General features: G+C 67.8%; 79 protein-coding genes and 2 pseudogenes (1 of these 81 only partly in view). 38 read left to right on the forward strand and 43 right to left on the reverse strand.

Going from position 1 to position 83,415, the window contains the following annotated elements; genetic code table 11:
- The 3 genes from VI08_RS02260 to grxC all read right to left on the reverse strand — a co-directional run.
- On the reverse strand, positions 1-687 hold the 5' portion of the coding sequence (locus VI08_RS02260) for an isocitrate dehydrogenase (RefSeq protein ID WP_045827898.1). Its footprint begins 336 nt before the window's first position; 687 of the gene's 1,023 nt are visible here — the first part of the coding sequence; its start codon is at positions 685-687; its stop codon lies off the left edge, out of view.
- Between the two features lie 220 nt (positions 688-907).
- Positions 908-1,306, reverse strand: coding sequence for a carboxymuconolactone decarboxylase family protein (locus VI08_RS02265; protein ID WP_157006253.1), 399 nt, complete (start codon positions 1,304-1,306; stop codon positions 908-910).
- The gene (gene grxC / locus VI08_RS02270) at positions 1,306-1,575 is read right to left on the reverse strand and encodes a glutaredoxin 3 (RefSeq protein ID WP_045827899.1); all 270 of its coding nucleotides are present in this window, start codon (positions 1,573-1,575) and stop codon (positions 1,306-1,308) included. Before grxC ends, VI08_RS02265 begins: the two co-directional genes overlap by 1 nt.
- A gap of 135 nt (positions 1,576-1,710) precedes the next feature.
- On the opposite strand from grxC, the gene VI08_RS02275 reads away from it, so the two are divergent.
- The 9 genes from VI08_RS02275 (at position 1,711) to VI08_RS02315 (ending at position 12,354) form a co-directional block, all read left to right on the forward strand.
- Positions 1,711-3,321: a M48 family metallopeptidase gene (locus tag VI08_RS02275; protein WP_045827900.1), complete on the forward strand. Its 1,611-nt coding sequence runs from the start codon at positions 1,711-1,713 to the stop codon at positions 3,319-3,321.
- 101 nt (positions 3,322-3,422) lie between these two features.
- A complete protein-coding gene (gene phoB / locus VI08_RS02280) occupies positions 3,423-4,112 on the forward strand; it encodes a phosphate regulon transcriptional regulator PhoB (RefSeq protein ID WP_045827901.1) in 690 nt (229 codons plus the stop codon).
- A 224-nt stretch (positions 4,113-4,336) separates the two neighbouring features.
- A complete protein-coding gene (gene phoR, locus VI08_RS02285) occupies positions 4,337-5,443 on the forward strand; it encodes a phosphate regulon sensor histidine kinase PhoR (protein WP_232309443.1) in 1,107 nt (368 codons plus the stop codon).
- A gap of 73 nt (positions 5,444-5,516) precedes the next feature.
- Positions 5,517-7,604, forward strand: coding sequence for a polyphosphate kinase 1 (ppk1, locus tag VI08_RS02290; RefSeq protein WP_045827983.1), 2,088 nt, complete (start codon positions 5,517-5,519; stop codon positions 7,602-7,604).
- On the forward strand, positions 7,601-8,746 hold the full coding sequence (locus VI08_RS02295; protein ID WP_198148821.1) for an MGDG synthase family glycosyltransferase: 1,146 nt from the start codon (positions 7,601-7,603) through the stop codon (positions 8,744-8,746). The genes ppk1 and VI08_RS02295 overlap by 4 nt, the downstream gene beginning before the upstream one ends.
- Complete coding sequence (locus tag VI08_RS02300; protein ID WP_045827904.1) at positions 8,743-9,252, forward strand: hypothetical protein; 510 nt, start codon at positions 8,743-8,745, stop codon at positions 9,250-9,252. The genes VI08_RS02295 and VI08_RS02300 overlap by 4 nt, the downstream gene beginning before the upstream one ends.
- A gap of 43 nt (positions 9,253-9,295) precedes the next feature.
- A complete protein-coding gene (locus tag VI08_RS02305; RefSeq protein ID WP_045827905.1) occupies positions 9,296-10,816 on the forward strand; it encodes a Ppx/GppA phosphatase family protein in 1,521 nt (506 codons plus the stop codon).
- Between the two features lie 69 nt (positions 10,817-10,885).
- A complete protein-coding gene (locus VI08_RS02310; RefSeq protein WP_045827906.1) occupies positions 10,886-11,629 on the forward strand; it encodes a peptidylprolyl isomerase in 744 nt (247 codons plus the stop codon).
- On the forward strand, positions 11,626-12,354 hold the full coding sequence (locus VI08_RS02315; RefSeq protein WP_045827907.1) for a UDP-2,3-diacylglucosamine diphosphatase: 729 nt from the start codon (positions 11,626-11,628) through the stop codon (positions 12,352-12,354). Before VI08_RS02310 ends, VI08_RS02315 begins: the two co-directional genes overlap by 4 nt.
- A gap of 86 nt (positions 12,355-12,440) precedes the next feature.
- Here VI08_RS02315 and VI08_RS02320 read toward each other — a convergent pair whose 3' ends face one another.
- From VI08_RS02320 to VI08_RS02345, 6 genes are all read right to left on the reverse strand, one after another.
- On the reverse strand, positions 12,441-13,241 hold the full coding sequence (locus tag VI08_RS02320) for a ferritin-like domain-containing protein (RefSeq protein WP_045827908.1): 801 nt from the start codon (positions 13,239-13,241) through the stop codon (positions 12,441-12,443).
- 10 nt (positions 13,242-13,251) lie between these two features.
- Positions 13,252-14,730, reverse strand: a complete 1,479-nt coding sequence (purF, locus tag VI08_RS02325) for an amidophosphoribosyltransferase (protein ID WP_045827909.1) — start codon at positions 14,728-14,730, stop codon at positions 13,252-13,254.
- An 11-nt stretch (positions 14,731-14,741) separates the two neighbouring features.
- On the reverse strand, positions 14,742-15,392 hold the full coding sequence (locus tag VI08_RS02330; RefSeq protein WP_232309433.1) for a CvpA family protein: 651 nt from the start codon (positions 15,390-15,392) through the stop codon (positions 14,742-14,744).
- A gap of 27 nt (positions 15,393-15,419) precedes the next feature.
- The gene (locus tag VI08_RS02335) at positions 15,420-16,481 is read right to left on the reverse strand and encodes an SPOR domain-containing protein (RefSeq protein WP_045827985.1); all 1,062 of its coding nucleotides are present in this window, start codon (positions 16,479-16,481) and stop codon (positions 15,420-15,422) included.
- Between the two features lie 88 nt (positions 16,482-16,569).
- Complete coding sequence (folC, locus tag VI08_RS02340) at positions 16,570-17,850, reverse strand: bifunctional tetrahydrofolate synthase/dihydrofolate synthase (RefSeq protein WP_045827910.1); 1,281 nt, start codon at positions 17,848-17,850, stop codon at positions 16,570-16,572.
- Positions 17,847-18,473, reverse strand: coding sequence for a GNAT family N-acetyltransferase (locus tag VI08_RS02345; RefSeq protein ID WP_045827911.1), 627 nt, complete (start codon positions 18,471-18,473; stop codon positions 17,847-17,849). Before VI08_RS02345 ends, folC begins: the two co-directional genes overlap by 4 nt.
- Before the next feature lie 66 nt (positions 18,474-18,539).
- Between VI08_RS02345 and VI08_RS02350 the strand changes: the two genes are divergently transcribed.
- On the forward strand, positions 18,540-19,622 hold the full coding sequence (locus VI08_RS02350) for a sterol desaturase family protein (RefSeq protein ID WP_045827912.1): 1,083 nt from the start codon (positions 18,540-18,542) through the stop codon (positions 19,620-19,622).
- Between the two features lie 105 nt (positions 19,623-19,727).
- On the opposite strand, the gene VI08_RS02355 is transcribed toward VI08_RS02350, so the two are convergent.
- The 6 genes from VI08_RS02355 to miaA all read right to left on the reverse strand — a co-directional run bounded on the left by VI08_RS02355 (position 19,728) and on the right by miaA (position 25,887).
- Positions 19,728-21,032 (reverse strand): adenylosuccinate synthase, encoded by a 1,305-nt coding sequence (locus VI08_RS02355; RefSeq protein ID WP_045827913.1) that lies wholly within the window; start codon positions 21,030-21,032, stop codon positions 19,728-19,730.
- A 29-nt stretch (positions 21,033-21,061) separates the two neighbouring features.
- Positions 21,062-21,931, reverse strand: coding sequence for a protease modulator HflC (gene hflC, locus VI08_RS02360; RefSeq protein ID WP_045827914.1), 870 nt, complete (start codon positions 21,929-21,931; stop codon positions 21,062-21,064).
- Positions 21,928-23,082 (reverse strand): protease modulator HflK, encoded by a 1,155-nt coding sequence (gene hflK / locus VI08_RS02365; protein ID WP_045827915.1) that lies wholly within the window; start codon positions 23,080-23,082, stop codon positions 21,928-21,930. Before hflK ends, hflC begins: the two co-directional genes overlap by 4 nt.
- 69 nt (positions 23,083-23,151) lie before the next feature.
- Positions 23,152-24,462: a ribosome rescue GTPase HflX gene (gene hflX, locus VI08_RS02370; protein ID WP_045827916.1), complete on the reverse strand. Its 1,311-nt coding sequence runs from the start codon at positions 24,460-24,462 to the stop codon at positions 23,152-23,154.
- Between the two features lie 97 nt (positions 24,463-24,559).
- Positions 24,560-24,820, reverse strand: a complete 261-nt coding sequence (hfq, locus tag VI08_RS02375) for an RNA chaperone Hfq (protein WP_045827917.1) — start codon at positions 24,818-24,820, stop codon at positions 24,560-24,562.
- Between the two features lie 131 nt (positions 24,821-24,951).
- Positions 24,952-25,887 (reverse strand): tRNA (adenosine(37)-N6)-dimethylallyltransferase MiaA, encoded by a 936-nt coding sequence (gene miaA, locus VI08_RS02380; RefSeq protein ID WP_045827918.1) that lies wholly within the window; start codon positions 25,885-25,887, stop codon positions 24,952-24,954.
- Positions 25,888-25,972: 85 nt separating this feature from the next.
- On the opposite strand from miaA, the gene VI08_RS02385 reads away from it, so the two are divergent.
- Positions 25,973-26,935: a hypothetical protein gene (locus VI08_RS02385; protein ID WP_052697629.1), complete on the forward strand. Its 963-nt coding sequence runs from the start codon at positions 25,973-25,975 to the stop codon at positions 26,933-26,935.
- An 18-nt stretch (positions 26,936-26,953) separates the two neighbouring features.
- Here VI08_RS02385 and VI08_RS02390 read toward each other — a convergent pair whose 3' ends face one another.
- The 3 genes from VI08_RS02390 to VI08_RS02400 all read right to left on the reverse strand — a co-directional run bounded on the left by VI08_RS02390 (position 26,954) and on the right by VI08_RS02400 (position 31,462).
- Complete coding sequence (locus VI08_RS02390) at positions 26,954-27,532, reverse strand: methyltransferase family protein (RefSeq protein ID WP_045827920.1); 579 nt, start codon at positions 27,530-27,532, stop codon at positions 26,954-26,956.
- Positions 27,533-27,827: 295 nt separating this feature from the next.
- Complete coding sequence (locus VI08_RS02395; RefSeq protein WP_045827921.1) at positions 27,828-29,042, reverse strand: M35 family metallo-endopeptidase; 1,215 nt, start codon at positions 29,040-29,042, stop codon at positions 27,828-27,830.
- Between the two features lie 266 nt (positions 29,043-29,308).
- A complete protein-coding gene (locus VI08_RS02400) occupies positions 29,309-31,462 on the reverse strand; it encodes a S46 family peptidase (protein ID WP_045827922.1) in 2,154 nt (717 codons plus the stop codon).
- 158 nt (positions 31,463-31,620) lie between these two features.
- Here VI08_RS02400 and tdh point away from each other — a divergent pair, with 158 nt between their 5' ends.
- Positions 31,621-32,655: an L-threonine 3-dehydrogenase gene (gene tdh / locus VI08_RS02405; protein ID WP_045827923.1), complete on the forward strand. Its 1,035-nt coding sequence runs from the start codon at positions 31,621-31,623 to the stop codon at positions 32,653-32,655.
- A 162-nt stretch (positions 32,656-32,817) separates the two neighbouring features.
- On the forward strand, positions 32,818-34,014 hold the full coding sequence (gene kbl, locus VI08_RS02410) for a glycine C-acetyltransferase (RefSeq protein ID WP_045827924.1): 1,197 nt from the start codon (positions 32,818-32,820) through the stop codon (positions 34,012-34,014).
- Positions 34,015-34,186: 172 nt separating this feature from the next.
- Here the strand turns inward: kbl and VI08_RS02415 are convergent, their stop codons facing one another.
- On the reverse strand, positions 34,187-34,918 hold the full coding sequence (locus VI08_RS02415; protein WP_045827925.1) for a pseudouridine synthase: 732 nt from the start codon (positions 34,916-34,918) through the stop codon (positions 34,187-34,189).
- Between the two features lie 72 nt (positions 34,919-34,990).
- Here VI08_RS02415 and VI08_RS02420 point away from each other — a divergent pair, with 72 nt between their 5' ends.
- Positions 34,991-35,902 carry an alpha/beta hydrolase gene (locus VI08_RS02420; RefSeq protein ID WP_052697630.1) on the forward strand — a complete coding sequence of 304 codons (912 nt, stop codon included), beginning with the start codon at positions 34,991-34,993 and terminating at the stop codon, positions 35,900-35,902.
- Positions 35,903-35,955: 53 nt separating this feature from the next.
- Here the strand turns inward: VI08_RS02420 and VI08_RS02425 are convergent, their stop codons facing one another.
- From VI08_RS02425 to VI08_RS02435, 3 genes are all read right to left on the reverse strand, one after another.
- The gene (locus VI08_RS02425) at positions 35,956-36,663 is read right to left on the reverse strand and encodes a C40 family peptidase (RefSeq protein WP_045827926.1); all 708 of its coding nucleotides are present in this window, start codon (positions 36,661-36,663) and stop codon (positions 35,956-35,958) included.
- A gap of 254 nt (positions 36,664-36,917) precedes the next feature.
- Positions 36,918-37,637 (reverse strand): YggS family pyridoxal phosphate-dependent enzyme, encoded by a 720-nt coding sequence (locus VI08_RS02430; RefSeq protein ID WP_045827927.1) that lies wholly within the window; start codon positions 37,635-37,637, stop codon positions 36,918-36,920.
- Positions 37,634-39,076 carry a M20 family metallopeptidase gene (locus VI08_RS02435; RefSeq protein WP_045827928.1) on the reverse strand — a complete coding sequence of 481 codons (1,443 nt, stop codon included), beginning with the start codon at positions 39,074-39,076 and terminating at the stop codon, positions 37,634-37,636. The genes VI08_RS02430 and VI08_RS02435 overlap by 4 nt, the downstream gene beginning before the upstream one ends.
- 183 nt (positions 39,077-39,259) lie before the next feature.
- Here VI08_RS02435 and VI08_RS02440 point away from each other — a divergent pair, with 183 nt between their 5' ends.
- The 3 genes from VI08_RS02440 (at position 39,260) to VI08_RS02450 (ending at position 40,720) form a co-directional block, all read left to right on the forward strand.
- A complete protein-coding gene (locus tag VI08_RS02440) occupies positions 39,260-39,595 on the forward strand; it encodes a ComEA family DNA-binding protein (protein ID WP_045827929.1) in 336 nt (111 codons plus the stop codon).
- A gap of 115 nt (positions 39,596-39,710) precedes the next feature.
- Positions 39,711-40,160 carry an SET domain-containing protein-lysine N-methyltransferase gene (locus tag VI08_RS02445; RefSeq protein ID WP_045827930.1) on the forward strand — a complete coding sequence of 150 codons (450 nt, stop codon included), beginning with the start codon at positions 39,711-39,713 and terminating at the stop codon, positions 40,158-40,160.
- A gap of 17 nt (positions 40,161-40,177) precedes the next feature.
- Positions 40,178-40,720: a GNAT family N-acetyltransferase gene (locus tag VI08_RS02450; RefSeq protein ID WP_045827931.1), complete on the forward strand. Its 543-nt coding sequence runs from the start codon at positions 40,178-40,180 to the stop codon at positions 40,718-40,720.
- Here VI08_RS02450 and VI08_RS02455 read toward each other — a convergent pair.
- From VI08_RS02455 to VI08_RS02470, 4 genes are all read right to left on the reverse strand, one after another.
- Positions 40,717-41,616: a hypothetical protein gene (locus VI08_RS02455; RefSeq protein WP_232309435.1), complete on the reverse strand. Its 900-nt coding sequence runs from the start codon at positions 41,614-41,616 to the stop codon at positions 40,717-40,719. The two genes, VI08_RS02450 and VI08_RS02455, sit on opposite strands and share 4 nt — an antisense overlap.
- 8 nt (positions 41,617-41,624) lie before the next feature.
- A complete protein-coding gene (locus VI08_RS02460) occupies positions 41,625-43,895 on the reverse strand; it encodes a M1 family metallopeptidase (protein WP_198148822.1) in 2,271 nt (756 codons plus the stop codon).
- 96 nt (positions 43,896-43,991) lie between these two features.
- On the reverse strand, positions 43,992-44,852 hold the full coding sequence (locus VI08_RS02465) for a 2OG-Fe(II) oxygenase (RefSeq protein WP_045827988.1): 861 nt from the start codon (positions 44,850-44,852) through the stop codon (positions 43,992-43,994).
- 26 nt (positions 44,853-44,878) lie between these two features.
- Positions 44,879-45,121, reverse strand: a complete 243-nt coding sequence (locus tag VI08_RS02470) for a GIY-YIG nuclease family protein (RefSeq protein ID WP_045827933.1) — start codon at positions 45,119-45,121, stop codon at positions 44,879-44,881.
- Positions 45,122-45,141: 20 nt separating this feature from the next.
- Between VI08_RS02470 and VI08_RS02475 the strand changes: the two genes are divergently transcribed.
- Positions 45,142-46,200: a PLP-dependent aminotransferase family protein gene (locus VI08_RS02475; protein ID WP_052697631.1), complete on the forward strand. Its 1,059-nt coding sequence runs from the start codon at positions 45,142-45,144 to the stop codon at positions 46,198-46,200.
- Here VI08_RS02475 and tcdA read toward each other — a convergent pair.
- A complete protein-coding gene (gene tcdA, locus VI08_RS02480) occupies positions 46,197-47,015 on the reverse strand; it encodes a tRNA cyclic N6-threonylcarbamoyladenosine(37) synthase TcdA (protein WP_045827934.1) in 819 nt (272 codons plus the stop codon). The two genes, VI08_RS02475 and tcdA, sit on opposite strands and share 4 nt — an antisense overlap.
- Before the next feature lie 36 nt (positions 47,016-47,051).
- On the opposite strand from tcdA, the gene VI08_RS02485 reads away from it, so the two are divergent.
- The 4 genes from VI08_RS02485 to cqsA all read left to right on the forward strand — a co-directional run bounded on the left by VI08_RS02485 (position 47,052) and on the right by cqsA (position 51,385).
- Entirely contained in the window at positions 47,052-47,441 is a 390-nt protein-coding gene (locus VI08_RS02485) for a cytochrome c (protein WP_045827935.1), read from the forward strand.
- Between the two features lie 11 nt (positions 47,442-47,452).
- Positions 47,453-48,835 carry a sensor histidine kinase gene (locus VI08_RS02490; RefSeq protein ID WP_052697632.1) on the forward strand — a complete coding sequence of 461 codons (1,383 nt, stop codon included), beginning with the start codon at positions 47,453-47,455 and terminating at the stop codon, positions 48,833-48,835.
- Positions 48,835-49,872, forward strand: a complete 1,038-nt coding sequence (locus VI08_RS02495) for a response regulator (protein ID WP_052697633.1) — start codon at positions 48,835-48,837, stop codon at positions 49,870-49,872. Before VI08_RS02490 ends, VI08_RS02495 begins: the two co-directional genes overlap by 1 nt.
- Positions 49,873-50,119: 247 nt before the next feature.
- Positions 50,120-51,385: an alpha-hydroxyketone-type quorum-sensing autoinducer synthase gene (gene cqsA / locus VI08_RS02500; protein ID WP_045827936.1), complete on the forward strand. Its 1,266-nt coding sequence runs from the start codon at positions 50,120-50,122 to the stop codon at positions 51,383-51,385.
- Positions 51,386-51,412: 27 nt separating this feature from the next.
- On the opposite strand, the gene VI08_RS02505 is transcribed toward cqsA, so the two are convergent.
- From VI08_RS02505 to VI08_RS02525, 5 genes are all read right to left on the reverse strand, one after another.
- A complete protein-coding gene (locus VI08_RS02505; RefSeq protein ID WP_045827937.1) occupies positions 51,413-51,718 on the reverse strand; it encodes a DUF962 domain-containing protein in 306 nt (101 codons plus the stop codon).
- A gap of 13 nt (positions 51,719-51,731) precedes the next feature.
- Positions 51,732-52,607 carry a pirin family protein gene (locus tag VI08_RS02510; RefSeq protein WP_045827938.1) on the reverse strand — a complete coding sequence of 292 codons (876 nt, stop codon included), beginning with the start codon at positions 52,605-52,607 and terminating at the stop codon, positions 51,732-51,734.
- A gap of 74 nt (positions 52,608-52,681) precedes the next feature.
- Complete coding sequence (locus tag VI08_RS02515; protein WP_045827939.1) at positions 52,682-53,536, reverse strand: alpha/beta hydrolase family protein; 855 nt, start codon at positions 53,534-53,536, stop codon at positions 52,682-52,684.
- 102 nt (positions 53,537-53,638) lie between these two features.
- Entirely contained in the window at positions 53,639-53,842 is a 204-nt protein-coding gene (cspE, locus tag VI08_RS02520; protein ID WP_045827940.1) for a transcription antiterminator/RNA stability regulator CspE, read from the reverse strand.
- 369 nt (positions 53,843-54,211) lie between these two features.
- The gene (locus VI08_RS02525; RefSeq protein WP_045827941.1) at positions 54,212-54,421 is read right to left on the reverse strand and encodes a cold-shock protein; all 210 of its coding nucleotides are present in this window, start codon (positions 54,419-54,421) and stop codon (positions 54,212-54,214) included.
- Between the two features lie 339 nt (positions 54,422-54,760).
- Here VI08_RS02525 and VI08_RS02530 point away from each other — a divergent pair, with 339 nt between their 5' ends.
- Positions 54,761-55,237 carry a hypothetical protein gene (locus VI08_RS02530; protein ID WP_052697634.1) on the forward strand — a complete coding sequence of 159 codons (477 nt, stop codon included), beginning with the start codon at positions 54,761-54,763 and terminating at the stop codon, positions 55,235-55,237.
- Here the strand turns inward: VI08_RS02530 and VI08_RS02535 are convergent, their stop codons facing one another.
- The gene (locus tag VI08_RS02535) at positions 55,238-56,506 is read right to left on the reverse strand and encodes a winged helix-turn-helix domain-containing protein (RefSeq protein WP_232309439.1); all 1,269 of its coding nucleotides are present in this window, start codon (positions 56,504-56,506) and stop codon (positions 55,238-55,240) included.
- Positions 56,507-56,621: 115 nt separating this feature from the next.
- Here VI08_RS02535 and VI08_RS21600 point away from each other — a divergent pair, with 115 nt between their 5' ends.
- Positions 56,622-57,236, forward strand: a complete 615-nt coding sequence (locus VI08_RS21600) for a hypothetical protein (RefSeq protein ID WP_052697635.1) — start codon at positions 56,622-56,624, stop codon at positions 57,234-57,236.
- Between the two features lie 137 nt (positions 57,237-57,373).
- Positions 57,374-58,441: a phospholipase A gene (locus VI08_RS02545; protein ID WP_045827942.1), complete on the forward strand. Its 1,068-nt coding sequence runs from the start codon at positions 57,374-57,376 to the stop codon at positions 58,439-58,441.
- Positions 58,442-58,518: 77 nt separating this feature from the next.
- Here VI08_RS02545 and VI08_RS02550 read toward each other — a convergent pair whose 3' ends face one another.
- A complete protein-coding gene (locus VI08_RS02550; RefSeq protein ID WP_045827943.1) occupies positions 58,519-59,001 on the reverse strand; it encodes an FKBP-type peptidyl-prolyl cis-trans isomerase in 483 nt (160 codons plus the stop codon).
- Between the two features lie 165 nt (positions 59,002-59,166).
- Here VI08_RS02550 and VI08_RS02555 point away from each other — a divergent pair, with 165 nt between their 5' ends.
- The 12 genes and pseudogenes from VI08_RS02555 (at position 59,167) to VI08_RS02605 (ending at position 71,185) form a co-directional block, all read left to right on the forward strand.
- Entirely contained in the window at positions 59,167-61,161 is a 1,995-nt protein-coding gene (locus VI08_RS02555) for an acetyl/propionyl/methylcrotonyl-CoA carboxylase subunit alpha (RefSeq protein WP_045827944.1), read from the forward strand.
- Between the two features lie 11 nt (positions 61,162-61,172).
- Positions 61,173-62,072, forward strand: a complete 900-nt coding sequence (locus tag VI08_RS02560) for a hydroxymethylglutaryl-CoA lyase (RefSeq protein WP_045827945.1) — start codon at positions 61,173-61,175, stop codon at positions 62,070-62,072.
- A gap of 19 nt (positions 62,073-62,091) precedes the next feature.
- Positions 62,092-62,577 (forward strand): annotated as a pseudogene (locus VI08_RS22150) (GNAT family N-acetyltransferase); the annotation flags it as partial.
- Positions 62,578-62,745: 168 nt separating this feature from the next.
- Positions 62,746-63,066 (forward strand): annotated as a pseudogene (locus tag VI08_RS22155) (GNAT family N-acetyltransferase); the annotation flags it as partial.
- Positions 63,063-63,626, forward strand: coding sequence for a GNAT family N-acetyltransferase (locus VI08_RS02570; RefSeq protein ID WP_045827946.1), 564 nt, complete (start codon positions 63,063-63,065; stop codon positions 63,624-63,626). The pseudogene VI08_RS22155 and the gene VI08_RS02570, both read left to right, overlap by 4 nt.
- A 202-nt stretch (positions 63,627-63,828) precedes the next feature.
- A complete protein-coding gene (locus VI08_RS02575) occupies positions 63,829-64,596 on the forward strand; it encodes an SDR family NAD(P)-dependent oxidoreductase (protein WP_045827947.1) in 768 nt (255 codons plus the stop codon).
- A 30-nt stretch (positions 64,597-64,626) separates the two neighbouring features.
- Positions 64,627-65,190 carry an elongation factor P-like protein EfpL gene (gene efpL / locus VI08_RS02580; protein ID WP_045827948.1) on the forward strand — a complete coding sequence of 188 codons (564 nt, stop codon included), beginning with the start codon at positions 64,627-64,629 and terminating at the stop codon, positions 65,188-65,190.
- A 149-nt stretch (positions 65,191-65,339) separates the two neighbouring features.
- Complete coding sequence (locus tag VI08_RS02585) at positions 65,340-67,415, forward strand: FUSC family protein (protein ID WP_045827949.1); 2,076 nt, start codon at positions 65,340-65,342, stop codon at positions 67,413-67,415.
- A 181-nt stretch (positions 67,416-67,596) separates the two neighbouring features.
- Positions 67,597-68,622: an amidohydrolase family protein gene (locus VI08_RS02590; RefSeq protein ID WP_045827950.1), complete on the forward strand. Its 1,026-nt coding sequence runs from the start codon at positions 67,597-67,599 to the stop codon at positions 68,620-68,622.
- 77 nt (positions 68,623-68,699) lie between these two features.
- On the forward strand, positions 68,700-69,203 hold the full coding sequence (locus tag VI08_RS02595) for a hypothetical protein (RefSeq protein WP_045827951.1): 504 nt from the start codon (positions 68,700-68,702) through the stop codon (positions 69,201-69,203).
- 18 nt (positions 69,204-69,221) lie between these two features.
- Positions 69,222-70,502 (forward strand): kynureninase, encoded by a 1,281-nt coding sequence (kynU, locus tag VI08_RS02600; protein ID WP_045827952.1) that lies wholly within the window; start codon positions 69,222-69,224, stop codon positions 70,500-70,502.
- The gene (locus VI08_RS02605) at positions 70,499-71,185 is read left to right on the forward strand and encodes a hypothetical protein (RefSeq protein WP_045827953.1); all 687 of its coding nucleotides are present in this window, start codon (positions 70,499-70,501) and stop codon (positions 71,183-71,185) included. The genes kynU and VI08_RS02605 overlap by 4 nt, the downstream gene beginning before the upstream one ends.
- Positions 71,186-71,577: 392 nt before the next feature.
- Here VI08_RS02605 and VI08_RS02615 read toward each other — a convergent pair whose 3' ends face one another.
- The 9 genes from VI08_RS02615 to VI08_RS02655 all read right to left on the reverse strand — a co-directional run bounded on the left by VI08_RS02615 (position 71,578) and on the right by VI08_RS02655 (position 82,442).
- Positions 71,578-72,885: an MFS transporter gene (locus tag VI08_RS02615; RefSeq protein WP_045827955.1), complete on the reverse strand. Its 1,308-nt coding sequence runs from the start codon at positions 72,883-72,885 to the stop codon at positions 71,578-71,580.
- A 79-nt stretch (positions 72,886-72,964) separates the two neighbouring features.
- On the reverse strand, positions 72,965-74,218 hold the full coding sequence (locus tag VI08_RS02620) for a glutamate-5-semialdehyde dehydrogenase (RefSeq protein ID WP_045827956.1): 1,254 nt from the start codon (positions 74,216-74,218) through the stop codon (positions 72,965-72,967).
- Positions 74,215-75,363: a glutamate 5-kinase gene (gene proB / locus VI08_RS02625; protein ID WP_045827957.1), complete on the reverse strand. Its 1,149-nt coding sequence runs from the start codon at positions 75,361-75,363 to the stop codon at positions 74,215-74,217. The genes VI08_RS02620 and proB overlap by 4 nt, the downstream gene beginning before the upstream one ends.
- A 133-nt stretch (positions 75,364-75,496) precedes the next feature.
- Positions 75,497-76,777 carry an argininosuccinate lyase gene (locus VI08_RS02630; protein WP_045827958.1) on the reverse strand — a complete coding sequence of 427 codons (1,281 nt, stop codon included), beginning with the start codon at positions 76,775-76,777 and terminating at the stop codon, positions 75,497-75,499.
- A 10-nt stretch (positions 76,778-76,787) separates the two neighbouring features.
- Positions 76,788-77,735: an N-acetyl-gamma-glutamyl-phosphate reductase gene (argC, locus tag VI08_RS02635; protein ID WP_045827959.1), complete on the reverse strand. Its 948-nt coding sequence runs from the start codon at positions 77,733-77,735 to the stop codon at positions 76,788-76,790.
- A gap of 5 nt (positions 77,736-77,740) precedes the next feature.
- The gene (locus VI08_RS02640; protein WP_045827996.1) at positions 77,741-79,006 is read right to left on the reverse strand and encodes an acetylglutamate kinase; all 1,266 of its coding nucleotides are present in this window, start codon (positions 79,004-79,006) and stop codon (positions 77,741-77,743) included.
- A gap of 37 nt (positions 79,007-79,043) precedes the next feature.
- Complete coding sequence (locus VI08_RS02645; RefSeq protein WP_045827960.1) at positions 79,044-80,141, reverse strand: acetylornithine deacetylase; 1,098 nt, start codon at positions 80,139-80,141, stop codon at positions 79,044-79,046.
- A 10-nt stretch (positions 80,142-80,151) separates the two neighbouring features.
- The gene (locus tag VI08_RS02650; RefSeq protein ID WP_045827961.1) at positions 80,152-81,360 is read right to left on the reverse strand and encodes an argininosuccinate synthase; all 1,209 of its coding nucleotides are present in this window, start codon (positions 81,358-81,360) and stop codon (positions 80,152-80,154) included.
- 50 nt (positions 81,361-81,410) lie between these two features.
- Positions 81,411-82,442 (reverse strand): N-acetylornithine carbamoyltransferase, encoded by a 1,032-nt coding sequence (locus VI08_RS02655; protein ID WP_045827962.1) that lies wholly within the window; start codon positions 82,440-82,442, stop codon positions 81,411-81,413.
- An 834-nt stretch (positions 82,443-83,276) separates the two neighbouring features.
- Here VI08_RS02655 and VI08_RS22330 point away from each other — a divergent pair.
- Positions 83,277-83,408, forward strand: coding sequence for a hypothetical protein (locus VI08_RS22330; RefSeq protein ID WP_269745819.1), 132 nt, complete (start codon positions 83,277-83,279; stop codon positions 83,406-83,408).
- Positions 83,409-83,415: the final 7 nt, after the last annotated feature.

Genomic DNA, 83,415 nt, shown 5'->3' on the forward strand with positions numbered 1-83,415 from the left:
CAGGTTGGTCGTGACGATCACATCGAACTGGTACGGGTTCATGACCAGCTGCATGCAGGCGTTGTCGACGATCATTTCCTGGAACTCGAGGTCCGGGAAATCCTTCGCCACTTCGCGGGCCACGTCGAGGAACAGGCCCGACGAGGTCTTCATGATGTTGGCCTTGTGCACCGCCGTGACCTTCTTGCGGCCCTTCTGGCGGGCCATCTCGAAGCCGTAGCGGCAGATGCGCTCCATGCCCGGGCGGGTGTTGCGGATGACCGAGACGGCCACCTCGTTCTCACCCGTGCCCTCGCGCGTCTGGCCCTCGGCCATGTACGCGCCCATGGTGTTCTCGCGCACCGTGATGATGTCGATGTTGTCGTAACGCGCCTTGGTGCCCGGGAAGCTGATGGCGGGGCGAACGTTGGCGTACAGATCGAACTTGCGGCGCAGCGTGACGTTGATGGACGTGAAGCCGCCGCCGATGGGGGTGGTGAGCGGACCCTTGAGCGCCACGGTGTGCTTCGCGATGGCATCGAGCGTAGCCTGCGGAAGCAGGTCGCCGTGCTTTTCGAGGGCCACCATGCCCGCGTCCACGAAATCGTACGTCAGGCCGCAGTCGAGGGCGTCGAGGACACGGATGGTCGCGTCCATGATCTCGGGGCCGATGCCGTCGCCGGGGATCACGGCAATCGTCTTGCTCATGGGGAGTACTCCTGAAGGAAGCGGGTCGATGGGCACGCGCCAGGCGGTGCCGGGGAAGAAAAATCGCCTGATTATCGGCGATTTTGCCCGCTTGCTTCAAGGATCGAGGGTGCTTTGGTCGAACGCTTCGAACGCGTGGCGTGGCGCCACGGGAGGTGGGAGATGGGAAGTGGGGGGCGAAGCCTCGGGCGCCCCCACTGCCCGCCTCCCACCTCCGCTCTTACGGCCCCGCGTGATCCCCGCAGGCAGCCGCAGCGTTGTCCTCGCCCTCGCCCTCGAGCGAATCCAGGAAATCCACCGCGCGGCGCAGGTGCGGGATGACGATGGAACCGCCAACGACGAGCCCGACGCTAAACACCTCGAAGAACTCGTCGCGGTTGACGCCTGCTTCCTTGCACTGGGCCACGTGGTAGCTGATGCAGTCGTCGCAACGCAGCACCATGGACGCCACCAGGCCCAGCATTTCCTTCGTTTTCACATCCAGCGCGCCCTCGCGGTACGTCTGGGTGTCGAGCGCGAAGAACCGGCGCACCACCTGGTTGTCTTCGCCCAGGATGCGCTCGTTCATGCGCTTGCGGAACGCGGTGAATTCCTCGACGCGGGTGGTATCGGCGGCCATCAGTGCGCGGCCCCGATGAGCTCGGCCAGGCGGCCGCTGCGGTCGGCCGCGGCCAGGTCGTCGAACCCGCCCACGTGCGTGCCGTTGATGAAGATCTGCGGCACGGTGCGGCGGCCACCGCTCTTCTCGAGCATGATGTCGCGCTGGGCCGGGTCCATGTCGATGCGCACCTCGCTCCAGGAAAGGCCCTTGGCCTTGAGGAGGTTCTTGGCGGCGACGCAGTACGGGCATACCGCGGTGGAGTAGATGGTGATCTCGGGCGTGCTCATGGAACAGGTGTCTCCGGACGCTATGCGATGACCGCGATATGGCGGCCCTGGGCTTATTCTACAACCCTCGCGAACCCCCGGCCGCCCCCGTGGTCCAAGCGTTCCCGGCCCCCGTGGTGGTATCGTCGCGACCGTATGCGCCTGCCCTATCCCCGCTTGCTGCTCCTTGCCGCCACCACCGCCGCCACCTTCGTGGCAGGCGCCCAGGATGCCGTGCGCCTGCCCGACCTGGGCAGCTCCGCCAACGCCCTGATCAGCCCCCGGGAGGCCGACGATTACGGCGCCCAGATGCTGCGCCAGATGCACGCGCTGGACATGACGCTGGACGATGCCCTGCTCGACCAGTACATCAACGACCTGGGTTTCCGCCTGGTGGCCACCAGCGAACGCCCGAAGGACCACTTCAGGTTCTTCATCGTCCGCGATACGCAGATCAACGCCTTCGCCGCGCCCGGCGGCTACATCGGCGTGAACGCGGGCCTCATCAACATCACGCAGAGCGAAAGCGAGCTGGCCGGCGTCATCGCGCACGAGATCGGCCACATCACGCAGAACCACCTCTACCGCGCGTTCGAGGCCTCGAAGAAAGATGCCCCGTTGCTCGCCCTGGTGCTGCTGGGCGCCATCGCCGCGGGCAGCGCCGGTGGCGATGCCGCGGCTGGCGTGCTCATGGGTGGCCAGGGCATGCTGCTGCAGCGGCAGATCAACTTCACCCGCAAGGATGAGATCGAAGCCGACCGCACGGGCATCCAGACCCTGGCCAATGCCGGCTTCGATCCCGAGGCCATGGCGGACTTCTTCGGCCGCATGCAGGATACGCTGCGCGTGGGCGAAGGCGAGGAAGCCCTGCCTGCCCTGCTGCAGACCCACCCGGTGACGCTCGACCGCATCAGCGACGCACGGGCCCGTGCGCGCGTGCTCGAGGCACGCATCAAGGACCGCCCCAAGCTGCCGACGCTCGACAAGGCCTCGTGGGAAAAGAGCACCGCGCCGGTGCTCTACATGAAGGACCCCACCACGCTGGTGAGCACGGGCACGGCCGCGCCCAAGGACAGTGCCACCGATACCTACGCCCTCATGCGCGAGCGCGTGCGGGTGCTGTCGGGCGATGCGGGCAAGCTCGCCGCGTACTACGCCACCAACCTGAAGCACAAGGAATTCGACACCGCGGCCAACCATTACGGTTACGCCGTGGCGCTCATCCGTAGCAACCGCGGCAGCCAGGCGGTTGAGCAGCTGCAGCCGCTGCTGGCCCAGCAGCCCGCCAGCGTGGTGCTGCGCCTGGCCATGGCCGATGCCTACCTCGATGCCGGCCGCGCGGGCGATGCCATGGCCATCTACAAGGCCCTGCACGACAACTCCCCGCGTAACGTGGCGGTCACACTGGGCTACGCGAAGGCCCTGGCCACCACGGGCACGGTCGAGAACGCGCGCGTGGCCGCCGGCCTGCTGCGGCCCATGCTCGACAACAGCGAGGACCCGGAAATCTTCCGTACCTACGCGCAGGCCAGTGACCGGGCTGGCGATGGCGTGCACGCCGCCGAGGCCTACGCCAACGCCGCCTACCTGGCGGGCCGCCCGTTCGACGCCATGGAGCAGCTGCGCCGCCTGCTGAAGCGCGATGACCTGGATTTCTACCAGCGCTCGCGCATCCAGTCGCAGATCGCCGACCTCACCCCCCTGCTCATGGAGCTGAAAAAGCGCCGCGTGGCCACCGACGACAACCCCGACGGCCGCACCCAGTAGCCATGCCCATTAACGGCAGGGGGTGAATGTGACCGTTGTCATTGCCGTGTAACACTGCATGGCTGCAATATGACGGTCACAGCCAACGAGCGGTTCCCAGCGTGCATAAACGCATTCTTATCGTGGAAGACGAGGCTTCGATTCGCGACATGGTCGCCTTCGCGCTTCGCAAGGCGGGCATGGACGCGGCACACGCCGCCGACGCCCGCGCCGCCCAGATGGCTATTTCCGAGCGCGTACCGGACCTGATCCTGCTCGACTGGATGCTCCCGGGCACCAGCGGGCTGGAGCTGGCCCGCCGCCTGCGCCGCGAGGAACTGTCCCGCGAAATCCCCATCATCATGCTCACCGCCCGCGGCGAGGAGATGGACCGGGTGAACGGCCTGGAGGCCGGCGTGGACGATTACGTGATCAAGCCCTTCTCCACCCGCGAGCTCATCGCCCGCATCAAGGCGGTGCTGCGCCGCAGCCAGGGCGATGACGGCTCGGGCGTGGTGGAGCTGGGTGGCCTGCGCATCGACGGCCCGGCCCATCGCGTGTTCGCGGGGGATGATGCCGTGCCGATCGGCCCCACCGAATACCGCCTGCTGTTCTTCTTCATGACCCACCCCGAGCGTGTCTACTCGCGCGCCCAGCTGCTCGACCATGTGTGGGGCGGCAGCGTGTACGTGGAAGAACGCACGGTGGACGTGCACATCCGCCGCCTGCGCAAGACCCTGGAACCGTGGAAGCTCGACGACATGGTCCAGACGGTGCGCGGCGCGGGCTATCGCTTCTCAGCCAACACCTAGGCTAACGCGGGGTAGCCGCGTTATGGTGCAATCCACCAGACCGCGGGTTCCTCGCCATGCCCAGCTCCACCCCTTCCTGGCGGCTGCCAGCCTCGTGTGCCGCCCTGCTCGTCGCGGGTGGCGCCGTGGGCGCGCTCGCGGGTTCGGCGCTGGCCGGCGTGGCATGTGTCGCGCTCGCTGAAATCGTCGTGCTCCTGTCGCTATTCCGTCACAAGACGGGGCCAATGTTGCAAACGCCCGCGACGCCCCACCCTGAGCATGACCGTCTCATGACACGCACCCGCCGTATCGCCTCCCGCCTTCGCGACCTGCGCAGCGCGGCCGGCTCCCTCCCCGATGGCGTGGTCCTGCTGGACCACGCGCAGCATGTCCGCTGGTTCAACCACGCGGCGGAGGAACTCCTTGGCCTGAAGGGCCCGCGCGACCGCGGCCGCTTCATCACCGAGGTGCTGAAGAACAGCGAGCTGTCGGACTGGCTGGCCGATGGTGCCCGCGAACCCCTCACCGACGTCGCGGCCCCGGGCCACCCGAACCGCCACATCACCGCCACCCTGCTGCCGTTCGGCAGCCGCCAGCGGCTGCTGCTCGCACGTGACACCAGCCACCTGACGCGCCTGGAACAGATCCGCCGCGATTTCGTGGCCAACGTCTCGCACGAGCTGCGCACGCCGCTTACGGTCATCCACGGTTACCTCGAGCTGCTCGACCCGGAAGATGTCCCGGAGCTGGCGCCGGTGCTCGACGAGATGCGCGCGCAATCCAAGCGCATGGGCCAGATCGTCGAAGACCTGCTCACGTTGTCGCGCCTGGAGACGCAGGAGCACCTGGCCGAGGAACACGTGCAGATGGCCCCGCTGCTGGCCAGCCTGCGCAAGGAGGCCGAGGCGCTCAGCCAGGGCCGGCATGTCGTGTCGCTCGACGTGGCCACCGGCTACGACCTGCTGGGCTCCACGAAGGACCTGCACAGCGCCTTCGGCAACCTCGTGAGCAACGCCGTGCGCTACACGCCCACGGGCGGCAGGATCGCCATCCGCTGGGCGGCCGTCGATGGCGGTGCGCGCTTCTCGGTGCAGGATTCCGGCTTCGGCATCCCCGCCGCGCACATCGCGCGCCTCACCGAGCGCTTCTATCGCGTCTCGTCCAGCCGCTCGCGCGACTCGGGCGGCACGGGCCTGGGCCTGTCCATCGTCAAGCACGTGCTGAACCTGCACCAGGCGCGCCTCTCGATCGAGAGCGAGCCCGGCAAGGGCTCCACTTTCGCCTGCGTGTTCGGCACCGACCGCCTGCTGGATGGCAGCCGCCTCCACGACATGGCGGGTGCGTCGGCCTGAACGCATGGCGCGCCGGGGCCGCCCTGTTGCTGCGATGCCCCTTTCCGCGGTGGCCGGCGATGGGTCACCATCGATGGCCATGAAAAAGCGCACCCCCGTCGATCTCGGCGCCCCCGAGCTATACATCAATCGCGAGCTGTCGGCGCTGGAGTTCAACTTCCGTGTCCTGGCCCAGGCCTCCGACCCGGACGTGCCGGTCCTCGAGCGCCTGCGCTACCTCACCATCGTCAGCAACAACCTCGATGAGTTCTTCGAGGTGCGCGTGGCGGTGCTCAAGCACAAGCACGCGCTGGGCGCGGTGCAGCCCGGGGCCGATGGCCTGTCGTCGGGCGAGATCCTCTCGCGCATCCGCGAGCGCACGCTCGAGCTGGTCAGCGAGGTGTACCGCATCTGGCACGAGGAACTGAACCCGGCGCTCAACGCCGAGGGCGTGGCCTTCCTCACGCGCGATCGCTGGAGCGAGAAGCAGCGGCGCTGGCTGCAGGGCTATTTCCAGAACGAGATCATGCCGGTGCTCTCGCCGCTGGGCCTCGACCCGGCGCACCCGTTCCCGCGCATCCTCAACAAGACGCTGAACCTGGCGGTGGTCCTCAAGGGCCGCGATGCGTTCGGCCGCGAGGGCCACATGGCGCTGGTGCGCGCGCCGCGCTCGCTGCCGCGCATCATCCGCATCCCGGCCGAGGTCTCCGGCGGCGCCGGCGATTTCGTCTTCCTGGCCGAGGTGCTCCAGGCCTTCGCCGACGAGATCTTCCCCGGCTTCCAGGTATGCGCCGCGTACCAGTTCCGCGTCACCCGCAACAGCGAGCTGGTGGTGGAAGAGGCCGAGGTGGAGAACCTGGCCCGTGCGCTCAGCGAGGAGCTGGCGGGCCGCGGCTACGCACGCCCCGTTCGCCTCGAAGTGGGCGCCGACTGCCCGCGCGCCATCACCGACATGCTGAAGGCGAACTTCCAGCTCGAGGACGCCGATGTCTACCGTTGCGACGGCCCGGTCAACATCATCCGCGCGGGTGTCATCTACGACCAGCTCGACCGCCCCGAGCTGAAGTTCCCGCATTTCACGCCGCGCCTCACGCCCGCGTTCGCCAAGGGCGTGAACGAATTCGACGTGCTGCGCGAGCGCGACGTCATGATGCACCACCCCTACGAGTCGTTCGCGTCGGTCGTCGAGCTGCTCCGCCGCGCCTCGCAGGATCCGGGCGTCCTCGCCATCAAGCAGACCCTGTACCGCGCCGGCCGGGATTCCCCGCTGGTCGACCTGCTGGTGGACGCCGCGCGCAACGGCAAGGACGTCACCGTGGTGATCGAGCTGCGTGCGCGCTTCGATGAGGAAGCCAACATCGGCCTGGCCAACCGCCTGCAGGAGGCCGGCGTGCAGGTGGTCTACGGCGTGGTGGGCTACAAGACGCACGCGAAGATGCTGCTCATCGTGCGCCGCGAAGGCACCGGCCTGCGCCGCTACGTGCACATCTCCACCGGCAACTACCACCAGGGCAACAGCCGCGGCTACACCGATATCGGCCTGATGACCGCGAACCCGGAGATCGGCGAGGACATCCACAAAGTGTTCCAGCAGCTCTCGGGGCTGGGGCCCATGATCCAGCTGAAGCGCCTGCTGCATTCGCCGTTCACGCTCTACAGCAGCGTCATGGGCAAGATCGAGCGCGAGATCGCCCATGCGCAGGCGGGCAAGCCCGCGCGCATCACCGCCAAGCTCAACGCGCTCAACGAAGCGCACGTGGTGGAGGCCTTGTACCGCGCCTCGCAGGCCGGCGTACGCATCGACCTCATCATCCGTGGCGCATGCACGCTGCGCCCGGGCATCAAGGGCGTGTCGGAAAACATCACCGTGCGTTCCATCATCGGCCGTTTCCTCGAGCACAGCCGGGTGTACTGGTTCGCCAACGACGGCGAGCCGGAGCTCTACTGCGCCAGCGCCGACTGGATGGAGCGCAACCTCATGCGCCGCATCGAGGTGGGCGTGCCCATCCTTGAACCCGACCTGGCAAAGCGCGTGTACGACGAGACGCTCGACAACTACCTGCGCGACAACACGCAGGCCTGGATGCTCGGGGCCGAGGGCCGTTACACGCGCCGCCACCCGGCCGCGGGCGAGCTCCCGCATTCGGCGCAGCAGGCGCTGCTGGCGAAGTACTGCGGGTGACGCGGCGCATCCTGCTCCTGTCGGTATCCGCGGGCGCGGGGCACGTGCGTGCCGCGGATGCGCTCGACGCCACCGTGGCCACGTTGGCCGTGCAGGGCGGCGCGGTGGAGGCCCGCCACCTCGATGTCATGGATTTCGTGCCGTCGAGCTTCCGTCGCATCTACGCCGATTTCTACCTCAGCCTGATCACGCGCTACCCGCGCATCTGGGGCATGCTCTACCGCATCACGGGCGATGCCCGCCCCGATGCGGTCGTGCAGCGCATGCGGCGCACCATCGAGCGCCTGAACACGCGCCGCCTGCGCGCGGCCATCGCCGATTTCGCCCCCGACGCCATCATCTGCACGCACTTCCTGCCCGCCGAGATGCTCGCGCGGCAGATCCGCAAGGGCCGGGTCACCGCGCCCGTCTACCTGCAGGTCACCGACTTCGACCTGCACCGCATGTGGGTGGTGCCCGGCATGACGGGCTATTTCGCCGCCAGCCCCGAGATCGCCCACCGCATGCACGCCGTGGGCCTGCCAATGGAGCGCGTGCACACGACGGGCATCCCCGTGATGCCGGCGTTTGCTGAAACACATGATCGCGCCGCGCTCGTGGCGTCGTTCGGCATGGACCCCGCGCGCCCCGCATACCTCGTGATGGGTGGCGGCGCGGGCGTGGGTGCGCTCGACGAACTGGCCGATGCGCTGCTTTGCGCCGGTGGCGATTTCCAGCTCGTGGTGCTTGCCGGCCGCAACGCCGGGATGCTCGCCCGGCTGCGCAAACTCGCGGACGGCAAGCACGCCGGCCGCCTGTTCCCGCAGGGCTACACGAAGCACGTGGAACGCCTCATGGCGTGTTGCGACCTCGCCATCACGAAGCCCGGCGGCCTCACCACCTCGGAGTGCCTCGCCATGGGCCTGCCGATGATTGTGAACGCACCCATCCCGGGCCAGGAGGAGCGCAACGCGGATTACCTCATGGAACAGGGCGCGGCCTGGAAGGCCATCGATGCCGTGGCGCTGGCATGGCGCATCAACGCGCTGCACGACGATCCCAGCCAGCTCGCGGGCATGGCCGCGCGCGCGCGCGCCATCGGCCGGCCGCAGGCGGCACGCGACGTCATCGACATCGTCCTTGCGCAACTGGGGCATGCATGAGCCATTCCCCGCGCCGGCGCGTGGTCTCCGTGCTCACCACCGCCCTGTTCGCCTTCCTGCTGGCCTTCCTGTTCGCCCACGTGGAGGTGGAGATCGAAGGGCCGCACGGGTGGGCCACCAGCCTGCCCACGTGGCGCATCGAGAACAGCTGGGTGCTCGACCTGCTGTGGGGTGGCCGCCCCATGACGGGTTACCACGCCTGGGTGTTTCCCTTCATCGCGCTGTTTTTCCACTTCCCCATGGTGTTCCGCGGGTTCTGGAGCTGGCGCGCGCAGGTACGCGTCATCGCCTGCATCATGCTGTTCTGGGTGGCCGAGGATGGCCTTTGGTTCATCCTGAACCCCGCGTTCGGCCTGGCCCGTTTCAACCCCGCGAACGTGCCCTGGCACCGCCACTGGTGGGGGCCGGCCCCCACCGATTACTGGGTGTTCGGGTTCCTGTGCATCCTGCTGTTCGCGCTGTCGGCCATGCCGAAACCGCGGACGGCGATTTCCCCTAAACCGTGAAGGCGTGAGAAAATCCGCCGATACGCTGCTGCGGACGTCTCCCTTGGCCACATCAGGTAAATCGCAGATCAACGATGGCGAATTCCTCGCCGCCGTCGACCTCGGCTCGAACAGCTTCCACATGGTGGTGGCCCGCTACGAGCACGGTGAACCCCGTGTCATCGACCGCCTGCGCGATTCCGTGCGCATGGCCGTGGGCCTGCGCCCCGATGGCACGCTGGACGCCGCCCACCGCGCCGCCGCGCTGGCCAGCCTCGCCCGGTTCGGCCAGCGCATCGCCGGCATCCCCGCGCTGCACGTGCGTGCGGTGGCCACCAACACGGTGCGCCGGCTCGCGTCGCCCCATGCCTTCCTCTCGGCCGCGGAAGCCGCGCTGGGCCACCCGGTGGAAATCGTGTCGGGCCGTGAAGAGGGCCGCCTGATCTTCCTCGGCGCCTCGCACGACCTGCCCGCCTCGCGCGACCACCGCCTCGTCATCGACATCGGCGGCGGCAGCACCGAGTTCATCATCGGCCGCGGCACCTCGCCCCTGCTGACCGAAAGCGTGCAGGTGGGCTGCATCGCCTCCACGTTGCGCTTCTTCCCCGGCGGCAAGATCAGCCGCAAGCGCTGGCAGAAGGCGCGCCGCGAAATCGGCGTGCTGCTGCAGCAGTTCTCCGAGGATTACCGCGAGGCCGGCTGGGCCGACGCGTATGGCTCCTCGGGCACCGCCAAGGCCATCGGCTCGGTGGTGCGCGCGATGAAGCTTTCCGACGATGGCATTACGCCCGACGCGCTGGCCGCCGTGCGCGAGGCCATGATCGAGCAGGGCGCCGCAGGCGCGCCGCTGAAGCTGCCGGGCCTTGCCGACGACCGGGCGGAGGTGTTTGCCGGCGGCGTCGCCATCTTCGAGGCCGCGTTCGAAGCCCTGGGCATCGAGCGCCTGCGTGTCTCGGAGAGCTCCATGCGCGAAGGCGTGCTATGGGACCTGATCGGCCGCTCCGCGGGTACCGACCCGCGCATGGCCAGCATTGAATCGCTCGCCAGCCGCTACGGTGTCGACCGCGCCCAGGCGCGCCGCGTCGAGACCACGGCGCTGTCGCTGTTCGACCAGCTGGCCAAGGCGTGGAAGCTGGACGAAGACGGGCGTGAGTGGCTGTCGTGGGCCTGCCGCGCCCATGAGCTGGGCCTGGCCATCGCGCACAGCCAGCACCAGCGCCACGGCGCTTATATCCTGCGCCACGCCGACATGGCGGGTTTTTCGCGGCAGGAGCAGCAGCTGCTGGCCGCCATCGTCGAATCGCACCGGCGCAAGCCGGAGAAAGCCGTGATAAGCGCGCTGCCCGTGCGCTACCGCGCGCTGGCCCGGCACATCACCGCCATCCTGCGCCTGGCCGTGCTGTTCCGCCGCGCGCGCCGCGCCGAGTCGCTGCCGCGCATCCGCGTCAACGCCACGCGCCAGCGCCTGCGCCTCACCCTGCCCGCCGACTGGCTCGACCAGCACCCGCTCACCGAGGCCGACCTCGAGCAGGAACGCGAGCCGCTGGCCGACCTGGGCCTGGAACTCGAAATCGTCACTGAATAAGCCGCGGCCGTGATCACCCCGGCAAGGGGTATCATGGCCCGGTTGTCCTCTCGCACACGCCGGTCGCCCATGCTCAAAGCCGTCCTCGCCAGCCTCCTCCTCGCCCTGCCCGCGGCCACCCTGGCGCAGCAGGCCAAGCCGGCGGCGCCCGCGCCCGGTCCCGTCGACCACCCGCGCGTGGTGGTGCACACCAGCCAGGGCGATTTCACCCTCGAGCTGTTCCCGGAGAAGGCGCCCAAGAGCGTCGCCAACTTCCTCCAGTACGTGCGTGACGACTTCTACGATGGCACGGTGTTCCACCGCGTGGTCGATGGCTACATGGTGCAGGGCGGCCTCTACAGCCGCGACCTCACCCAGCGGCGCACCCGCGCGCCCATCCCCAGCGAAGCCGACAACGGCCTGTCGAACCTGCGCGGCACCGTGGCGGTGGCGCGTGGCGCCGACGCCAATTCGGGCACCTCGCAGTTCTTCGTCAACCTCGTCGACAACCGCCGGCTCGATTACGTGAGCAACCAGAGCGGCCTCACCTGGGGCTTCGCGGTGTTCGGCAAGGTGGTCCAGGGCATGGAGACGATCGACAAGATCGCCAAGCTGCCCACCCGCGCCCAGGGCCCGTTCGTGGGCGATGTGCCAAACCCCCTGGTGGTCATCAACTCGGCACAGGTGGTGGGCGAGGAGAAGGCCGCGCCGGCTGCCTCGTCGTCGGCGGGCAGCGTGAAGCCGGCACCCGCCGCGCCCGCACCTGCCGTCCCGGCCGCGGCCCCGGCGAAAAAAGCCACCGAGAAGAAGCCGGCGGCCAAGACCACGCCATGACCACGCTGTTCATCGCCGACCTGCACCTCGACGACGCCCGCCCCGAGATCACCACGCTGTTCGAACGGTACCTCGCCTCGGAGGAAGCCCGCGGTGCGAACGCGCTTTACATCCTTGGCGACCTGGTCGAGGCATGGATCGGCGACGACGACGATGCCGAGCTGCCCAACCGCATCGCCCACGCCACCCGGGCCGTGCGCGACGCCGGCGTGCCCGTGTACTTCATGGTGGGCAACCGCGATTTCCTGCTAGGCCAGGCCTTCGCCGAGCGGGCGGGCATGGCCTTGCTCGACGATGGCACGGTGCACGACATCGAGGGCACGCCCACGCTGCTGATGCACGGCGACGTGCTCTGCACCGATGACGTCGAATACCAGGCCGTGCGCAAGCAGGTGCGCACCGATGCATGGAAGCAGCAGATCCTCGCCATGCCGCTGGCGGCGCGCCGGGCCTTCGCCGCGCAGGCCCGCAGCGACAGCAAATCGCGCACGGGGCGCATCGATGAAACCATCATGGACGTGAACCAGGGCGCCGTCGACGACGCGATGCGCCAGGCCGGCGTCACCCGCCTCGTCCATGGCCATACGCACCGCCCCGCGGTGCACGACTTCACACTGGGCAGCGAACCCGCTCAACGCATCGTCCTGGGCGATTGGTACGACCATGGGTCGGTGTTGCGTATCGAGCCGGGCAGTGTCGAGTTGCGTGGGTTGACGGCGCGTTAAGAGCGTCGCCCACAGGGTGGGCTCCTACAGGGGTCCGTCGTTGCATGGGTGCGCTGTCGTAGGAGCCCACACCCGTGGGCGATGCTTTACGACAACGAAGCCAGCCAGGCAAGCTCGCTCTGGGAAAACCCCGCCTCGCGCCGCGCCGCCACGTTGAACGGCCCGCGCAACGAGCCGTGCATGTAGTCGTTGAGCAAGGTGGCGAACGTCGCCTCCGGGTCGATGCCATCGCGGGCGCAGCACCAGTGGAACCAGCGCGTGCCGGCGGCCACGTGGGCCACCTCCTCGCGCAGGATCACGTCGAGGATGGCCACTGTGCGCTCGTCGTCCTGGTGGCGCAGGCGATCCATCATGCCGGGCGTGACATCGAGGCCACGCGCCTCGAGCACGCGTGGCACCAGCGCCATGCGCGCCGTATCGCTGTGCGCGGTTTTCTCGGCCATTTCCCACAGGCCATTGTGCGCGTCGAAATCGCCATAGGCGTGGCCGAGTTCGCCGAGGCGGCCCTGCAGCATCGTGAAGTGCCGCGCTTCGTCATTCGCGCACGACGCCCAGTCGGCGTAATACGCCGCTGGCTTGCCACGGAACCGGTAGACCGCATCCCATGCCAGGTCGATGGCGTTGAATTCGATATGCGCGATGGCATGCACGAGCGCCACGCGCCCTTCCGCCGTGCCAAGGCCACGCTGGGAGAGCTGCCGCGCAGGCACCAGCCGCGGCCGTGCTGGCCGCCCGGGCAAGGCGATAGGCGTGGCCGGCGGCGACGACACATCGGGCGCAAGCTCGCCGGCCTGCAGCCGGGCGAAGGTCTCGAACGTGAGCCGGACCTTCTCGGCGGGCTCCGCCGCGTCGAGGCAGCGGCGGGCGGCGGCGTGGAGGTCGTGCATCGGCGGTGGCTCAGGCGGTACGGCGCTCGGTCTTGGCGTTGTCCGAGCGCATGGCTTCCTGCTGCTCCAGGAAGGCCGAATCGACGCCCGTGACGTACTCGCCCGAGAAGCACGAGGTATCGAATTTCTTCAGGTCCTCGTTGCCATCGCTTACGGCCCAGATGAGGTCGTCGAGATCCTGGTAGACAAGCCAGTCGGCGCCAAGCAGCTTCTCCACTTCATCGACCGTGCGGCCGGCGGCGATGAGCTCGGACGCGGCGGGCATGTCGATGCCGTAGACATTGGGGAAGCGCACCGGCGGCGCGGCGGACGCGAAATAGACGTTCTTTGCGCCAGCATCGCGGGCCATCTGGATGATCTGGCGCGAGGTGGTGCCACGGACGATGGAGTCGTCGACCAGCAGCACGTTCTTCTTGCGGAACTCGAGGTCGATGGCGTTGAGCTTGCGGCGCACCGATTTCACGCGCTCGCCCTGCCCCGGCATGATGAAGGTGCGGCCGATGTAGCGGTTCTTGACCAGGCCCTCGCGCATGGGCACGCCCAGCGCCTGCGCCAGCGAGCTGGCGGCGGTGCGCGAGGTGTCGGGGATGGGGATGACGGCATCGATGCCATGGTCGGGGCCGCGCTCGCGCAGGATCTTCTCGGCCAGCTTCTCGCCCATGCGCAGGCGCGCCTTGTACACCGATACATCCTCGATCATGGAATCGGGGCGCGCGAGGTACACGTATTCGAAGATGCACGGCGCATGCACCGCGCCCTCGGCGCAACGCCGGGAGAACAGCTGGCCGCCTTCGGTGATGATGACGCCCTCGCCCGGCTCGATGTCGCGCACGCGCTTGAACCCGAGGACATCGAGCGCGACGGACTCGGAGGTGATGGCGTATTCGCGACCCTCGGCCGTGACGCGCTCGCCCAGCACCAGCGGGCGGATGCCGTTGGGGTCGCGGAAGGCGATGAGCCCGTAGCCCAGCACCAGCGCGATGCAGGCGTAGCCGCCGCGGGCGCGCGCATGGACGCGCGACACCGCCTCGAACACGTGCTCGGGGGTGAGGTCGCTGCGGTCGTGCAGCTGCAGCTCGTGCGCCAGCACGTTGAGCAGTACTTCGGAATCGGAATCGGTATCAATGTGGCGGCGATCGTCCTCGAACATCTCCTTGCGCAGCTGCTCGGTGTTGACGAGGTTGCCGTTGTGGGCGAACGCGATGCCGTAGGGCGAGTTCACGTAGAACGGCTGGGCCTCCTCCGTGCCTTCGGAGCCGGCCGTGGGGTAGCGGCAGTGGCCAATACCGATGCGGCCGCGGAGCTTGCCCACGCCGGCCGAATTGAACACGTCGCGCACGAGGCCGTTGCCCTTGTGCAGGCGCAGGCGCGCACCGTCGACAGTGGCGATGCCGGCGGCATCCTGCCCGCGGTGTTGCAGGACGGTCAGGCCGTCATACAGGGCCGATGCCACTTCCGTGGTACCGACGATGCCGATGATTCCGCACATGGTGTTGCCTTCTACGAAGAGGCCGCCGTGGACGCGGCAGCGGGGTGAGCCTGGGTATTGTCGCGCGTTTGCCCGGGGATCGGCAGGTCGCGCAATTTCATGAGATCGTCCTTGCTGGGGAGCTGGACGTCCGGCATTTTCATGTTCTTCAACGCCTCCGGCGGGTGCATGTAATCACGCACGTTGGCCGGGATCTGCTCGCCGATCCACGCGGCGGGCGCGCTGAACTGCTGGAGCATCATCGATTCGTGCCACCACGGGTCCCTGGGGAGGGGCGTGAAGCCAAGCATGAACACCACGAGGCTGACGATGAGCACGCCGCGCACGAGGCCGAACAACATGCCGAAGAGGCGATCGGTACCCCCCAGCCCCGTGCTCGCCACCAGGCGCGACACCAGGAACCGGATGATGCCGCCGATGACCAGGACGACGACGAAGGCGATGGCGTAGCCGATGCCCACGCGGGCGGTGGCGTTCGACACCGAGCCTTCAAGGTAATGCGCAAGCTGGGGGCCGATGGCCCAGGCGATCCAGAACGCGGCCACCCAGATCACCAGCGACAACACCTCTGAAATGAGGCCGCGCGCCAGGCCGATCAAGACCGAGATGAAGAGCACCGCCAGGATGACGTAATCGGCCCAGTTCACTTCGCTACCCCCCATTGAGCGACGCGCGCGTGGCCCGGCCCCTTACGGAGCCGACACCACGACGCCATCCAGGCCGACCTTGGCCTTGATCTGGTCCTTGAGGCGCACGGCGTCGTCGCGCTGCGTCTGCGGCCCGGCGCGCACGCGCCAGAGCTTGGCGCCGCTGCTCGCGGCCACCGTATCGACATAGCCGGCGATGCCCGCGCCGCGGAGTTTATCGCGCAGGCGGTTGGCTTCGGCCTCGCTGCTGACGGCGGCCACCTGGACGGCGAAGCCGCCCGCGCGCGGCGCGGCGGCCGGCACGGCGGCGGCCTGGGCCTGCTGCTGGGCGGTGGCCGGTGCGGCGGCAGGCTTGGGCGGGGCCGGCACGTCGGCCGTTTGCGTTTCCGGCTTGGACGACAGCGACGCCGGGGCGCCCGGGACGGCGGCGGTGATCTTCAGGCGCGCGGCCTCGGCGGCGGCACGCGTCTCGAAGGGGCCGGCGGTGACACGGGTGAGCGACTTGCCAGCCTGGTTCATGGCGGCGGTGCTGACCGGGTAGCCTAGCGCGCGCACTTTCGACACCACCGCGTCGGCCTTGCTGCGGTCGGCGTAGGCGCTGAGGTTGATGCTGTAGCTGCCACGACCGGCCGTGCCGGCGGGCATGGCGGCCGGTGCATCGGCCGGTGCCGGGGTGGCGGGGGCGGGCCTGGCCGGCGCCGGCTTGTTCGTGGCGGCGGCGTTGGCCGGCTGGTTGAAATCCTCCGGCAGGGCATCGGCCGGCTTGCGCGAGGCGATGTCGACGGAGGCGAGGCGGCTGCCATTGCCCGGCGCGGTGGTGGCCTGCGGCGTGGCGGCGGGCACCTGCGCGGTGGCCGGGCCGGGGGCGGCGGCAGGCTGCGCGCCCTGGCCTTGCGGCGGGGCCTGCGTGGCGGCCGGGGTGGCCGTGCCGTTCGGGGAGACGTCCAGCGTGCGCGACTGCAGTTCGCGGTCGGGGGCCGGCGGAATCTCGAGGCTCACCGTCTGGTCGGCGTCGCTCTTGGGCGGCGTGCTGGAGAACAGCATCGGCACGATCAGGACAAGCAACGCGATGAGGACGGCGGCACCCAGCAGGCGTGTTTTCAAGGAAAGCTCCATTCGGCCGGCGCAATGCGGATCGCCGCGATTATAACCGGCAATGGGTGGGGCCCGGTGGCCCCGCCCGCGCCGTCGTTCACGCCCGCGTCGAGAGCGCCGCGCCCGCGACGAAAAACGAGCCGAACAGGAGGATGGTGTCGGCCTCGCCCGCGGCCTCGCGCGCGGCCTGCCACGCCGCGGCCACGCCCGGGTGGGCCTCGCGCGATGCGTCCGGTAGTGTCGCGGCCAGGCTGGCTTCAAGGGCGGCGGCGGGCAGGCCGCGTGGCGTGTCGCCGTCCAGCCCGGCCAGGAACCAGCGATCGATGCGCGTTCCCAGCGCGGCGATGACGCCGCCAACGTCCTTGTCCGCCAGCGCGCCGTACACGGCGAACACCTTGCCGCCGCCAGGCGCCGCGTCGAGCCAGGCGGCCAGCGCGCGCGCGGCTTGCGGGTTATGCCCCACGTCGACGAGGGTGAGGGGCCGTTCGCCGATGCGCTGCAGGCGGCCGCCCACCTGCACCCGCGCCAGTGCCGCGGCGATGGCCGCGTCAGGCACCGTGAGCCGGGCGCGCAAGGCGTGCAGCGCGGCGATGGCGGCCGACGCATTGGCGTACTGCACCGGCGCGGCCAGCGCGGGCCTGGGCAGTGCGCGCACGGTGCCGTCGGTGTGGAACCAGCGCCAGGTCGCTTCGGGCGTGCCCTGCCCCTGGGTTTCCCACCAGTACGACGAGCCCGCCCGCTCGATCGACGCGCCCAGCCCGCGCAAGGCCTCGAGCAAGCCCTCGGGGGGCGCCAGTTCGCCCACGACGGCCGGCTGCCCTGCCCGGGCGATGCCGGCCTTCTCACGGCCGATGCTGTCGCGGTCGTTGCCCAGCCACGCCTGGTGGTCAAGGTCGATGGTGGTGATGACGACGAGGTCGGCGTCGATGATGTTCACCGCGTCGAGGCGCCCACCCAGCCCCACCTCGAGGATGGCGACGTCCACGCCAGCGCGCGCCATGAGGTCGATGGCGGCCAGCGTGCCGAATTCGAAGTAGGTCTGCGTCGTGCCGCCGCGGGCGGCTTCGATGCGCTCGAACGACGCCACGAGGTCGGCATCCACGGCGTCCACGCCATCGATGCGCACGCGCTCGTTGTAGCGGACGAGGTGCGGCGAGGTGTAGCAGCCGGTGCGGTAGCCGGCGGCGCGCAGCATGCCCTCCAGCAACGCCACCGTGGAGCCCTTGCCGTTGGTGCCGCCCACGGTGATGACCAGTGGCGCGGGGCGCGGGGCGCCCATGGCCTGCCACACGCGGCGGACGCGGTCGAGGCCCAGTTCGATCTCGTGGACGTTGGTGGTTTCCTGGTAGGCCAGCCACTGGTCGAGCGTACGGGTCATGCGCCCACCTCCGCGCGGCCGAGTTCGCGCAGCCAGAAATCCAGCACGTGCGGCGTCGCATCGGCGGCGCCGCGCTCCTTCCACGAAAGCGTACAGCTCATGCCCGGCCGCGGCGTGTACCCCCGGCCGCGCCAGAACATGTCATTGGAACGATACGCCGACGGTGCGCGGGGGTCGCCGGGGTCACGCCGCACCGCGCAGAAGGCCGTGTAGCGAAAGCCGCCGCAGGCCCGGGCATGGGCCTCGCGCGCGTCGAAGAACGCGTGCCCGATGCCACGGCCACGCCACGGCGCCAGCAGCACCGATTCGCCGAAATAGAAGACGTCGCCGAGGGGGATGCCCTTATCGAGGAACGCCTGGTGGAACGCTTCGCCGTCGTCCGCCAGCGGGATGCCCGTGGAGGCCCCGACCACCTCGCCGGCATCCGTGCGCGCCACCACGCACACACTGCGGGGCGACGCCGCGTAGGCGGCCAGGTAATCGCGCTCGTAGCCGCGATCGCCCTCGTAGAGATAGGGCCAGTCGCGGAATACCGCGATACGCAGGCCGGCAAGCTCGTCCACCACGGGCAGGATGCGCTCGCCCACGTAGGGGATAACCGTGATGCCAGGAATGTGTCGCATGGCGGAAAGCCCAACGAAAGAGCGGTGAAGCTTAATGGCAGGGGCACGCAATGGCACGAGGCCCCCATGTTTTCCCCGTGGCACCACCTGGTCGACTGGACGAGCGTCCACGCCATCACGCCCTTCCTCGCGTGGCTGCACCTCGATGGCCTGGCCGGCGACCCGCGCGAGATCGCCGAAGCCATCCTGATCTCGATGCTGCAGGTGGCCATCATCGGCCTCGTGTTCCGCCCGCTCGAGGCCGTGTTGCCCGCCGAGAAGTGGGAGCACCGCCGGCTCACCCGCGTCGACTGGCAGTACACGTTGATGATGTTGCTGGGCATCTTCCCGATGTTCAGCTACCTCGTGCTCACGCCCATCGCCAACTATTTCGGCGGCGGCGATGCCAGCCCCGGCGACGAATCCCTGCTTGGCATCGTGCACTGGGTGCCCGCGCTGAAAAGCCACCCGCTGGCGCTGTTCGTGGTCTATTACGCCATCTACGACCTGGTGTACTACTGGATGCACCGCCTGCAGCATGCCCTGCCCTGGTGGTGGGCGCTACACAGCATGCACCACAGCACGCGGCAGATGAGCTGCTGGACGAACGACCGCGGCAGCCTCGTCGATGGCTTCCTGCAATCGATGGTGCTGGCGGGCGTCGGTGTCGTCATCGGCGTGGCCCCCACCGATTTCGCGTGGCTGGTGCTGCTGGGCGAACTGGTGCAGAACTTCTCCCACGCGAACGTCCGCGTCCGCTTCGGGGCGGTGTTCGATCGCGTGCTGGTCTCGCCCACCTTCCACCGCCTGCACCACATGCGGGTGGACCCCGACCGCCCCACGCTGCACAACTGCAACTTCGGCCAGGTGTTCTCGATCTGGGATACGGTCTTCGGCACCGCGCTGCATGGCGAGCCGATCCGCCCCACGGGCGTCGGCGACCCAATGGTGGATGCCGACAATGACAAGCACCTGGTGGGCCTGCACTGGGCGGCGTTCCGGCGCTTCTGGGGCGCGTTCACGTGCCGGGCCGGCTGGCGGCTCGGCGAGGTGGCGTTTGGCGAGGATTACCGCCCGGTTTCCGTCAAGGACATCGACCTGCATGGCTTGCATGGAAAAGAAGCGTCGCGCGCAAGCGCGCTCCCACGACAGCGCGAACCCGCTACCTGATCCCCCGCGTTGTTTTGTGGGAGCGCGCTTGCGCGCGATGCCCTCCCAACAAAAAGGCCCCGCCGGTTGGCGGGGCCCTTTGCTTACATCCCAACCAACGACCGCTCAGCAGTCCGAACCACCGAACGGGTCGTCGAGCACGATGGTGTCGTCGCGGTCGGCACCGGTGGCCACGAGGGCCAGCTTGCAGCCGGAGAGCTCTTCCACGGCGCGCAGGTAGGCGCGGGCGGCGGGCGGCAGCTTGTTCCAGTCGCGGATGCCCGCGGTGGATTCTTCCCAGCCCGGGAACTCGAGGTAGACCGGCTTGCACTCCGCCCAGCCGTCGGCATCGAGCGGTGCCAGTTCGCGGCGCTTGCCGCGGTACTCGTACGCGATGCAGACCTTGATCGTTTCCAGGCCGTCAAGCACGTCGAGCTTGGTGATGGCGAGGCCATCGATGCCGTTGATCTGCACGGCGCGCTTCAGCGCGACGAGGTCGATCCAGCCGCAGCGGCGCGGGCGGCCGGTGCTGGCACCGAACTCGTTGCCCTTCTTGCGCAGCAGCTCACCCATGTCGTCGTTGAGCTCGGTGGGGAACGGGCCGCCACCGACGCGCGTGGCGTACGCCTTGCAGATGCCGAGCACGTAATCGATGTCGCGTGCACCCACGCCGGTACCAGCCAGTGCGCCGCCGACGGTGGTGTTCGACGAGGTGACGTACGGGTAGGTGCCGTGGTCGATGTCGAGCAGCGCGCCCTGCGCGCCTTCGAACAGGATGTTGCCGCCATCGCGGCGCACGTCGTGCAGGATGGTGGCCACGTCGTCGACCATCGGGCGCAGGTACTCGCCCCAGGTGAGGGCCTCGTCGAGGACGGTCTGGTAATCGACCGGCTCGGCCTTCAGCCACTCGGTGAGCACGAAGTTGTAGTAATCGACGGCGGCCTTCACTTTCTCGGGCAGCTCGTGCGGGTACATGAGGTCGGCCACGCGGATGGAGCGGCGGGCCACCTTGTCTTCGTAGGCCGGGCCGATGCCGCGGCCGGTGGTGCCGATGGCCTTGGCGCCGGACGCCACTTCGCGCGCCTTATCGAGGGCGATGTGGTACGGCATGATGAGCGGCGTGGCCGGCGAGATCTTCAGGCGCGCGCGGACGTCGACGTTCTGCGCCTCGAGCTCGGCGATCTCGCTCATGAGCGCGGCCGGCGAAAGCACCACGCCGTTGCCGATGAGGCACAGGGCGTCGTCACGCAGGATGCCCGACGGGATAAGGTGCAGGACGGTCTTCTTGCCCTTGATCACCAGCGTGTGGCCAGCGTTGTGGCCGCCCTGGAAGCGGGCGACGGCGCCGACGCGCTCGGTGAGCAGATCGACGATCTTGCCCTTGCCTTCGTCGCCCCATTGCGCGCCGAGAATGACTACTGACTTACCCATGGTGGTGGTTCTCTGTATTGGATGCGGGTTTAGCGCTGGCGGCCGGGGCCGTCGTTGAGGTAGCGCAGGAATTCGGAATCGGGTTTCAGGACGAGCGTGGACCGGCCGTCGGCGAAGGATTTCTTGTAGGCCTCGAGGCTGCCGTAGAACGCGAAGAATTCAGGGTCCTGGCCATAGGCCGCCGCGTAGATGGCAGCCGCCCTGGCATCGCCGTCGCCGCGCACCGTCGTGGCGTCGCGGTTGGCGTCGGCCAGGATCACGGCTTTCTGGCGGTCGGCCTCGGCGTGGATCTTCTGGGCGTTCTCCTGGCCGGTGGAGCGGAGCTCGTTGGCCAGGCGGGTGCGCTCGGTACGCATGCGCTTGTAGACCGAATCGCTGACCTCGGTGGGCAGGTCGATGCGCTTGATGCGAACATCGACGACGCTCACACCCAGGTTCTTGCGGGCGACCACATCAGTGCGCTCGCGCACGTGGCCCGTGATGTCCTTGCGGCCACCGCCGATGAGATCCTCGAGCTGGCGCGAGTTGAACTCGTCGCGCAGCGCATCCTTCACCACGGGGGTGAGGCGGCCAATGGCCGCGGTGGGGTCGCCGGCGGTGGCGCGGTAATACGCCGCCGGGTCGGCGATGCGCCACTTCACGTAGAAGTCGACGGAGACCGTTTTCTTTTCACGGGTGAAGTACCGCTCGGGCGGCGCATCGAGGTTAAGGATGCGGTTATCGAAGCTGACCACCTGTTGCGCGAGCGGCACCTTGAAGTGCAGGCCTGGCTGGTAATCGGAGCGGACGATGCGGCCGAACTGCAGCAGCAGCGCGTTCTGCCCTTCCTTCACGACGAAGACGCTGTTGAACCCCAGCAGCACCAGGGCGACGACGACGAGGCCGGATACGATCTTCACTGGGCGCCCCCCTGCTGGACCGGCGTGGCATCGGTGGAGGCGGACTGCACGACCGTGCCGACGCCCGGCACGTTGCGGACGCTGGTGTTGCCGGCCTGGTCAACCGGCAGCTGGATGATGTTCTTGCCGTTGCTGCCGTCGATGACCTTCGGGTTGCGGCCCATGACGTACTCGACCGTCTCAAGCCACAGGCGGCGGCGGGTGACATCCGGCGCGGCGCGGTATTCCTTGAGCAGCAGGTTGAAGCGCGCGGCGTCGCCCGTGGCGTCGGCGATGCGCCGGGCCCGGTCGGCCTCGGCACCGCCGGCGATGACCGCGGCCTGCCCGCGCGCATCGGGCAGCAGCTTGCTCTGGTACGCCAGGGCTTCGTTCTCGGCGCGCTGGCGATCCTCGCGCGCCGCGTTGACGTCGTCGAAGGCGTCCTTTACCTCGCGTGGCGGCGAGACGCTCTGGAAGCTGACGCTGGTGACGGCGATGCCGGCGTCGTACATGTCGAGCGTGGCCTGCAGGATGGCGCGGGTTTGCTGTTGCAGGGTTTCCTTGGCCGCCGGCGTGGCATCGACCACGGCCGGCGCCGGGGGCGCCGCCGCGGTGGACGCCGCCGCCGGCACGGGCTCGGCACCCGTGGTGAGGATATTGTCCATCGCGTTGGCGCCGACCACCGAGCGCACGGCCGCCTCGGCGGCGTTCTTCAGCATGTTCTCGGCGTTATCCGCATTGGAGAACAGGAACTTGCGTGCGTCGCTGACCTGGTACTGCACGTTGAAATCGATGGCGATGATGTTCTCGTCGCGGGTAAGCATCGAGACCGTGTCGGATACGGTGCGCACCTGGGTCGTTTCGACCTTGGTCACCGTTTCAATCGGGTTCGGCGCCTTCAGGTGCATGCCCGGGGGCAGCACGCGCGAGAACTGGCCGAAACGCAGCACCACGCCCACCTGGCGGGCGTCGATCACCGTGAAGCTGGAGACGAGCAACCAGGCCACGACGAATACCAGCAGGATGGCAAGAAGCCCCCCGCTGCCGGAGCCGAAGCGGCCGAAGCGCGAGGTGAACTGTTTCAGCAGGCTGTCCAGGTCGAACTTGCGCTGACCTTGCCGGTTGCGGTTCCAGGGGTCCTTCTGGCCGTTGCCGGGCTCGTTCCAGGGCATGGGCGGCAGTCTCCTTCGGGGACTGTGGAGTGGGCACAAACGGCGTGAATTCTACCAGATGCGCGCCACTCAGTGCTCGGCGTGCGGTGGGTCGATCAGTTCCCGCAGGGGTGCGCCGTGGATATCGTCACCCACCAGCGGGGCCAGGACCGAGCGCGGGGCATCGATATCGAGCTGCCAGCCGTCCTCGTCGATGGCCTCGCCGGCGATGGCGCCCGCGGCCTTGAGGCGCGCGTGCAGGCGGCCCGCCGTGAGCGGCAGCCGCACGCCCGCCTTGATGCGATCGCCACCCAGCAGCTCGCCCAATGCCTCGCGCAAGCCATCGAGCCCCTGCCCCGAGTGGGCGGACAGCCACACGGTGCGCGGCTTGCCGTCGTCGCCCCGGTCGATGCGGGGCTCGGCGTCCTCGATGAGATCAATCTTATTCATGACCATCAGCTGGGGGACGTCGCCGGCGCCGATTTCCTCAAGTACCGAATTGACGACGCGGCGCAGCAGCTCGCGCTCCTCGTCGGCGGCGTCACTGACATGCAGCAGCAAATCGGCATCACGGGCCTCGGCCAGCGTGGCGCGGAACGCCGCGACCAGGTCGTGGGGCAGCTCACGGATGAAGCCGACGGTGTCGGCGACGACGGCCGGCCCGCAGGCCAACCCCTCGACCTTGCGCACGGTGGGGTCCAGCGTGGCGAAGAGCTGGTCGGCCGCGTAGACACCGCCGGTGGTCAGCGCGTTGAACAGCGTGGATTTGCCCGCGTTGGTATAGCCCACCAGGGCCACCCGGGGCACGGTGTTGCGCAGGCGCGAACGGCGCTGCTGGTCGCGCTGGACCTGAACCTTTTCAAGGCGTTTGGTGAGCATCTTCACCCGCTCGGCAAGCAGGCGGCGATCGGTTTCCAGCTGTGTTTCGCCCGGGCCGCGGTTGCCGATGGCACCGCCGCGCTGGGCGTCAAGGTGGGTCCAGCCGCGCACCAGGCGCGTGGCCAGGTGCTTGAGCTGGGCCAGCTCCACTTCCAGCTTGCCCTCGTGCGAGCGCGCACGCTGGGCGAAGATGTCGAGGATGAGGCCCGCGCGGTCGACGACGCGGGTTTTGAGGTGCTTCTCGAGGTTGCGCTCCTGCACCGGCGTGAGCACGTGGTCGACCAGGACCAGGTCGGCCTCGAGCGCGCGCACTGCTTCGGCGACTTCATCCGCCTTGCCGCTGCCGATATAGAAACGGGGGTTGGGTTCGGCCACTCGGGCCGGGATGCTGGTAAGAACCTCGGCGCCTGCCGACGCCACCAGCTCGGCGAATTCCTCGCCACGGCGCACCGCGTCGCCCTCGCCCCGCGAATGCGGTAGCACCAGGACGGCCCGGTCGCCTTTCTTTTGCCTGTCGAACACTTAGGGGTATGACCTCATGGATGGAGGAGGAGCCGGCCAGGCCGCGATGGCCTGGCCGGTCTCGTCCCTACCGATATGGGTTCCGCCTGAAGGCCCCTCAACCCTCGGCGTCGCCGCCCACCGCGTCGACGTGGCTTTCATGGCCGCCGACGCGGACATTACGGCTTGGGACGACCGTGGAAATGGCGTGCTTGTAAACCATCTGGCTTACCTGGTTGCGCAGCAACACCACGAACTGGTCGAACGACTCGATGGTGCCTTGCAGCTTGATGCCGTTGACCAGGTAAATGGCGACCGGCACGCGTTCGCGACGAAGCGCATTCAGAAATGGATCTTGCAACGATTGCCCTTTGGACATTTTTCTTCTCCCCTACGCCTCTCGTACGGGTCCGGGTAAAAGACGCCAAGCGGCGCCCCGGCCCAAGTGCTTTGAATCTTAACTGCTTTTAAACGCCCGCTGGAAGCGGCCAGCGTGACGACGTCGGCAATTCACAGAAACTGCCCCACCGCCCTGCCCGCTTCCGGCAACGGATCCCCCTGATCCGGGTCGAACGTGCGTGCGTCGAGCTCGCTCCGCAGCCAAGTGATCTGGCGCTTTGCGAGCTGCCGCGTGGCATAGATACCACGCTCACGGAAGTTTGCTGCATCTCCTTGTCCGTCAAGGAATTCCCAGGCCTGGCGGTAGCCCACCGCGCGGATGGCCGGCAGGTCGGCGTGGAGATCGCCCCGCGCCTTCAGGCCACGCACCTCGTCGAGGAAGCCGTCGGCCAGCATCGCGTCGAAGCGGCGGGCGATGCGCTCGTGCAACACGGCGCGGTTGCCTGGCAGCAGGGCAAGCTTCAGCACACGCCAGGGGAACGGCTCCCGGGGGGCCTCCTGCAGCTCGGTGATGGGGCGGCCGGTGAGCTCCATGACCTCGAGCGCGCGCTGGATCCGCTGGGCATCGCCGGGGCGGATGCGCTGGCCCGCGGCCGGGTCGCCCGCGGCCATGCGCGCGTGCATCGCGGCCCAGCCTATGTCGGCCGCTTCGGCCGCCAGGCGCTCGCGCACCGCCGGGTCGGCTTCGGGCAGTTCGGACAGCCCGCGCTGCAGGGCGCGGAAATAGAGGCCGGTGCCACCGACCAGCAGGGGCACCTTGCCCGCCGCCGCGACGCGCGCCATGGCGGTGGTCGCGTCTTCCGCGAAGTCGGCCGCCGAATAGGGCTGCGCGGGGTCACGGATGTCGATCAGCTCGTGCGGGTAACGCACCAGCGTCGCCGGGCCCGGCTTCGCCGAGCCGATGTCCAGGCCGCGGTAGACGAGCGCGGAATCGACGCTGACCAGGCCCAGCGGATAGCGGTCGGAAAGTTCACAGGCGAGCGCCGTCTTGCCCGAGGCCGTGGGGCCCATGAGGAAGATGGCGAGGGGGCGGGTGTCGCGGGTCATCAGTCATGCTGGCGGGTGGATCGTCGGCTTGCGAGTATCCATGCTCATACATGGAAGGGGAAAGGACGCAATGAAGGTTTCTCGCATGATCGCCGCGCTTGTCGTGGCTCTCCCGGTGGCCGCCCTGGCCGGGACGGTGGTTCCGACGGTGTACGAACAAGGGCACTTCTTCGCCGCGCCGACCCTGGCGTCGGGCAAAACGCTGAAGCTGAACGTCGATACCGGTGGCGGCAGCGGCTTTTGGTTCCTGACCACGTCCGCGGCCGCGCCGCTGCACCTTGCGCCGGTGCATTGCGACGGCGGCGGCTCGTTCGCGGCTACGCCGGCCTTCGCGCCGGGAAAGGGCCTTCCGCCGATGAAGCCGCGCGTTTGCGACGCCATCAGCGTGAACCCGGATTGCCCGGGAGGCGACATGGACGACGGCTCGCTTAGCGCATGGTTCCTCGCCCAGGGCACATGGACATTCGACTACCCCGCGCGCCGCCTGACGCTCGAAGACAAAGGATGGGAACCCGCAAGCGAAGCGCATGGCGTATCGCTGGGTTTCGTGGAAAATCCCCACGGTGATTTCGGCACGCCGTACCCCCGCATCACGATCAAGGTGGCCGGTGAGCCCGTCGATTTCCTGCTGGATACGGGCGCGACCGCACATCCCACCCGCGAAGGGCGCAAGGCCATGGGCACCGGCGTCGCCGCAAACGGCTTCGCCGCGGGCAGCTACATCACCACCTCTGTCATGAACCTCTGGCACGACCACCATCCCGACTGGCAGGTCGTCGATAACGCGGATGATCTGTTCGGCGCAGGCAAGGCCACGCGTGCCATCCGCGTCCCGTCCGTCGACATCGCGGGCTGGGCCGTCGGGCCCGTGTGGTTCACGGAGCGCCGTGACAGCGCCTTCGGTGAGGACGGCATGTCGGGCATGATGGACAGCGAAGTCCATGGTTCCGTCGGCGGCAACCTCTTCGCCCACTTCCGCCTGGTCATGGACTATCCCCGCCGCAAGGCGTGGTTTACATGCATCGAGGGCTGCAAGGCAGCGAAGTGACGCAGCGGACGACCATGGTCAGAGGACACCGGGGATGAGCGCACGCGTACGTTTCTTGTAAGAGGCGTATGCGTCACCGAAGGTTTCACCCAGCATACGTTCTTCCATGCGCAACTTCCGCCAGAACGACATGAAGACGATGAGGATCGCGAAGATGCCACGGACATCGCCCTCCTTCATCGCGGTGCCGATGAAAGCGATGAGCAGGCCGGTGTAGATGGGGTGCCGCAGGTAGCGGTACGGGCCGGCCTCGATCAGCTCGTGGCCCTGCTTGATCTGCACGACGCTGCTCCAGTTCTTGCCGAGCAGGTAGCGCGCCCAACAAGCGAGGCCGACGCCCGATGCCACGATCACTAGCGATGCGGCGAACACCGGAACGGTATGCGGCACGATGCCTTCGGCAAGCCACGTACCCCTGAACCAGCTGCCAGGCCCCAGCAGGCCAAACGCGATGGCCAGCGGCACCCAGTAAAGGGCCAGGCGCGTGAGCCATGGCTCACCACGCACGGCCGACTTGTTCCCCCAGGCGCTGATCACCCACCACGCCAGCAACACCCACCAGCACGCGCTGATGCCCGTTTTGAGCAAAGCTTCCATAGCCACTCCCTTGTGTGCCGGTCGATCGTAGCCGAAACGCCCGTGGCTGGGCCCATGCCGGAAGTGGCTATGAGTTGGACTACAAAAGAATCAGCGCAACGCCTAGATCCTTTTTGGCTTGCCGCGAGGATGATGCCTACCTCGTTCACCTGAGGCGCACGCAACACGACGTCCAACTCATCCGACCCGCATTCCGCGGCCCGAACCAGGAAAGACAGCACGTCGATAAATTGCGAAAGACTCCGACACCGCGACCGGTGCGCCGAGGGATCGCACCGGTAGCGGCCTTCAGAACTTAGTGCGCTGGCTTATTTTCCGCGTAGAACTCGTAATTGGCTGCGTTGCGCATGGCATCGGCACGGCTACGCGCTGCCAATCCATGTGCGCCCTCGCGGGTATAGTTTGAGATAGGCGCAACGTCGACAGTACCGAAGAGCCAGCCATTCGCGTCTGATGGAAGATCAGCGAAATGGGACATCTCGTGTAGAAGCATTCCTCCCTGGGAGGCGGCTACGATGCCATCCGGATACTGCGGGAATCCAAAGAATACGTCCGGACAGATGAGGATCTCATACGTGTTCTGGCCGACGACGGAGCCGGTGTGCGCTACGGCCGCTGTGCCCGGGCTAGCCGTACAGGAAGGCGTGCCCCGACCGTTGACGAACTCTACTGATCGCACTGGATTGGTTCCGAACGACTGCCTATCGATGCGACGACGAAGCCCCTTGAGCGTGCCACGGATGTAGCCCTCATCCTCAGGCTGATACGCATTGAACCACCAGGTGTAATTTCCGCCGTTAACGGAGAACGTATTGGGCCGAAAGAACAGCGGAGGCTCACCGGCTTCGTACTGGTTCATGGCGATGGCCATGATATTTTCCGCCGCGAGCAAGGCTTGGAAGAGAGCCTCGGATTCACCATTTTCATTGTCGAACCCTGGGCGATTGGGGAATCGAGCATGGAAGGCTCTCGGGCGCACGAAGTCGGCAGGGGTGCTGAATTCAACAACATTGCTTTCAATCAGCTCCTGGTCGCCGACCGGAAGTACTGTCGCGCGGGGCCGGCCCAGTCGATCACTTGGATGTACGGCCCCTGATGCAAAGTAGTTGATCTTATAAGTGCGCGATGGCTCCAGCTGGTAATCGTATGCGGGGTCGTAGTTGACGCGAACCACCTCACCGGGTGCCAGGACCACATAGTCCGCTTCCTGCGTATTCACGATGCGCGATAGCAGGCCTGAGTACGGCACCTCCCCGCCAGAGATGTCATTCGCGCTCCTAATGCGAAAGAGGTTGCTCGGCAAGTTCTTTCCGTTGATCAAAACCATCGGAATCTGTTGCCGGAGCATGGCAATCGGCGCATCGCCATCGTTGGATACGGACAGAATGAGTGCGGTACTAGAGCGTTCCGCGTCGCGCTCAAGTTGCGCATTGATATGGCCCTTGGCATCAACCGACCCAGAAGACACGAACAGGCCAATCAGAAGCGCCTTCCCTACAAAGTTCTTCACTTACGATCCTTCATGCAACCCGACATTCGGGGCGCGCACTGTAGCGATGACCCGCGCTTTCGCAACAATAGAAACATCGCAAAAGCGAGGCATTGGATGTGAGATCCAAGGACAAACGTTGATATGGTGCGGCCGACGACGTGAGAAAACGGGACACCGAACCGGCAGACGCGTGCGACCCTCCGAAAAGTCTGCCGAAAAGGAACAAGAAAGGCCGCCTCATGGGCGGCCTTTCTTTGAGCGATATCGGAGATTGACCGATGGCGTCACTTCGCCGGCACGCCCAGTTCCTTGAGCAACGCCGGCGACGGGTACACCTTGTCCATCAGCCAGCGCATGTAGCGCATATCGACGTGGATGGCGCGCTTGTAGCGGGGGTCGTACATCCAGCTGGCGCTGACGGCCTCCCAGTTGCTATCGAAGTTGAGGCCGACGAGCTCGCCCTTCGCGTTCAGCACCGGGGAGCCGGAGTTGCCGCCCGTGGTGTCGAGGTTGGAGAGGAAGTCCACCGGCATGGCGCCCGTCTTCGGGTCGGCGTAACCGGTGAAGTCGCCTTTCTTGATGGCGTCGAGCAGCGGTTTCGGCGCGTCGAACGGCACCTTGCCGGTGTTCTTCTCGACGATGCCCTGCACCGTGGTGAGCGGTGCGTAGCTGACAGCATCCCGCGCAGCCAGCGGCGTGACCTTGCCGTAGCTCACGCGCAGCGTGGAGTTGGCGTCGGGGTACACCGCCTTGCCCTGCTTCTCGCGGTAGGCGATCAGCGCCTGCATGTAGGCCGGGCGAAGGCGCAGCAGGTCGCCGTCGCGGCCCTTCTTCTCATCCTCGATGCGCAGCAGCGCCGGGCGCAGCGTGCGGGCGGCCACCATGAGGGCATCGTTGCTCTTCTCAACCTCCGCGGGCGCGGCGGTGAACAGGCGGGTGCGCTCGGTTTCATCGCTGAACTTCGTGGCACCGTAGATGGCATCCAGCGCCTTGGCCAGCGCGGCCGGCGTGGTGCCGAACACCTTGTCCACCTCGGCCACGTGCTGCGCGGCGGGCAGCTGCTGGTAGCGGGTGAGCAGCGACGTGACGAGGGCTTTTTCCACGTTCGGGTCGTAGCGGCGCTGGATCTGCTTCAGCTGGCTCTGGATCAGTTCCTCGTCGCGCTTCTGGTAGCCGCTTTCGCGCGCGGCATCCGCCTTGGGCCGCTCGACGGCGAGGCGGTCGACATTGAGGGCGCCGCGCATCAGCTGGGTCTGGCTCGAAAGCAGGCCAATGAGCAGGTCGCGTTCGCGCACGTCCTTGCCCTGCGCGATGAGTGCCATGACCTGGTCGATCTGAGGTTTAAGGGTCGTCGCAGCCGGCTGCGTCGCGAGCCAGGCCAGCATGGCGGCCTCGTCGTTGCGGCGGGTGGTGACCGCATCGCTGCGCTGCAGGCCTTCGAGCTCGCCGCTGAAGCGCTTGATGCCGTTCTTCAGCGACTGCAGCTGCGAGGCGTAACGGATGGCCGCTTCCTTGTCGGCCTTGCCCTCCCCTTCGATCACGTCCTGCAGCGCCTTCAGCACGGCCACGGAGGTGGGCAGGCGCCATTCCACCTGGTCGGCGAACTCGGCCGCGGTACGGTGGCGGTACGTGATGCCGGGGTAGCCCGCGAGCATGACGAAATCGCCCTCGGCCACGCCCTCCGTGGCGATCTGCAGGTGCGACGGCGGGTGGTAAGGCTTGTTGTCGGGCGAGTAGTCGGCCGGCTTGCCATCCGGGCCCACGTAGGCGCGCAGGATGGTGAAGTCACCGGCGTGGCGCGGCCACATGAAGTTGTCGGTTTCGTCGCCATAGTTGCCGATGGCGCGCGGCGGGGCGTAGACCAGGCGCAAGTCGCGCAGCTCCATCTGCTTCACCAGGTAGAAATCGCGGCCATAGAACATGGTGGCCACGCTGCACTTGATGCCGTCTTCCTTCTCGCATTCAGCCACGAGGGCCTTGCTGGCCGCGTCGACGGCGTCGTAGTACGCCCTGCCCGTCTTGCCCTTCGCAAGGGCGAGGACCCGGTCGGTGACCTTGTCGAAGCCCACGGTGACGCGGGCGCGGTAATCCGGGTTGGCCGGCAACTCGCCGGCGCGGTCGGGGGCCACGTAGCCGTTGGTGATGAGGTCGCGATCCGGCCGGGAGTTGTACTGGATGACGCCAAATGCCACGTGGTGGTTGGTGACCAGCAGGCCATCGGCCGACACGAACGAGCCGGTGCCACCGCCCACGCGGACCACCGCGTTGAGGGGCGCCTTCGTGAGGTCGGCAAGGTCGGCGGCATCGCCGCGGAAGCCGGCAGCCCTGAGGTTTTTCGCAATCGAAGGCAGCTGGGAAGGCATCCACATGCCCTCGTCGGCCTTCGCGTCCAGCGCCAATGCCATGGCGGCTCCCAGCATCATGGTGCGGATTCGCATCGTCTCACTTGCCCCTGTGGTTTCCAAAGCTGGCCCACCCTAGAGGCCCGGGGCGGCCCCTGGCAATGGCGCGGCGCACAAGCCAACCTACCTGTCGCGGCCTATAATGGGGGTTTGGACCGCCCCCGCGGCCCCTCCCCACGGAAACCCGAGACCCCATGCAGCAGACGATGAAGGCGCTGGTGAAGCGCAACCCCGAACAGGGCATCTGGATGGAAGAAGTGCCGGTGCCCACCCCCGGCCCCAACGAGGTGCTGATCAAGGTCGAGAAGACCGCCATCTGCGGCACCGACCTGCACATCTACAAGTGGGACGAGTGGTCGCAGCGCACGATCACCCCGGGCCTTACCATCGGCCACGAGTTCGTGGGCCGCATCGCGGAGATCGGCCCGGGCGTCACGGGCTACAAGGTAGGCGACCGCGTCTCGGCCGAGGGCCACATCGTGTGCGGCCATTGCCGTAACTGCCGCGCCGGCCGCCAGCACCTGTGCCCCAATACCGTGGGCATCGGCGTGAACCGCAATGGCGCGTTCGCCGAATACATGACCATGCCGGCCTCGAACCTGTGGCCCATCCCGGACCAGATCCCGTCCGAGCTTGCCGCCTTCTTCGACCCGTACGGCAACGCCGCCCATTGCGCGCTTGAATTCGACCTCATCGGCGAGGACGTGCTGATCACCGGCGCCGGCCCCATCGGCATCATCGCCGCGGGCATCGCCAAGCACGTGGGCGCGCGCAACGTGGTGGTCACCGACGTCAACGACTACCGCCTCAAGCTGGCCGCCGACATGGGCGCCACGCGCGTCGTCAACGTCGCCAACCAGTCGCTGAAAGACGTGGTGAAGGACCTGCACATCGAAGGCTTCGACGTGGGCCTGGAGATGAGCGGCAACCCGCGCGCCTTCAACGACATGCTCGAGTGCATGTACCACGGCGGCAAGGTGGCCATGCTCGGCATCATGCCGCGCGGCGCGGGCATCGACTGGGACAAGGTCATCTTCAAGGGCCTCACGCTGCAGGGTATCTATGGTCGCAAGATGTACGAGACCTGGTACAAGATGACCCAGATGGTGCTCACCGGTTTCCCGCTGCAGAAGGTGCTTACGCACCAGATCGCCATCGACGACTTCCAGAAAGGCTTCGACCTGATGGACGCCGGTGTGTGCGGCAAAGTCGTCTGCAGCTGGATCTGAGACAAAAAAGCCAATGTGGGAGCGCGCTTGCGCGCGATGGGCGCTGGACGCAAACCCCATCGCGCGTTTACCCCCTCTTCGGGGGCAAGCGCGCTCCCGCGGTTTTTTGCGCGGCCCACCAGAAGGTAGACTTGGGGTTTCCCCCGTCCCGGAACCCGCCCCATGTCCTACCCCGCCCAGGATCGCTTCGCCGCCGAGCTCGCCTCCATCCGTGAGCAGGGCCTGTTCAAGGCCGAGCGCGTCATCGTGTCGCCGCAATCGGCCGAGATCGAGCTCGAGGGCGGCCGCAAGGTGCTCAACTTCTGCGCGAACAACTACCTGGGCCTGGCCGACCACCCCGAGGTCATCGCGGCCGCCAAGGAAGCCCTCGACACCCACGGCTTCGGCATGGCCAGCGTGCGCTTCATCTGCGGCACGCAGGACCTCCACAAGGAACTGGAAGCCAAGATCGCCCGCTTCTTCGGCACCGAGGATACGATCCTCTACGCCGCCTGCTTCGACGCCAACGGCGGCCTGTTCGAACCGCTGCTGGGCGAGGAAGACGCGATCATCTCCGATGCGCTGAACCACGCCTCCATCATCGACGGTATCCGCCTGTGCAAGGCCAAGCGATTCCGCTACGCCAACTGCGACATGGCCGATCTCGAAGCCCAGTTGCAGGCCGCCGATGCGGCTGGCGCACGCACCAAGCTCATCACCACCGATGGCGCCTTCTCGATGGATGGGTTCATCGCCCCGCTTGATGAGATCACCGCGCTGGCTAAGAAGTACAACGCCCTGGTGCACATCGACGAATGCCACTGCACCGGTTTCCTCGGCGATACGGGCCGCGGCTCGGCCGAGTTCCACGGTGTGCTCGACAAGATCGACATCTTCACCGGCACCCTGGGCAAGGCCCTGGGTGGCGCGCTGGGCGGTTTCACCAGCGGGCGCAAGGAGGTGATCGAGATGCTGCGCCAGCGCTCGCGGCCGTACCTGTTCTCGAACTCGCTGCCACCGCACGTCGTTGCCGCGGGCAGCAAGGTGTTCGACATGCTGGCCGCCGCCGGTGACCTGCGCGACAAGGTGAAGGAAAACACCCGCTACTTCCGCGAAAAGATGACCGAGGCCGGCTTCGACATCCGCCCGGGCCAGCACCCCATCGTCCCCGTCATGATCTACGACGCCAAGCAGGCCCAGGCCATGGCGGCCGAACTGCTCGACGAGGGCATTTATGTCACGGGCTTCTTCTTCCCCGTGGTGCCTCAAGGCAAGGCGCGCATCCGCACGCAGATGAGCGCGGCACACACCCGCGAGCACCTGGACAAGGCCATCGCCGCGTTCACCAAGGTGGGCAAGAAGCTCGGCGTGCTCAAATAAAGCCGTGCTCAACTAAAGCCATGCTCAACTAAAGCCATGCTCAATTAAAGCCATGTGGGAGCGCGCTTGCGCGCGATGGGCTCTTGCGCGACCACCTTTCGCGCGCAAGCGCGCTCCCACAGATGGTTTCCTTCCACAGGTGGTCTCCTTGCTCCCACAGGTGGTTTCCGCCTCAGCGGCGGCGCAGGGCGGTGACTTCGGCTTCGGCCAGGTGCCGCCACCTGCCCTTCGGCAAGTCGCCCAGCGGCAGCCCACCGATGGCGACGCGCACCAGGCGCTGCACCTCGAAACCCAGCGCGGCCATCAGGCGGCGGATATGCCGGTTGCGGCCCTCGTCGAGCGTGACCTCGAGCCACGCGTTCTTTTCGCCCTGACGAAGCACTGACGCGGCGCCCGCGCGCAACGGCTCGCCTTCATCGACCACGCCCTCGAGCATCGCCGCGACGGTCGCCTCGTCGGGGTGGCCCGCGACCTGCACGTGGTAGGTCTTCGGCACGTGCGTGGCCGGGTCGGTGATGCCGGCGGCCCATGCCGTGTCGTTCGACAGGAGGAGGAGGCCCTCGCTCGCCTTGTCGAGGCGGCCGACGGGGCCGACCCACGGCAGGCCCGCCCCCTCCAGCAGCGAGTAAACCGTATCGCGCCCACGCTCGTCGGCGGCGGATACCACGAGCCCGCGCGGTTTGTTCATGACGATATAGACGGGCGCCGCGGCGTCGGCGCCGCCGCCATCGACCTCGATGCGCTCGGCGCCACGGATGGGGAACTCCGGATCGCGCACGACGCGGCCGTCAACGCGCACCCGGCCATCGCGCGCGAGCTTCTCGCCCTGGCTGCGCGAACAGATACCGCGCTTGGAGAGGACTCGGGCAAGGCCGAACGTGGGCGTGCGTGGAGGCTTGGGCATCGTCCGTGGATTTTACCGTACCCTCGGTGGCTGACGCCGCGCACGGCGGCCCGCGAAAAGGATCCGACGCACGTGAAAGCCCGCCTGCTTGCCCTGTCCGCGCTCGTCGCCGCCGCCTGCGCCCACGCGCAGGACCCCACGCCCGTCGGCGACCCGATGCTGCACCTGGGCCAGGTACCCCTTTATAGCGGCACGCCGCCGGGGGCGAAGGGCAGCGCGATCGAAGACATCCCGTCGCTTTCGGTCTTCCCGCCCTTCGGCACGCCGAACGGCACGGCGGTGATCGTCGCGCCGGGCGGCTCGTACCTCGGGCTGGCGGGCGACCTCGAGGGCCGCGAGGTCGCCGACTGGTTCGCCAGCCGCGGCGTCACCGCCTTCGTGCTCCGCTACCGCCTGGGCGGCAGGTACCCGATGCCCACGCCGCTGATGGACGCGCAGCGCGCCGTGCAATATGTGCGTGCCCACGCCAAGGCGTATGGTGTCGCCACCGACAAGGTCGGCTACATCGGCTTCTCGGCGGGCGGCCACCTGGGCGGGGTGCTGGAGACGGCCGATGGCCCGGTGCCGGGCGGGCCGGACGATGCCACCGCGCGACAAAGCCCGCGGCCGGATTTCGTGATCCTTGGCTACCCCGCCTTTTCCATGTTCGACAGCGCGCAGAAGGGCCTTGCCTACTGCAAGGCGCTGGAGATCCCCGCGTCGACGTGCACGCCGGCTTACCTGGAGCGCTACCAGCCGATCCGCCACATCACGGCGAGGACGCCACCCACCTTCATCTACCACACCGCCGACGACGAGACGATCCCGGTGGAAGGCAGCGTCGCTTACTTCCTTGCGCTCAAACGGGCAGGCGTACCAAGCGAGCTGCACGTGTACGAGAAGGGCGTGCACGGCACCGGGCTGGCGGCCGACAAGCGCGCACTGCGCACGTGGCCCGACCTGCTCGAACAGTGGCTTATCGGTGGTGGCTTCCTGCCGCGCTAAAAAAAACGGCATGCCTGGGCATGCCGTTTCGGAAAAGTCGTTGAAGGGACCCGTCAGATCTTGGCGATGCCCTCGGGACGCTTGGCGCCCGCGAAGTGCTTGGACCAGTAGGCCTCGTTGAGGCTGTCCACGCGCACCGTCTTGCCTGCCGACGGGGAGTGGATGAACTGGCCGTTGTCGATGTAGATGCCGACGTGCGAGATGGCCTTGCCGCGGGTGCGGAAGAAGACCAGGTCGCCCGTCTTCATTTCGTTGCGCTTCACCGACAGGCCGGCGAGGAACTGGCTGGCCGAGTTGGTGGGGAGGTCGAGGCCGATGCTGTGCGCGAACACGTAGCGGACGAAGCCGCTGCAATCGAAGCCGGCGCTGGGCGTGCGGCCACCGCGGTGGTAGCGGATGTCGCGCAGCTTCATGGCGAACGAGAGGAGTGCTTCGCGGGCATGGCCATCGACATGGCCCGCCAGCTTGGCGGTGGCGGCGGCGACGAGGCTGTCGTCGTCATCGTCAGCATCGACGGCGTCGGCTTCCTGCTCGGCCTGCGCCGAAGCCACGGTGGCCTTCGGGGCGACGAGGGCCGCGGCATCCGGGATGATCGACTGCGCCAGGCCGGAGGCCGGGGCGAAGGTCGGCAGATCGGTCAGCAGCAGCGACGCGGACTGGTCGAGACCCTGGGGGGCCTGGACGGTGTCGGCGATGGCAGGTGTAACGGCGGCGATACAGCAGGTAGCTAACGCGAGAGCGGTCAGTCGCTTGAAATGCATGAGCGGAAAGGCCTGATCATCGTTGGGTTAAGCCGCCGTTTATGTGAGACGACCGTGAACTGAGGGTGAAGTTAGCAAACCCGGACCGACCTGTTGTTGGCAGAAAGTTAAAACCCGCCATTCCTAGGAAAGATTCTGGTATTGCGCAAATTAATGCGCCCTCGTGTGCACAATCCTGAACAGATTGAGGCACTTGCTTCACGTAGGTGATCGGCCGGAATTAGCGTGGCTTTAATGGCCTCAGCCAAATTCGATTATCTGGACGGTTCAGTTTTGTAATTACGGTGTCCAAAAATACTGCTGCCAATGCGTACCTCAGTACTGCCTTCGGCAATGGCGAGGGGGTAGTCGCCACTCATGCCCATGGACAGGCGGGCGAGCTCATGGCCCGATTCCTGCTGGGCCCTGTCGCGGCACTGATACAGCTCGCGGAAGTTCGCCCGTACCTGGGCTTCGTCCGCGGTGTGCTCGGCGATCGTCATGAGCCCGCATACACGCAGGGCGCTGAAGGCCTTCAGTTCCCGGAGGAAAGCGGGCAGCCCCGACGGGGCCAGACCGGTCTTGCTGTCCTCGTGCGAGGTCTTGAGCTGCACGAGCACGTCGAGGCCCCTGCCCTGCGCCTGCAAGGCCTTGTCGAGGGCCACGGCGAGGTCGAGCCGGTCGAGCGACTGCACCTCGCTCGCGTACCGCGCCACCACCCTGGCCTTGTTGGTCTGCAGGTGGCCGATCACCACCCAATCGAGGCCCAGGGCCGCCAGCTCGGTGGCCTTGGCCTGGATCTCCTGCGCCTTGTTCTCGCCGAAGCGGCGCAGGCCCAGCGCGGCAGCCTCAGCCACCACGCTGGCCTCGAAGGTCTTGCTGACGGGCAGCAGGGTGACCTCGGAAGGGTCGCGGCCTGCCGCGTGGCAGGCCGCGTCGATGCCGGCCCGGACCGCCGCGAGGCGGCCGGCCAGGGTGTCGGCACCGGCCGTCATGCGCCAGCCGCCTCCTGGAAGTGGCGGGCGACGACGCTGGCCACCACCATGCTGACGCGCTTGCCGGTGGGGATGTGCAGGAACTCGTTGGGGCCGTGCGCGTTCGAATGCGGGCCCAGTACGCCGGTGATGAGGAACTGCGCCTGCGGGAACTTCTCGCCCAGCATGCCCATGAACGGAATGCTGCCACCCTCGCCCATGTAGGCGGCCGGCTGGCCGAAGTAAGCCTGCGATGCCTGCGCCACGGTCTCTTCCAGCCAGGGCGACAGGGCCGGCGCATTCCAGCCGCTGCCATCCTTCTCGAGCGCGAAGGTGACCTTGGCGCCGTAGGGCGGATCCTTCTCAAGCAACTGCTTGAGGAACCTGCCGGCCTCGGCGCCACTGAGCGTGGGCGGTACGCGCAGGCTGAGCTTCACCGAGGTCTTTGGGCGCAGCACGTTGCCGGCGCTTTCAAGCGGCGGCATGCCGCCGATGCCGGTGACCGACAGCTGCGGACGCCACGTGCGGTTGAGCACCAGCTCGGTGAGGTCGTCGGTGGTCGGCTGCATGCCCTCCACGAACGGGAACTTGTCGTAGATATCGGCACCGAGCACGTCGGCCGAGGTGCGGGCCTGCGCCTTGCGCTGCTCCGGGATGTCGACGTAGAGCTCCTTCGGGATGATCTTGCCGGTTTCCTGGTCTTCGAGCCGGCTGAGCAAGCCGCGCAAGATGCGGAAGCTGGAGGGCACCACGCCCGAGGCATCGCCCGAGTGCACGCCTTCTTCCAGCACCTGCACCGTGAGGTTGCCGCCGGTCATGCCGCGCAACGACGTGGTGAGCCAGAGCTGGTCGTAGTTGCCGCAGCCCGAATCCAGGCACACGACCAGCGCCGGGTTGCCGATGCGGCCAGCGAGGTGGTCGACGTAGTACGGCAGGTCGTAGCTGCCCGATTCCTCGCAGGCCTCGATGAGGATGACGCAGCGGGCATGCGGCACGCCCTGCTCGCGCAGCGCCAGCAGCGCGGCCAGCGAGCCGAAGATGGCGTAGCCGTCATCGGCGCCGCCGCGGCCGTAGAGCTTGTCGCCCTTGAGCACCGGGGTCCACGGGCCGAGGTCGTCGGCCCAGCCGGTCATTTCCGGCTGCTTGTCGAGGTGGCCGTAAAGCACCACGGTCTCGTCGGTGCCCTTGCCCTGCTCACCCTGGGCCGGCACGTCGATGTAGATGAGCGGGGTGCGGCCCTCGAGGCGAACCACTTCCAGCGTGGCGCCCTCGAACGCGGGCAGCTTGGTGCGCGCCCAGTCCTCCATGAGCTTCACCGCCTGGTCCATGTAGCCGTGCTCGCGCCACTGGGCATCGAACATGGGCGACTTGTTCGGGATGCGGATGTACTCCACCAGCTGGGGGACGATTTCCGTATCCCACAGGCCGCTGACGAAGGTAGAGATGCGGGAGGTATCCATGGCACGCCTTGATCGGTGGGGCAAAGGCCGATTGTAGCAGCGCGCGTGTGTAGGCCTGCGCTGGCACGGCGACGCGCCCGGCACCTACGTGCGGTGGTGGCAAGCGCCGATTCGCGCAGGGCCCCGCGCGGCGCAAAGTGCTTGGGCGCCAAAGGGAGCGCGCCCCACCGAAGGAATCCACGCATGTCCGTCCGCCACCTCTTCCTCACCGCCGCGCTGTTGGCCGCGCCCGCGTTCGCGTCCACGCCCGTCAACGTCAACACCGCCGATGCCACCACCCTCGCCCAGTCGCTCGACGGCGTCGGCCTCGCCAAGGCCCAGGCCATCGTGGCATGGCGCGAGGCCAACGGGCCCTTCACCTCCGCCGACCAGCTCACCGAGGTGAAAGGTATCGGCGCCTCGCTGGTCGACCGCAACCGCGACGCCATCCTTTTCGATGCGCCCAGGGCGGCGCCGAAACCGCGCGCGGCCAAGCCCGCCAAGGCCAGGAAGGCCGCCCCGCCCGACGACGAGGGCTGATACGGGTGGGCCACCCACGCGGGTGGCCCTTCCACTACGCGCCCAACGCGCTACACTCGCGCCCCATGCCGGGCCGGGGGGCCGTCGGGCAACGGACTGGGGCGAAGAAGATCCAATGATCCTTCCGCGTTACCGCATCGCCGCGTCGACCATCCAAGGGGCCGGCCAGGGTTTGTTTGTCGATGAATTCGTGGCCGCGGGCCGCGTCATCACGGCGCCCGACACCATCGATCGCACGTACGCGTGGGCCGATATCGCCACCTCGCCCGATCTGCACGCCGCCGCCCGCTGGTTCGAGGATCGCTACACGCTGAGCCCCGACTGGCCGGACGAGTGCTATGTGAACCACAGCTTCCGGCCCACGGGGCTGTGGCACCTCGGCTTTATCTTTGCCACGAAGGATTTGCCGCAAGGCACTGAAATCACAGTGGATTATCGTCACTTGCTAGCGCCCGGCCAGGTCGAGGACTTTGACGACGCCGAAACTGGTGAGAAAATAACCGGCTTGTCCTGGCAGGAGAGCCTCCGCGCGAGCACTCACGCGCTGGCTACCTTGCTCGGTTGAAACTTCTGGTCACCCTGATGGCAACTGCAGATATCCCTGTTATCGAAACGCCGCGCCTGCGGCTCACCGCGCTCACCGAACGCCACTTCGACGATTACGCCGCCATGCTGGCGGACGCCGATAGCACGCGCTGGATCGGTGACGGGCAGCCGTTGGACCGCATGAACGCCTGGCGTTCCATGGCCATGCTCCTCGGCCACTGGGCGCTGCGTGGTTGCGGCATGTGGGCCATCGAGCTGCGCGAGACGGGCGAATTCATCGGCCGCGCCGGCCTCATGAAGCCCGAGGGCTGGCCCGACCTTGAGCTGGGCTGGATGCTGAAGCCCGAGCACCGTCACCACGGCTACGCGACCGAGGCCGGCTCGGCCATCCTCGATTTCGCATGGAACGAGATGCACGCGCAGCGCGTCATCAGCCTGGTGCGCATCGGCAACGAGGCGTCCGACCACGTGGCCGAACGCCTCGGCGGCGAGCACATCGACAACATCGATTTCCTTGGCGGGGCCACCCACCTCTTCGCCTACTACCCGCCGCACCGCGAGGTGCGCCGCGCCGGTTAAAGCGCGGGGGCGAAATCCGTACGGCGACGGCGGTGCGGGTTGACGTTGGCCAGGCGCGATAGCGCCAGCAGCCGCGCCGTGCGCATCCACGCCACGACGACCACGCCCACCTGCACGATCAGGAAAGCCACCAGCGTGCCGGTGCCGGCCGCGGTGGTGTGGCCGCGCCACGAGGTGACAAGCACGGCAAGCACCACGCCGACCAACGTGATCACCAGGTACACCCCCAGCGTGGCGAACGGGCGGCGGAGGAACTGCATGAAGCCTCGGCCCAGTGCGCGGAAGGCCGAGCGCAAGGTGATATCCGCGATGTAGGCGGCCCGCGCCGACTCGACGATGCACTGGACGACCGCGAACACCAGCAAGGTAAGGCCCAGAGCGATATGCGCCCACGTATCCGACGTGCTCTCCAGCACGGCGGCATCGCCCTTGTCCGATGCCAGCGACTGCAGGCCATGCATGGCCATGCCGAACAACACGTACGGGATGAGCGACAAAACCAGCAGCCGCAGCATGCGGCCGTACTCCGTGGCGCCGCCCTGCAACAGCGCACCGAAGCTGAGTGCGCGGCCCGCGCGCCCGCCCGCCACCACCATGCCGGTGAGGAAGGGCGAGATGGCCAGGGTGAGCAGCAGGCCGGCGGCAAACGCCATGCCCGTCCAGGCGTTGTCCACCATCAGGCCGTGGGCCATGTCGCCGAACATCAGGCCATCGAAGTGCGCGGCGTAGCGCTCGGCATGCACGCTGTGGCCCAGCATGCCGTCGAGCGTGGCCCACAGGGGCAGCGACACCATCAGCGTGGGCAGCAGGGTGACCAGCACCCACAGCAACATCACCCGCCACTGCAGGCCACCCAGTGCGCCACCACCCAGCGCGGCGAGGGCGGAGCGTTTCACTTGGCCGTTCATAGGGTCACCAGCAGGCTGTAGATGCCCTGGAGAAGGGCGGCGAAATCGGACGTCCAGCGGCCCGTGGCGGCGTGGTTCGCCTCCACCGTGCGGCTGTCGTTGAGCTTGTTGTGGTCGGTGTAGATCTTCTGCTCGGGATCGAGCTCGGCCGAAGCCGCCTTCACCGGCTTGGTGAACACGAAGCGCGCCCACCGGCGCTGGTCGTCCCAGCGAACCGTCTCCACCGAATCGTCGGCGAAGGTGACCTTCAGCACCTGCGCCACCGCCGCGCCATCGCGCCACACCGTCACGGTGGTCTTGAACGGGAACGGCCCCGTGCCTTCCTTCGCATCAGGGTGCGCCTTCTTCCACGCGTCGCGCTGCTTCTCGATGGCGTCATCATTGTCGTCGCTGGTAAGTTCGACGCGCTTGCCATCCTTCACCGTGGTGCCGGCCAGCGGCAGCACTTCCTCGCTCGTGATGTCGGTGATCTGGTCGTCGACGCGCTCGGTGCCATACACGAACTGCTCGAACACCTGGGCAACCACCTCGGGCTTGCCCGAGACCTCGGCCAGCGTGGCCTGCAGGTCGCCGATGCCGGGGTGGCGGAAATGCCACGTGGCGTAGTACTGCTTGAACGCCTTCTCGGTCACGTCCTTGCCCAGGCGTTCTTCCAGGTCGTGCATGGCCGTGGCCGTGCGCGAATACACGGTGCCGTACTGTGCGCTCGACAGGCGGTCCCACGCATTCTGGCCGAGCGGATCGCCCGGGTGCGAGAGCATCGCCGTCATGCGCTCGAACGCGAACACACCCATCGGCGGCTCCACGCCGAAGAACTTCCAGAACGGCGTGGTGAACCACATATCCTGCTTGCGGTCACGCAGCATCCGCTGGTCCCAGTATTCGTTCAGGCCCTCGTCCAGCATGGGCTCTTCGAATTCGTTGGACGCGAGCAGGCCGTAGAAGTAGCCATGGCCGAACTCGTGGATGGTGACGAAATCGAGCAGCCATTCGGTGCTCGTGTGTGCCTGGTAATGCTGGACATGGTCGGCGGTGAAAAACGTCGGGTATTCCATGCCGCCCGCTTCGCCCGCGTTGAACGGCGGCACCACGGCGGTCACGGTCTTGTAGGGGTACGGGCCCAGCGTGTTCGAGAAGTACGTGAGCGAATCCGTGGTGGCCTTCAACACCGGCTGCGCGTCGCCGGCGTACTCCTCCGGGTAGAGCACCTTGACCTTGACGGTGGGGCTGCCCGGGTGGGCCCACGTCGTCTCGACCGTCTTGAACCCCGGCGCGGCCATCCAGGCGAAGTCGTGCACGTCGCCCTGGGTGAAGTGCCATGTGAGGTCGTTGCCGTCCGGCACGGGCTCGCCCTGCTGCTCGCCCACGGCGCCGACGACGTAGTCCTTCGGCGCGGTAAGGCGGACATCGAACTCGCCGAAGTCGGCGTAGAACTCGCTGTTGAAATGGAATTCGTGGACGTTCCAGCGCGGCTCGGTGGCTCCGCGCTCGCCAGGGAGCTCGAGCACGCCGATCTTGGGGAACCACTGCGCCACGAGGTTGAACTTGCCGAAGTAGCCCGTGCGCTCGATGACGCGCGGCAGCTGGCTGTGGAACGCCATGTCGAGCGTGACGCTGCCACCGGCCGGCACCGGCTGGGCGAGGTCGACGCGCACCACGGTGTGGTCGGTGGCCGGGCCGTTGTCAGGGTGCACGTAGCGCCACTTCAGCGTGGCGCCATCCTGCTCGACGTGGTTGAGGTCGATGTAGCCCCATTCGCCCTTCTTCACCTTGCCAGTGCCGCGCGAACCGCCGTCCGCGGCGAGGACGCCGCGTTCGGTGAAGAACGTGCTGCCCTCGCCCTCGAAGGCATTGAGGTACAGGTGCAGGAACACGGCCGAGACCGGCCGGTCGCTGCGGTTGCGCCAGGTGAGTTGCTGCTGGCCGTCCACCGCATGTTTTTCCGCATCCAGCTTCGCCTGGATGCGGTACGACACCACGCGATCGGAAAGGGTGGCCTCGCTACCGGTGCGCGGGCCGCCCCATGCCGTGGGCGCACTGGGCGTGCGCACGAATGCCGCGTGCGGCGAGGCGAAGGGGATCTCGGTGGGCACCGCGGGTGCGGCGGCGGTGCTGGCCGCGGCAGGCGCGCCGGCCTGTGGCAGTGCGACGGTCCCCGGGGCCGCTGCGGCCGGGCGGGCTGGCGCCGGTGCGGACGCTGGCGGGGTGGCCTGCGGCGGCGGGCTCTGCGCGCCAGCGGCAGTGGCGCATGACAGCGCGCCTGCCATGACAAAACGTACGATCCTGGCTGCCTCGCGGCGCATGCTCCCACCCTCCCCTAGAATCTGGCGAGAGTGCGTGAGCCGCCGCGGGCCCGTCAAGCCTCAACCGGCAAAAGCGCGCTCACGCATCCATTTGGTGACGATCCATTTCTCGCCATGCACCACGGGTGCGCCGCCATGCAACGACAGAGGGTCGAGCGAACCGTCGGCCGCGGCGTATTCGAAGTAAAGGCCCTGGCCCTTGCGCGGCACGTAGCTGAAGTCGATGCGCGGGAAGATGGTTTCGCCACCGGCCTCCACGTCGTCGAGGTACATGATGAGCGTGGAGACGCGCTGGCCGCCGCTGGCGATATGCGGCGCACTGCCCTTCTGGTCAGGGGCGAAGTAGTCGTAATGCGGCATGTACTCGCCGCCCACGCCATAGCGCATCACCTGCAGGCCTTCGCCGTGTTCCTCGGTGAGCTGCATGATCGCGGCCGTCCGCGCATCGATGCGCTGCACCAGTTCGTTCTCGGCACGGTGGAAGTACGCACCTTCGCTGGTACGGATATCCATGACCGTGTTGCTGCCCGAATCGGGCGACACCACCGCCGAGCGCGCCAGCCGCGAACGGGCCATGGCCATGAGGGCGTCGCATTCGGCCCCGTCCAGCACGTTATCGAGCACCGCGATGACCGGCCGCGCCACGCGCACCAGCACGCGGATGTCGCGGTCGGGCGCGCGGATGACATGCCCGGGTGCCAGGCGGCTGCGGAACTCGCTGGCCTGGACGCTGCCTGCCGCGGGCGGCGGCGCCGTGCCGCCGAACATGGCGTCGGCGATGGCGTCGCGAGCCACGCGCTCGTCGAACTGGTGTTCCTTCATGGTGGCGAGCAGGTCGGCCGGCGCGTTGCCACTGGCCAGTGCCTCGCCGATCCAGCGATGCCAATCCGGCGTAACCTTGGTGTGTCGGCGTGCGTGCATGCCGCCATTGTGCAACGGCTGGCCGGTCATTGCTCGCCCAGCCACGCCAGCTTCTTCGCTTTCGGCAAGCGCTTCACCGCGTGCTCCGCGCGCGATGCGGCGGCGCGGTCGGGGAACGGGCGCACGCCCAGCAGGCGCACGGGTGGGTTGGCGCGGGTGTAGCGCGCGCCCTTGCCCGCGGCGTGGGCGGCGTAGCGCGCTTCCACGTCGTTGGTGATGCCGGCGTACCAGCTGCCATTGCGGCATTCGATGAGATAGACGAACCACATGCGCCAAGGATAACGCCCTGATGAGCTACGACCTCGCCGTGAACCTGCCGCTGCGCGCCGCGCCCACCGCCCGGCTGCGCGAGGCCCTGGCCAGCTTCCCGCTCGACGACGGGTTGCTGGGCTACCCCGCGGCGGAGGGCAGCCTCGCCGTGCGCGAGGCCATCGCCGGGTGGATGCGCCGGCACAGCGGCTTCGTGGCGGTGGATCCGCGGCGCCTGCTGCTCACGGTCGGCGCGCGGCATGGCCTGGTCCTGGCGCTGGAAGAAACCTGCGCGCCGGGCGATACGCTGCTGATGGAAGACCTGACGTTCCATGGCTTCCGCCACGGCGTGCTGGCGCACGGCGTGCGCCCCGCGGGCGTGGCCATGGACCACGAGGGCATGCTGCCCACCGCCCTGGAGGAGGCCGCGCGGCGCACCGGCGCCCGTGCGGCCTATATCCAGCCCACCCTGCACAACCCAACCACGGCGACCATGGGATTGGCCCGGCGCGAGGCTATCGTCGACGTGGCCCGGCGCCACGACCTCACCCTTATCGAGGGTGATGTCTACGCGGCCATGGGCTGGCAGGGGGGTGAGCCCTTGCCGGCACTGGGCGAACTCGCCCCGGAGCGTGTGCTGCATGCCGGCGGCATGGGCAAGGTGCTGGGCCCTGGCCTGAGGGTCGGCTGGCTGCTGGCCCCGGACGATGCCACGCACCACCGCCTCACCGAATCGCTGCGCCTCGCGACCGATGGCCTGGCACCGCTTCTACCGGCCATCGTGGCCGGCTGGATGGCTGACGGCACGGCCGATGGGCTACTGGGCACGCTCGCCGCCTCCATGCGCGACCGCAACGTGCTCGCGCGCGAGATCCTGGGTGCACGGCTGCGGACAGCGGGCGGCATGCACGCGTGGTTGCCCCTCGATGACGCCGACGATGCCTACGAACGCGCCCGCGCCGCCGGGGTGCTGGTGACGCCACCCGTGCCGTTGAACGCGGAAGGTGGCCCGGGCCGTGGCCTGCGCATCTGCCTGGGCGCCGAGGAAGGGCCCGCGCGCCTGGAACAGGGCCTGGCCACGCTGGCCGGCGTGCTCTAGGCCTTCTTCGGCGCGGTGAGCTTTTCCAGCGCCTTGCCCACGGCGGCGAATGCGAACGCACCGGTGACGTGCGTGGCCGCGCCGAGGCCGCCACCGCAATCGAGCTTCAGCGGGTCGCTGCCCGGCGGCCGCACGCCGCACACGCTGCCATCGGCCTGCGGATACTGCACGTTCTGCAATGAGTACACGGCCGACACACCGAAGAAGCGATCGGGGTTGCGCGGGAAGTTGTAATCCTGGCGCAGCCGCTTGCGGATCATGCTGAGCATGGCGTCGTGCTCGGTGCGCGACAGGTCGCGGACGCGGACCTGGGTCGGGTCGGTGCGGCCACCCGCGGCACCCACCGTGACCAGCGGCACCTTGCGCCGGCGGCACCACACGATGGTTTCCAGCTTCACCTTCATGGCGTCGCACGCGTCGATCACGACGTCGTAGTTGCGGTCGAGCAGCTCATCGAGCGTGGCCGGCGTGAGGAAGCGCTCCATGGCCTCGAGGCGCACGGTGGGGTTGATGGCGTGGGCGCGCTCGGCAATGACGCCGACCTTGGGCTTGCCGTACTGGCCATCGAGCGCGTGGAGCTGGCGGTTGGTGTTCGACAGGCAGACATCGTCGCCATCGATGAGCGTGAGCCGGCCGATGCCGCTACGGGCCAGCGCCTCGGCTGCCCACGACCCCACGCCACCGATACCGATGACGCAGACGTGCGCGTGGGCGAGGCGGTCCAGTGTGCCGCGGCCATACAGCCGCTCGATGCCGGCGAAACGTTCGGCCTGGGCCGTGCTCACGTGGGTCTCTGGAAGGGTTGGGGTGTGCATTATATGCTTGCTGCCACGCTAAGCCATGGAAATTCGATGCGCGCCCTGCTCCTCATCGTCCTGGGCCTTGCCATAGGCGCGATGGGCGCCACCTTCGCGATCTCCGCACTCCGCCAGGGCACGCCGTACCACAGCGGCGTCATGGCGGTGATGCAGCACCACGTGGGCGCGCTTCGCGCCAATGTGCGGGCGAACCAATGCGAAGCCAAGGCATCCGCCGCCCACCTGCAGCGCCTGCGCCAGGAGGCCGGCGATATCGGCGAGGCGTTCACCGGCATGGAAACCGGCTTCGACCAGGCCGCCGGCCGGCTCACCTCGGCCCTGGACGGCGCCATCGCCGCCCACCCCGCCACCTGCGAAGCCCTGGCCGCCGCCCTCAAGCCGGTGGGCGAGGCGTGCTCGGCCTGCCACCAGCAATACCGCTGAGCGGCGCCGCCATGGATACGCCTTCGCCGGACGAGCAGCCCCACCCGCGCCAGCCTTACCTGAAGCTGCAACTCTGGCTGCTGTTCCGGGCCCTGGCCCGGTTCGAGACCACGATGTGGCTGCGCACGCGCTACTCGCAGCCGAAGATGGTGGCCATCGGCGTGGTCGGCAGTTTCTCGCTCGCCGTGTACTACCCGGTGTGGGCGTACCTGTTCCCCCAGCCGTACGAAAACCTGCCCATGCGGCTGGCCTGCAGTGCCACGTTCATCCCGCTGGCCGTCTTGCCCTGGTGGCCGCGGCGCCTGCGCGCCTACCTGCCCACGTACTGGTACTGCGCCATGACGGTGGCCATGCCGTTCTTCGTGGGCTACATGACCCTGCGCAACGCCACGCCGCCCTGGCTCATGACCCACATGGCGTGCGTGATGCTGCTGATGATGCTGTTCGACATCGCCAGCTTCCTGCTCGTGTTCACCACCGGCAGCATCCTCGCCGGCGCCGCCTTCGTCCTGTCGCCCGCGGCCACCCTGCACACGCAGACGATGCTGGAATACATCCCCTTGCTGCTGTTCGGCATCGTGGGCGGCGCGACGTGCACCGTTTCGTCCAACATGGCCGAGCAAAGCCGCATCGATGCGCTGACGGCCGCCTCGAACAACATCGCGCACGAGCTGCGCACCCCGCTGGGCTCCCTGCGCATCGCCGCCCGCGCCGTGGCGCGCTACATGCCCGACCTGATCCGCAGCCACCGCCTGGCCGAGGGCGAGGGCCTGGCCGTACCCGAGATGCGCGCCCAGAACCTGCATGCCCTGGAGCGGAGCATCGGGGTCATGGAGCGCGAGGTCACCTACGCCAACACCATCATCGACATGCTGCTGCTTTCGGCGCGGCCCATCGGCGAGGTGCCACTGATACCCCTGGCGGCCCGCGATTGCGTCGAACAGGCCCTGCGCCGGTTCCCGTATGGCTCGAGGGCCGAGCGCGAGCGCATCACCCTGGCGCCCACGGGCGATTTCGCGCTGCTGGGCGAGGAGACCCTGGTGGTGCACATCCTGTTCAACCTGCTGCGCAATGCGCTTTTCCATACCGACAGGGCTGGCAAGGGCGAGATCCGGGTGTATATAGAAGCAGGCGAAAACGGCAATCACATCAAGGTGCACGACACCGGGCCCGGCATCCCGCCCGACGTACTGCCCCGTATTTTCAATCGTTTCTATTCGTATTCGAGCGATAGTGCCGGCACCGGCAATATCACCGGCCTCGGCATAGGTCTCGCTTTTTGTCGCGCGGCGATGGAGCATATGGGCGGGGGCATCCAATGCCGCACCAACCTAGGTGAGTTCACGGAATTCACCCTAACGTTCCCGATGACGGAGGCCGGGGTCCGGCAGTGATGACGCTGAACTCGCAGGGCGATATCCAGCCCTTCCATTTCCCGACGACCACGGTACTCGTGGATGACCACGAGGAATACCTCGACGTCGTCCCGTTGCTGCTCGACCCCATGGTCCGGGTCCGCACGTTCAGCTCGCCCCGCAGCGCCCTGGCCACCCTGGGCAACAACGGCAGCCGCCCGGTGCCCGGTGGCGGCTGGCTGTACCGCTGGAAGGATCGCCCCTCCGAGACCCAGGAGCTGGTCGCCCTCGACATCGACTCCATCCACCGGGTGGTGTACGACCCGGAGCGCTTCGCCGAGATCTCGGTCGTGGTCGTGGACCAGGCCATGCCCGAGATGGATGGCATCACTTTTTGCAAGCGCTTGCCGAATCCGCATATCGGCAAGATCCTCCTCACAGGCCGGGCCGACGACGCCACGGCCATCGATGCGTTCAATTCGGGTGTCATCGACCGCTTCATCCGCAAGAACGATCCGCTGGCCATCGAGAAGCTGCAGACCGCCATCACCGAGCTGCAGCGCCGCTACTTCGAGCGCGCCAGTGCCTTCGTGGCCGAGACGCTGGCCCTCGGCAACTTCCGTTTCCTGCGCGATCCCGCGTTCCGCGACGTGCTGCAAAGCGTCACCGCCACGTTCCAGCCGGTGGAATGCTACGTGCACTGCAACCCGACGGGCCTGCTCCTGGTCGATGCGTGGGGCATTGGCCGCTTCCTCCTGGTGCAAACGGACGAAGACCTCCGCACCCACTATGAGATCGCGGCCGACCTGGGCGCCCCGGCCAGCGTGCTCGAGGCCCTGCGCAGCGGCGAGGCCCTGCCCTGGTTCAATTCGCGCGATGGCTTCTACCACAAGGGCGTGGAGAACCCCGAGGCGCACATGTACCCCGCCACCGCGGTCTCGGGTGAGCAGTGGTACTACTACGCCCTCATCGATGACGTGGAGCGCTTCCGCCTCCAGCACGTCAAGTCGTACCGCAGCTGGCTCCGCGAGCAGGACCTGAGCCTGTCCGCCGATAGCCGCCCCCGGTTTATCTGACCAAAACCAAAATTCCTGTCGATTAAGCCCCCTGATGCCGGATAAACCGGCGCCACCGCGGGCGCGTGCACTATGCTCGGGGGGTTATCTCTCTCCATGGCAGGGCTCGCATCGCGTTGCCTCAAAGGCCGCGGCGGTTCGCCTCTCTCGTTTACGCGCCTGCCCGGGCGAGGCCGGCGCGCGCGTGCTGCCTCCTCGGGCAGCACCGAGGAGTCGCCTGACCCTAAGCCAACGAGAGAGAGCAACCATGGAAAACGTTTCCATCCTGCATCGCGCCCCGAAAGCTCCCCGCCTGCCTGGTTTCGTCCAGCGCCGGGTGGATCGATTTCACCAAGAACGCGTTGCCGTCGACTGGGGTGGTCGTCACATTTTGCGCGGCAGCAAACCCGGCCCGCGCGCGCTGATGCTGCAGAGCAATGATTACCTGGCCATCGCGGGGCATCCGGCCATCGTCGAAGCGCAACGTGAAGCACTCGCCAAGGGTGGCCTGGGCATGATGATGTCGGCGCTGTTCCAGCAGGATGCCGATGAACCCCTGCACCGCGCGGAGGCCGAGCTGGCACGTGCCGTCGGCAGCGAAGACGGCATCCTCGCCCAATCCGGCTTCGCCGCGAACGTGGGGCTGCTGCAGTCCATTGCCGGCGAGCGGGTGCCCGTGTACGTGGACATGCTGGCCCACGCCTCGTTATGGGAGGGGATTCGCAGTGCCGGCGCGAACGCGGTATCGATCCTGCACAACGACATGCAGCACCTCGAAAAGCAGGTGCTGCGCAACGGGCCAGGCGTGATCGTGGTCGACAGCGTGTACAGCACGAACGGCAGCCTGGCGCCCTTGCGCGCGATCGCGGACCTCGCGGCGGCCCAGGGCTGCGTGCTCGTCGTGGATGAATCCCACTCGTTGGGTACGCACGGCGCGCGCGGCGAGGGCCTCGTCGCGAGCCTGGGCCTGAATGACCGCGTGCACTTCATCACCGCCAGCCTCGCCAAGGCCTATTGCTCGCGGGCGGGCTTTATCGCGTGCACCTCGTATTTCAAGGACTATTTCGGCTGCGAGGCACTGCCCGCCATCTTCAGTTCGTCGCTGCTGCCGCACGAACTGGCTGGGCTATCCGCCTCGCACCGGGTGATCCAGACCGAGGGCTGGCGGCGCCAGCGGCTGCGCGACGTGACCCGCCACGTGCGCCTCGAACTGACCGCCATGGGCTACCCCATCGGCGATGGCACCGAACAGATCATCGCGTTCGAAGCTGGCCAGGAGATCCTGACCGGGCGCGTGCGCGACATCATGGAGCAGCACGGGGTATTCGGCTCAGTGTTCAGCGCGCCCGCCACGACGGTGAACCGCTCCCTGCTGCGGTTGACCCTGAACGCCGGCATGGATGACGCGGCGGTGGAGCACCTGCTCGATGCGTGCCGCAAAGCACGCGATGCGCTGGACCTGCCGGCATGGAGCGCCACGCGCCGCCAGCGGCGAGACGAAGCCCGCGCCGCCACCACGGCTGACGTGGCCTGACCCCGCGCGGTGCGCGTCCGTTGCGGCTCAGCGCAGCGTGACGCGCCCGCGCACGATGTCCCAGAACATGACCCAGTCGCCCATCAGGCTGTACAGGGGGTGCTTAAAGGTAGCGGGCCGGTTCTTCTCGAACACGTAGTGGCCTACCCACGCGAAGCCATACCCCGCCACGGGCGCCAGCCAAAGCCACGCCCATCGCCCCGTGCCCAGCGCCAGCGCGATGGCCACGAGCACCAGCAGGCTACCGGCGAAGTGCAGCCGGCGGCAACGCACGTCCGCGTGTTCGCCGAGATAGAACGGATAGAAGTCACGAAACGTGGCAAAGGTGGCCATGGACGGCTCCGCATCAGTACGTGGGCAGGGGAATCCTCTCATGCTCGTCGCCCGGCACCACGGGGAAGCGGGCCGCCTGCGCGGCCCAGTCCGCTTTCGCCGCCTCGATCAGTTCTTTTGAACTGGCAACGAAGTTCCACCACAAGTGGCGCTCGCCATCCAGCGGCGCGCCGCCAAACAGCATCACCAGTGCGTCGTCCGTCGCTTCCAGCACCGGTGGCTCGCCGTCGTGCGCCACGGCCATGTCGAGCGCGTCGAGCGCCAGGCCGCCGAAGCGGGCGCTGCCCTCCACGACATAGGCACCCCACTCCGCATGCTGGGCGGGCATGGGTACGCGGGCGCCGCGGCGCAGGCGTGCCTCCACGAAGAACATGGGCGCGAACACGCGCACGGGGGATTCAACGCCAAACGCATCGCCCGCGATGACCACGAGCTCGCCATCATCCAGCTGCACCTTCGGCAGCGCCGCCGCTGGGTGGTGGTGGAATTCCGGCTCGGCCTGCTCGTGCGACTTCGGCAGCGCGACCCAGACCTGGATACCGTGCAGGTTCTGGCCTCTGTGGCGCTCGCCTGGCGGCGTGCGCTCGGAATGCACGATGCCGCGGCCGGCGGTCATCCAGTTCACGTCGCCAGGGTGGATGTCGACGAGGCTGCCCAGGCTATCGCGGTGGCGGATGGCGCCGTCGAACAGCCACGTGACCGTGGCAAGGCCGATGTGCGGATGCGGCCGCACGTCGATGCCGCGGTCCTCGCCGAAGGTCGCCGGGCCCATCTGGTCGAAGAACACGAAGGGGCCGACGTGGCGCGCCTTGAGGTGCGGCAGCATGCGGCGGACGACGAAGCCGTCGCCAAGGTCGCGTTGCTTGCCATCGATGAGGTCGGCGGTCATGGGAGCACTCCGTGGGGCATGCCGGGCAGCGTAGCGCATGTGGCGCGCACCGCCTTGCATCTTCCGTCATGCCGTCACGGCATCCAGGCGGCGATGCGCTCCGCGATGCGCGCGGGCATCTTCATCCACCCGAAATGATCGGCTTTTGCGCCGGCCAGGTCGTCCGGGCCGATGACGCCGACGGTACGCGGCGCGGCCGGCATCTTGTCGAGCAGGTACGCCAGCGACGCCTCGGGCCCGAGCCAGTCGTCGCGAAGCCGCAGCGCCAGCACGGGCCGCGCCTGCCGCCGCAAGGCGGCCTCGAAATCCACGGGCATGCCGCGTGCGGCGTAGCGCCCCGTGCGGCCGCTGCGCGACCAGTCGGCGATGACCCCACGCGCTTCGTTGCCACCGAAACCGATGCGGCGCCCGGGCAACCGCCCGACCAGGTTAGCCAGGGTGGGCGCGGCGATATAAGCGAGGCCAACCCAGGGATGGAAACGGCGCCAATACGGCGCGCCGCTCGCCACGAGCACCAGGCCTGCAAGGGGCACCGGCGTGATCGTGGCCAGCAGGCTGCCGAGCTGGCCGCCCAGGCTGTGGCCGCCCACGTACAGCGGCGCACCCGGGCACGCATGGGCGAGGGCATCGAGGCTATGTGGCAGGTCATCTGCCAGCAGCGCGCGGTAGCCCCAGTTATTGCCCCGCCCGGCACGCTGGTCACTCGACCCGTGGCCACGCCACTCGTGCACGCCCACGGCGATGCCAAGGGCTGCCAGTGACTGGGCGAGCGGCTCGTAGTGCCGCGCGGCGACGCCAAGGGCCGGCACCCAGAGCAGCGTGGCCCGCGGCGCGCCGGCAGGGAGGAACAGCAGCAGGTCGGCCTGCGCGCCATCGGCCATCCGCAGGGACACCGCCCTGCGCGCCGCCTGGGGGGACGCTTCGCTCATGCGTTTTCCGGATCCCGGATATGAGAAGGCTCCTCCGGCGACAGGGGGCCGGAGGAGCCAAGGTTCTTGCAAGGGCGGCCGGCGCTGCCAGCCGCGAAGGCGTCAGAGCGCCTTGACGTTATCGGCCTGCGGGCCCTTCTGGCCCTGGGTCACTTCGTACTCGACCTTCTGGCCTTCCTGCAGCGACTTGAAGCCGTTGCCCTGGATGGAACGGAAATGCACGAACACGTCGGGACCACCACCGTCCTGGGTGATGAAACCAAAGCCCTTCGCATCGTTGAACCACTTCACCGTACCTGTTGCCATCACACACACCTCTAGACCAACACTCGAATAACCCGGCTCGGGAGCCGGCGACTTACTGGGCATGCAGGACCGGGTGAGGCGATGGAGCGTGATCGTAGAACGCGCGACATCGGGTCACTCGCGTGACCGCGCAGACACAGTGCGTTCGATCATAACCACATTCGTCGCCGATTCTGTAGGGGAAACCCTACACGGGACGATTTTTTGACGTCCATCACGCGTGCAGACGTGAAGAAAACGCGAAAACGGCCGTTTTCCTAGGAATTCAGCGCTGTTTCGTTACCCGTTACAGAAAAATCGCATGAGAACGGGGCAAAGAAAAAGCCCGGCTTGCGCCGGGCTTTTCAGACAAACCGGTTGCCCGAAGGATCAGACCTTCGTGACTTCCTCGGCCTGCAGGCCCTTCTGGCCGTTCACGACCTTGAAGGAGACCTTCTCGCCTTCGGCGAGCGACTTGAAGCCGTTGCCACCGATAGCGCGGAAGTGGACGAAGACGTCCGGGCCGTTCTCGCGCGAGATGAAGCCAAAGCCCTTGGCGTCGTTGAACCACTTGACGGTGCCGATTTCACGATCCGACATATGTAACACTCCGAACGAATATAACTAATTGAATAACCAGCAACTTTCGATAAGTTGCCGCTTACTGGTGTGCAAGGAAACGCGAGGAGCGAAGCGATGTGGCAGATCCGTGATCAGCGGCATCGGGTCAACGGAACTCTATGACCCCGGCAAACACAGCGGGCGGATCATACCTGTCCTCGTCAAAAATAGCGATGCATGGGATTTACCCGGGTTTCGCGTTCGTGCTAACGCAATAACGTCACGTTCACCCGCGTTCGGGCAAATCGTTGTTCGCGTCGCACCCCCCGGTGCGATTTGGCCTACCATCGTTCCATGATCCGCAAAGGGGGACCGACCATGAAGAAAATGCTCACCAACCGCCTCATTCCGCTGGCTTTCTGTGCCATCGCGCTTGCCGCCTGCTCGGACAACAAGCCCAAGCCCACCACCACCCAGACGGTCACCGCCACGCCGTCTAGCAGTTCGTCGTCGAAGACGGCGACCACGACGGTGACCGGCGTCCCGGCGAAGAAGGCCGCCACGGGCACGACGACGGCCAGCAAGGCCGGCCCGCTGCCGGATAGCACGGGCATCGCCGCCTGCGATGAATACCTGGCCAGTTACAAGAGCTGCCACCTGGCCGCGGGGGTTTTCGCGCGCGACCAGATCGAGACGCGCTACGAGATGATGCGCACCAGCCTGCTCAAGCAGTCGCAGGATCCGGATATGCGCGACCAGCTGCAGAACCGCTGCACGTCGCTCGCCAGCCAGCTGAAGGATGCGCTGCACGGCAAATCGTGCGCGGACACGCCGGCGCCGGCCTCCACGCGCTGATCAGCGCTGGCAGGCACGCTTGAGTTGTGCGGCCAGCCCCTTTGGCTGGCCGCTTTCCACGGTGACCCGCGGCGTGCCATGCCACGCCGCGCACTCGATAATCGCCGTGGCGATGCCATCGACCAACGCAGGCGATGGCTGCACGCCCTCCTCCAGCCACACACCCAGCACCTGGAACAGGCCGCTGCTTCGATGGGCTTTCGCGTCCAGGCGGCCGACAAGCCGGCCACGATGCAGGATCGGGAGCACGTAGTAGCCGTAACAGCGTTTCGCTGCCGGCGTGTAGCACTCGATGGTGTATTCAAACCCGAACAGGCCGATGGCACGGGCGCGGTCCCACACCACGGGATCGAAGGGCGACAGCAACGTGGTGCGCGTGGCGCGCAGCGTGTTTGATGTGGCTTGTTCGAGCAGCGCCGCATGCGACGCTTGCACGTAGGCCGCCTCGTCCCACCCTTCCACGGCCACGCGCCGCAGCACGCCACGGGCTACCAGTGGCGCGAGCTCCTCGTCCGTGACGCGCGGCTTCAGCCGGTAGTAGTCGGCAAGCCAACGCGCACGCGCCACGCCCAGCGCTTCGACACTGCGCACGATGAAGTACTCGCGCACCGCCGCTTCATCCATCACGCCCGCCGGCAAGGGCTCGGGCCATCGCGCCGTGACGCGGTCAGCGAGGTCATAGACGCGCTGGAAGCGGTCACGGCGCAGCACCATGAGCTCGCCTAGCGCGAACCATGCTTCGAGCCATTTCTTTTCCGGCTTCCAGCCCCACCAGCCCTTGCTGCCCGGTGCATCGCGTTCGAAATCCGCCGCGCGCAACGGGCCTTCGCGGCGGATGCGCGCGAGGAGCGCGTCCATGTCGGTGCGCGCCTCGGCGTGCGTGCGCTCGGCCATCCTGTGCGCCCAGTGCCCCGCGCGGCCCAGGCGGTAGTCGCGGTGGTAGTGGTACTCAGCCGAGGGCACGAACGAGGCCTCGTGGGCCCACGCTTCAGCGAGCCGCCCCTCGGCTAGTGCCTCGTCGAGCCAGGCCTCGCGGTAGCTGCCCAGGCGCGAGAAGAGCACCATGTACGGGCTGCGCGCCACCACGTTGATGGTGTCGATCTGCAACATGCCCATGCGCGCGATGGCGGCGGTGACGTCGGGCTTGCGTGCCTTGCGGGTGCCGCGCCGGAGCAGCCCTTGCGCGGCAAGGTGTAGCAGCTGCGCCGCGCGGTGCGAGAGCTGCACCACGGCCGTTGTGCAGGGCTCGTCGGATACGCGTGACGCCACGGTATAAGCCTTCTCGCAGTTGGGCCACCATTAAATCGCCCCTTGCTAGCGTCGGCAATGAGGTCGCCGGGCGCACGCCCGCGATGCCCTTCCACGCTAACGAAGGAGGCTTTCGATGAAGATGCAAGTACGCGCCGTAGCCCTCGGCGCATCGCTGCTGCTGGCAGGCACGGCGTTCGCCCAGACCGCCCCCGCCGACCAGACACCACCGCCTCCGCCGCCGTCGGGCCAGGCGCTGCCGCCGGCGCCCGCACAGCCGCTGCCGCCTCCGCCGGCCAGCGAAGCCACGCCGCCCCCGCCGCCCGCGGACATTCCCGCCGGCGCGCCCGCGCAGGGCCAGGCCGGCAAGCCCATGCAGGGTCAGCCGACGCCGCCCCCCGCCGCGAGCGACGCACCGCCGCCGCCCCCGCCGCCGGGCGATGCACCGCCCCCGCCGCCGGGTGCCCCGGCCCCGGGTGATACGGGCGCGGCGGGCATGACGAGTGGCACGACGATGCCCTCGCCGCAGGGCCAGGTGCAGGTGAACAGCGGCCCGGCCGCGCCCAAGCCCGCTGGCCCGGCCCCGGATTGGGCCACGCTATCGGGTGGCAAGGCGTCCATTACGCCGGAGCAGGCCTCGGCCTACCCGCTGCTGGCGAACGACTTCCAGTACGCCGACAGCAACCGCGATGGCCGCATCAGCAAGGCCGAGTACACCAAGTGGGTAGCCCACTCGGGCGCTGGCAAGTAAGCGCCAGCGGATTGCCGGCCTAAGAGGTACGGGGAGCAGCCACGCTGCTCCCCGTGCCGTTTGCACATTTTTCACACATTCCCGGCAGATAAACTCCCCGCTCGCCGCAACGGCACGAATGCAGGGAGAACCACCGAATGAAACGAATCCACGCCGTGGGCGCGCTGGGCGCCCTGGCCTGCCTGCATGCCGCGCAGGCGTTGGCGCAGAACCCGAGCCCCACCGATATCCGCGCATGCTCGGCGATCGAGACCGATTCGCAGCGCCTGCTGTGCTACGACAAGGCCGTGGGCCGCACGCAGATGCCGCAGGCGGCGAAGAAGGAAGACACGAAGGCGAACTCCGTCAGCGTCGACCTCGCCACCCGCGAATCCGGCGACGTGGCCCGCCCGCTGTCGCTGCTCGACAGCCGCTGGGAACTCTCGCCTGAATCCAAGCTGGGCACGCTTAACCTGCGTGGCTACAAGCCGACGTACGTGCTGCCGTTCTTCGGCACCACGAACCAGAACAACACGCCGCACAGCCCGGCACCCGACCACACCGTGGCCGCGCCGCAGCAGCTCGACAACGTCGAGGCCAAGTTCCAGATCAGCCTGAAGACCAAGGCTTTCGAAAATATCTTCGGCGATAACGGCGACCTTTGGGTGGGCTACACCCAGTCGTCGCGCTGGCAGGTCTACAACAAGGACAACTCGCGGCCGTTCCGCGAAACGAACTACGAGCCGGAAGCCCTGCTCGTGTTCAACACGCACTACAACGTGTTCGGCTGGACGGGCCGCCTGGCCAGCATCGGCATCAACCACCAGTCGAACGGCCGCCCCGACCCGCTGTCGCGCAGCTGGAACCGCGTGGTCGCCGATATCGGCTTCGAGCGCGAAGGGTGGACGGTGATGCTGCGTCCCTGGTGGCGCATCCCGGAGGCGCGCAAGGACGACGATAACCCGGATATCCAGGACTACATGGGCCGTGGCGAGGTGCAGGTGGTGCACGAGGTGGGCCGCAACGAATTCGCGCTGACGGCGCGGCATTCGTTCCGCGGCGGCGACCGCTCGCATGGTTCGCTGCGCGGCACGTGGAGCTTCCCGGTGGTGAACAACCTGCGCGGTTACCTCGAGGTGTTCAACGGGTACGGCGAGAGCATGATCGATTACAACCACCGCGCCACGTACCTGGGCGTGGGCGTGTCGCTGCTTGACTGGTATTGATCGGTAAAGAGCATCGCGCGCGAGCGCGCTCCCACCCCAGGAACATGTGGGAGCGCGCTTGCGCGCGATAGGCCACCTTAGTGGTGATGGCCGCCTTCGCCGTGCACGTGGCCGTGCGAGAGTTCTTCTTCGGTGGCTTCGCGGACGTTGGTGATTTCGACGGCGAAGTGCAGGGTCTGGCCGGCGAGCGGGTGGTTGCCGTCGACGGTGACGTTATCGCCCTCGATCTTCGAGACGGTGACGTTGATGGTGCCCTGGTCGTTGCGGCCCTGGAACTGCATGCCCGGCTGGAGGTCTTCCACGCCCTGGAACGCTGCCTTCGGCACCACCTGGATCAGCTCGGCGTGGCGCGGGCCGTAGCCTTCTTCCGGCGCCACGTCGACCTTGAACTGGTCGCCGGCCTGGCGGCCCTCGAGCGCAGCCTCGAGGCCCGGCACGATGTGGCCCTCGCCATGGATGTAGGCCAGCGGCTCGCGCCCTTCCGAGCTGTCGATGACATTGCCCTGGTCGTCGGTCAGCGTGTAGTGGAAGGAAACGACGTTGCGATTGCTGATCTGCATGAAATTCTCACTGTGGGAGGGGGTTTACCCTCCAAGGCTAAGGGGACAGGCCGTGCCGTGCAAATCCGCGTCTCGCCGGATGCTGCGCCGCAACCCGCGGCAAACACGCAATCTGCTAATTTTCCGGCTTTTCCCCCACCCCACCGCCGTGCCCCCGGGAGCCCCATGTTCGACTGCATTCTGATCGCCAACCGCGGCGAAATCGCATGCCGCGTGATCCGGACCTGCCGCCGCCTGGGCATCCGCACGGTGGCCGTGTATTCCACGGCCGATGCCGATGCGCAGCACGTGCGGCTGGCGGACGAGGCCTACCCCATCGGCGGCCCGCGCCCGGCCGAGTCGTACCTGCGCGGTGACGCCATCATCGCCGTGGCGAAACAGGCCGGTGCCCAGGCCATCCACCCCGGCTACGGTTTCCTTTCAGAAAATACGGATTTTGCCCGCGCCTGCGCGGCGGCCGGCATCGCCTTCATCGGCCCGCGCCCCGAGAGTATCGACGCCATGGGCTCCAAGGCTGCGGCCAAGGCCCTCATGGAACAGCACGCCGTGCCGCTCGTGCCGGGCTACCACGGCGCCGATCAGGATCCGGCCCACCTTGCCCGCGAAGCGGCGCGGACCGGCTTCCCGCTCATGATCAAGGCCGCGTCGGGCGGCGGCGGCAAGGGGATGCGCATCGTCCGCGATGCGGCCGGGTTCGACGAGGCGCTGGCTTCGGCCCAGCGCGAGGCCGCCAATGCCTTCGGCGACACCCGCGTCATCCTCGAACGCTACGTGGAGCACCCGCGCCACATCGAGTTCCAGGTGTTCGGCGACACGCACGGCAACGTCATCCACCTCAACGAGCGCGAGTGCTCCGCCCAGCGCCGCTACCAGAAGGTGCTGGAAGAAACGCCCTCGCCCTTCCTCGATGCCACGCGCCGCGCGCGCATGGGCGAGGCGGCGGTGGCGGCGGCCCGCGCCGTGGACTACGTGGGGGCCGGCACGGTCGAGTTCATCGTGGGGCAGGATGGCGAGTTCTTCTTCATGGAGATGAACACGCGCCTGCAGGTCGAGCACCCGGTCACGGAAGAAACCCTCGGCCTCGACCTCGTGGAATGGCAGCTGCGCGTCGCCGCCGGGGAACCGCTGCCACTCGCACAGCAGGATGTGAAGGCGCATGGCCACGCCATCGAGGTACGCCTCTACGCCGAAGACCCCGAGGCCAACTTCCTGCCGGGCTCGGGCAAGTTGCTCGCGCTCACGCTGCCTGCGCCGTCGCGCCACGTCCGGCTCGACGGCGGCGTGGTGGCGGGCGATACCGTCACCATCTTCTACGACCCGATGATCGCCAAGCTCATCGTATCGGGCCACGACCGCGCGGACGCGCTGGAGCGCCTGCGCGTCGCATTGGCCCATACCGAAATCGTCGGGCCGAAATCGAACGTGGCATTCCTTGAGCGGCTCATCCGTCACCCCGTGGTGGTCGAGGGCCGCATCGACACGGGCTACCTCGACCGGCACCTCGATCAATTCCTTGCCGGTGGCGCGCAGGCGGGTGATACCGAGCGATTCGCCGCCGCCACGGCCCTGCTCATGGCCGACGAGGCCGCGCGGCACAACCCGGCCAACGATCCGCATTCGCCGTGGGGTAGCGCCGATGCATGGCGCCTTGGCCACGCGGGCAAGCGCGTGGTGGCACTGATGGCGGGCGAGACCCGCCACGAGATCGATGCGCACGGCCATGGCGGCCACTACGTGCTGCGCGAGGGCGAGGCCACCTGCACCGTCAGCGGGGCGCGGCTGGTCGATGGGGCGCTATCCGCGCGCTTCGACGACGTGGCACGCCGCGTACCGCTCACCGCCACCGGGCCCCGTATCCGGGTGCACGACGGCGAGGGCCGCCGCTGGCTGTTCGAGCGCGCCCCTGCTTTCGCCTGGGCGGGCGCCGCCGGCGACACCGCGCGCCAGGTGGTCGCGCCCATGCCGGGTCGCATCGTGCTGGTACGCGCGGCCGTGGGCGACACGGTGGAAGAAGGCCAGGAGCTGCTGGTGATGGAGGCCATGAAGATGGAACTGGCCTTGAAGGCGCCGCGTGCCGGCCGCATCGAGTCCCTATCGGCCGTGCAAGGCGATTTCGTGGATGCCGACAGCGTCCTCGTCCGCTTCGCCGAATCGGCCTGACCGGAGCCCGCATGAACGCCTCGAACCACGTCCGCATCGTCGAAGTCGGCCCGCGCGATGGCCTGCAGAACGAAAAGGCCATGCTGCCTGCCGCGGTAAAGGTCGACTTGATCGACCGCCTTTCGGCCACCGGGTTGCAGACCATCGAAGCCACCAGCTTCGTCAGCCCGAAGTGGGTGCCGCAGCTGGCTGACGCGGCAGAGGTGTTCGCCGCCATCCGCAAAGCACCGGGCGTGGTCTATCCGGTGCTGGTGCCCAACCTGCAGGGCTACGAACGCGCACTGGCGGTCGGGGCCACCGAGGTGGCGGTGTTCACCGCGGCATCCGAGGCGTTCAACCAGAAGAACATCAACGCCAGCATCGATGCATCCATTGACCGCTTCGTGCCGGTCATGGAACGCGCGCGCGCCGATGGCGTCGCGGTGCGTGGCTATGTTTCCACCGTGCTCGGCTGCCCCTACCAGGGCGAGGTGCCCGTGGCCGACGTGGTCCGCGTGGCGAAGCGCCTGCACGACCTCGGCTGCCACGAGGTATCGCTGGGCGACACCATCGGCGTCGGCACGCCGGCGAAGGCGCGGGCCATGCTGCGCGCCGTGGCCGCCGAGGTACCGATGGCCGCGCTGGCCGTACATTTCCACGACACCTATGGGCAGGCCCTGGCCAACATCCTCGCGTGCCTGGAGGAAGGCGTGCGCGTGGTCGACAGCGCCGTCTCCGGCACGGGCGGCTGCCCCTACGCCAGGGGCGCCACGGGCAACGTAGCGAGCGAGGATGTCGTCTACATGCTGCACGGCATGGGCATGGCCACCGGCGTCGACCTCGACCGCCTCATCGACACCGGTGCATGGCTCGCGGCGCAGTTGGGCAAGGACACCGCCAGCCGCGTCACGAGGGCCCGCACCGCCGCCTGAATATGGCACGATCGAAGGCATGGCCTCCGATCCCCTCCTCCGCCCCATCGAACCGCGCGACGATGCCCAGGTCGCCGCGGTCATCCGTTCCGTCATGCCGGAATTCGGCGCCGACGGCCCAGGCTTCGCCATCCACGACCCCGAAGTGGACACCATGTCGGCCGCTTACGCGGGCGGGCGCAAGGCGTACTTCGTGGTCGAGATCGATGGCCGCGTCGCTGGCGGTGCGGGCATCGCGCCGCTTGAGGGCGGCGATGACGAAACCTGCGAGCTGCGCAAGATGTATTTCCTCCCCGCGGCCCGCGGTACGGGCGCGGCCTCGAAGCTCATGCGGCTGTGCCTGGATGCCGCGCGCCGCGAGGGGTTCACGCGCTGCTACCTTGAAACGCTCACCGGCATGGACGCGGCCCAGGCCGTATACCTTCGCCACGGCTTCACCCGCATCGACGCGCCCATGGGCGGCACCGGCCACTTCAGTTGCGACCGGTTCTTCCTGCGCAGCCTCAACGATGGCGACCTCATCGTGGCACCGAAGCCGCCCTCGCTCGCCTTCGCCATCGACGAGCCGGGCAAGCCCGACGTGCTGCCGCTCATCGAGCAACTGCACGGCTACCTTTCCGACCTCGACCGCCACCCGCCCGTGCCGCCCGCCGTCACGGTCGACAGCCTGCAGCGGCCGCACGTCACCTTCATGACCGCGCGCGTCGACGGCACCCCGCTCGCGTGCGGCGCCGCCCTCGATCTCGGCGACTACGTCGAACTCAAATACATGTACGTGCTACCCGCGTGCCGCGGCATGGGCCTGGGCAAGCAGATGCTCGAGGCGCTCGAAGCCCAGGTCCGCTCCGCGGGCGGCACGCTTGTGCGCCTGGAAACCGGCACCGCGCAGACCGAGTCGATCGAACTTTACGAACGCTCCGGCTACCGGCGCTGCCCGCCGTTCGGCGAGCACCGCGCGAACGCCGGCAGCATCTTCATGGAAAAGCCCCTGTGATCCGCATCGCCACCGACGCCGACGCCGCGGCGTGCCACGCCATCTACGCACCCATCGTCGAAACCAGCGCCATCACGTTCGAAACGGAACTGCCCGGCGAAGCGGCCATGCGCGAGCGCATCCGCGCCCGCCTGCAAAACCACCCGTGGCTGGTGTGGGAGGAAGGCGGCGAGGTCATCGCCTACGCCTACGCGGGGCGCTTCCGCGAGCGTGCCGCGTACGACTGGATTGCCGAGACATCCATCTACGTGCACGAGAAGGCACGCCGCCGCGGCATCGCCCGTCGCCTCTATGCCGTGCTGCTCGAGGCGATGCACCGCCAGGGCATCAACCAGGCCGTGGGCGTCATCACCCTGCCCGGCGCCACCAGCGTCGCCATGCACGAGGCCATGGGCTTCGCGCCGGCGGGCGTGTGGCCCAAGGCCGGCTACAAGCTCGGCCAGTGGTGGGACGTGGGCGTGTGGAGCAAATTCATGGGCGAGCCCACCGTGCCGCCGGCTCCGGTGGTGCCTTTCGCGGCGCTGGCGGCAAGCGGCAGGCTGGCCGACCTGCTCGTGTAGGAGCCCGCCCCGTGGGCGACGCCTTTCGCGGCTCGCTACAGGGCCTGCGCGCTATCGCGAAAAGATGTCGCCCACGGTGTGGGCTCCTACCGCGATCGCGCGCAAGCGCGCTCCCACATGGCCTTTTTTGCGGCGGCGCGGCAGCGCCGTGGGGCTGGCCTCGGCTAAACTCGCGGTTTACCCCAGCACCCCCGGAGTTCCCATGCAGCTCGACCAGGTCAAGGCCGTCATCACCGGCGGCGCCTCCGGCCTCGGCCATGCCGTGGCCCAGCGTCTCGTCGCCGCCGGCGGCCATGTCGCCCTCTTCGATGTCAATGAAGAAAAGGGCCACGCCGCCGCGGCCGCCCTTGGCCCGAACGCCAGCTTCCAGCGCACCGACGTCACCTCCGAAGAGGGCGTGGCCGCCAACGTCGCCGCCGCCGCGCAGGCCATGGGTGGCCTCAACGTGGTCGTGAACTGCGCGGGCATCCTCGGCGCGGGCCGCGTGCTCGGCAAGGAAGGCCCCATGCCGCTGTCCACCTTCAGCACCACGGTGATGGTGAACCTCGTGGGCAGCTTCAACGTGGCCAAGGCCGCGGCGCAGCTCATGCAAGGCAACGGCACCGGCGAAGACGGCGAGCGCGGCGTCATCATCAATACGGCCTCCGTGGCCGCCTACGAAGGGCAGATCGGCCAGGCCGCCTACTCCGCCTCCAAGGGTGGCGTGGTGGGCATGACCCTGCCGATGGCCCGCGAGCTGTCGCGCTTCGGCATCCGCGTCAACACCATCGCCCCGGGCATCTTCTGGACCCCGATGGTCGACGGCATGCCGCCGCAGGTGCGGGAGTCGCTTTCCGCTTCCATCCCGTTCCCTTCGCGCCTGGGCAAGCCGGATGAGTTCGCCGACCTCGTCGCGTTCATCCTCGGTGCCCGCTACGTCAATGGCGAAACCATCCGCCTCGACGGCGCCGTGCGCCTCGCCCCGAAGTAATTCCATCCCACCAAGACCGGCAACGCAGCCATGAAAGCATCCGAAGTCAAGAAAGGTAACGTCGTCGAGAACGACGGCACCGTGTACCAGGTACGCGATATCGAGCGCAGCTCGCCCAGCGCGCGCGGTGGCAACGTCACGTTCCGCTTCACCCTGTACTCCATCCCCGGCAACCGCAAGTTCGACCTCAGCCTGCGCGCGGAAGACGAGCTGAAGGAAGTGGACCTCGCCCGCCGCCAGGCGAAGTTCTCGTACATGGATGGCGACGCGTTCGTCTTCATGGACGACGAGGACTACACCCAGTACACGCTCGATGCCTCCGTCGTCGGCGACAACGCGGGCTACGTGGTCGAGGACACCGACGGCTACTACGTCCAGGTCATCGACGACGCGCCGGTGGGCCTGCAGGTGCCCAGCAGCATCGTGCTCACCGTCGTCGACACGGCGCCGGAGCTCAAGGGCTCCAGCGCCACCAAGCGCAACAAGCCCGCCAGGCTCAGCACGGGCATTGAGATCCAGGTGCCGGAATACATCACCAATGGCGAAAAGGTCACGGTGAATACGCTGACGGGTGAGTTTGCTGGTCGAGCGTGAAGTGCGTGGAGGTGGGGGATGGGAAGTGGGGGCGTAACCTCGCCGGGGTGCGTTAACCTGATGTGCGTGGGTCCTGCGTTCACGAGCCTTCGGCTAACGTGTGCGCTTCGCGCTTGCGCCCCCACTTCCCACCTCCCATCTCCCGCTCCATGAATTCCCCGGCCTACTCGCTCCGCGCCAGCGTCATCGAGACGCTGGTCCGCGTAAAGCGCCCCGACGTGCCCATGCGCGTCGCCCTGCGCAACACCGCGGCGGTCATCCTCCCGCTCGTGATCGGCACCGCCGTGGGTTACCCCGAGGTGGGCATCGGTGTGGCGGCCGGTGCGCTCGACACCATGTTCTCGGACCAGCCGGGCCCGTACCAGCAGCGGCTGAGCCGCCTGTTCCTCGCCGCGCTTTCCGCGGGGCTGGCGGGGCTGGTCGGCTTCCTCATCGGCAACGACGTGCTGCCCATGGCCGTGGCCTGCGCCGCCTGCGGCTTCTTCGGTGGCCTGCTCGTGGTGTTCGGCCCGGACATCGCGCGCGTGGGCATGACCAGCATGCTGCTGCTCGTCATCTGCGCGGCCGTGCCGAAGGATTGGCCGGGTGCCCTTGCCGGCGGTGGGCTCATCTTCGCCGGTGGCATGCTGCTGGCGGCGTTCTCCATCGCGGCGTGGCCGCTGCAACGCTACCTGCCCGAGCGCCGCGCGCTGGCCAATGTCTACCGCGGCCTCGCCGAGCTCGCGCGCAAGCCGCAGAAAGATGGCGAAGCGCCCGGCCTCAGCGACGCCATGAACGACCTGCAAAACTTCCTGCGCGGCCGGCACCATGCCCGCGGCCGCGCCATGGAGGCGTTCCGCGTGCTGCTCGACCTGGCCGAGCGCATCCGCCTCGAGCTCGTCGCCATGGCCGAGCTGGAAACCCGCCGCGATGGCATGGGCGAAATGTTCCGCACCGATGCCGCGCGCGTGCTCACCGCCACCGCGGCCGCGCTCGATGCGGCCGAACCGCCCGAGAAAGCGCAGCGTGCCCTCGCCACGCTGCAGGCGAGCGAGCGCGCGCTGCTATCCTCGGCCGCGCCCGGCATGGGCCTCACCGGCCATATCCACGCGCTCTCGGGCCAGCTCGCCGCCGTGGTGCGCAACACCAACTGGGCCGGCAGCCGCGGTGAAGAGCGCGCGCAGCGCGAGGAAACCGTGCTGCCGGAAACCCTGCGCAGCACCTCGCCGCTGGCGATGCTCCGCGCCAACATCACCCCGCATTCGGTGGCCTTCCGCCACGCGGTGCGCTGCTCGGTGGTGCTCACGCTCGCCTTCATCGTCTCGCGGCACTTCCACCTGCCGCACGGCTACTGGCTGCCGATGACGGCCGCCATCGTGCTGCGCCCCGATTTCGCCGCCACCTTCAATTTCGGCCTGCTGCGTGTCGTCGGCACCGTGCTCGGCCTCATGCTTACCACGTTCGTGCTGCGGCTCACGCCCGATGTGTTCGCCGCGCACATCGTCGTCATGGCCGTGCTGTGCGTGGCGTTCCGCTACCTGGCTGGCGCACACTACGGCATCGCCGTGGCCGCGCTGACGGGCACGGTGGTGGTGTTGCTCTCGTTCGAGGGAGTGGACCCCTTCAACGCCATGACCGATCGCGTGCTCAACACTGCGCTGGGCAGTGCGTTCGCCCTGCTCGCCTACGTGCTGTGGCCGTCGTGGGAGCGCCACCGGGCACGCACCGCGCTCTCCGAGATGCTGTGCGCGTACGCCGATTACCTCGAGTCGCTGGTGGCCCCCGCCGACCGCGCCACCCGCCACGAAGTGCGCACCGCCACGCGCACCGCGCGCACGAACGCCCAGGCCTCGGTCGACCGCATGCGCGCCGAGCCCGGCACCCCCGCGGTACTGCAGGAACTGGCGGAGACGCTGTTCGCCAACGGCAACCGCGTCGCCCGCACGGGCATGACCCTGGAGGCGCTCATCGACGTCGACGAGGTGCCTGCTGGCTGGGAGTTCGTCGGGCCGTTCATCCACGAGGCCGCCGTGGAGCTGCGCCGGCAGGGCGATGCGCTGACCGTGGCCGAGCCGGTGGACGTACCGCCGGGCCTGCGCGACCACCAGCGCGCGCTGGTGGAGGCCATGTCGCGGCTCGCGGATCGGGATTTCGCGGAGGCCGTGGGGCGGTTGACCGATCGCTTGACGGACAACGTCGACACGATTGCCCATCTTGTTAACCGGCGGAGTTCGGCTCCGGCCTGATCGCCCGCAAGCGGGCTCCCACCAGAAGCCGGAAGCCATCGCCCGCAAGCGGGCTCCCACATACAGCCGGAAGCCGGGTGGGAGGGTGGGAGGGTGGGAGCCCGCTTGCGGGCGATGCGCCGTGAAGGATCATGCTGCACCGCCAGAGGCGCCGGGCGGCAGCGAAGCCTAAACTCGGGCCATGCTCAAGATCGACACCCACGCGCATATCCTGCCCCGGGACTGGCCCGATCTGGCGTCCCGTTTCGGCGACGATCGCTTCCCGGTCATGACCCACAGCGGCGGCCACCACCGTATCTACCGCGGGGGCAAGTTCTTTCGCGAGGTGTGGGAGTCCGCCTTCGACGCCGAGCACCGCATCAAGGACTATGCCCGCTTCGGCGTCGGCGTGCAGGTGGTCTCCACCGTGCCGGTCATGTTCTCGTACTGGGCGAAGGGCTACCAGGCCCTGGAACTGCATGCCCACCTCAACGACCACATGGCCGGCGTATGCGAGGCGCACCCGCGCCACTACGCCGGCATCGGCACCGTGCCCCTGCAATCGCCCGACCTCGCCATCCGCGAGCTGGAGCGCTGCATCAACGAGCTGGGCCTTCAGGGCGTGCAGGTGGGCTCGCACTGCAACGACTGGAACCTCGACGCGCCTGAGTTGTTCCCGTTCTTCGAAGCCGCCGCCGACCTCGGCGCCGCCGTGCTGGTGCACCCGTGGGACATGATGGGCACCGACACCATGCCGAAATACTGGATGCCCTGGCTCGTGGGCATGCCGGCGGAGCAGACCCGGGCGGCGTGCTCGCTCATCTTTGGCGGCGTGCTCGAACGCCTGCCCGACCTGAAAGTGATGCTGGCCCACGGCGGTGGCAGCTTCCCCTACACCATCGGCCGCATCGAACACGGCTTCCGCATGCGCCCCGACCTGGTGGCCACCGACAACGCGCGCAACCCGCGGGAGTATTTTGGCCGCCTGTTCTTCGATTCCTGCGTGCACGACGATGCCGCCCTGCGCTACCTGCTGGGCACGGTGGGCACCGACCGCGTCATGCTCGGTACCGACTACCCCTTCCCGCTCGGCGAGCAGGAACCCGGCAGCGGCATCGAGGCCCTGGGCCTGGACGATGCCAGCCGCGCCCGCCTGTTCCACGGCACCGCGCTCGAGTGGCTGGGCCTGCCCCTTGCGCGCTACCAGCACGTCGCCGCGGTGGCGTGACGCCGCGCACACGCGGGCCACGGCCCGGTCGCGGCGGGTATGCCAAAATGGCTGATCTTCCCGGGGGAAAGACCACCATGCACCGCACCCTGCTGCGCGCCCTGCCGTTTGTCCTCGCCACTGCCCTTGCCGGGCCGGCCCTGGCCACCGATGTCGCCATGGGTGATGGCGCCGTCCATTTCACCGTGCCGGATGGCTGGACGCTGATCATGCAATCCAGTGGCGATGACGAGAGCCAGGTGTTCCAGGTGCCGGGCTCGAGCAACGCGGACGCCACGCTTGCCCGCGTCTCGGTGACGATGAAGAAGGCCAACAACCTCATCGCTTTCCAGCAGTTCTCGGGCGACATGCGCAACCGCGCCACCAGCCTCAAGGAATACGCCGCCGGCAAGCCCAAGGCGCCGACGGAGAACGTGTACACGGCAAAGGAAGGCACGGTGAAGCTCGATTATTACGAGCGCTATTTCTTCACCAACGGCTATGCCGTGCAGCTGCGCTGCGTGCGCCCCACGGGCGATGCGAAGTTCGCCGCCGCGTTCGATAAAGGCTGCGCCGCCGTCGCCGCCTCCATGCCCAACTGATGCCCCAGGTTTTGCCCCATGAACGGTTTTGAAGCCACGCGCGCCTGGGCCGACGCCCAGGACGCCGCCGACCCGCTGCGCCGCTTCCGCGACGAGTTCCATATCCCGCCGCACAACGGCCACGAGACGCTGTATTTCTGCGGCAACTCGCTCGGCCTGCAGCCCAGGGGCGTGCGTGCCGCCATCGAGGCGGAACTGCAGGACTGGTCCGAGCTCGCGGTGGAGGCGCACTTCCGTGGCCGGTCGCCGTGGATGCACTACCACGAGTACGTGCGCGACGCGATGGCCGAGGTGGTCGGCGCGAAACCGCACGAAGTGGTGGCCATGAACACGCTGGGCGTGAACCTGCACCTGATGATGGTGAGCTTCTACCGCCCGACGCGGGAACGCCCGGCCATCCTGATGGAAGCCGGCGCGTTCCCGACCGACCGCTACGCGCTGGAATCGCAGGTGCGCTTCCACGGCTTCGACCCGGCGACAGACCTCATCGAGATGCAGGCCGACGGCCCCGGCGGCACGCTGTCGATGGACGCCATCGAGGCCGCCATCGCCGAGCACGGCCACCGCGTGGCGCTGATCCTGCTGCCCGGCATCCAATACCGCACCGGCCAGGTGTTCGACCTCAACCGCATCGTCGAATGCGGCCATGAGAAGGGCTGCCTTGTCGGCTTCGACCTCGCCCACGCCGCCGGCAACCTGCCGCTGACGCTGCACGCCACAGGCGCCGACTTCGCTGTGTGGTGCACCTACAAGTACCTCAATGCCGGCCCGGGCGCCGTCGCGGGCGCGTTCGTCCACGAACGCCACGCCCATGCCGACGTGCCGCGCTTCGCCGGCTGGTGGGGGCACGACAAGAGCACGCGCTTCCAGATGGGGCCGCAATTCGTCCCCACGCCGGGGGCCGACGGCTGGCAGCTCTCCAACCCGCCGATCCTCGCCCTCGCGCCGCTGCGCGCCTCGCTCGACGTCTTCAGCCGCGCCGGCATGCCGCGGCTGGTGGAAAAAAGCCGCCGCCTCACCGCCTACCTCGACTGGCTCATCCGCTCGCGCCTCGACGACGTGCTCGATATCGTCACGCCAAACGACCCGGCACAGCGCGGCGCGCAGCTTTCCGTGCGCGTGCGTGCCGGGCGTGATGCCGGGCGTGCGTTGTTTACGTATCTCGAATCGAACGGCGTCATCGGCGACTGGCGCGAGCCGGATGTCATCCGCCTCTCGCCCACGCCGCTGTACAACCGCTTCGCGGATTGCCTTGGCGCCGTGGACGCCATCGACGCCTGGCGTGCGAGCCACGCATGAGTGCCGGCGACCTCTTCGCACCCGCGCACATCGAGCGCGGCGATGGCTTCGCCATGCAGGCCACGACGCACTGGCTGCGCCTGGTGCCCGGGCGGACCATGCTGGGCCTCAAGGCCGGCGGGCTTCCGGTGGAGCTCCCCGACCTGCCGAACGGCGTCCGCCACCAGGGCATCGAGGCCTCGACCGATGGCCACCGCGTGGCGCTGATCGACGTCAGCAGCCATTGGCTGCGCGACCATGGCGACATCACCGACCGCTACACCGCGAACCTGCGGCGGGTACTGGACAGCAAGGCGGCGCGCCTTGATGCCTACGCCAGGCACGTGGCGTTCAACGGCAGCATCGAGCTGTTCCTTGGACGTGAGCTGGACCGCGTGCCGCTGGAGATCGAAGCGGGCGATGGCTCGTACGAGATCGCCATCGACTTGCTGGCCCACGCGCCGCGCGAAGGGCGCACCGCGTTCGCCATGCCGAAGGGCGTGGGGGCCTCGAAGTACGACGACCCGGAGTTCCTCGCCGGCACGCAGGCGTGGATCGACGGTGCGCGGCTGCTGATCGAGTTCACGCCGGAAGAAGGTGGGCGACTGGAGACGCTGGCGTTGGATCGGGGGCAGTTCCAGGGGGCCCTGGAGCGGTGCTGGGCAGCGATGTTGGCGGTGTCGGGGCGGATGAAGCAGGCGTAGTGCCTGACAGAAAAACCCTACAGAAAAACCATCCTTGGACTACTGATCCGTCCTGCGGTGCTGGCTAAGCTCGTGTCCGTCACCACAAGGAAGGAAACCTGCTATGCGCTCGACACGGATGTCGCCGGAACGCCGCCGCTTTTGGCGGCTCATGATCATCGTACCCCTCGGGATAGCGTTCCACACCTGGGTGCTATCGATGTGCGCGCAATTCGATGGCATGACGAAAGATGTCGTTTTCTACTTGTTACTCGGCGCAATTCCTTGCGCCTCATCATTTGCCGTCCTCCATCTCACGCTTCAGTACGAGCGAAAGAGCGCGACACAGTCCGGCTGCAACTAGCGAGATCCTTAGGTAATCAACCAGCACGCCGCGCACAGGGAGGCAGCCATCAGTCCTCCAGGATCAGGCTGTCCGTCCGCGTATCGCGCATCCGCAGGTAGACCACCAGCGACAAGCCGATCATGACGGTTACGTACCAATAGAACCCCTGCTCCCAACCGGCGCCCTTGAAGCTAAGGGCGACGTATTCCGCCGTGCCACCGAAGATCGTATTGGCGAGCGCATACGGCAACGCCACCCCGAGGGCGCGGATATGCGCCGGGAACAGCTCCGCTTTCACCACCGCGTTGATCGAGGTGTAACCCGTGACGATGACCAACGCCGCCATGACCAGCAGGCCGGCGACGATGGGGTCGCGCGTGGTCTCCAGCGTGCTGAAGATGGGATAGGTGCACAGGACGCCGAGGATGCCGAAGGCCACCATCAGCGGCTTGCGGCCGATGCGATCGCTCAGCGCGCCCGCCACCGGTTGCAACAGCATGAAGACGAACAACGTCACGGCGTTGATCTGGCTCGCCGCCTCGCGACTGAAGCCGCTGGTGTTCACCAGGAACTTCTGCATGTAGATGGAGTAGGCGTAGAACGCCAGCGTGCCGCCTGCGGTCAGCAGCATCACCAGCAGGGTCTCCTTCGGGTGCTGCTTGAACAGCACGACGAAACCCGACTTCGGCGCGTCGGCTGCCTTGATGTTCTTGAAGCTGTCCGTCTCCGCCAGCCCGCGACGAATGCGGAACACGACGATGGCCAGCACGGCGCCGATGGCGAACGGGATACGCCAACCCCACGCGTCCAGCGTCTCCTTGGCCATGATGGCCTGGAGCACCAGCAGGAGCAGGATGGCCAGTAACTGGCCGGAGATCAGGGTGACGTACTGGAATGCCGAGAAGAAGCCGCGACGATCCTTGCCAGCCATCTCCGACAGGTAGGTGGCGCTGGCCCCGTACTCACCGCCCACTGAGAGGCCCTGCATCATGCGGGCGATGACGAGCAGCGTGGGCGCGGCAATGCCCCAGGTCTCGTAACCCGGCGTACAGGCGATGATGAGCGAGCCGGCGCACATGAGCGTGACAGAGAGCGTCAGGCCCGCCTTGCGGCCCCGCCGATCGGCATAGATGCCCATGATCCACGCGCCGATGGGGCGCATGACGAAGCCTACCGCGAAGACCGCCGCCGCGCTGAGCAGCTGGGCGGTCTGGTTACCCTTTGGAAAGAAGTGCGGCGCGAAGTACAGGGTGAAGGCCGCATACACGTACCAGTCGAACCACTCGACTAGGTTGCCGGTGGAGCCGCCGATGATGGATTTCAGGCGGTGGCGAGTTCCGGCGCCAGGGGCGCCCGGTGAGGCATGGGTGGTCATCAAGGCAAGCCGGGGACGATGAAACGTCGCCAAACCTTACACGAGTCGGCCACGGCACGAGGCTACGAATGATCTCAGCTCACACCGGATGCCGCGTCTGCCCCTCTCCACGCACCACGAACCGTTCCACGGTCAACGACTCGGCCCCCATCGGCCCATACGCATGCAACCGCGTCGTCGAGATGCCGATCTCCGTGCCGAGCCCGAGCTCGCCGCCATCGCTGAACCGGGACGACGCATTCACCATGACGACTGCAGAGCGCAGTGCCTTGACGAAGCGATCGGCGGCGAGGATGTCCTGGGTGGCGATGACTTCGGTGTGGTCGGAGCCGAAGCGGCGGATGTGGATGATCGCTTCGTCGATATCGGGCACCACGCGGACGGCGATGACGAGGTCGAGGAACTCCGCGGCGTAGTCTTCGTCGGTGGCGATGCCGACCTCGGGCGCGAGGATACGTGCGGTCTCGTCGCCGCGCACCTCGACGTTGCGGGCGTGGAGCGCCGCGACAGCCTTGGGGAGGAACGAGGCGGCGATGTCGCGGTGGACGAGCAGCGTCTCTAGCGCGTTGCACACGCCGGGGCGGCTGGTCTTGCCGTCGATGAGCAAGTCGATGGCCAGGGCCTCGTCGGCGTCCTTGTCGACGTAGAGGTGGCACACGCCTTTGTAGTGCTTGATGACGGGCACACGCGCGTGTTCGGTGACGAAGCGGATGAGGCCTTCGCCGCCGCGCGGTATCGCCAGGTCGATGATGTCGGCGAGCTGGAGCAGCTCGACCATGGTCTCCCGGCTCGGGTCATCGACGACGGTGATGGCGGCTTCGGGGAGGCCTTGGTCGCGCAGCGCACGGCGCAGGGCCGCGGCGATGGCGAGGTTCGAATGCATGGCGTCGGAGCCACCGCGCAGGATCGCGGAATTGCCGGCCATGAGGCACAACGCCGCGGCATCGGCGGTGACGTTGGGGCGGGCCTCGTAGATCATCGCGATGACACCGAGCGGAATGCGCACGCGTTCCACGCTGATCCCATTCGGCCGCACTTCGCGCCGGGTGACGAGGCCTACCGGGTCGGGTAGCGCCGCGACCTGGCGGATGGCGGCGACGACGCCTGCCACGCGGCCTTCGTCCAGCCGCAGCCGGTCGAGCATCGCGGCGCTGGTGCCGTTGTGGCGTGCCGCCTCCATGTCACGGGCATTCGCCTCGAGCACGGCGTGCGTGTCGGCCGCCAGGGCATCCGCCATGCGGTTGAGCAGATGCTGCTTCGCGGCCGTGTCGAGGGCGGCGATGGCCGGGGCGGCATCGCGGCAGGCCAGGGCCTGGTCTCGCAGGTGGGTCATGGCAGCCTCGCGGGGTCGGGGAGGACGACGAGGTCGTCGCGGTGGACGATGGTCTCGCCATAGCTGTAGCCGAGCACGGCGTCGATGTCACGCGTGTGCCGCCGGGCGATGCGGCGGACATCGGTGGCCGCGTACTGTGCGATGCCCCGGGCAAAGGGCGCGCCTTCGAACGCGATGTCGATGACGTCGCCGCGGGCGAAGTCACCGTCGGCGCCGAGGACGCCACCCGGGAGCAGCGACGCGCCACGGCCACGCAGCGCCTCGAGGGCGCCCGCATCCACGCCAACGCAGCCCACAGCGGGTGCGTGCCGCAGCCAGTATTTGCGCGCGGCGAGGCGCGAGCGCGGTGCGCGCAGGCGCGTGCCGGTGAGCACCCCATCGGCCATGCGGGCGAGGCAGGCGGCATCGCGGCCGTCGAACAGCACGGTTTCGATGCCGGCGGCCGCAGCTTTCATCGCGGCTTCCAGCTTTGTCCGCATGCCACCCGTGCCCGCGGCCGTCCCTGCCCCACCCGCGCTGGCCAGGTGCACGGGCAGCACTTCGTCGAGGTCGAGAACCGGAACCGCGGAGGGCTCAGTGCGCGGGTTCGCGGTGTAGAGGCCGGCGATGTCCGAGGCGATGAACAGGACGTCGGCGTCGACCAGTGCCGCGACGATGGCGGCGAGGTTGTCGTTGTCACCGAGCTTCAGCTCGTCGACGGCGACGGTATCGTTCTCGTTGATGACCGGGATGGCACCGAGGGCCAGCAGCTCGCGCAGCGTGGTGCGCGCGTTGAGGTAGCGGCGGCGGTTGCGCAGGTCGTCATGGGTGAGCAGCACCTGGGCCACGGGGGCGTCGAAGAAGGTCTGCCACAGGCCGACGAGGCGGGTCTGGCCGAGCGCAGCGAGCGCCTGGCGGCCGCCAAGGCCCGTGCCGCCCGTGCCCGGGGCCTGGGGTGGGACCAGGCCGCGGCCGGCGGCCACGGCGCCGGAAGAGACGATGACGACTTCCCTGCCCGCCTGGCGGCTGGCGGTGACGAACGCGGCCAGCGCGTCGGCGTGCTGGCCAGTCAGCGCGCCATCCGGCGTGGCCAGGAGGCTGCTGCCCACCTTGAGGACGGCGCGGCGCCAGGTGGGCAGGGGTTGGGCGGTGAAGCCGGATGACATGCTGCCTCCGTGAACTTCGTTTTGCTTGGTGTAGGAGCGCGCGTGCGCGCGATGCCTTTCGCGGAAGAGCTACAGGGCCTGACGCGCCCGGCGAAAAGATGTCGCGCGCAAGCGCGCTCCTACAGGGGGCTGGTTAGAGCCTTGCGCGGAGGGTTTCCAGCATCAGGTCGTGGCCGGCGCCGGGGGAGGTGCGGGCGGCGAGGCTGCTTTCGGGCGAGCGGCCTTCGCCTGCCGACGCGGCGGTTTCGGCGGCGGCGCGGTAGGCGTCGCGGAATGGCACGCCGGCCACGGCCTGCTCGATCGCGACGTCGGTGGCGTACATCGCCGGTTCGATCGCGGCACGCATCTTGTCGGCCTTCCACTCGAAGCGGGCAAGCATGTCGGGCAGCAGTTCCAGGGCGCCCAGGCCCATCGAAAAGCCGTGGAACAGCGAGCCCTTGGAGAATTGCAGGTCGCGCTGGTAGCCCGAGGGCAGCGAGAGCAGCTGCTCGATCTCGGTGCGGGCGGCGGCGACGCTGGCGTAGCTGGCGCGCAGCAGTTCCACGACATCGGGGTTGCGCTTGTTCGGCATGATCGACGAGCCGGTGGTGTATTCCGCCGGCAGCTTCACGAAGTCGAACTCCGCCGTGGTGAACAGCGACAGATCCCACGCCAGGCGACGGGTATCCAGCAGCGCGGTGCCCACCGCATCCAGCGCGGCCATCTCGAACTTGCCGCGCGACAGCTGCGCGTAAATCGGCGATACCTGCATGCGGGCGAAGCCCAGCGCCTTCGTCGTATGTGCGCGGTCGAGACCCACGTTCACGCCGTAGCCGGCCGCGGTGCCCAGCGGGTTCGCATCGATGAGTTCGAGCGCCTGGCGGGCGCGCAGCGTGTTGTCGATGAAGGCCTCGGCGAACGCGGCAAACCACATGCCGGTGGACGACACCACGGCGCGCTGGATATGCGTGTAGCCCGGCATCGGCAGCGCATCACCGGCGGCGCGATCGAGGCATACCTCGGCGATGCGACGGCACAGCGCTTCCAGCGTCGAGAGCTTCTCTTTCAGCCACAGGCGCGTGGCGACCAGGATCTGGTCGTTACGGCTGCGACCCGTGTGGACGCGGCGGCCGGCGTCGCCCAGGCGCTCCGTCAGGCGCGCCTCGATGGCCGAATGGCCGTCTTCGAAGCGCTCGTCCAGCACGAACGCGCCAGCGCTGAAGTCGGCGGCGAGCGCATCGAGCTCCCGCTTCAGCGCGTCGCGCTCATCGGCCGAGACGACACCGATCTTGGCGAGACCTTCCACGTGCGCCTTGCTGGCGGTGATGTCGTGCAGGAAGAACTCGCGGTCGAGCACCACGTCGTTGCCCGCGAGGAAGCGCATGATCTTCGCGTCGACCTGCGTATCGGATTTCTGCCACAGCGGCTGGGTCATCTGCAGGTCCTTAAACGGGGATGGCGGTGAGCTCGTCGAAGCCGAGCGCACGGTTAACGTTTTGCATGGCCTGCGTGGCCGCGCCCTTCAGGAGGTTATCCAGCGTGGCCACCACGACCACGCGGCGGCCATCGGCCGACATGGTGAAGCCGCCCACGTCGAGGTGGTGCTGGCTCGCGATGTGGCTGACCCACGGCGCCTCGTCCACGACATGGATGAGCTTCTCGCCCTGGTAGCGGTTGGCGAAGCGGTTGGCGATCTCCTCGCGCTTGGCCGGCTTGGCCAGGTAGAGGTTCGTCGTGACGGTGAGGCCGCGGAAATGCGGCGCCACGTGCGGCATGAACTCCACCGGAAGGCCAAGGTGGCGGCTGGCTTCCTTCTCATGCATGTGCCCGGTAAGCGAGTACGGCATGAGGTTGTCGCGCAGTTTTTCAGGGTCGTTGCGGTCCGACGGCGTCGTGCCGGCACCCGAATAGCCCGAGACACCGAACGATACCGGCGGCGCCGCCAGCAGGTCCTTGATGGGCGCGATGGAGGCCTGGATGGCGGTGGCGTAGCAGCCGGGGTTGCTGATGCGCTTCTCGCCGCGCCAGCGGTCGCGGTAGAGCTCGGGCAGGCCGTAGAACCAGCGCTCGTCGAAGCGGTAATCCGCCGAGAGGTCGACGATGACGGTATCGCCGCCGGCCTTGTCGATGGCTTCGACATAGGGCGCGGCCTTGCCGTTCGGCAGCGCCAGCACCACCACGTCCGCAGCCTCGGCCGCGACGCCCGCGGGGTCGAGATTCACGTAGGTGAGCTCGCCCTTGTACACGTCGTTGTGGTCGGCCAGGCGCTGGCCGGCCAGTTCGCGCGACGAGACGAAGGCGAGCGCCAGCGAGGGATGGTTTGCGATAAGGCGGATCAGTTCCGCGCCGGTGTGGCCGCGCGCGCCGACGATGCCGATGGTTTTACGGGACATGCCGTTCAGTCCTGCAGGGTGGGGATGCGGGTGGCGCAATGCGCCACGCAGTGCTCGATGTCGGCGAAGTTATCCAGGCCGTACCAGAACACCTTCCAGCGCGCCTGCTTGAAGCAGCCGTCGGATTCCGCGTAGTAGAAATGGTTGATGGCGTTGCCGTGGCGCGAGCGCCAGAACAGCGTGGGGTTCTCGTCGCGCATCACCTGCCACACGGCGCGGCCCAGGCCCTCGCCCTGCGCATCGTCGAGCACCGCGAACTTGTCCAGGTAGGCAAAGCCGTCTTCCATGGTGAGCACCATGGCCGCGCGGTAGTTTTCCGAGACATACAAGCGGTACAGGTCGGTGCGCTCGAAGTAATCCGGCACCAGCGTGCGGCCGAAGCTGGATTCGATGAGCACGCGCATGCGCGCCAGGTCCACGCCTTCCCACGAGGTGAAGCGAAGCACGCGCTCGCCGCGGCGCACCAGCGTGCCCGAGCCCTTGTGCGTGAAGAGTTCCTTCGCCAGGTCGGCGGGGCGCGTGATCGACACCGACGAGGTGAGCGGCAGGTCGTCGAGCAGGTCCTTGATCTGCTCCACCTTCAGGCGCATGCCCGAATGCAGCCAGGGCTGCTGGATCAGGTGGTCGAACTCGGTGGAAAGGTTGATCGAATCGATGATGTTGCCATCGCCGTCGAGCAGGCCGCCCGTGCCGGTGAGGAACACGATCTTGTACGGCTGCAGCACGCGCACCAGTTCGTTCGCGGCGAAGTCGGCGTTGATGTTGAGGATCTGGCCGGCCTCGGTTTCGCCCAGGCTGGCGATGACCGGGATCGAGCCCGCGCGCAGGCTCGCCTCGATGGGCGCCAGGTTGATCGACCGCACCTTGCCCACGAGGCCCAGCTGGTCGGGGTCGAGGTAATCGGCCGTGAACACGCCCGAGGGCACCGAGGTGGCGCGGGTATCGACTTCCTGCAGCGCTTCCACCAGGCGCAGGTTCTGCGACTGGAACACGCGGCGGACAATGGCCAGGGCTTCCGGCGAGGTCACGCGCAGGCCGTTCACCGTCTTCTTCTCGATGCCGGCGGCGGCGAGTTCTTCATCCAGCTGCGGGCCCGCGCCGTGCAGCACGATGGGCGTGAGGCCCACCTGCTGCAGGAACGACAGCGACGAGGTGAGGTCGGCCAGCTCGTCGCGCAGCACCGCGCCGCCCACCTTCACCACGGCGAAGCGGGCGGCGTCGAGCTGGGAGAAGCGCTTGAGGTACTGCTGGATCTCGCGCGCGCTGCCCATGGCGGACAACAGGCGGACGATGGTCTTGCGGGTGTTTTTAGATTCCACGATCAACGATCCGGAGGATGGTCTGGGCGTACGTGCCCAACTGGTCGAGGGCGACCCATTCGTCGGCGGTGTGCGCCTGCGCGATGTCGCCGGGGCCATAGACGAAGCAGGTGTAGCCGGCCTTGGAGAACAGCGCGGCTTCGGTCCAGAAATCGACGGCGTTGCCCACCGGGATCTCCAGCTCGTCGGCGAGGTCGCGCGCGGCGAGGCGGCGGGCCTCGGCCGTGGCGGTGTCGCCGGCCGGCAGCGAATCGCCGCGGAAGGTCTCGCCGTATTCCACCGGGTACGGCTCCACCAGCGTGCGGAAGGTCTCGAGCAGCGCGTCGGCATCCATCGAGGGCAGCGGGCGGAAGCCAAAGCGGATGTCCGCCGTGGGCGCGATCATGTTGGCCTTGATGCCGCCCTCCACCTTGCCGATGTTGAAGCGCAGGCCGGTGAGGCCACCGAAGCGCTCGTGCGACAACGCCTGCACGTGGTCGAGCGCGGCGGCACCCCAGCGGATGCCCTGGTGCAGGGCGCTGTCCGACGGGGTCTGCTGGCCCGAGGCGTGGGCGGCACGGCCCTTGAAGCGCATCTGCACCGAGTGGATGCCACGGTGCGCCAGCACCGCCTCGCCCTGGGTGGGCTCGGCGACGATGATGGCGTCGTAGGCCGGCTTGCCCTTCAGGAAGCCATCGATGCAGCGCGCATCGTTGGCTTCTTCGTCGGTGGACAGCAGCAGCGCCATGTCGCCCTGCGACGCGTTGGCGACGGCCACGAGCGCCGCGGCGGCGCCCTTGATGTCGCACGCACCCAGGCCGATGGCACGGTCTTCCGTCACCACCAGCGCGTGCGGGTCCTGGGTCCAGTGCGGGCTGTCGGGCACGGTATCGAGGTGCACGTTGAAGAGCACCTTCGGCGTGCCACGCACGGCGTAGAGGTTCACGGCGCCGGCACCGAAGTCCGTCACCTGCACGTCGAACCCCGGCAGGTTGGCGCGCAGGTAATCGAAGATGCCGCCCGTGCCGATCTCGCGGGGCGGGTTGCGCGTGTCGTACGAAACGAGCGCGCGCAGGTGGTCGAGCGTTTCCTTAAGGAGCGTATCCATGGGGCCTCGGTTACTTGCCGCCGTTGGCACGGTCGACTTCCGCCCAGATGGTGGAGCTCATGCCATACAGCTTGATGAAGCCCTCGGCCTCGGCGACGCCCCAGTCGGCGGCCTGCGCGTACGTGGCTTTCTTCGAATGCAGCAGGTTCTTCGATTCCACCTTCACGGCATAGACGATGCCGCCGCGCGTCTCGACGATGACCTTGCCATCGACCTTGCGCTGCGTGCTCACCAGGTAGGCCTCCAGGTCGGCCTTGATCGGGTCGTTGAAGAAGCCTTCGTAGGCGATCTCGGTCCACTTGCGGCCGATCTCGGGCTTGAACCGGTTCTGCTGCTTCGACAGCACGGTTTCTTCCAGCGCGCGGTGCGCGGTGAGCAGCGCGGTGAGCGCGGGCGCCTCGAACACGATGCGGCCCTTCAGGCCGATATTGGTGTCGCCGGTGTACAGGCTGCGGCCCACGCCGTACTTCGCCAGCTCGCGGTTGAGGAAGGCGAGGATTTCCGGGCCGGTGGCCGCCTTGCCGTTGAGCGTGGTGGCCACGCCCTTCTCGAAGCCGAGCTCGATGCGCAGCGGTTCGGACGGCCATTCGGCGCGCGGCGCGCACCAGGCCACGGCGCCCTCTTCCGGGATCTCCCACGCATCGATCTCGCCGCCGGAGATGGTCACGCCCAGCACGTTCTCGTTGATGGTGTAGTGCTTGGTCTTGGCGCGGACTTCGAAGCCCTTGTCTTCCAGATACTTCTGCTCGTAGGCACGCACCTGCGTGTGCTCGCGCTGGATCTCGCGGATCGGCGCCACGATGGTGTAATCGCCCAGCGCCTTCACCGTGAGGTCGAAGCGCACCTGGTCGTTGCCCATGCCCGTGCAGCCGTGGGCGAACAGCTTGGTACCCAGCTCGTCGCAGCGCTCCAGCGAGGCCTTGACGATGAGGTAGCGGTCGGACACCAGCAGCGGGTACTGGCCCTGGTAGAACTCACCGGCCCAGATCAGCGGGGTGACGAAGCTGTCCCAGATGGCCTGCGAGGCATCCACCGTGCGGTGCGACGCGGCGCCCAGCTCGTGCGCACGCTGTTCGATGTACTCGCGCTCCTCGGCGGAGACACCGCCCGTATCCACGAACACGGTGTGCACGGCGTAGCCGCGCTCCATCAGGTACGGGACGCAAAAGCTGGTGTCGAGGCCGCCCGAGAAGGCGAGGACGATATCTTTGCTGGACATGCTGGCTCCGGAAGAGGCTTGGAATAAGGGGTTTGAAGAGGGGGGGCGGATCAGAAACCGAGGCCGGACTTCACGCCCGGCTGCGACATGAGCGAGGCCATGACGGCCTTCTGGACATGCAGGCGGTTCTCCGCCTCGTCCACGGCGATGCAGGCCGGCGAATCCATCACCGCATCGGTCGCCTTGATGTTCCGGCGCAGCGGCAGGCAGTGGCTGAAGAGGCCGTTGTCGGTGAGGGCCATCTTGGCCTCGTCGACGATGAAGTGCTTGTGCGCGTCGCGGATGGCCTTTTCCTGCTCCCAGCGGCCGAAGTACGGCAGCGCGCCCCAGCTCTTGGCGTACACCACGTGCGCGCCGCTGTAGGCGGCTTCGATATCGTGCGAGACCTGCAGCGAGCCACCGTTTTCCTTCGCGTTTTGCGCGGCGAAGTCCATGTAGCGCTCGTCCAGGATGTACTCCGGCGTGGGGCAAAGCAGGGTCACGTCCATGCCCATCTTGGTGGCGATGAGCAGCGCGGAGTTGGCCACCGCGGTGTTCAGCGGCTTCGGGTGGTACGTCCAGGTAAGCACGTACTTCTTGTTCTGTAGATCGCCCAGGTGCTCCTTCATGGCCAGCGCATGCGCCAGCTCCTGGCAGGGGTGTGTGATCGTCTCCATGTTGATGACCGGCACCGTCGCGTACTGGGCGAACGCCTTCAGCACCTTGTCCTGGCGATCGACCTGCCAGTCCTGGAACTTCGGGAAGGCGCGGACCGCGATGAGGTCGACATAGCGCGACAGCACGCGGGCCACTTCGGCGATGTGCTCTTCGGTGTCGCCATCCATCACCGTGCCCACTTCGAACTCGATGGGCCATGCGTCCTTGCCCGGGGCCAGCACCACGGCATGGCCGCCCAGCTGGAACGCGCCGATCTCGAAGCTGGTGCGGGTGCGCATGCTGGGGTTGAAGAACAGCAGCGCGATGGCCTTGCCGGCCAGCTGCTGGCCCTGGGGCGAGCGCTTGAACTCGGCCGCCTGCTCAAGCAGGGCGTCGATTTCGGCGCGGCTGTAGTCGGTGGTGTTGAGGAAATGGCGGACGGTCATGGCAATCCAGTGGAGAATGGGGAATCCGAAACGAAAAAACCCGGCACGTGGCCGGGTTTTTTAGTCGATGCGAATGAAACGCGCGCGACAGCCTACCCGGCCGAGTACCCGATGTACGGTCGACGAGCACGCGAGGTCATCCCTGCGGCCATGCGGGCGCTGGTGAAGACGTTCGAGGTGTAGTCGGCGTGGGACACGGCGGGTCTTGGCTTGGGTAGAACCCCGATGATGCCGTGGTTTGCTGCGGTGCGCAACCACCCGGGGGCTTTGGGCGTCCGGGAGGCTGCTTGGCTGTGGGGGGCTGCTTGGCTGTGGAGGGGCTGCTTGGCTGTGGGGGGCTGCTTGGCTGTGGGAGCTTGCTTGCAAGCGATGCTCTTTGATCGGTTCATTCGCTGTCGCGAATGCATGTCTTAAGCGGCATGCGCCGCCTAAGCCTGGGTGTGTCGAGGCGAAGAGCCCTTGGTGCCCACCCTCGCTGCTCAGACAGGTCCTCCGCGTTCGATAAGGAAAAGGCTGCTGCCGCAGCCCCTTGTGTACTTATTTGGCCTACGGCCGCTGCACTTGTGCGGAACTCGCCTCGAGGGTGGACACCAAGGACTCTTTGCAACACGGAGGCGACATGGGGTCGAGCCACGCTCGCGGCTCGGGGCGCCCGCCCGGAGAAGCGGATGCGGACAGGTGGTTGTCCGCGGACAGCAAGGCGCAGCTCGCGGGTCGTGGTGAGAATGGCTTGAAACCGGGCTTTGCGACGTGGTTCTCCGCTTGGCACGGCCGATGCAACCCCTCTGGCGAAAGGGCAAACACGCCCACCCGCTAAGCCTGAGGAGAACCACCATGAAAGCCGAAACCTTCCTGCTGAAGACCTTCTTCGTCGCCGCCGTGCTGACCTGCATGCTGACCCTGGGCGCGATGGTGACGACCAATCCCACCCACGCGGCCGCCACACTCGTCGCCTCGGCCCGCTAATCCTCGA

The organism is Luteibacter yeojuensis, from assembly GCF_000964085.1.
In the GTDB taxonomy this organism is placed as follows: domain Bacteria; phylum Pseudomonadota; class Gammaproteobacteria; order Xanthomonadales; family Rhodanobacteraceae; genus Luteibacter; species Luteibacter yeojuensis_A.

What these genes read in the sequence shown, in the direction of transcription:
- VI08_RS02320 (WP_045827908.1), bottom strand. Translation starts at nt 13,241, where the DNA reads ATGCACGACCTCCACGCCGCCGCCCGCCGCTGCCTCGACGCGGCGGAG.
- VI08_RS02515 (WP_045827939.1), bottom strand. Translation starts at nt 53,536, where the DNA reads ATGAGCGAAGCGTCCCCCCAGGCGGCGCGCAGGGCGGTGTCCCTGCGG.
- VI08_RS02615 (WP_045827955.1), bottom strand. Translation starts at nt 72,885, where the DNA reads ATGACCACCCATGCCTCACCGGGCGCCCCTGGCGCCGGAACTCGCCAC.
- VI08_RS02355 (WP_045827913.1), bottom strand. Translation starts at nt 21,032, where the DNA reads ATGGGTAAGTCAGTAGTCATTCTCGGCGCGCAATGGGGCGACGAAGGC.
- VI08_RS02490 (WP_052697632.1), top strand. Translation starts at nt 47,453, where the DNA reads ATGGATACGCCTTCGCCGGACGAGCAGCCCCACCCGCGCCAGCCTTAC.
- VI08_RS02505 (WP_045827937.1), bottom strand. Translation starts at nt 51,718, where the DNA reads ATGGCCACCTTTGCCACGTTTCGTGACTTCTATCCGTTCTATCTCGGC.
- VI08_RS02475 (WP_052697631.1), top strand. Translation starts at nt 45,142, where the DNA reads ATGAGCTACGACCTCGCCGTGAACCTGCCGCTGCGCGCCGCGCCCACC.
- VI08_RS02430 (WP_045827927.1), bottom strand. Translation starts at nt 37,637, where the DNA reads ATGACGGCCGGTGCCGACACCCTGGCCGGCCGCCTCGCGGCGGTCCGG.
- proB (WP_045827957.1), bottom strand. Translation starts at nt 75,363, where the DNA reads ATGTCATCCGGCTTCACCGCCCAACCCCTGCCCACCTGGCGCCGCGCC.
- VI08_RS02605 (WP_045827953.1), top strand. Translation starts at nt 70,499, where the DNA reads ATGAGTGCCGGCGACCTCTTCGCACCCGCGCACATCGAGCGCGGCGAT.
- VI08_RS02400 (WP_045827922.1), bottom strand. Translation starts at nt 31,462, where the DNA reads ATGCGAATCCGCACCATGATGCTGGGAGCCGCCATGGCATTGGCGCTG.
- VI08_RS02310 (WP_045827906.1), top strand. Translation starts at nt 10,886, where the DNA reads ATGCTCAAAGCCGTCCTCGCCAGCCTCCTCCTCGCCCTGCCCGCGGCC.
- VI08_RS02525 (WP_045827941.1), bottom strand. Translation starts at nt 54,421, where the DNA reads ATGTCGGATCGTGAAATCGGCACCGTCAAGTGGTTCAACGACGCCAAG.
- hflK (WP_045827915.1), bottom strand. Translation starts at nt 23,082, where the DNA reads ATGCCCTGGAACGAGCCCGGCAACGGCCAGAAGGACCCCTGGAACCGC.
- VI08_RS02450 (WP_045827931.1), top strand. Translation starts at nt 40,178, where the DNA reads ATGGCAACTGCAGATATCCCTGTTATCGAAACGCCGCGCCTGCGGCTC.
- VI08_RS22330 (WP_269745819.1), top strand. Translation starts at nt 83,277, where the DNA reads ATGAAAGCCGAAACCTTCCTGCTGAAGACCTTCTTCGTCGCCGCCGTG.
- VI08_RS02350 (WP_045827912.1), top strand. Translation starts at nt 18,540, where the DNA reads ATGTTTTCCCCGTGGCACCACCTGGTCGACTGGACGAGCGTCCACGCC.
- ppk1 (WP_045827983.1), top strand. Translation starts at nt 5,517, where the DNA reads ATGGCCATGAAAAAGCGCACCCCCGTCGATCTCGGCGCCCCCGAGCTA.
- miaA (WP_045827918.1), bottom strand. Translation starts at nt 25,887, where the DNA reads ATGACCCGCGACACCCGCCCCCTCGCCATCTTCCTCATGGGCCCCACG.
- VI08_RS02435 (WP_045827928.1), bottom strand. Translation starts at nt 39,076, where the DNA reads ATGGATACCTCCCGCATCTCTACCTTCGTCAGCGGCCTGTGGGATACG.
- VI08_RS02595 (WP_045827951.1), top strand. Translation starts at nt 68,700, where the DNA reads ATGCACCGCACCCTGCTGCGCGCCCTGCCGTTTGTCCTCGCCACTGCC.
- VI08_RS02390 (WP_045827920.1), bottom strand. Translation starts at nt 27,532, where the DNA reads ATGGAAGCTTTGCTCAAAACGGGCATCAGCGCGTGCTGGTGGGTGTTG.
- VI08_RS02385 (WP_052697629.1), top strand. Translation starts at nt 25,973, where the DNA reads ATGATCGCCGCGCTTGTCGTGGCTCTCCCGGTGGCCGCCCTGGCCGGG.
- VI08_RS02425 (WP_045827926.1), bottom strand. Translation starts at nt 36,663, where the DNA reads ATGCATTTCAAGCGACTGACCGCTCTCGCGTTAGCTACCTGCTGTATC.
- VI08_RS02555 (WP_045827944.1), top strand. Translation starts at nt 59,167, where the DNA reads ATGTTCGACTGCATTCTGATCGCCAACCGCGGCGAAATCGCATGCCGC.
- VI08_RS02485 (WP_045827935.1), top strand. Translation starts at nt 47,052, where the DNA reads ATGCGCGCCCTGCTCCTCATCGTCCTGGGCCTTGCCATAGGCGCGATG.
- efpL (WP_045827948.1), top strand. Translation starts at nt 64,627, where the DNA reads ATGAAAGCATCCGAAGTCAAGAAAGGTAACGTCGTCGAGAACGACGGC.
- VI08_RS02465 (WP_045827988.1), bottom strand. Translation starts at nt 44,852, where the DNA reads ATGCACGCACGCCGACACACCAAGGTTACGCCGGATTGGCATCGCTGG.
- VI08_RS02300 (WP_045827904.1), top strand. Translation starts at nt 8,743, where the DNA reads ATGAGCCATTCCCCGCGCCGGCGCGTGGTCTCCGTGCTCACCACCGCC.
- VI08_RS02460 (WP_198148822.1), bottom strand. Translation starts at nt 43,895, where the DNA reads ATGGCAGGCGCGCTGTCATGCGCCACTGCCGCTGGCGCGCAGAGCCCG.
- kynU (WP_045827952.1), top strand. Translation starts at nt 69,222, where the DNA reads ATGAACGGTTTTGAAGCCACGCGCGCCTGGGCCGACGCCCAGGACGCC.
- cqsA (WP_045827936.1), top strand. Translation starts at nt 50,120, where the DNA reads ATGGAAAACGTTTCCATCCTGCATCGCGCCCCGAAAGCTCCCCGCCTG.
- VI08_RS02315 (WP_045827907.1), top strand. Translation starts at nt 11,626, where the DNA reads ATGACCACGCTGTTCATCGCCGACCTGCACCTCGACGACGCCCGCCCC.
- VI08_RS02330 (WP_232309433.1), bottom strand. Translation starts at nt 15,392, where the DNA reads ATGGGGGGTAGCGAAGTGAACTGGGCCGATTACGTCATCCTGGCGGTG.
- tcdA (WP_045827934.1), bottom strand. Translation starts at nt 47,015, where the DNA reads ATGCACACCCCAACCCTTCCAGAGACCCACGTGAGCACGGCCCAGGCC.
- VI08_RS02495 (WP_052697633.1), top strand. Translation starts at nt 48,835, where the DNA reads ATGACGCTGAACTCGCAGGGCGATATCCAGCCCTTCCATTTCCCGACG.
- VI08_RS02345 (WP_045827911.1), bottom strand. Translation starts at nt 18,473, where the DNA reads ATGCGACACATTCCTGGCATCACGGTTATCCCCTACGTGGGCGAGCGC.
- VI08_RS02440 (WP_045827929.1), top strand. Translation starts at nt 39,260, where the DNA reads ATGTCCGTCCGCCACCTCTTCCTCACCGCCGCGCTGTTGGCCGCGCCC.
- hfq (WP_045827917.1), bottom strand. Translation starts at nt 24,820, where the DNA reads ATGTCCAAAGGGCAATCGTTGCAAGATCCATTTCTGAATGCGCTTCGT.
- VI08_RS02575 (WP_045827947.1), top strand. Translation starts at nt 63,829, where the DNA reads ATGCAGCTCGACCAGGTCAAGGCCGTCATCACCGGCGGCGCCTCCGGC.
- VI08_RS02545 (WP_045827942.1), top strand. Translation starts at nt 57,374, where the DNA reads ATGAAACGAATCCACGCCGTGGGCGCGCTGGGCGCCCTGGCCTGCCTG.
- VI08_RS02630 (WP_045827958.1), bottom strand. Translation starts at nt 76,777, where the DNA reads ATGACCCAGCCGCTGTGGCAGAAATCCGATACGCAGGTCGACGCGAAG.
- grxC (WP_045827899.1), bottom strand. Translation starts at nt 1,575, where the DNA reads ATGAGCACGCCCGAGATCACCATCTACTCCACCGCGGTATGCCCGTAC.
- purF (WP_045827909.1), bottom strand. Translation starts at nt 14,730, where the DNA reads ATGTGCGGAATCATCGGCATCGTCGGTACCACGGAAGTGGCATCGGCC.
- VI08_RS02265 (WP_157006253.1), bottom strand. Translation starts at nt 1,306, where the DNA reads ATGGCCGCCGATACCACCCGCGTCGAGGAATTCACCGCGTTCCGCAAG.
- VI08_RS02590 (WP_045827950.1), top strand. Translation starts at nt 67,597, where the DNA reads ATGCTCAAGATCGACACCCACGCGCATATCCTGCCCCGGGACTGGCCC.
- phoR (WP_232309443.1), top strand. Translation starts at nt 4,337, where the DNA reads ATGTTGCAAACGCCCGCGACGCCCCACCCTGAGCATGACCGTCTCATG.
- VI08_RS02445 (WP_045827930.1), top strand. Translation starts at nt 39,711, where the DNA reads ATGATCCTTCCGCGTTACCGCATCGCCGCGTCGACCATCCAAGGGGCC.
- VI08_RS02585 (WP_045827949.1), top strand. Translation starts at nt 65,340, where the DNA reads ATGAATTCCCCGGCCTACTCGCTCCGCGCCAGCGTCATCGAGACGCTG.
- kbl (WP_045827924.1), top strand. Translation starts at nt 32,818, where the DNA reads ATGTCCTACCCCGCCCAGGATCGCTTCGCCGCCGAGCTCGCCTCCATC.
- VI08_RS02275 (WP_045827900.1), top strand. Translation starts at nt 1,711, where the DNA reads ATGCGCCTGCCCTATCCCCGCTTGCTGCTCCTTGCCGCCACCACCGCC.
- VI08_RS02650 (WP_045827961.1), bottom strand. Translation starts at nt 81,360, where the DNA reads ATGTCCAGCAAAGATATCGTCCTCGCCTTCTCGGGCGGCCTCGACACC.
- VI08_RS02640 (WP_045827996.1), bottom strand. Translation starts at nt 79,006, where the DNA reads ATGGGCAGCGCGCGCGAGATCCAGCAGTACCTCAAGCGCTTCTCCCAG.
- VI08_RS02655 (WP_045827962.1), bottom strand. Translation starts at nt 82,442, where the DNA reads ATGACCGTCCGCCATTTCCTCAACACCACCGACTACAGCCGCGCCGAA.
- VI08_RS02415 (WP_045827925.1), bottom strand. Translation starts at nt 34,918, where the DNA reads ATGCCCAAGCCTCCACGCACGCCCACGTTCGGCCTTGCCCGAGTCCTC.
- VI08_RS02560 (WP_045827945.1), top strand. Translation starts at nt 61,173, where the DNA reads ATGAACGCCTCGAACCACGTCCGCATCGTCGAAGTCGGCCCGCGCGAT.
- cspE (WP_045827940.1), bottom strand. Translation starts at nt 53,842, where the DNA reads ATGGCAACAGGTACGGTGAAGTGGTTCAACGATGCGAAGGGCTTTGGT.
- VI08_RS02620 (WP_045827956.1), bottom strand. Translation starts at nt 74,218, where the DNA reads ATGACCCACCTGCGAGACCAGGCCCTGGCCTGCCGCGATGCCGCCCCG.
- VI08_RS02510 (WP_045827938.1), bottom strand. Translation starts at nt 52,607, where the DNA reads ATGACCGCCGACCTCATCGATGGCAAGCAACGCGACCTTGGCGACGGC.
- VI08_RS02530 (WP_052697634.1), top strand. Translation starts at nt 54,761, where the DNA reads ATGAAGAAAATGCTCACCAACCGCCTCATTCCGCTGGCTTTCTGTGCC.
- tdh (WP_045827923.1), top strand. Translation starts at nt 31,621, where the DNA reads ATGCAGCAGACGATGAAGGCGCTGGTGAAGCGCAACCCCGAACAGGGC.
- VI08_RS02470 (WP_045827933.1), bottom strand. Translation starts at nt 45,121, where the DNA reads ATGTGGTTCGTCTATCTCATCGAATGCCGCAATGGCAGCTGGTACGCC.
- folC (WP_045827910.1), bottom strand. Translation starts at nt 17,850, where the DNA reads ATGACCCGTACGCTCGACCAGTGGCTGGCCTACCAGGAAACCACCAAC.
- VI08_RS21600 (WP_052697635.1), top strand. Translation starts at nt 56,622, where the DNA reads ATGAAGATGCAAGTACGCGCCGTAGCCCTCGGCGCATCGCTGCTGCTG.
- argC (WP_045827959.1), bottom strand. Translation starts at nt 77,735, where the DNA reads ATGTCCCGTAAAACCATCGGCATCGTCGGCGCGCGCGGCCACACCGGC.
- VI08_RS02550 (WP_045827943.1), bottom strand. Translation starts at nt 59,001, where the DNA reads ATGCAGATCAGCAATCGCAACGTCGTTTCCTTCCACTACACGCTGACC.
- VI08_RS02645 (WP_045827960.1), bottom strand. Translation starts at nt 80,141, where the DNA reads ATGGATACGCTCCTTAAGGAAACGCTCGACCACCTGCGCGCGCTCGTT.